Source organism: Gemelliphila sp. 1F1, from assembly GCF_056897515.1.
Genome location: NZ_JBXHBE010000002.1, coordinates 230,686 through 346,028, shown reverse-complemented (window position 1 = coordinate 346,028; position 115,343 = coordinate 230,686). Strand labels below are relative to the sequence as shown.

The 115,343-nt window shown below is 28.7% G+C and carries 109 protein-coding genes, 1 pseudogene and 1 riboswitch (2 of these 111 only partly in view); of the genes and pseudogenes, 83 read left to right on the top strand and 27 right to left on the bottom strand.

Going from position 1 to position 115,343, the window contains the following annotated elements; all coding sequences use genetic code 11:
• From AC1XWJ_RS03850 to AC1XWJ_RS03780, 15 genes and pseudogenes are all read left to right on the top strand, one after another.
• Positions 1-608, top strand: partial view of an aminoacyltransferase gene (locus AC1XWJ_RS03850; RefSeq protein ID WP_483334579.1) — the 3' portion only. 604 nt of this gene lie to the left of the window's left edge; only the last 608 of its 1,212 coding nucleotides appear in the window; the start codon falls outside the window, past its left edge; it ends in the stop codon at positions 606-608.
• A gap of 254 nt (positions 609-862) precedes the next feature.
• A pseudogene (locus tag AC1XWJ_RS03845) lies at positions 863-1,663 on the top strand (oxidoreductase).
• A 39-nt stretch (positions 1,664-1,702) separates the two neighbouring features.
• Positions 1,703-2,020, top strand: a complete 318-nt coding sequence (locus AC1XWJ_RS03840; RefSeq protein ID WP_483334578.1) for a hypothetical protein — start codon at positions 1,703-1,705, stop codon at positions 2,018-2,020.
• 57 nt (positions 2,021-2,077) lie between these two features.
• Positions 2,078-2,677, top strand: a complete 600-nt coding sequence (locus tag AC1XWJ_RS03835; RefSeq protein WP_483334577.1) for a helix-turn-helix domain-containing protein — start codon at positions 2,078-2,080, stop codon at positions 2,675-2,677.
• Positions 2,678-2,945: 268 nt separating this feature from the next.
• Complete coding sequence (locus AC1XWJ_RS03830; RefSeq protein ID WP_483334576.1) at positions 2,946-4,259, top strand: nucleobase:cation symporter-2 family protein; 1,314 nt, start codon at positions 2,946-2,948, stop codon at positions 4,257-4,259.
• A gap of 234 nt (positions 4,260-4,493) precedes the next feature.
• Positions 4,494-4,961: a GNAT family N-acetyltransferase gene (locus AC1XWJ_RS03825; RefSeq protein ID WP_483334575.1), complete on the top strand. Its 468-nt coding sequence runs from the start codon at positions 4,494-4,496 to the stop codon at positions 4,959-4,961.
• 690 nt (positions 4,962-5,651) lie between these two features.
• Positions 5,652-10,313, top strand: a complete 4,662-nt coding sequence (locus AC1XWJ_RS03820; protein WP_483334574.1) for a S8 family serine peptidase — start codon at positions 5,652-5,654, stop codon at positions 10,311-10,313.
• 248 nt (positions 10,314-10,561) lie between these two features.
• Entirely contained in the window at positions 10,562-11,440 is an 879-nt protein-coding gene (locus AC1XWJ_RS03815; protein ID WP_483334573.1) for an HAD family hydrolase, read from the top strand.
• Entirely contained in the window at positions 11,440-11,862 is a 423-nt protein-coding gene (locus AC1XWJ_RS03810) for a cytidine deaminase (RefSeq protein WP_483334572.1), read from the top strand. The genes AC1XWJ_RS03815 and AC1XWJ_RS03810 overlap by 1 nt, the downstream gene beginning before the upstream one ends.
• Before the next feature lie 92 nt (positions 11,863-11,954).
• The gene (gene murA, locus AC1XWJ_RS03805; RefSeq protein WP_483334571.1) at positions 11,955-13,223 is read left to right on the top strand and encodes a UDP-N-acetylglucosamine 1-carboxyvinyltransferase; all 1,269 of its coding nucleotides are present in this window, start codon (positions 11,955-11,957) and stop codon (positions 13,221-13,223) included.
• 12 nt (positions 13,224-13,235) lie between these two features.
• On the top strand, positions 13,236-13,412 hold the full coding sequence (locus AC1XWJ_RS03800; protein WP_483334570.1) for a DNA-directed RNA polymerase subunit beta: 177 nt from the start codon (positions 13,236-13,238) through the stop codon (positions 13,410-13,412).
• Between the two features lie 14 nt (positions 13,413-13,426).
• Positions 13,427-14,416 carry a phosphate acetyltransferase gene (gene pta / locus AC1XWJ_RS03795; RefSeq protein WP_483334569.1) on the top strand — a complete coding sequence of 330 codons (990 nt, stop codon included), beginning with the start codon at positions 13,427-13,429 and terminating at the stop codon, positions 14,414-14,416.
• Between the two features lie 215 nt (positions 14,417-14,631).
• Positions 14,632-15,204, top strand: coding sequence for a class I SAM-dependent methyltransferase (locus AC1XWJ_RS03790; protein ID WP_483334568.1), 573 nt, complete (start codon positions 14,632-14,634; stop codon positions 15,202-15,204).
• 46 nt (positions 15,205-15,250) lie between these two features.
• A riboswitch (SAM riboswitch) is annotated at positions 15,251-15,353 on the top strand.
• A 93-nt stretch (positions 15,354-15,446) separates the two neighbouring features.
• On the top strand, positions 15,447-16,628 hold the full coding sequence (metK, locus tag AC1XWJ_RS03785; RefSeq protein WP_483334567.1) for a methionine adenosyltransferase: 1,182 nt from the start codon (positions 15,447-15,449) through the stop codon (positions 16,626-16,628).
• Positions 16,629-16,637: 9 nt separating this feature from the next.
• Entirely contained in the window at positions 16,638-16,997 is a 360-nt protein-coding gene (locus AC1XWJ_RS03780; protein ID WP_483334566.1) for a globin domain-containing protein, read from the top strand.
• Between the two features lie 61 nt (positions 16,998-17,058).
• Here AC1XWJ_RS03780 and AC1XWJ_RS03775 read toward each other — a convergent pair whose 3' ends face one another.
• Entirely contained in the window at positions 17,059-19,200 is a 2,142-nt protein-coding gene (locus tag AC1XWJ_RS03775; protein WP_483334565.1) for a cation:proton antiporter, read from the bottom strand.
• A gap of 237 nt (positions 19,201-19,437) precedes the next feature.
• Between AC1XWJ_RS03775 and tig the strand changes: the two genes are divergently transcribed.
• The 13 genes from tig (at position 19,438) to rplS (ending at position 36,258) form a co-directional block, all read left to right on the top strand.
• The gene (tig, locus tag AC1XWJ_RS03770; protein WP_483334564.1) at positions 19,438-20,709 is read left to right on the top strand and encodes a trigger factor; all 1,272 of its coding nucleotides are present in this window, start codon (positions 19,438-19,440) and stop codon (positions 20,707-20,709) included.
• Between the two features lie 380 nt (positions 20,710-21,089).
• Positions 21,090-22,070 (top strand): thiamine pyrophosphate-dependent dehydrogenase E1 component subunit alpha, encoded by a 981-nt coding sequence (locus AC1XWJ_RS03765; RefSeq protein ID WP_483334563.1) that lies wholly within the window; start codon positions 21,090-21,092, stop codon positions 22,068-22,070.
• A 35-nt stretch (positions 22,071-22,105) separates the two neighbouring features.
• Positions 22,106-23,098, top strand: a complete 993-nt coding sequence (locus AC1XWJ_RS03760; protein WP_483334562.1) for an alpha-ketoacid dehydrogenase subunit beta — start codon at positions 22,106-22,108, stop codon at positions 23,096-23,098.
• A 30-nt stretch (positions 23,099-23,128) separates the two neighbouring features.
• A complete protein-coding gene (locus tag AC1XWJ_RS03755) occupies positions 23,129-24,517 on the top strand; it encodes a dihydrolipoamide acetyltransferase (protein WP_483334561.1) in 1,389 nt (462 codons plus the stop codon).
• Positions 24,518-24,563: 46 nt separating this feature from the next.
• Positions 24,564-26,309, top strand: coding sequence for a dihydrolipoyl dehydrogenase (lpdA, locus tag AC1XWJ_RS03750; protein WP_483334560.1), 1,746 nt, complete (start codon positions 24,564-24,566; stop codon positions 26,307-26,309).
• Positions 26,310-26,455: 146 nt separating this feature from the next.
• Positions 26,456-27,703, top strand: a complete 1,248-nt coding sequence (locus tag AC1XWJ_RS03745) for an NADH:flavin oxidoreductase/NADH oxidase family protein (protein WP_483334559.1) — start codon at positions 26,456-26,458, stop codon at positions 27,701-27,703.
• Positions 27,690-28,004 carry an ArsR/SmtB family transcription factor gene (locus AC1XWJ_RS03740; RefSeq protein WP_483334558.1) on the top strand — a complete coding sequence of 105 codons (315 nt, stop codon included), beginning with the start codon at positions 27,690-27,692 and terminating at the stop codon, positions 28,002-28,004. Before AC1XWJ_RS03745 ends, AC1XWJ_RS03740 begins: the two co-directional genes overlap by 14 nt.
• Positions 28,005-28,682 carry a type 1 glutamine amidotransferase domain-containing protein gene (locus AC1XWJ_RS03735; protein WP_483334557.1) on the top strand — a complete coding sequence of 226 codons (678 nt, stop codon included), beginning with the start codon at positions 28,005-28,007 and terminating at the stop codon, positions 28,680-28,682.
• 414 nt (positions 28,683-29,096) lie between these two features.
• Positions 29,097-30,866, top strand: coding sequence for a site-specific DNA-methyltransferase (locus tag AC1XWJ_RS03730; RefSeq protein WP_483334556.1), 1,770 nt, complete (start codon positions 29,097-29,099; stop codon positions 30,864-30,866).
• The gene (locus tag AC1XWJ_RS03725; protein ID WP_483334555.1) at positions 30,863-33,118 is read left to right on the top strand and encodes a DEAD/DEAH box helicase; all 2,256 of its coding nucleotides are present in this window, start codon (positions 30,863-30,865) and stop codon (positions 33,116-33,118) included. The genes AC1XWJ_RS03730 and AC1XWJ_RS03725 overlap by 4 nt, the downstream gene beginning before the upstream one ends.
• 495 nt (positions 33,119-33,613) lie before the next feature.
• Positions 33,614-34,357: a cyclase family protein gene (locus tag AC1XWJ_RS03720; protein ID WP_483334554.1), complete on the top strand. Its 744-nt coding sequence runs from the start codon at positions 33,614-33,616 to the stop codon at positions 34,355-34,357.
• A 35-nt stretch (positions 34,358-34,392) separates the two neighbouring features.
• A complete protein-coding gene (locus tag AC1XWJ_RS03715; RefSeq protein WP_483334553.1) occupies positions 34,393-35,556 on the top strand; it encodes a 5-methyltetrahydropteroyltriglutamate--homocysteine S-methyltransferase in 1,164 nt (387 codons plus the stop codon).
• Between the two features lie 357 nt (positions 35,557-35,913).
• Positions 35,914-36,258, top strand: coding sequence for a 50S ribosomal protein L19 (gene rplS, locus AC1XWJ_RS03710; protein ID WP_483334552.1), 345 nt, complete (start codon positions 35,914-35,916; stop codon positions 36,256-36,258).
• 80 nt (positions 36,259-36,338) lie between these two features.
• Here the strand turns inward: rplS and AC1XWJ_RS03705 are convergent, their stop codons facing one another.
• From AC1XWJ_RS03705 to AC1XWJ_RS03690, 4 genes are all read right to left on the bottom strand, one after another.
• A complete protein-coding gene (locus tag AC1XWJ_RS03705) occupies positions 36,339-37,484 on the bottom strand; it encodes a tyrosine-type recombinase/integrase (RefSeq protein ID WP_483334551.1) in 1,146 nt (381 codons plus the stop codon).
• Positions 37,485-38,086: 602 nt separating this feature from the next.
• Positions 38,087-38,782: a DUF3800 domain-containing protein gene (locus AC1XWJ_RS03700; protein WP_483334550.1), complete on the bottom strand. Its 696-nt coding sequence runs from the start codon at positions 38,780-38,782 to the stop codon at positions 38,087-38,089.
• 183 nt (positions 38,783-38,965) lie between these two features.
• The gene (locus AC1XWJ_RS03695) at positions 38,966-39,484 is read right to left on the bottom strand and encodes a hypothetical protein (RefSeq protein ID WP_483334549.1); all 519 of its coding nucleotides are present in this window, start codon (positions 39,482-39,484) and stop codon (positions 38,966-38,968) included.
• Positions 39,485-39,649: 165 nt separating this feature from the next.
• Positions 39,650-40,270, bottom strand: a complete 621-nt coding sequence (locus AC1XWJ_RS03690) for a helix-turn-helix domain-containing protein (protein WP_483334548.1) — start codon at positions 40,268-40,270, stop codon at positions 39,650-39,652.
• 163 nt (positions 40,271-40,433) lie between these two features.
• On the opposite strand from AC1XWJ_RS03690, the gene AC1XWJ_RS03685 reads away from it, so the two are divergent.
• From AC1XWJ_RS03685 to AC1XWJ_RS03605, 17 genes are all read left to right on the top strand, one after another.
• Positions 40,434-40,643, top strand: a complete 210-nt coding sequence (locus tag AC1XWJ_RS03685) for a hypothetical protein (RefSeq protein ID WP_483334547.1) — start codon at positions 40,434-40,436, stop codon at positions 40,641-40,643.
• Between the two features lie 68 nt (positions 40,644-40,711).
• On the top strand, positions 40,712-41,350 hold the full coding sequence (locus AC1XWJ_RS03680) for a BRO-N domain-containing protein (RefSeq protein ID WP_483334546.1): 639 nt from the start codon (positions 40,712-40,714) through the stop codon (positions 41,348-41,350).
• 24 nt (positions 41,351-41,374) lie between these two features.
• Positions 41,375-41,584 carry a helix-turn-helix transcriptional regulator gene (locus AC1XWJ_RS03675; protein WP_483334545.1) on the top strand — a complete coding sequence of 70 codons (210 nt, stop codon included), beginning with the start codon at positions 41,375-41,377 and terminating at the stop codon, positions 41,582-41,584.
• Between the two features lie 80 nt (positions 41,585-41,664).
• The gene (locus AC1XWJ_RS03670) at positions 41,665-41,793 is read left to right on the top strand and encodes a hypothetical protein (protein ID WP_483334544.1); all 129 of its coding nucleotides are present in this window, start codon (positions 41,665-41,667) and stop codon (positions 41,791-41,793) included.
• A gap of 25 nt (positions 41,794-41,818) precedes the next feature.
• Positions 41,819-42,064 (top strand): helix-turn-helix domain-containing protein, encoded by a 246-nt coding sequence (locus AC1XWJ_RS03665; protein WP_483334543.1) that lies wholly within the window; start codon positions 41,819-41,821, stop codon positions 42,062-42,064.
• 315 nt (positions 42,065-42,379) lie between these two features.
• Complete coding sequence (locus AC1XWJ_RS03660; protein WP_483334542.1) at positions 42,380-42,556, top strand: ribbon-helix-helix domain-containing protein; 177 nt, start codon at positions 42,380-42,382, stop codon at positions 42,554-42,556.
• Positions 42,557-42,721: 165 nt separating this feature from the next.
• Positions 42,722-42,994: a hypothetical protein gene (locus AC1XWJ_RS03655; RefSeq protein WP_483334541.1), complete on the top strand. Its 273-nt coding sequence runs from the start codon at positions 42,722-42,724 to the stop codon at positions 42,992-42,994.
• Between the two features lie 17 nt (positions 42,995-43,011).
• Positions 43,012-43,263, top strand: a complete 252-nt coding sequence (locus AC1XWJ_RS03650) for a hypothetical protein (RefSeq protein WP_483334540.1) — start codon at positions 43,012-43,014, stop codon at positions 43,261-43,263.
• Entirely contained in the window at positions 43,232-45,463 is a 2,232-nt protein-coding gene (locus tag AC1XWJ_RS03645; RefSeq protein ID WP_483334539.1) for a VapE domain-containing protein, read from the top strand. The genes AC1XWJ_RS03650 and AC1XWJ_RS03645 overlap by 32 nt, the downstream gene beginning before the upstream one ends.
• Before the next feature lie 464 nt (positions 45,464-45,927).
• Positions 45,928-46,218 (top strand): hypothetical protein, encoded by a 291-nt coding sequence (locus AC1XWJ_RS03640; protein WP_483334538.1) that lies wholly within the window; start codon positions 45,928-45,930, stop codon positions 46,216-46,218.
• Between the two features lie 22 nt (positions 46,219-46,240).
• On the top strand, positions 46,241-46,414 hold the full coding sequence (locus AC1XWJ_RS03635) for a hypothetical protein (protein ID WP_483334537.1): 174 nt from the start codon (positions 46,241-46,243) through the stop codon (positions 46,412-46,414).
• Positions 46,415-46,426: 12 nt separating this feature from the next.
• Positions 46,427-46,603, top strand: a complete 177-nt coding sequence (locus tag AC1XWJ_RS03630; protein ID WP_483334536.1) for a hypothetical protein — start codon at positions 46,427-46,429, stop codon at positions 46,601-46,603.
• Between the two features lie 21 nt (positions 46,604-46,624).
• Positions 46,625-46,966 carry a helix-turn-helix domain-containing protein gene (locus tag AC1XWJ_RS03625; protein ID WP_483334535.1) on the top strand — a complete coding sequence of 114 codons (342 nt, stop codon included), beginning with the start codon at positions 46,625-46,627 and terminating at the stop codon, positions 46,964-46,966.
• Positions 46,967-47,089: 123 nt separating this feature from the next.
• Positions 47,090-47,350, top strand: a complete 261-nt coding sequence (locus tag AC1XWJ_RS03620) for a hypothetical protein (RefSeq protein ID WP_483334534.1) — start codon at positions 47,090-47,092, stop codon at positions 47,348-47,350.
• Positions 47,351-47,895: 545 nt separating this feature from the next.
• A complete protein-coding gene (locus AC1XWJ_RS03615; protein WP_483334533.1) occupies positions 47,896-48,063 on the top strand; it encodes a hypothetical protein in 168 nt (55 codons plus the stop codon).
• A 280-nt stretch (positions 48,064-48,343) separates the two neighbouring features.
• Entirely contained in the window at positions 48,344-48,877 is a 534-nt protein-coding gene (locus tag AC1XWJ_RS03610; protein WP_483334532.1) for a hypothetical protein, read from the top strand.
• An 11-nt stretch (positions 48,878-48,888) separates the two neighbouring features.
• On the top strand, positions 48,889-49,125 hold the full coding sequence (locus AC1XWJ_RS03605) for a hypothetical protein (protein ID WP_483334531.1): 237 nt from the start codon (positions 48,889-48,891) through the stop codon (positions 49,123-49,125).
• A 626-nt stretch (positions 49,126-49,751) separates the two neighbouring features.
• Here AC1XWJ_RS03605 and AC1XWJ_RS03600 read toward each other — a convergent pair.
• Together AC1XWJ_RS03600 and add are read right to left on the bottom strand one after the other, a co-directional pair.
• Entirely contained in the window at positions 49,752-50,132 is a 381-nt protein-coding gene (locus tag AC1XWJ_RS03600) for a hypothetical protein (protein ID WP_483334530.1), read from the bottom strand.
• A gap of 39 nt (positions 50,133-50,171) precedes the next feature.
• Positions 50,172-51,218, bottom strand: coding sequence for an adenosine deaminase (gene add / locus AC1XWJ_RS03595; protein WP_483334529.1), 1,047 nt, complete (start codon positions 51,216-51,218; stop codon positions 50,172-50,174).
• Positions 51,219-52,513: 1,295 nt separating this feature from the next.
• Here add and AC1XWJ_RS03590 point away from each other — a divergent pair.
• The gene (locus AC1XWJ_RS03590) at positions 52,514-52,693 is read left to right on the top strand and encodes a hypothetical protein (RefSeq protein WP_483334528.1); all 180 of its coding nucleotides are present in this window, start codon (positions 52,514-52,516) and stop codon (positions 52,691-52,693) included.
• Positions 52,694-53,313: 620 nt separating this feature from the next.
• On the opposite strand, the gene AC1XWJ_RS03585 is transcribed toward AC1XWJ_RS03590, so the two are convergent.
• A complete protein-coding gene (locus AC1XWJ_RS03585) occupies positions 53,314-53,607 on the bottom strand; it encodes a YutD family protein (protein ID WP_483334527.1) in 294 nt (97 codons plus the stop codon).
• A gap of 1 nt (position 53,608) precedes the next feature.
• Positions 53,609-54,823, bottom strand: a complete 1,215-nt coding sequence (locus tag AC1XWJ_RS03580) for a D-alanyl-D-alanine carboxypeptidase family protein (protein WP_483334526.1) — start codon at positions 54,821-54,823, stop codon at positions 53,609-53,611.
• Between the two features lie 568 nt (positions 54,824-55,391).
• Between AC1XWJ_RS03580 and nrdD the strand changes: the two genes are divergently transcribed.
• The 6 genes from nrdD to AC1XWJ_RS03550 all read left to right on the top strand — a co-directional run bounded on the left by nrdD (position 55,392) and on the right by AC1XWJ_RS03550 (position 62,331).
• Positions 55,392-57,566, top strand: a complete 2,175-nt coding sequence (nrdD, locus tag AC1XWJ_RS03575; RefSeq protein WP_483334525.1) for an anaerobic ribonucleoside-triphosphate reductase — start codon at positions 55,392-55,394, stop codon at positions 57,564-57,566.
• 24 nt (positions 57,567-57,590) lie between these two features.
• The gene (locus AC1XWJ_RS03570) at positions 57,591-58,091 is read left to right on the top strand and encodes a cupin domain-containing protein (protein WP_483334524.1); all 501 of its coding nucleotides are present in this window, start codon (positions 57,591-57,593) and stop codon (positions 58,089-58,091) included.
• Positions 58,092-58,325: 234 nt separating this feature from the next.
• On the top strand, positions 58,326-58,691 hold the full coding sequence (gene nrdI / locus AC1XWJ_RS03565; RefSeq protein WP_483334523.1) for a class Ib ribonucleoside-diphosphate reductase assembly flavoprotein NrdI: 366 nt from the start codon (positions 58,326-58,328) through the stop codon (positions 58,689-58,691).
• Position 58,692: 1 nt separating this feature from the next.
• The gene (nrdE, locus tag AC1XWJ_RS03560; RefSeq protein WP_483334522.1) at positions 58,693-60,783 is read left to right on the top strand and encodes a class 1b ribonucleoside-diphosphate reductase subunit alpha; all 2,091 of its coding nucleotides are present in this window, start codon (positions 58,693-58,695) and stop codon (positions 60,781-60,783) included.
• A 12-nt stretch (positions 60,784-60,795) separates the two neighbouring features.
• The gene (gene nrdF / locus AC1XWJ_RS03555) at positions 60,796-61,764 is read left to right on the top strand and encodes a class 1b ribonucleoside-diphosphate reductase subunit beta (protein ID WP_483334521.1); all 969 of its coding nucleotides are present in this window, start codon (positions 60,796-60,798) and stop codon (positions 61,762-61,764) included.
• A 9-nt stretch (positions 61,765-61,773) separates the two neighbouring features.
• Entirely contained in the window at positions 61,774-62,331 is a 558-nt protein-coding gene (locus AC1XWJ_RS03550) for a histidine phosphatase family protein (protein WP_483334520.1), read from the top strand.
• Between the two features lie 39 nt (positions 62,332-62,370).
• On the opposite strand, the gene AC1XWJ_RS03545 is transcribed toward AC1XWJ_RS03550, so the two are convergent.
• From AC1XWJ_RS03545 to AC1XWJ_RS03535, 3 genes are read right to left on the bottom strand one after another with little or no spacing between them, the layout of a single operon-like run.
• Positions 62,371-64,668: a hypothetical protein gene (locus AC1XWJ_RS03545; protein ID WP_483334519.1), complete on the bottom strand. Its 2,298-nt coding sequence runs from the start codon at positions 64,666-64,668 to the stop codon at positions 62,371-62,373.
• Positions 64,669-64,689: 21 nt separating this feature from the next.
• On the bottom strand, positions 64,690-65,298 hold the full coding sequence (gene ytpR / locus AC1XWJ_RS03540; RefSeq protein ID WP_483334518.1) for a YtpR family tRNA-binding protein: 609 nt from the start codon (positions 65,296-65,298) through the stop codon (positions 64,690-64,692).
• Between the two features lie 10 nt (positions 65,299-65,308).
• On the bottom strand, positions 65,309-66,109 hold the full coding sequence (locus AC1XWJ_RS03535) for a DUF1444 family protein (protein ID WP_483334517.1): 801 nt from the start codon (positions 66,107-66,109) through the stop codon (positions 65,309-65,311).
• 529 nt (positions 66,110-66,638) lie between these two features.
• Here AC1XWJ_RS03535 and AC1XWJ_RS03530 point away from each other — a divergent pair.
• From AC1XWJ_RS03530 to AC1XWJ_RS03480, 11 genes are all read left to right on the top strand, one after another.
• Positions 66,639-67,985 carry a heme-binding Shp domain-containing protein gene (locus AC1XWJ_RS03530; protein WP_483334516.1) on the top strand — a complete coding sequence of 449 codons (1,347 nt, stop codon included), beginning with the start codon at positions 66,639-66,641 and terminating at the stop codon, positions 67,983-67,985.
• Positions 67,975-68,916, top strand: coding sequence for a heme ABC transporter substrate-binding protein IsdE (gene isdE / locus AC1XWJ_RS03525; protein WP_483334515.1), 942 nt, complete (start codon positions 67,975-67,977; stop codon positions 68,914-68,916). Before AC1XWJ_RS03530 ends, isdE begins: the two co-directional genes overlap by 11 nt.
• Positions 68,917-68,925: 9 nt before the next feature.
• Complete coding sequence (locus AC1XWJ_RS03520; protein WP_483334514.1) at positions 68,926-69,891, top strand: FecCD family ABC transporter permease; 966 nt, start codon at positions 68,926-68,928, stop codon at positions 69,889-69,891.
• The gene (locus AC1XWJ_RS03515) at positions 69,884-70,645 is read left to right on the top strand and encodes an ABC transporter ATP-binding protein (protein ID WP_483334513.1); all 762 of its coding nucleotides are present in this window, start codon (positions 69,884-69,886) and stop codon (positions 70,643-70,645) included. Before AC1XWJ_RS03520 ends, AC1XWJ_RS03515 begins: the two co-directional genes overlap by 8 nt.
• A gap of 19 nt (positions 70,646-70,664) precedes the next feature.
• Entirely contained in the window at positions 70,665-74,495 is a 3,831-nt protein-coding gene (locus AC1XWJ_RS03510) for an NEAT domain-containing protein (RefSeq protein ID WP_483334512.1), read from the top strand.
• A gap of 140 nt (positions 74,496-74,635) precedes the next feature.
• Entirely contained in the window at positions 74,636-77,914 is a 3,279-nt protein-coding gene (locus AC1XWJ_RS03505) for a DNA polymerase III subunit alpha (protein ID WP_483334511.1), read from the top strand.
• Positions 77,915-78,024: 110 nt separating this feature from the next.
• Positions 78,025-78,987, top strand: a complete 963-nt coding sequence (gene pfkA, locus AC1XWJ_RS03500) for a 6-phosphofructokinase (RefSeq protein ID WP_483334510.1) — start codon at positions 78,025-78,027, stop codon at positions 78,985-78,987.
• 53 nt (positions 78,988-79,040) lie between these two features.
• Positions 79,041-80,483 (top strand): pyruvate kinase, encoded by a 1,443-nt coding sequence (gene pyk / locus AC1XWJ_RS03495; protein WP_483334509.1) that lies wholly within the window; start codon positions 79,041-79,043, stop codon positions 80,481-80,483.
• 212 nt (positions 80,484-80,695) lie between these two features.
• Entirely contained in the window at positions 80,696-81,907 is a 1,212-nt protein-coding gene (gene gltS / locus AC1XWJ_RS03490; RefSeq protein WP_483334508.1) for a sodium/glutamate symporter, read from the top strand.
• Positions 81,908-82,086: 179 nt separating this feature from the next.
• Positions 82,087-82,425, top strand: a complete 339-nt coding sequence (gene rsfS, locus AC1XWJ_RS03485; protein WP_483334507.1) for a ribosome silencing factor — start codon at positions 82,087-82,089, stop codon at positions 82,423-82,425.
• Positions 82,426-83,148, top strand: a complete 723-nt coding sequence (locus tag AC1XWJ_RS03480; RefSeq protein WP_483334506.1) for a class I SAM-dependent DNA methyltransferase — start codon at positions 82,426-82,428, stop codon at positions 83,146-83,148.
• Positions 83,149-83,191: 43 nt separating this feature from the next.
• On the opposite strand, the gene AC1XWJ_RS03475 is transcribed toward AC1XWJ_RS03480, so the two are convergent.
• The 4 genes from AC1XWJ_RS03475 to AC1XWJ_RS03460 form a co-directional block, all read right to left on the bottom strand.
• A complete protein-coding gene (locus AC1XWJ_RS03475) occupies positions 83,192-83,686 on the bottom strand; it encodes a universal stress protein (RefSeq protein WP_483334505.1) in 495 nt (164 codons plus the stop codon).
• A gap of 97 nt (positions 83,687-83,783) precedes the next feature.
• A complete protein-coding gene (gene psiE, locus AC1XWJ_RS03470) occupies positions 83,784-84,188 on the bottom strand; it encodes a phosphate-starvation-inducible protein PsiE (protein ID WP_483334504.1) in 405 nt (134 codons plus the stop codon).
• Positions 84,188-84,730, bottom strand: a complete 543-nt coding sequence (locus AC1XWJ_RS03465) for an immunoglobulin-like domain-containing protein (protein WP_483334503.1) — start codon at positions 84,728-84,730, stop codon at positions 84,188-84,190. Before AC1XWJ_RS03465 ends, psiE begins: the two co-directional genes overlap by 1 nt.
• Before the next feature lie 57 nt (positions 84,731-84,787).
• Positions 84,788-85,447: a TIGR01906 family membrane protein gene (locus tag AC1XWJ_RS03460; RefSeq protein WP_483334502.1), complete on the bottom strand. Its 660-nt coding sequence runs from the start codon at positions 85,445-85,447 to the stop codon at positions 84,788-84,790.
• A gap of 125 nt (positions 85,448-85,572) precedes the next feature.
• Here AC1XWJ_RS03460 and AC1XWJ_RS03455 point away from each other — a divergent pair, with 125 nt between their 5' ends.
• The gene (locus AC1XWJ_RS03455; RefSeq protein WP_483334501.1) at positions 85,573-85,956 is read left to right on the top strand and encodes a RidA family protein; all 384 of its coding nucleotides are present in this window, start codon (positions 85,573-85,575) and stop codon (positions 85,954-85,956) included.
• A 491-nt stretch (positions 85,957-86,447) separates the two neighbouring features.
• Entirely contained in the window at positions 86,448-87,299 is an 852-nt protein-coding gene (locus AC1XWJ_RS03450) for a MetQ/NlpA family ABC transporter substrate-binding protein (RefSeq protein ID WP_483334500.1), read from the top strand.
• A 50-nt stretch (positions 87,300-87,349) separates the two neighbouring features.
• Here the strand turns inward: AC1XWJ_RS03450 and AC1XWJ_RS03445 are convergent, their stop codons facing one another.
• From AC1XWJ_RS03445 to AC1XWJ_RS03425, 5 genes are all read right to left on the bottom strand, one after another.
• Positions 87,350-88,576 (bottom strand): hypothetical protein, encoded by a 1,227-nt coding sequence (locus AC1XWJ_RS03445; RefSeq protein WP_483334499.1) that lies wholly within the window; start codon positions 88,574-88,576, stop codon positions 87,350-87,352.
• A gap of 200 nt (positions 88,577-88,776) precedes the next feature.
• The gene (locus AC1XWJ_RS03440) at positions 88,777-89,922 is read right to left on the bottom strand and encodes a mannitol-1-phosphate 5-dehydrogenase (RefSeq protein WP_483334498.1); all 1,146 of its coding nucleotides are present in this window, start codon (positions 89,920-89,922) and stop codon (positions 88,777-88,779) included.
• Between the two features lie 15 nt (positions 89,923-89,937).
• Positions 89,938-90,378: a PTS mannitol transporter subunit IIA gene (locus tag AC1XWJ_RS03435; protein ID WP_483334587.1), complete on the bottom strand. Its 441-nt coding sequence runs from the start codon at positions 90,376-90,378 to the stop codon at positions 89,938-89,940.
• 7 nt (positions 90,379-90,385) lie between these two features.
• Positions 90,386-92,365, bottom strand: a complete 1,980-nt coding sequence (locus AC1XWJ_RS03430) for a BglG family transcription antiterminator (protein WP_483334497.1) — start codon at positions 92,363-92,365, stop codon at positions 90,386-90,388.
• 145 nt (positions 92,366-92,510) lie between these two features.
• Positions 92,511-94,259 carry a PTS mannitol transporter subunit IIBC gene (locus AC1XWJ_RS03425; protein WP_483334496.1) on the bottom strand — a complete coding sequence of 583 codons (1,749 nt, stop codon included), beginning with the start codon at positions 94,257-94,259 and terminating at the stop codon, positions 92,511-92,513.
• A gap of 180 nt (positions 94,260-94,439) precedes the next feature.
• Here AC1XWJ_RS03425 and AC1XWJ_RS03420 point away from each other — a divergent pair, with 180 nt between their 5' ends.
• Positions 94,440-95,897 (top strand): helicase HerA-like domain-containing protein, encoded by a 1,458-nt coding sequence (locus AC1XWJ_RS03420; RefSeq protein ID WP_483334495.1) that lies wholly within the window; start codon positions 94,440-94,442, stop codon positions 95,895-95,897.
• 864 nt (positions 95,898-96,761) lie between these two features.
• On the opposite strand, the gene AC1XWJ_RS03415 is transcribed toward AC1XWJ_RS03420, so the two are convergent.
• The 4 genes from AC1XWJ_RS03415 to gnd all read right to left on the bottom strand — a co-directional run bounded on the left by AC1XWJ_RS03415 (position 96,762) and on the right by gnd (position 100,669).
• Positions 96,762-96,974 (bottom strand): hypothetical protein, encoded by a 213-nt coding sequence (locus tag AC1XWJ_RS03415; RefSeq protein ID WP_483334494.1) that lies wholly within the window; start codon positions 96,972-96,974, stop codon positions 96,762-96,764.
• Between the two features lie 245 nt (positions 96,975-97,219).
• Complete coding sequence (locus tag AC1XWJ_RS03410) at positions 97,220-97,759, bottom strand: cell wall-binding protein (protein WP_483334493.1); 540 nt, start codon at positions 97,757-97,759, stop codon at positions 97,220-97,222.
• Positions 97,760-97,893: 134 nt separating this feature from the next.
• A complete protein-coding gene (gene zwf, locus AC1XWJ_RS03405) occupies positions 97,894-99,261 on the bottom strand; it encodes a glucose-6-phosphate dehydrogenase (protein ID WP_483334492.1) in 1,368 nt (455 codons plus the stop codon).
• The gene (gene gnd / locus AC1XWJ_RS03400; protein ID WP_483334491.1) at positions 99,254-100,669 is read right to left on the bottom strand and encodes a decarboxylating NADP(+)-dependent phosphogluconate dehydrogenase; all 1,416 of its coding nucleotides are present in this window, start codon (positions 100,667-100,669) and stop codon (positions 99,254-99,256) included. Before gnd ends, zwf begins: the two co-directional genes overlap by 8 nt.
• A 253-nt stretch (positions 100,670-100,922) precedes the next feature.
• Between gnd and AC1XWJ_RS03395 the strand changes: the two genes are divergently transcribed.
• The 11 genes from AC1XWJ_RS03395 to AC1XWJ_RS03345 all read left to right on the top strand — a co-directional run bounded on the left by AC1XWJ_RS03395 (position 100,923) and on the right by AC1XWJ_RS03345 (position 110,530).
• Positions 100,923-101,477: a sugar O-acetyltransferase gene (locus AC1XWJ_RS03395; protein WP_483334490.1), complete on the top strand. Its 555-nt coding sequence runs from the start codon at positions 100,923-100,925 to the stop codon at positions 101,475-101,477.
• Between the two features lie 237 nt (positions 101,478-101,714).
• Positions 101,715-103,460: an amidase family protein gene (locus tag AC1XWJ_RS03390; protein ID WP_483334489.1), complete on the top strand. Its 1,746-nt coding sequence runs from the start codon at positions 101,715-101,717 to the stop codon at positions 103,458-103,460.
• A 148-nt stretch (positions 103,461-103,608) separates the two neighbouring features.
• The gene (locus tag AC1XWJ_RS03385; protein WP_483334488.1) at positions 103,609-105,525 is read left to right on the top strand and encodes a BglG family transcription antiterminator; all 1,917 of its coding nucleotides are present in this window, start codon (positions 103,609-103,611) and stop codon (positions 105,523-105,525) included.
• Between the two features lie 9 nt (positions 105,526-105,534).
• Complete coding sequence (locus tag AC1XWJ_RS03380) at positions 105,535-105,975, top strand: transcriptional regulator GutM (RefSeq protein WP_483334487.1); 441 nt, start codon at positions 105,535-105,537, stop codon at positions 105,973-105,975.
• 18 nt (positions 105,976-105,993) lie between these two features.
• Positions 105,994-106,545 carry a PTS glucitol/sorbitol transporter subunit IIC gene (srlA, locus tag AC1XWJ_RS03375; RefSeq protein ID WP_483334486.1) on the top strand — a complete coding sequence of 184 codons (552 nt, stop codon included), beginning with the start codon at positions 105,994-105,996 and terminating at the stop codon, positions 106,543-106,545.
• Between the two features lie 12 nt (positions 106,546-106,557).
• Complete coding sequence (gene srlE, locus AC1XWJ_RS03370; RefSeq protein WP_483334485.1) at positions 106,558-107,562, top strand: PTS glucitol/sorbitol transporter subunit IIB; 1,005 nt, start codon at positions 106,558-106,560, stop codon at positions 107,560-107,562.
• Between the two features lie 17 nt (positions 107,563-107,579).
• Positions 107,580-107,933: a PTS glucitol/sorbitol transporter subunit IIA gene (locus AC1XWJ_RS03365; RefSeq protein WP_483334484.1), complete on the top strand. Its 354-nt coding sequence runs from the start codon at positions 107,580-107,582 to the stop codon at positions 107,931-107,933.
• 10 nt (positions 107,934-107,943) lie between these two features.
• On the top strand, positions 107,944-108,744 hold the full coding sequence (locus AC1XWJ_RS03360; protein ID WP_483334483.1) for an SDR family oxidoreductase: 801 nt from the start codon (positions 107,944-107,946) through the stop codon (positions 108,742-108,744).
• 154 nt (positions 108,745-108,898) lie between these two features.
• Entirely contained in the window at positions 108,899-109,555 is a 657-nt protein-coding gene (locus AC1XWJ_RS03355) for an HAD family hydrolase (protein WP_483334482.1), read from the top strand.
• Position 109,556: 1 nt separating this feature from the next.
• The gene (locus tag AC1XWJ_RS03350) at positions 109,557-110,231 is read left to right on the top strand and encodes a transaldolase family protein (protein WP_483334481.1); all 675 of its coding nucleotides are present in this window, start codon (positions 109,557-109,559) and stop codon (positions 110,229-110,231) included.
• Between the two features lie 56 nt (positions 110,232-110,287).
• The gene (locus AC1XWJ_RS03345; RefSeq protein WP_483334480.1) at positions 110,288-110,530 is read left to right on the top strand and encodes a hypothetical protein; all 243 of its coding nucleotides are present in this window, start codon (positions 110,288-110,290) and stop codon (positions 110,528-110,530) included.
• A gap of 58 nt (positions 110,531-110,588) precedes the next feature.
• On the opposite strand, the gene AC1XWJ_RS03340 is transcribed toward AC1XWJ_RS03345, so the two are convergent.
• Together AC1XWJ_RS03340 and AC1XWJ_RS03335 are read right to left on the bottom strand one after the other, a co-directional pair.
• On the bottom strand, positions 110,589-110,747 hold the full coding sequence (locus tag AC1XWJ_RS03340; RefSeq protein WP_483334479.1) for an LPXTG cell wall anchor domain-containing protein: 159 nt from the start codon (positions 110,745-110,747) through the stop codon (positions 110,589-110,591).
• A 77-nt stretch (positions 110,748-110,824) separates the two neighbouring features.
• Positions 110,825-111,409, bottom strand: a complete 585-nt coding sequence (locus AC1XWJ_RS03335; protein ID WP_483334478.1) for a hypothetical protein — start codon at positions 111,407-111,409, stop codon at positions 110,825-110,827.
• A 206-nt stretch (positions 111,410-111,615) separates the two neighbouring features.
• Here AC1XWJ_RS03335 and AC1XWJ_RS03330 point away from each other — a divergent pair, with 206 nt between their 5' ends.
• The 6 genes from AC1XWJ_RS03330 to AC1XWJ_RS03305 form a co-directional block, all read left to right on the top strand.
• The gene (locus AC1XWJ_RS03330) at positions 111,616-112,158 is read left to right on the top strand and encodes a DUF402 domain-containing protein (protein ID WP_483334477.1); all 543 of its coding nucleotides are present in this window, start codon (positions 111,616-111,618) and stop codon (positions 112,156-112,158) included.
• 7 nt (positions 112,159-112,165) lie between these two features.
• On the top strand, positions 112,166-112,978 hold the full coding sequence (locus AC1XWJ_RS03325; RefSeq protein WP_483334476.1) for an NAD kinase: 813 nt from the start codon (positions 112,166-112,168) through the stop codon (positions 112,976-112,978).
• Positions 112,971-113,846: an RluA family pseudouridine synthase gene (locus AC1XWJ_RS03320; RefSeq protein WP_483334475.1), complete on the top strand. Its 876-nt coding sequence runs from the start codon at positions 112,971-112,973 to the stop codon at positions 113,844-113,846. The genes AC1XWJ_RS03325 and AC1XWJ_RS03320 overlap by 8 nt, the downstream gene beginning before the upstream one ends.
• Before the next feature lie 23 nt (positions 113,847-113,869).
• Complete coding sequence (locus tag AC1XWJ_RS03315; RefSeq protein WP_483334474.1) at positions 113,870-114,184, top strand: metal-sulfur cluster assembly factor; 315 nt, start codon at positions 113,870-113,872, stop codon at positions 114,182-114,184.
• 95 nt (positions 114,185-114,279) lie between these two features.
• Positions 114,280-114,780: a methylated-DNA--[protein]-cysteine S-methyltransferase gene (locus AC1XWJ_RS03310; RefSeq protein WP_483334473.1), complete on the top strand. Its 501-nt coding sequence runs from the start codon at positions 114,280-114,282 to the stop codon at positions 114,778-114,780.
• 129 nt (positions 114,781-114,909) lie between these two features.
• On the top strand, positions 114,910-115,343 hold the 5' portion of the coding sequence (locus AC1XWJ_RS03305) for a CBS domain-containing protein (RefSeq protein WP_483334472.1). Its footprint extends 184 nt past the window's final position; only the first 434 of its 618 coding nucleotides appear in the window; its start codon is at positions 114,910-114,912; the stop codon falls past the right edge of the window.

Genomic DNA, 115,343 nt, shown 5'->3' with positions numbered 1-115,343 from the left:
TTATGGAATTAACAGAAGTTAGAAAAGGAGTATCACTTCGTAACTATAATTACTTCAAAAAGATGTCAGATATTTATGGAGAAGATTTATATCTTTACTTAGCTACTATTAATATTAAGAAAAGATTAGAAGAATATAGAAGTCAATTAGCGGGTGTTGAATTAGAAATAACGAAAACTGCAGAACATCAGAAAAAACGTCTAACTAAATTAACAGAACAGAAAAAATCTTTCGAGAAATATATCGAAGAATTTGAGGGATTTGTAATGAAATATCCTAATGAGGTGAATATTGCAGGGGTTTTAGCTATTAAGTTTGGTAATGTTATGGAATTACTTTATGCAGGAATGAATGATGAATTTAAGAAATTCTATCCTCAATATTTACTTTATCCTCAAGTATTTCAGCAAGCTCTTGATGATGGAGTAATTTGTTCTAATATGGGTGGCGTAGAAGGTAGTCTTGATGATGGACTAACAAAATTTAAGTCAAATTTCAATCCCGCTATTGAAGAGTACATAGGAGAATTTGATTTAAATACTTCTATACTTTCTCCGCTATTTATGTTTGCTTACAAAATTCGTAAGAAATTACGTTCTAGACATTGATTGCATTTATTTTGTATTTTAAAATTAAATAAGGACGTGTAGAGAAATCTATAATAGCTTGAAAATATAGTAACTTGGTTTTAAAAATTAAGTTACTATATTTTTTGTTTTTATGATTTTTTTTGTAAAAATGGCATAAATTGATTAATAAAAGGCGTTAATTGTCATTGTTTTTAATTATTAGTTACTATAAAATATACTCATAAAATAAATAATAAATAAAAAGAGGTATGGAAATGTAGAATGAAAAAGTAATTTTAGTTACAGGAGCATCATCAGGAATGGGGAAATTAGCTGCCAAAGATTTAATTAATGCCGGACATATTGTTTACTGTGTTGCACGTAGTGTAGAAAAGATGAAAGATTTAGAAAATATTGGAGGACATATATTAAAAATGGATGTTACCAATGAAGAAGATATTGAAAAAGTTGTTAAAAATGTTATTAGTGAGCAAGGACGTATAGACGTTCTTTGGAATAATGCAGGATATGGATTATACGGTCCAGTAGAAGATTTGTCTATGGAAAAAGTACAACATCAATTTGAAGTTAATGTTTATGGAGTTGCTCGTTTCTAAGAAGGTTTTACCTTATATGCGTGAACGTCGTTCAGGATTGATTATTAATACATCTTCAATGGGAGGGGAAATATATACTCCACTAGAGGGGCTTGGTATCATGCGAGTAAACACGCTATTGAAGGATTTAGTGATTGTTTGCGTATGGAATTAAAGGAATTTAATATAAAAGTTGTAGTTTTAGAGCCGGGAATAATTAATACAGGATTTAATGCTGCAGTTCGTGATAATTTTTCGTTTGAATCACAAAATGGTCCTTACAAACGTTTGGTAAAAGGGTATATTAAAGCTATGGAAAATAATCCGGCTCCTGGATCAAGTCCAGAGGTAATTTCTCGTACTATATTAAAGATTATTAATGCTAAAAACCCGAAAACACGTTATCTTGTCGGTCGTGGTGGAAAAATGTTGATAGGAATTAGACGTATTTTTGGTGATAAATTCTTTGATAGAATGATGCTATTTTCAATGCGTTAATTTAGTGTATTAATTAAAATAAAAAGGAAGGATATATCAATGAAACTAGTAATTACAAGTCAGTTTCAAAAATTTCTTAATGATATAGGAGCAGATATTAATATCTTGTTACAAAAAGCAGAAATACCAAATAAATTATGGAAAGAAAAAGTTAATTTAACGACATTCGAATATTATCGTCTTTTGCAAGAATTTGATAGAGTAATGTCAGAACAAAACATTCGAATTCTTAGTAATATTAATAATATTCAAATGTTTGTTCCTGCTTTTTTTGCTGCATTATCATCTTCTAATGGTCTAGAGGCTATTGATAGGTTTGCGCGCTTTAAAAAGGTAGTAGGACCTATTAATGTATAGGTTATAGAATCCGATACAACGGTATCTATTTCTTATAGATATGTGCATAGAGAAATGATGTTGCCTAAGTTTTCTGTTTTAAATGAGCAATTATTATTGCTTAGTATTATTAGGACAGGTATAGGAGAAAATATTGTTCCCATTGTTGTTGAAAGTCCTTTTGAATATGATGAAGAGACTATATCGGATTTCGGAGTATTAGTTCAAAAAAATGAAAATAATCGACTTATATTTGATAAAAAAGATTTAGTAAAACCATTTTTGACGCAAAATAACATTATGTGGCAATATTTAGAGACGGAACTTACAAAAAATTTGGCGGAACAAAGTTTAGATAAGAGTTTTGCAGGGTATGTTCAGCAAGAACTCTATTCTGCTATTCCTAATGGGGCGTTTTTTGTGGAGGATATTGCACAGAGGTTAGGGGTAAGTGTTAGAACGTTGCAACGTAATTTATCAAGTGAAAAAACTAGTTTTAAAAAAGAATTGCAAGCCGTTCAGAAGGCTATGTCTTTTTCTTATTTGAAGATAGGAGTACCTATAGAAGAAATTGCATCGTTAGTAGGGTATAGTGAGGTTAGCTCGTTTAATAGGGCGTTCAAAAATTGGACGGGAATAACGATAACAGAATATAGAAAAAATAATAATATAAAATAAATATATAAAGAGGAGGAGATTCCTCTTTTTTTATTTTGTTTTAAAATAAAAAAATAGATATGATATATGACGGTTTGATGTTCTATTTCGTACGGAAAATAATTTATTAACAATATTAATTCTTTTGAAAATGTATATATTAAGTTTTAAAAAATAAATTTTAAATAAAAATACGATAAAAAGTTCGTTTTTTGTTGCTTTCTATTGTGGTTTCTGTTAAACTATTTTTATTGTCGTTATTTATACTAAATATTAATAAGGAGAAATTATGGAACAAGAAAATAACATAAAAAATGGAGAAGAGATGCTTTACAAAATGACTGACAAACCAGAATGGCGTGTAACTATTATTCTAGCATTGCAACATATATTAGCTGCTTTTGCAGGAATTATTGCAGTACCACTGGTTGTTTCTGCGGCTATTGGGTTAAATGTTCAAGAAACATCAGCGATGGTAGCAGCATCTATTTTTGTAGCAGGTATTACAACTGTTATACAATCAAGAGGGATAGGCCCGATTGGAGCACGCGTCCCTGGTATGATGGGTACGGACTTTACTTTTGCAAGTCCTGCAATTAGTGTAGGTTCACGTTTTGGAGTGGCAGGTATTGTTGGTGCTACTATTGTAGGGGCGTTTGTTGAAATTCTGTTAAGTCGTTTTATTAAGCCGTTAATGAGATTTTTTCCACCGCTTATTACAGGAACAGTAGTTGCACTTATAGGGATAACACTATTACCAGTTAGTATGGACTGGGCAGCTGGAGGAGTTGGATCATCTGACTATGGATCTTTAGAAAATATTTCTATTGCTATAGTAATTATGATATTTACACTTTTACTAAATCATTTTGGTAAAGGTATGTGGAAGACAGCATCTGTATTTATTGGTATGATTTTTGGATATATCTTGTGTGTTGTTTTAGGAAAAGTTGATTTGAGTGCAGTAGGTAACGCTGCGTGGATTTCATTGCCGTCCATTTTTAAATATGGAGTAACATTTGATGTATCAGCAATTTTATCTTTTATACCAGCTTATATTGTATCGCTTATTGGGACGGTAGGTATTATGATGGCGATAGGAGAAGCTTCGCAGACTAAAATTTCAAGTGATCGTGCTGCTAATGGAGTATTGGCAGATGGAGTAGGATCACTTCTTGCGGGTATATTTGGTGCAGGTCCTAACACAGCTTTTTCGCAGAATGTTGGATTGATTACTTTGACAAAAGTGGCCAGTACACGTGTTATGATAGTAGCAGGTATTATTTTGACAGCTTTAGGAATATTTCCAAAATTATCAGCGTTAATTTCTATTATGCCACAACCTGTTTTAGGTGGGGTAGGAGTTATTATGTTTGGTCTAGTTGCTGCTCAAGGGGTTAAAACATTATCGCAAATAAAAATAGGTGATAGAGAGCTATTAATTATTTCTGTAGCGTTCGCTTTGGGAATTGGAGTTACAGTACGACCAGAACTCCTTAGTTCATTACCAACACCAATTCAAATGGTATTGTCATCTGGTATTTCTACGGGTACACTAGCTGCATTAATTTTAAATATTGTATTGAAGGAAAAATCTAAATAATAAAAGATATTATGATGTTAATTTTTTGAAATTGACTAATTCTAAAGAAGATATATTCATAAAGTTGAGTATATCTTCTTTTATCTATTAATATTCACGTAAACTATTGTTAGCATAAAATATTTTTTGTTATAATATGAAATAACAAATAAAAATTATTTGATTAAGAGTCATCTTTATTTTTAATATAACATATACAAATAAATAACTTACAATAGGAAGAGGGGAAATAAAATGGATTTATTTAAACAAAAAGTGAAAATTGAAGAAATTAATGAGGATAATTTTTATAAAGTTATTAAAATAAAACAGAATAAAAATACAAATTATGTTGCCTCTGCTGTTTATTCATTAGCTGAAGCTTATCTTTATCGTGAAGCTGGAGATGTATTTCCTTTTGCAATTTTATTTAATGAAGAAGTTGTCGGTTATTTAATGATTGAGAAAAATTTTGAAGATAAGCAGTATATACTTTGGAGAATTTTGATTGCAGAGGAGTTTCAGGGAAAAGGTATAGGCTCTGCCTGTGTAGATAAAGTGATAGAGTGGGCTAGAGAAGAAAGGAAATTTGATGAAGTAATAGCTGACTATGTAGTTGGTAATGATATAATGGCATCTTTATTAGAGAAAAAAGGATTTCAACGAACTAGATTTAAAGAAGATGTTTCTGAGTATGAAATGGTTTATAAATTAGATATATAAGTGTATAATTACTAAACAGTGTTTAAAATTTTGGTAATATAAGATAGGAAAATGAATATTTTTCAGTTATATTATAGTGTAAGATTTATAGATATTTGGAAAGTAGGTATTTAGTTTTTCGATATAAATTTGTAAATCGTTAAATTAAAGCGGGATGTTGTTATTAACAAAATTTTAAGAGAGTTAAGTGTCAAAACTTAGCTCTCTTTTATTGTGTTGTTGAGTATTGAAATTGTTTGAATGTTTAAAGGACAGAATTATATATGTAATGCATAGAAGATTCTAGTGTAAAAAAGTTTGTTATCGTATAGACGGTTGTCTTTAATATGCCCAATATGATTAATTAGAAATATTCTAAACTTAGAATATGATAGCCTAATATATTAAATAGGGTAATTAAGTAGATAAATATAAATATATTGATTGAGTTAATTATTTTTTGTGTTGTTTTAACTTGATATTTGATTATAGTAATTTAGTAAAATAGAATATAGAATGATGGTGTTTTAGTTAAGTATACTGTGTTTTCGTATTGTTTTATTTGTAGTTTAAGAGTATTTTATTATAATTAAATAAATATTCTGAAAAAGTAATATAATTTCCAGAATATACTTGCAACTATAATAAATTTATGTTTTAATATATTTATTGGTTCTACCAATATTTAATAAGTAAATTAGGAGGAAAATTATGAAAAAGAAAGAAACTTTCTCACTTCGTAAGTATAAAGTGGGGACCATATCTGTTCTTATAGGTGCAGCTTTTTTCTTTGGAGGGGTACAAGCGAAAGCTGCTAATGAATTAACTACCGATTCAGGCTCACAAGTAGAAGCAACTGTTTATAATGTAGTTGAGACCAATTCGGAGGTAGTAAGTCCTGTCGCTGAAGGCAATGAGGTAGTAACTATTGATGAATTTTTAGCACACACTTCTAATAAAGAATTAGAGGTAATTCAACCAAGCTCAGAAACACCAGCTGTTGTAGATAAAGTTGTAGAAGAAGCTAATCCATCTACAGCTGATACAGTTAATACATCAGTTAAGGAAGAAGCAAAACCACAAAATATTGATAGTAATACTATTATCACAGTACCTAAAGTTTGGGATAGTGGTTACAAAGGTGAGGGAATGGTTGTTGCAGTCATTGACTCTGGATTAGATGTCAATCATGATGTGTTGCATATTTCAGACCCTTCAACTGCAAAGTATAAAACAGAAGAAGAGTTAGAGGCTGCTAAAAAAGCTGCTGGAATTACATATGGTAAATGGTTTAATGATAAAGTTATATTTGGTTATAATTATGTTGATGTCAATACTGATTTGAAAGAGGCGGATAAACGTTCTCATGGTATGCATGTTACTAGTATAGCAACTGGAAATCCAACTCAACCAGTAGCAGGACAATTAATGTATGGAGTAGCCCCTGAAGCACAAGTTATGTTTATGCGTGTTTTCTCAGATCTTAAGAGTACAACTGGTGCTGCTTTGTATGTAAAAGCTATTGAAGATGCTGTAAAATTAGGAGCTGATAGTATTAATCTTAGTTTGGGAGGAGCTAATGGATCATTAGTTAATATGAATGAAAATGTTACTGCTGCTATAGAGGCTGCTCGTCGTGCAGGGGTTTCGGTTGTAATTGCAGCAGGTAATGATGGAACGTTTGGGTCTGGTCATTCAAAACCATCTGCGGATAATCCAGATTATGGATTAGTAGGATCTCCATCAACAGCTCGTGATGCGATTTCTGTTGCTTCTTACAATAACACTACTGTCGGTAGCAAGGTTATTAATATTGTAGGATTAGAAAATAATGCCGACTTAAACTATGGTAAGAGTTCATTTAGTAACCCAGAGAAAAGTGCTGTACAATTTGAAGCTGGCAAAGAATATGAATATGTATACGCAGGAATAGGTCAAACTTCTGATTTTAATGGACTAGATTTAACTGGGAAACTTGCTCTTATCAAACGAGGAAGTATTACATTCTCGGAAAAAGTAGCTAATGCAACAGCTGCTGGAGCAGCAGGAGTTGTTATATTTAACAATCGTCCTGGGGAAGCAAATCTTAGCATGGCACTTGACGATACTGCAGTTGCCATCCCATCTGTCTTTATTCCGTTTGAATTTGGAGAAGCTTTGGCAGCTAATTCATACAAAATTTTATTCAACAATGAAACGGATATTCGTCCAAATCCAGAAGCCGGACTTCTTTCGGACTTTTCAAGTTGGGGACTATCTGCAGACGGGGAATTGAAACCAGATTTAGCTGCGCCTGGAGGTGCTATCTATGCCGCAATCAATGATAATGATTATGCTAATATGCAAGGAACTAGTATGGCATCACCACACGTAGCAGGTGCAGCTGTATTATTAAAACAATATTTACAATCTACTTATCCAACTAAATCACCGCAGGAAATAGAATCTTTAGTAAAAAGCTTACTTATGTCAACAGCGAAAGCTCATGTGAATAAAGTAACTGGTGCATATACATCACCACGTCAACAAGGAGCGGGTATTGTTGATACAGCTGCGGCTATTTCTACTGGTTTATACTTAACTGGTGAAGATGGGTACAGTAGTATTACTTTAGGAAATGTTAAGGATACATTTAGTTTCAAAGTAACACTTCATAATATTACAAATGAAGATAAAACTTTAAATTATTCAACACAATTGACTACTGATACTGTTGAAAAAGGTTTTGTTACATTGGATCCACGACTTTTAGAAGAAATTCCTGGGGAGAGCGTTACTGTTAAAGCAAATTCAAGTACGACTGTTACAATTAACGTAGATGCAACAAAATTCTCTGAAGAACTGACAAAATTAATGAATAATGGTTATTATCTTGAAGGTTTTGTTAGTTTTAAAGATGTGGCTGACGGTGGAGACGTAGTAAGTATTCCATATGTTGGATTCCGCGGAGAATTTCAAAATCTAGCCGTTGTAGAAGAACCGATTTATAACCTTATCGCCGATGGTAAAGGAGGTTTCTACTTTGAACCTGTTAAAGATCAACCATATACTGTTGATAAAAAAGAAAATTATACAGGACTTGTTACAGGAAGTACAGAGTTAATCTATTCTACAAACAAACGTTCTGATTTTGAAATTAAAGCTCTTGGTACATTCAAAAATGAGGAAGGTAAGTTTGTTCTGAAACTTGATGAATCTGGCAAACCACATTTAGCTATTTCTCCAAATGGAGATGATAATCAAGATTCTCTTGCGTTCAAGGGAGTATTTTTAAGAAATTATACTGATTTGGTAGCTAGTGTTTATAAAGCTGACGATACAGAGCGTAAAAATCCACTTTGGGTAAGTGAAGTTCAATCAGGTGATAAGAACTTCTATAGTGGAAATGCTAAAAATCCAAAATCAAGTATCGTTTATCCTACAGAATGGAATGGTAGAGATAACGAAGGGAATGCCTTAGCAGATGGTAAATATCAATATGTTTTGACATACTCACCTGAAGTTCCGGGAGCAGATGTACAGACTATGATTTTTGATGTTATTATTGATAGAGAAGCTCCTGTTATCACTACAGCAACTTATGATGAAGCAAATATGACATTCAAACCACGTCCAGCAATCGAAAAAGGAGAATCTGGTATTTTCCGTGAGCGAGTATTCTATTTAGTAGAAGATAGTAGAGGTATAACAACTATCCCTTCTCTTAAAGAAAATGGGGATGTAACTGTAGTTGATAATAAAGTATTTGTTGCACAAAATGACGATGGATCATTTACTCTACCATTGAATCTTGCAGATATTTCAAAATTTTATTACACTGTTGAAGATTATGCAGGTAATGTTAGCTACGAAAAAGTAGAGAAGTTAATCGGTATTGGTAATGATAAAGGATTGGTAACTGTTAATATTATTAATAAAGATACAGATAGTCCAGCACCAGTAGTGTTCTCTTATTCAGTAAAAGATGAACAAGGAAATATTGTTGCAGAATTACCACGATATAGTGGAGATAGTAGTGTTCTTAAACTATCATTCGGTACTTATACATTTGATCTATTTTTATATGATACAGAATGGTCAAGTCTAGTGGGTGAGACGAAAGAAGTTGTTACAATTTCTGAAGAAAGTAGTGTCGGTAATGTCAATTTCTATGTGATTTTGAAAAATAAAGCTAACTTACTTGTAGATGTTGATAAAATGCTGCCGTCAGGAGCAACAATCGAATTGAAAACTGCTGATGGTCAAGTGATTAAGTTACCAAATGCTAAGTATTCTAATACTGATTATGGAAAACTTGTTCCTGTTGGAAACTATACAATTGTTCCAACACTTCCAGAAGGATATGAATTCTTAGAAGAATTGGATGTAGCAGTGCTTGAAAATAAATCTAATATTAAAAAATTAACATTGATTAATAAAGTTGCTTTGAAAAACCTACTTGATGGTTTAGTAGGATTAGAAAGCAAAGCAGATTACTACAATGCTAGTCCAGAACTTCAAGAAGCATATAAAAAGGCTTTAGAAGAGGCGAATACGGTGTTTGTAACTAAGAATAATCAAGCTAAAGTAGATGAAGTAGTCGCTAGCCTTGAAGAAGCAAGAAGAAGATTAGACGGTAAAGCTACAGATAAGGTAAGTTTAGAAACAGAAGTAGCAGCTTATACACCAACTAAATCAGAGTTTGTTTATTATAATGCTGAAAATTCTAAACAAATTGCTTACGATACAGCAGTTCGTTTAGCACAACTTGTATTGAACAAAGAAAATGTAACACAAGAAGAAGTAAATAAAGCCTTGGCTGATCTGTTAGCAGCGAAAAATGGGTTAAATGGTCAAAAAACAGATGTTACAGCTCTTAATAATGTTGTTCAAAATTCATCTGTTATAAAAACTACAGACGTTAAATATATTAATGCATCTGAAGATGTTAAGAAAGCTTATGATCAAGCTATCGAAGCAGCTAAAATAATTTTATCTGATGAGTTAGCGAGTCAAGCTAGTGTTGATCAAGCGTTATCTAATTTAATAAGTGCTCAAGAGAAACTTGACGGTGTAGCTAGACCATCAAATGAAGAAAATAATAAACCAGCAGATAACAATACAGGTTCTAATTCTAACGATTCTGGAAATCAAACACGACCACCTGTTAATCGAGGGGAAGATTCGAATACAAATGATGAGCAGACTCAACAAGGTAACTCATCACTACAAGATGAATCATCAACTACTAAATCACAACTAAGTCCAGAAAAATCTAGTCAATTATTTAAACTGCCAAATACTGGAGTTTCTGACACTAGCCAAAACGTGGTTATCGGTATTATTATCGGTTTTGTAGGTATAGTTGTACGAAGATATAGAAAAAGAGCTTAATAGACTATAAAAATTTTAAAATAGGATATTAAGTATATAGTGCATACAAATAAAACCACTTAATCATTTGATTAAGTGGTTTTTTATTAACATTTATTTAATACAATTATGTGGATTAGTTAATTAGGCTAATATAGCAAAGGTACACACTTTAAATTGATAAGTGTTATTATTTTTGTGTGTTGGAATAAAAGTTTATTTTTGATATAATAAAAAGGGTTGTAGTATAAAGAAAGAGGAGATACTATATGATAAAACTAATTGCAACAGATATGGACGGTACATTTTTGGATAATAGTCATAAAATAACTAATACTAATATGGAAGCTGTAGAGTTTGTTAGAAATAACGGAATCGAGTTTGTTATAGCTACGGGGAGAGCGTTTTATGAGGCTGCACACCCTATGGAAGAAGCTAATTTAAAATGTGATATAATTTGTTTTAATGGAGGTATTACCTACGATAGCAATGGTAATATATTAAACTTAATAAGTTTAGAACCAAAAGATTCTTTTTTTATTGCTCAAATTTTCAAAACGGTAGGAATTTCTTATCAGCTATATACTAAAGATAGAGTATACACTAATAGTATAGAAAATGATGTGCAAGCTTACGTTGATTTGATTGAAAATCAAGGTGGCAAAGCAGATAAAGAAAGAATTATGATGGAGGCAATAGAAAGACAAAAACAAGGATATTTAATAGAAACAGCTAATATAGATATTTTTATAAATGAAGAAAATAATCCCGTTATAAAAATGATAGGGATAAATACAGACAAAGAGAAATTATCTATTGCTAAGAAGTTTCTCGAGGAGAATAGCAACCTTAGTGTAACATCATCAGGAGATTGTAATCTAGAAGTAATGAATAGAAATGCAACTAAAGGAAATGCAGTGAAGTCATTAGCTAATAGCAAGAATATTAATGAAGATGAGATTATGGCGCTAGGGGATAATCTAAATGATACGTCAATGTTAGAAGTTGCAAAGTATAGTGTTGCTATGAAGAATGGTAATGATAATATTAAGAAAATTGCAAAATATATTTCTGATAAAAGCAATAATGAGTCTGGAGTAGGAGATATGATATACAAAATAATAAGGGAAGAAAATGGTATACAATAATGGAAGATATTAATAAGAAATTAATGAGATTAGCAATAGAAGTAACAGAATTTGCTTACGTTCCTTATTCAAACTTTAGAGTAGGAGCAGCTATTTTGGCGAAAAACGGAAAAATATATACAGGATGTAATATAGAAAATGCTAGCTACACTCCAACTAACTGTGCGGAAAGAACTGCTATATTTAAGGCGGTAAGTGAAGGGGTTACAGAGTTTGAAAAAATAGCTATAGTAGGAGGACCTAATGGTAATTTGTTAGAATCTTGTTCTCCTTGTGGAGTTTGTAGGCAAGTTATAGCAGAATTTGCAAATAAAGACTTTGAGATGTTACTAGGAAACTCAGAAGATAATTATGTAGTTTATAATTTTTTTGATGATATTTTTCCTTTTAGTTTTACAAAAGATGATTTAAATAAAGAGTAGATTGTAAATGTAAGACACAATTGAAAAATATAGTATTATTATATAAATTATGTTATTATTTATAGTGTAGATAAAAAATTGGAGGAATTATTTTGAATAAGATAGTAGTAAAAGGTGGTATACCTTTACAAGGAGAAGTACAGATAGACGGAGCTAAGAATGCAGTTCTACCTATTGTAGCTTCGGCTTTACTTGCTACAGAAGGGGTTAGTAAGTTTTATAACGTACCTAACCTTTCTGATGTAAAAATAATTAGTAATTTGTTAGCGTCATTAGGTGTAAAGATATCTTATGATCAGCAAGAAAAAATATTAGAAATAGATGCAAGAGGTAGTTTAAAAAATGAAGCTGCATTCGATTTTGTAAGTAAAATGAGAGCGTCATTTTTAGTTATGGCTCCATTATTAGTTCGTGAAAAAATTGCAAAGGTAGCTATGCCTGGGGGATGTGCTATTGGAAGTAGACCTATAGAGCAACATTTGAAAGGATTTGAATTGCTTGGTGCCGAGATAATTCAAGATGGAGGCTATGTGGAAGCTCACGCTCCTAATGGACTAATAGGAACTACTATATTCTTTGATTTTCCTAGTGTTGGAGCTACTCAAAATGTAATTATGGCTAGTTGTCTTGCTAAAGGAACTACTATATTGGAAAACGCAGCACAAGAACCTGAAATAGGAGATATGATAAAATTCTTGAAAAAAATGGGGGCAAAGATTTCAGGAGAAAATACATCTCGTATAGTAATTGAGGGTGTAGAAAAACTTCATGGAGCAGAATATACTATAATGCCTGATAGAGTAGAAGCTGCTACTTATATGATAGCAGCAGCTGCAACCAAAGGTGATGTTGTCGTAAAAGGTGCTAGATATGAAGACAATGTGGCATTAGTTTCTAAAATGAGAGAGATGGGTATAGAGATAGATGTTTTAGAAGATGCTATGCGCATTAGAAATAATAAGGATGTATTGAAACCTATAGATGTCAAAACTTTGCCTCATCCGGGATTTTTGACGGATATGCAATCTATAATAATGGTACTTACTCTTTTGGCTGATGGTGTAAGTACAGTAACAGAAACTGTATTCGAAAATAGGTTTATGCACGTAGAAGAGCTAAAACGTATGAATGCTAAGATAAGAATAGAGGGTCGTAGTGCATTAATAGAGGGGATGCCTAAGTTGGAAGGAACTAACGTAAAAGCTACAGATTTACGAGCTGGAGCAGCGTTAGTTATTGCGGGATTAATATCGAATGGAGAAACTACTATCAGCAATATAGAACATATTGATAGAGGTTATGTAGATATAGAGAATAAACTTAGAAAACTTGGAGCAAATATTGTTAGAATAGAAGAATAGAGGTATTATCCTATGACAAAATCTATAAAAAATCAAAAATTCTATAATTTTATTAAATTTATTATTATTTTATTTGTAACACTTTACATTGGGTTTATAATAGGATATACTGTAATAGGAAATGGCAATTTTTTTGATGCTTTAAGCCTAAAACCATTAAAACATATATTAGATATAATAACAAATTAGAAGGGGAGACTATAATGACTATAGCAAGAAGAGATTTATTTGAAGAGATTCAAGAGAAATTAGCAGGAAAAAATGTAAGAATAGTATTTCCTGAAGCAACAGATACAAGGATATTGACAGCAGCGGTTAAGCTAAGTCTTACTGATAATGTACATCCTGTATTACTAGGTAATCCTGAACAAATAAAAGAAATAGCAAATTCACAATTTTTACGTTCATCAGGTTTGGAAATAATTGATCATATGAATTATGAAGGTTACGATGAAATGGTTGATGCTTTTGTTGAACGACGTGCAGGCAAAGTTACTAGAGAGCAAGCGAAAGAATTATTAAAAGATGTTAACTATTTTGGTACTATGTTAGTTTATATGGGTAAAGCTGATGGGTTAGTATCTGGAGCTATTCACTCTACAGGAGATACGGTTAGACCAGCATTACAAATTATAAAAACAAAACCAGGTGTTAAGAGAACTAGTGGTGCATTTATTATGAGTAGAAATGCAACTAGATTTATATTTGCAGACTGTGCTATCAATCCTACTTTAGATGCAGAAGGATTAGCAGAAGTTGCGGTAGAATCTGCAAAAACAGCTAAAAGTTTCAATGTTTCACCTAAGGTTGCTATGCTAAGTTTTTCTACTTTAGGTTCTGCATCAACTCCAGAAAGCCAAAAAGTAGCAGAAGCTACTAGTATATTTAGAGAGAAAGCTCCTACAGTTCCTGTTGAAGGAGAGATTCAATTTGATGCGGCATTTGTTCCAGGTGTTGCTAAATTAAAAGCTCCTAATTCAGAAATTCAAGGAGATGCAAATGTTTATGTTTTCCCTAGTTTAGAAGCGGGGAATATAGGATATAAGATAGCTCAAAGATTAGGTGGATTCGAAGCTATTGGTCCTATTTTGCAAGGATTAAATGCTCCAGTTAATGATCTATCTCGCGGATGTGATGAATTAGATGTTATAAAACTAGCATTAATTACAGCTTTACAAGCGATAAGTAAATAAAGTTAGAAATAAAACAATAAAAGTGATACAACAATAAGAAGTTTTAGGTATTAATTTTCTTTTAGTTGTATCATTTTATTGTGCACTCTAATCACAATATTAAAAATATAATTATTTTTATATGGTGTTGCGCTTGTTTTTTTTTTTTTTTTGCTATAATGGATATTAAGTTAAAAAATATTTTTTGACTGATATTTATTATAGGAGGTGTTTGTTTGAGCTATTTAAGATTTATTTATGAGTATGTAAAAAATCCTAGAAATGTAGGAGCAGTAGCACCTAGTTCTGATGCACTAGCAAAAAAGATGGTAGAGAATATAGATTTTTCTAATGCTAGATGTATAGTGGAATATGGTGCAGGAACAGGAGTATTCACAAAGAAAATTTTAGAAAAGAAAAATAATAATACTATATTTTTAAGTTTTGAAACTAATGAGAAATTTTTTAAAATTTTAAAAGATCAACTTTCAATAGAAGAGAATAACAACTTTGTGTTAATCAATGATAGCGTAGAAGATGTAGAGAAGTATTTAAAAATGTACAATGTAAGTAGTGTTGATTATATTATTTCGGGCTTACCTTTTGCTAGTTTACCTAAAAATATTAGCGATAAGGTTTTGACACTAACAAAAAAATTATTACAAGATAAGGCGGAATTTATAACATTTCAATATACATTGGTAAAAATGAATTTCTTTAAACAATATTTTGATAGTATAAGCTACAAAAGAGTACTGTTTAATATTCCACCGGCTTATGTACTTAGATGTAAAAATCTTGACAAATAATATGAAGTATATTAGAATTACTAGAAGTATAATTAATATATTTTAGAACTTATCAAGAGTGAGTGAGGGATAAGGCCCTGAGAACTCCGGCAACCTAGTAATATAACTAAGGTGCTTTCCTAAGCAAAGGTAACTTTGAGCGATGAGGTTAATAATTTATTTTGAACCTTGTCTATTGACAGGTTTTTTATTTTAACATTTGATTATTTAGAAAAAATTTTATAAAATATAGGAGAATATTAATGACAAAAACATATTATTTCACATCAGAATCTGTTACAGAGGGACATCCAGATAAAATAGCGGATCAAATATCTGATGCGGTATTAGATGAAGTATTAAAACAAGATCCTTATGCACGTGTTGCTTGTGAGACGGCAGTAAATACAGGATTAGCTGTCTTAATTGGAGAAATCTCTACAACGGCAAACGTAGATTTTCAAAATATAGTTCGTTCAACTATTAACAAAATAGGTTATAATGATCCTAGTTCGGGATATTGTGGGGATAATATATCAGTACTAGTAGCTTTGGATAAGCAATCACCAGATATTGCTCAAGGTGTTGATAATGCAATAGAAACTAGAGGAGGCTCTGAAGTAGAAGAAGTAGGAGCAGGTGACCAAGGATTAATGTTTGGTTTTGCTACTGATGAAACAGATACTTATATGCCTCTACCTATTTATCTAAGCCACAAACTTGCTAAGAGATTAGCAGAAGTTAGAAAAGAAGGAATCTTAACCTATTTGAAACCGGACGGAAAAGTTCAAGTTACAGTAGAATATAATTTGAATAATGTAGCTAAAAGAATAGATACTGTTGTTGTATCTACACAACATTCAGAAGAAATAAGTCAAGAACAGATACATAGAGATATTAAAGAATATGTTATTAAACCTTGCTTAGATGGAGAGCTTTTGGATGATAACACGAAATATTTCATTAATCCGACAGGAAAATTCGTTATAGGAGGACCAGTGGGAGATGCTGGACTTACTGGTAGAAAGATAATAGTTGATACTTATGGAGGTTATGCACGTCACGGAGGAGGCGCATTTAGTGGAAAAGATGCAACTAAAGTTGACCGTTCTGCAGCATATATGGCTAGATATATTGCCAAAAATATAGTAGCTAGTGGAGTATGTGACAAAATAGAGGTTCAGTTGGCGTATGCAATAGGTGTGGCTAATCCAGTATCAATATTCGTTGATGCTTTTGGAACTGCAAAAGTAGATGAAGGGGATATAGTTAAAGTTATAAAAGACAACTTTAGTTTAACTCCTAGTGGTATAATAGAAACATTAGACCTAAGAAAACCTGTATTCAGCAATACTGCAGCTTATGGACATTTCGGAAGAGATGAAGAAGGGTTTACTTGGGAAAAATTAGATAAAGTCGATGTATTTAAAAAATTGTTAGTTTAGGAGAAGATTATGAACTTGTATGATCAAATTGGAGAAGAAAAAATAGATAAGTTAATAGATATTTTATACGATGATATCATTGCTAATGATGATCGTATTAATATATTATTTCATAACGGATTTCATAGTGTAAAAGAAGAACAAAAAAAATTCTTTAGAATATTTTTGGGAGCTCCTACTAATCTTTTTGATTTTCCTAATTTGAAAGATAAACATTACAAGTTCCCTATATCTATTGAAGTAGCAAAATATTGGATAGAAGATTTTGATATAGCTTTAGATAAAATAGATATAGATGATACGTTAAAGTATTTTTTGAGAAAGAAAATAAAAACATTAGGTATGCATATGATAAATACTGTTAAATAAAAATTTATTATAAAGAACAAAAGGATTTATAACATCATTTTTATGTTATAAATCCTTTTTATTATACTAGTAATAATGCTTCGCTATAATTTAAGTCTCTTAATATAATATCGGCATCTTCTGTACTAATATGTTTTAATTTTTTCATTGTCATAATACGATATTTTTGTAGATGGATAGCTTCCATTCGTAGTTCATAAAATTCATTTTTGTATGAACTAGGATCGCTCATAAATCTAATAAATAAAACGTTATTAAAGTTATCAAAGATACTTCTTAAAAACTCTATAGCTTTTGGATGATATAAATCTTTTGATTTTTCTAGTATATCATATCCTATTTGGTTAAATTCATCTATATTGTCTACGTATGTTGCAAATAATCTTGATGATATTTCTGATAGTTCAGTACTATTATAGTTATTATCTTTAGATCTTTTTTTCTTAAATCTATTTTTTAAAAAAACTTTTTGTATTTGTCTTTTGTATTTTAGTTCCATATGTGATAATTTCATTTGTAATATTACTTGTCGTGTTAAAGAATATGTTACTAATTTACTTCTTCTAAAACGTCTAATTTTAATGATATTTACAGAAAAATCTTCTTTACCGTATTTTTCAGAAAGTTCATTTAGTTTTTGCTTTTCGGCTATGAGGATAGTTCGATATATTTTTTGAACATCAGATACTATTTGTCTTGTTTCGTATCTATTTGAATAATATATTTCTTGTTCCATAAGTTTTTTTATTACCATTCCGTAGGCAATTTGTCTCTTTCTGGATAAATCTGTTTGTTTGTCATTTTCGGTAGTTCTCGTATAAGGGGTATGATTTAAAGCTAGTTCCTCTACAGTATCTTTTAGCATTTCACATCTAATAGAATTTATTTCTAAATATTCTCTATCAGAGGATTTGACTACTAAAGGTAAGAAAATAGCTCCAATTATCATACTTAATATTACGACGCAACTTGCTATAAATAGGATAGTATTTCTAAGTGGAAATTCTTCTCCTGTTGTTAAAGTTACCGGAATTAATAATGCTGTAGCTATAGTGATGGTACCATGGATACCACTTAGTGAGGCTATAAGAGAATATTCTAATCTATTGTAGTTGCCAGTATCAAATCTTCTCTCTGATAATGCTTTTGTTATTTTTTGGAATGAAGAGAATGTGTGTGCTTGGAATAACCCATAGAATAAATATACAAAAGCAAATCTAGTTAGCATCATAGCTAAAGTTATTATTAATGAATAAAACAATGTTGTAGTTATAGTAACTTCTTTGTGGTTATACATATTTATAAATATATCAGGGAGTAAATAACCTAGAAAAACAAAGACAAATCCGTTTAATAGATATCCTGTTGTTGTCTGCGTACTTTCTATTAATAGAGAAGGTTCGCTATTTAAAGTATCTTCTTGTAGAATATCTCTTTCCAAATTATATATTATACTGGTAGTTACTACCGCTATTATTCCAGATACTTCGAAAATTCTATCTGCTACAATATATACGAATATAGGTGTTAATAATTGGAATGTTACAAGAGCCGTAGGTTCTGAGTTTACTAAACTTCCAAATATTCTTTTTATTTGAATCAAAATAATACCTAAAATTAATCCTATCAATCCTCCACCTAGTGCAACAAAGATAAAATCATTTGTAGCTTGAACCATAGAAAATGTTCCCGATAACACAGTAGCTAAGGCAATATTAAAAGAAACAAGACCTGCTGCATCGTTTAGAAGAGATTCCCCTTCTAAAATATCCATTAACCCTTTAGGGAGTTTCATTCCTTTTGTAATTGATTTTACTGCGATAGCATCAGTAGGTGACAATATTGCTGCAAGAGCGAAAGCTGCTGATAACGGCACTTCTGGTAAAAGTAGATGTATTATGCTTCCTACTATTACGACTGTTACGAGTACTAACGTTATTGCCATTAAAAATATAGGTGTTTTATACAACCAGAATTTACTACGAGATAATTTATATCCATCGGTAAATAGTAGAGGGGCAATTACAATTATCATAAATGTGTGTGTATCCAGTTTGAAGTGAGGAATAAATGTAATTAGTGTAAATGATGTCCCTAACGCAACTTGAAAAAGTGCTGTAGGTACTTTTGGGAATTTATTGTTTAAAATAGTACCCAAAATTATAAAAATTATTATAAACAAAAATGTTACTAAAATGCTCATAATTTTTATATATCCTTTCTAAAAATAACTATCACATAATTATAATATAGAAATAAGTAAATTTCTATATTTAATATATTAATATATTATAATTATATTTAGTCGGAGTATCTGATTCCCATAAAAATGCTTATTTTAATTGACTTTTTTAACTTTATCATATATAATTAATCAAGAGTTTTCGGTATTTTTTATCGAAATAAAAATATTTATATAATATTTGGAGGAACCACTAATATGGTAGAAGTTTTAAACAAAGAAGATGGAAAAGTTGTAATTTCATTTTCTTCATCAAAAGAAGATTTTGGTAAAGCTCTTGATGTAGCTTTCAAAAAAATAGTAAAAAGAGTAAATGCTCCTGGATTTAGAAAAGGAAAATTACCTAGAAATGTATTTAACAAAATGTATGGGGAAGAATCTCTATATCAAGATGCAATAGATTACTTATTACCAACGGCATATCAAAAAGCTGTTGAAGAAGCAGAATTAAATCCTTTAGCGTTACCTGAAATAGACGTTAAATCAATTGATAAAGAAGCTGGAGTAGTGTTTGAAGCAGTTGTTACAGTTAGACCAAATGTTGAACTTGGAGAATACAAAAATCTAGATGTAACAAAAGAAGATGTAGCAGTTTCGGATGAAGACGTTGAAGAAAGAATTGAACAAATTTTATCACGCCAAGCAGAATGGTCTATTAAAGAAACAGAATCTAAAAAAGGTGATATAGTTGTTATTGACTTTAAAGGATATGTTGACGGAGTAGCTTTCGATGGTGGAGAAGCTAACGGATATGAATTAGAATTAGGGTCTAACTCATTTATTCCAGGATTTGAAGATCAATTAGTTGGAAAAGTAGCTCCTGCTGATGTAGAAGTTAATGTTACTTTCCCAGAAAATTATCAAGTTGCAGACTTAGCAGGAAAAGATGCTAAATTTGAAGTTAAAATTCACGATGTAAAAGAAAAATCATTACCAGAATTAACAGATGAGTTTGTAAAAGACTTAACTAAAGAAGCATCTAACACAGTTGCAGAATATAAAGCTACTTTAAAAGATCAAATGACTAAAGAAAACGAAGAGTCAGCTGAGAAAAAATATATGGATGCAATTGTAGTAAAAGCTGTAGAAAATGCAAAAATTAATGTGCCTTCTAAATTAGTAGATCAAGAAGTTGATCAAATGTATGCAAACTTGAAGTCTAATTTAGAAAGACAAGGTCTATCAATCGATCTTTATGAGCAATTTACAGGAAAATCAGAAGCTGATCTAAAAGAAGAGATGAGCTCAGATGCAGAGAAAAAAATTAAAACATCATTTGTTTTAGATGAAATAGCAGTTGTAGAAAAAATTGAAGCAACAGAAGAAGATGTTAATAAAGAGCTTAATAATTTAGCAGAAACTTATTCTATGTCAGTAGAAGATATTAAGAAAAATATTGGCTCAGGATTTGATATTAAATCAGAAATAGTTATTAAGAAAACTTTAGACTTCTTAAAAGAAAATAATTAATAATTAAATACAAAAGACTACTTTATTTACATAAAGTAGTCTTTTATTTGTATTTTAATAAATAATGACACAAAAATATAAGAAATGAATATTTTTATATTTTTTAAATTGCTACTTTTTATAGTGATACAGAAATTGATTATTGTTTCAGTGGTATAATGCAGGCTGTATTATTTTTTGCGTCTCGTTAAAAAACAATATTTGTACGTGTTTTCATAATATGTGTATAAGTGAATCAATTTATTCTGTTCACAGAAAAACCATCTAGTTCAATATTTATTTTTCAACTAAATATTATCGTTTTATTTATTTGACAATTTCTTTTTAAAGTTGTATATTAGAGTAGTAAAATAAGAATAATATACATTTGGAGGTATATAATGGTGAAATCATCAAAAGATTTAACAAAACAAGAGCATTTAGAAATGTATGAATTGATGCTTTTAATTAGAGATTTCGATATGGAGTTGAGCAAACTTTATTCTAGAGGTTTAGTTCATGGTATGACTCACTATTCTGTAGGTGAAGAAGCTGCTAATGTTGGAGCGATTTATCCACTTAGAAAAGAAGATTTAATGTTTTCTAATCACCGAGGACACGGTCAAACTATAGCCAAAGGAGTAGAAATCGATAGAATGATGGCAGAAATCTTAGGAAAAGCTACTGGTCAATGTAAAGGTCGTGGTGGAAGTATGCACATTTACGATTTAGAAAATGGTAATATGGGATGTAATGGTATAGTAGGTGGAGGACACGGACTAAGTACTGGTGCAGCTCTTGCTCAAAAAATGAAAAAAACTGATAATGTTGTTATATGTTGTATGGGAGATGGAGCTACTAACGAAGGAAGTTTCCACGAATGTCTAAATATGGCATCTAACTGGGATTTACCACTTATTTTCTATGTAATAAACAACAAATATGGTATTTCTATGGCGCAAGAAAGATGTATGCGTGTAGAAAAGATTACTGAAAGAGCAGCATCATATAGAATAAAATCAGTTTATATAGAAGACGGGAATGATGTATTAGCTGTTTATGATGGCATGCAAGAAGCTATTGAGCATGCAAGAAGTGGTAAAGGGCCAGTATTAGTAGAAGCAGTATCTTATAGATGGTTTGGACATTCAGCTTCTGATGCAGGTAAATATCGTAGTCGTGAAGAAGTTGCAGAATGGAAATTAAAAGATCCTAATGCAAAATATAGAAAATACTTATTAGAAAATGGTATTGCTACTGAAGAAGAATTAGTAGCTATTGAAAATGAATCAAAAGCAGTTATAGACGAAGCAGTAGAATTTGCTAAAGAATCACCATTTGCAGATGGAGAAGTAGCATTCCAAGATAATTATGCAGATTAATAAATATTAATTCTAAAAAAGTAGGAGAAGATAAAATGGTAAAAGAAACGAAAATTATGTCAGTTCGTGAAGCTATAAAAGAAGCTATGAGCGATGAAATGAGAGCTGATGAAACAGTATTTTTAATGGGAGAAGACGTAGGTATATTTGGTGGAGACTTTGGTACTACTGTCGGTATGTTAGAAGAGTTTGGACCAGAAAGAGTATTGGATACACCTATTAGTGAGGCTGCAATTGCAGGAGCAGCGGCAGGAGCAGCTTCTGTAGGAATGCGTCCTATAGTAGATATTACATTTATGGACTTTGTAACTATTGCGATGGATGCAATAGTTAACCAAGCAGCTCCAATGCGTTATATGCTAGGAGGAGATGTTCAAGTTCCTGTTGTTTATCGTTGTGCATCTGGATCAGGAACAGGAGCGGCTGCTCAACACTGTAAAGCTTTGGAAGCATGGTTCTGTCATATTCCTGGTTTAAAAGTTGTAGCGCCTGGAACGCCACAAGATATTTATTCTGTACTTAGAGCATCTGTACGTGACAATAACCCTGTTATTTATATAGAGCCAAAAGCATTGTTTGGACGTAAAGGAGAAGTAGATACAGATAAAGTTTATGAAATAGGAAAAGGAGAAGTTAAGGTAGAAGGTAAGGATATTACTTTAGTTTCTTGGGGAAGAATGTTAGAGCGTAGTTTACAAGCTGCTGAAGAGCTAAAAGCAGAAGGAATTGAAGTAGAAGTAGTAGACCCTATTTCATTAGTGCCTTTAGACACAGAACTTATATCTAAATCTGTTAAGAAAACTGGTAAATTGGCTATTTGCCACGATTCATTCAAAACAGGAGGATTTGGAGGAGAAATTGCAGCACGTATTGCAGAAAGTGATGCATTCGACTTTTTAGATAGTCCAATTTATCGTATAGCAGGAGCTGATACAAATATACCATCAGCAAAAAATCTAGAAAAATTAGTTGTACCTGATGTTGAAGACATTAAAGCTACAATAAGAAAAGCGGTAAATAAAAAATAAAAATCTTTAACGAAGGAAGTGAACAAACAAATGGCAATCGAAGTAATAATGCCAAAAGCCGGAAGCGAGATGGAGGAAGGCGAAATCGTACAATGGTTTAAAAAAGAAGGCGATGAAGTCAAAGAAGGAGAAGTCTTACTTGAAATTGTAACTGATAAAGTTAATATGGAAGTAGAAGCTGAAGCTAGTGGAACATTACTGAAAATATTAGCAAATCCTGGAGATGTTGTTCCAGTAGTACAGACTATTGCTTGGATAGGAGAACCTGGAGAAGAAATATCTTCAGTTGAAAGTACAAAGGCAGTAGAAGTAGAAACAGTTATTGAGAAAAAAGTTGATAGAACACCAGTAAAAGAAGTAGAAAAAATAGATTATTCTGGACTTCGTGCAACGCCAGCAGCTAGAGCATTCGCAAGAGAAAAAAATATTGATTTAAGCAAGGTTGTTGGAACTGGAGCAAAAGGAAGAATACACAAAGACGATGTTATTAACTACAAATTAAATGATAAAGTTAAAATATCTCCTTTAGCAGAAAGAATAGCACAAGTAGAAGGTATTAGTATTAAATCTATAGTAGGAACAGGTCCTAATGGAAAAATAATGAAAGAAGATGTATTAGCAGTTCTTTCAGGAACACCAAAAGAAGCACCTAAACCGAAAGAAGAGATAGTAGCTAAAGTAGAGAAAAAAGCAGAAAAATTACCTAATGAAAATCAATGGGGTGTTGTAGAAACTGTACCAATGTCGCCAATGCGTAAGGTTATTTCTAAGCGTATGAGCGAATCTTATTTCTCTGCTCCTACATTTGTAGTAAATGTAGAAGTAGATATGACAGAATTGTTAGCTCTACGTAAGAAAGTTCTTGATACAATAATGGCAGAGACTGGGAAAAAAGCGACAGTTACTGATTTTGTGTCTTTAGCTGTTATAAAATCATTAATGAAACATCCTTATGTTAATGCTTCATTATCAAAAGACGAAAAAGAAATGTATCTTCACCACTATGTAAACTTATCGATAGCTGTAGGGATGGATAGTGGCTTAGTAGTTCCTGTTATAAAAGGTGCTGATAAGATGAGTCTAAAAGAATTAGTAGTTGCGTCAAAAGAAATAACTACTAAAGCTCTTGAAGGAAAATTACGTCCTGATGAAATGGCAGATTCAACATTTACTATAAGTAATTTAGGAATGTACGGAGTTCATAGTTTTGTACCTATAATAAATCAACCTAATACAGCTATTTTAGGAGTAAGTGCTACACAAGAAAAACCAGTAGTAAGAGATGGAGAAATAGTAGTACGTCCTATTATGATGCTTACATTAACAGCTGATCACCGTGTTGTTGATGGTTTAGAAGGTGCTAAATTTATGAAGACACTAAAAGAAGCTATTGAAAATCCGATATCATTATTGATATAATAATTAGAAAATAATATAAAGAAAATTAACAAAGGAAGTGAAAATAATGGCAGTAGAAGTAATAATGCCAAAAGCCGGAAGCGAAATGGAAGAAGGCGAAATCGTACAATGGTTTAAGCAAGAAGGTGACGAAGTAAAAGAAGGTGAAGTCCTACTTGAGATTGTAACTGATAAAGTCAATATGGAAATTGAAGCAGAAGCTAGCGGAACATTGCTAAAAATATTACACAAAGCAGGAGAAGTAGTTCCAGTTGTACAAACTATAGCTTGGATAGGAAAAGCAGGAGAAGAAGTACCAGGAGTAGAAACTAGTACAGCTGTTGCTCAAGAAGTTGTTGCAGAAGTAGCTCAAGACGTTAAAGTACCAACTATTAAAGAAGAAGATAAATTACCGCAAAGAGAACGCCAAGGGGAATTTGATGTCTGTGTAATTGGTGGAGGACCAGCTGGTTATGTTGCGGCAATAAAAGCAGCACAATTAGGTGGTAAAGTAGCGTTAGTAGAAAGTAGAGAATTAGGAGGAACATGTCTAAACCGTGGATGTATTCCTACAAAAACATTCTTGCACAATGCTGAAATTATTAATCATATAAAATCAGCTCGTGATCGTGGTATTAAGTTAGTAAATGATGCATTTTCTGTAGATATGGCGAAAACTGTAGATGTTAAGAATAAAGTTTCAAAAACATTATCAGGTGGAGTAGCAGGATTACTAAAATCTTACGGAGTTAAAGTTTATAACGGTATTGGTAAATTAACTGCTGATAAGAAAGTATTAGTTAATGATACTGAAACTATTGATGCAGATAGAATTATTCTTGCAGGTGGATCGAAAGTAAGTAGAATAAATATTCCAGGAATGGATAACGAAAAAGTACTTACAAGTGATGAAATCCTAGATATTACAGAATTACCATCAAGAATGGTAGTAATTGGTGGAGGAGTAATCGGTTCAGAATTAGGACAAGCATTTGCTACATTTGGTACTAAAGTAACAATAGTAGAAATGGCAGATAGATTAATCGCTAATATGGATAAAGATGCTTCTGCATTATTAGAGAAGAAATTTAAACAGCAAGGAATTGAAGTTTTAACAGGATCTAAATTGTTAGAAATTAAAGATAATGGACTTGATTTAACAGTAAAAATCGAAGGACGTCCTGATGTAGTGGCAGATAGAGTGCTATTATCTATTGGACGTGTACCAGATAATGAATGTTTGGGTGAATTAGCTGATAAATTTGAAATGGAACGTGGACGTGTTAAAGTAGACGAGTACATGGAAACATCAGTTAAAGGAATTTACGCTCCAGGAGATATTAATGGAACTAAGATGTTAGCTCACGCAGCTTTCAAAATGGGAGAAGTTGCAGCAGAAAATGCAATGGGTCATAACAAAAAAGTTGATCTTAAATCTACACCTGCAGCTATTTACACACATCCAGAAGTAGCTATGGTAGGTTTAACAGAAGATCAAGCACGAGAAAAATATGATATCAAGATTGGAAGATTTAACTTTGCAGCGAATGGTCGTTCTCTAGCATCTAATCAAGGAGAAGGATTCGTCAAAGTAATTATGGATACTAAATATAGAGAAATCTTAGGTATTCACATAGTAGGACCTGTTGCAGCAGAATTAATTAACGAAGGTTCAACACTAATTCAAACAGAAATGACGATAGACGACGTAATGGATATAATTCACGGACACCCTACATACGCAGAAGCGTTGTATGAAGCGATGGCTGACTGTATAGATATGTGTATCCACGCACCTAAAAAGAAAAAATAATTCCATAAAAGTCCTCTAGATATTATCTAGGGGATTTTTTAGTTAGCCACGGGATAATTATTGAGATAGAGTAAAAATTGACAAATATAAAAAAATAAACTATAATACTTTTAAAAGTATTATAGTTTATTTTTAAGGAGAAAATAATGAATAATGTTTTATTTAAACAACAGGCGTTGAAAAATGGATTAAATATCAAGAACAGATTTGTCAAAGCAGCAATGAATGAGGCGATGGGAGGAAAATATTTGCAGCCTAAAAAAGAAATTATTCACTTGTATGAACAGTGGGCAAAAGGAGGTACAGGTTTAATTATTACAGGAAATGTCATGATTGATCCAAATTATCTAGCAGAACCTGGAAATGTGGTGTTTGATGAAAATTCTGATACAGAATTATTAAAACAGTGGGCTAAAGCTGGTCAGGTTAATGGAGCAAAAATAATGGTACAGATTAATCATCCTGGTAAACAATCTCCTAAAACAGTATCTAAACAGCCAGTAGCACCAAGTGCTATTCCAATACAAGGGGATATCGGTAATTTATTCAATGTACCAAGAGAATTATCAACTTTAGAGATTAAAAAATTAATTAATCAGTTTGCAATAGCAGCTAAAATTGCAAAAAACTCTGGTTTTGATGGTGTTGAAATTCATGCAGCCCATGGTTATTTAATTAATCAATTTTTATCTCCATATGATAACAGAAGACAAGATGAGTATGGTGGTAGTATTGATAATCGTATGCGATTTTTGCGTGAAATATATTTAGCGATGAGAGAAGTTACTGGAGAAGAATTTGTTATTGGATTGAAAATAAATTCATCAGATTTTAAAGAAGGTGGATTTAGTGAAGAAGACTCGATGTATGTTGTTCAAAAAATGGATGAAGTTGGAATTGATTTTATTGAAATATCAGGTGGAAGTTATGAAAATCCTAAAATGAATGAAAGTACATCTAAAAATAAAAACAGTGTATTTTTTGCTAATTATAGTAAAAGAATTAAAGAAAAAATCAAAGCTCCGGTTATTGTTACTGGTGGAATTAGAACAGTAGATTCTATGGTTGATTTAATTAATAATGGTTATTCAGATTTTATTGGATTGGCAAGGCCTTTAGCAATTGAACCCAATATTCCGAATTTGATTGCTGAAAATCACTATCAAACAATTGAAACAAAACGTTTATCAACAGGTATTAAATCTTTAAATCAGAAATTAGGGGGATTGATTGGTCTTGTTTATTATCAATTATTGATGCAAACTTATGCAAAAGGTAAAAAACCTAAAATTACTCAGAATGCTTGGCCAGCACTTATTCATTCTGTTTGGAATCAAGGGTTAGTTGCTTTATTTCCACAACGTGCAAAGGAGAAAAAGGATGAGAGAATGTAGCATTGATATATTTAACAAATGTATTCCGTACTTTGAGATGTTGAAAGAACCTCAAAGACAGGAAATTGTTATTCATTTAGTTAAGAATAAAGAATTAAGTGTTAGTGAATTAGTAGACTTATTAGATTTATCTATGCCTGCTGTATCACATCACCTTAAACTATTAGAAAATAGTGGTTTAGTGGTATCAATTAAGAGAGGAACAAAAAGATATTATCGTTTATCAATGAATGATGCAATTGAACAACTAGAAAGATTACTCATATCATTAAAAGAAATGGTAATTGAAGGAGAAGAGTAAGTGAAAAAAGTATTGATTGTATTAACTAATGTTGCAAAGTATGAAAACTACGATATTCCAACCGGTTTGTGGCTAGGTGAGTTGATTCATTTTTACGATGAAATTCAAAAGAATGGTATTGATGCAGACTTTGTCAGTCCCAAAGGAGGCTATATACCACTTGATCCTTATTCTATGAAATTTGCAGAAAAAGTCGATTATCAGTGGTATCAAAATACTGAATTTGTACGTCAAGCATTAGCAGAGACTAAAAGACCAAGCGAAGTCAATCCTGATGATTATTTTGCCATTTACTATACAGGAGGTCATGGTGTTGTATTTGATTTTCCAGATAATAAAGAGATTCAACACATTGCTATGGACATTTATAATTCGGGAGGGTATATTAGTGCAGTGTGTCACGGTGTTGTGGGGTTATTAAATCTAAAAACAACAGATAATGAATATTTAATTAAAAACAAGTGTATCACTGGATTTACGAATACTGAGGAATGGTTGAGTCGAAAACAAAATAAAGTTCCTTTTTCAACGGAAGATGAATTGAAGAAAAGAGGTGCAAAGTATAGTAAAAAGCGATTTTTCCAATCATATACTGTTTGTGATGAACGTATTATTACAGGACAAAATCCGTGGTCACCAAGAGCAGTAGCACAGCTTTTAGTTAAAGTAGTAAAATAATAGTATTTAAGATACGTATCATTTTTGATATGTGTCTTTTTTTTCTTATATAAATAATTTCAGAGTGTAGAGAAAAATACTACTATATCCAAGACATCATGAAAATAGGTGTGAGGTTGACAGGCATGGTTGAAATTGCTGTAATTAATCTACGTTATCTAAGTTTTTTGACGTTAGCTATTGAAATAATATATATTTTAGTTATATAATAATATTAAATAATTGACAAGGAACTTGAAGATGGATATACTTAAAACAAACAAACAAACAAACAAACAAACAAACAAACAAACAAACAAACAAACAAACAAACAAACAAACAAACAAACAAACAAACAAACAAACAATAGGTAGATTATACCTTTTTTTAATATGCCTAAAAACACCCTCTTTTTATAAAGGGGGTGTTTTGTAATGACTAAACACTTCATTGAACGCCCGAGAAAAAACGAAAAAGATGAAGCTATTCATTATGTGGAGCATCTCATAGAACAAGCTCGTAAAGAAAATCGCAATGAAGATATTAGCAAACTAGAAGAGTTAATTCGTCTTTTGAATACTAAAAAATACGGCTTGGTTTGGGAAGAGCATGCAGAAGTTGTAGAAGAAGAGATGAAATCTAAAATTCCTGTCTTGGTAGAAAATAAAGATAGGAAAATAGTTGGAAATCCTGAAGCAGATGATTATAATTTTTTAATCGAAGGGGATAATCTGCACAGCCTACATCTTTTAGAGAAAACTCATAGGGGAAAAATAGATGTGATATATATTGATCCACCGTATAATACGGGAAACAAGGACTTTATCTACAATGATAAAATTGTAGATAAAAATGACGGATACTCTCATAGTAAATGGTTAAGCTTTATGAGTAAACGATTAAATATCGCTAGAAGTTTACTTTCTGATTCTGGGGTAATTTTTATTTCAATAGATGATAACGAGCAAGCACAACTTAAATTACTTTGTGATGAAGTGTTTGGGGAATTAAATTTTTTAACTCAATTTATTGTTGAAAATAATCCAAAGGGACGTAAAAATTCAAATTTTTCTTCTGTTACTAGTGAATACTGTATGGCTTACGCTAAAAATAGTGAGGTAGCATATTTTGTTGAAAATATTCCAAAAGCGTCGTCTGATATGAGGTTAGATAGTGAAGGGAATTATGTACATGGTAGTGGTAGGAGGGTAATTGTTGGAGAAAATAATTTCAATAAGTTAGTGTCTGATTATTTGTCTGATAAACATTACTCACTCTATTTTAGAAAACGAGATAAATCCTATAGATTTATAAAAGAGAACAGTGTTTATGAAGTAAATAACGATTTGCTTGATCAAGGATTTATACGGTATATCAGTTATAAAGATAATTGTTTCACTGAGAATACATATACTCAACGAAAATTAGAAGAGCTACTTCAAAATTATGCTTTAGATTTTACTGATAACAAAATTTACGAAAAAAATTTTAGAAGTACAATTCGCATTAAAAATTTATTAATTAATCGAAAATATGAAGCGATTATTGATAATAAAAAAGAAGTATACGAAATTGATTTGAAGACAACATCGGCTAAACAACAATTAGCTAAATTATTTAGTGGTAAGTCGCCGTTTGACTATCCAAAGAATATAGGACTAATAAAATTACTGCTCACTCTGAAAGATAGCAAGAATATAACTGTATTAGATTTCTTCGCCGGATCTGGGACTACTGGGCATGCAGTTGCACAACTAAACAAAGAAGATGGTGGTAATAGAAAATATATTCTTTGTACGAACAATGAAAATAATATTTGTGAAGAAGTTACCTACCAAAGACTGAAAAATATTCAAGAAGAATTACCACATAATTTAAAATACTTCAAAACAGAATTTATCTCTAAATATTTAAGTGATGAAGATGAGGAAATTGTTTCAGAAAAAATATTAGATAATATTAAAGAACTTATAGAATTGGAACATCATATTGAAATAGATAACGAGAAATATATTATTGTAGATAATGAAGAAAATTTAGACCGATTAGTAGAAAAAATAAAACAAAATGGAAAATTATTTATAGTATCTGGAATATTTTTATCAAGAACACATCGACGAATTTTAGATGATAAGAATGTAACGTTAATAGATATTCCAGAATATTATTACAGAAATGAACTAAGGGAGGTTGGAGAGCTATGATTGGATTAAGTCTAAAAAATTTTCAAGAAAGGACGGTAGATTTTCTTTTTGAGAAAACAACAGATAGTTCTTCTAAGTCCAAAATTGTACTACAAAGTCCAACAGGAAGTGGAAAAACAATTATTTTAGTAGCCTATATTGAAAAATATTTAGATTATAATAAAGATGATATTATTTGTTGGTTTTGTCCCGGTAAAGGAGATCTTGAAGAACAATCAAAAGAAAAGATGAATCGTTTTGCACCTAGTTTAAAAACAGGGTCGTTATTTGATATTTTATCCAATGGTTTTATAAGCGGAACTACTTATTTTATTAATTGGGAAACAATTACGAAAAAAGATAATAAAGCAATTAGAGATAGTGAAAGAAAAAATCTTTTCGAAAGAATTTCGGAAGCACATCAAAAAAGTCAAAATTTTATTATTATCATTGATGAAGAACATCAGAATAATACATCAAAAGCCGATGATATTATTTCAAGTATCAATGCAAAATATGAAATTAGAGTATCTGCAACACCTAATAAAAGAGTTGTTGGAGAATTTTATGAAATACCGGAAGTAGACGTAATAAATGAAGAATTAATTACAAGATTTATGTATATCAACAAAGGATTAGAGTCAGTTAATGTTAGTAATCCGAAAAATGAAGCTGAGATACTTCTTGAAAAAGCCGATGAAGTAAGAAAAGAAATAGCACAAGCCTATATAGATGAAAATGAAGATATAAGACCGCTTGTACTAGTTCAATTTCCTAATCTAAACGATGAACTTATTGAGTTTGTTGAGAATAAATTGAACAGTATGGGATACAGTTATGAAAATAAACTACTTGCTTCATGGTTTAGTGTTGAAAGTAAAGAAGACAAAGCTAGAAAATCTAAAAAGCTAGGTAAAGTTAATATTGGAACAACAGAAGAAGATATTATTACGAATGGAAATGCCACACCTGTATTTTTACTATTTAAACAGGCCTTAGCTACTGGTTGGGATTGTCCCCGAGCTAAAATACTTGTTAAATTGCGTGAAAATATGAGTGATACTTTTGAGATTCAAACATTAGGAAGACTTAGAAGAATGCCGAAAGCAAAACATTATGGAAAAGATATCTTAGACTGTTCTTACTTATACACATTCGATGAAAAATATAAATTAAATGTTATAAACTCAGGTAATGGTTTTGAAACACAAAGACTTTTCTTAAAAAACGAAGCAAAAATAATTAAGTTAAAAAAAGAATTAAGAAATCAAGATGGTAATTATGTTGATGAACAATTAATGCGTAAGAAAATTTATGAGTTCTTCAAAGAAAAATACTCACTTAGTGGAATTAAACAAGATAATTATGTTCGACTTGAAAATAATGGTTTTATTTTAGATGCGGTAATAAAAAGAAAATACTTAACAGGTAAATATTCAACTTTAATGCAAGTAAATGAAGAAAATGCTCAATATGGTACGATAGATACGGAAGTAAACACACATATTCATGGAATTGATCTTCTATATTGTATTGATGTAATTAAAAAGCATGTAGGTTTAAGTTATACTACAACGCGTCAAATATTAGAAACTTTATTTTTAAAAAATTTTGGTTATAAAAAGAATAAGTTATTAAATCTAAATTTAAAAGAATTTTATGCATTTGTACTTAATAATGTAGATATATTAAAAGAAGATTTTATCAAATTTTCGGGGCTTAAGTACAAACAAATGGCATTTTTAGAAAATAGAGTGGAGGATTTTTCGATTCCACTTGAAGAACATTATCGTTATGCACCATTTGAGTCGAATATTCGTACTTTAAAATTAAATGTTTACAAAGAATATAATACTTCAATGATAACAGATGATTTTAGGTCTAAATCAGAAAGATTATTTGAAAATTATTGCGATGATAATTCAAACGTCAAATATGTTTATAAAAATGGCGATATAGGTCAACAGTATTTATCTATTGTTTATGGAACAAACTTTGATAAACAAAGATTATTTTATCCAGATTATATTATTCAACTTCAAGATGATTCTATTTGGCTAATTGAAACTAAAGGTGGAGAAAGTAACGGACAGAGTAAAAATATTGATGTTCAAATTGAAAATAAATTTGAAGCATTTAAAGAATTTGCTAATAAACATGGATACAATTTTGGTTTTGTTAGAGATAGAAATGATGAACTTTATTTTAATAATACAGAATATGTTGATAACATGAGCGATATTAGTTGGAAATTACTCGAAGAGATATTTTAAAATTTTATAATAAATGTGGGAGATAAAAAACTATCTCTCACATAATTTTTTTATGAAAATAAACCTTTTGAAATGATATCTTTTTAGCTTTGTTTAATTTACAATTAATTTTATAATATTATTTTCGAAAAAACATTGACAATTTTCAGAAAAATATGTATAATTATTCTAAAATTAAATGATATAACATGTTGATAAGAAGATAAAAGTGAATGATTGTACAGAGAGTCTCGTTAGGTGAAAGGAGATCAATTCGGAAACTTTTAAAATGGTCTTTGAATGTTAGTAGTCGATTTTATTAGATTACTACGGGGAAGCCCGATATAGCTTAGGAATATAACACGTATAACGTGCGTATTCTTTTAAAGAGGTAGTATTTAACTATAAAACAAGGTGGTACCACGTTTTTTGACGTCCTTGAGCAAGTGTCTTGCTCGAGGTCTTTTTTATTTTCTATAAGCTATACTAAAAGCCAATCAACAAGAAGGAGGCATTATGACAAATTTGTTGGATATTTACAACGTACTAAAATCAAGAAAATGGGTTAATCTATCGCACCAGATTGATGAAAATTCTCCAAGATTTCCACTGTTACCAGCATTAGAAAAAGAGGATGTTTTCACACTAAAAGATGGTTTTCATGTGCAAAAAATAACAGTCGTTGGTCAATACGGTACACATATTGACGCACCGATACATTTTGTTGAAAATGGCAAATGGCTAGATGATATAGATTTAAAAGATTTATTACTACCATTGTATGTTATTGACAAATCATTAGAAGTATCAGAGAACAATGATTATGAATTAAGTAAACAAGATATTTTGGATTTTGAGAAAAAGTATGGTCCAATTTCTGAAAATTCTTTTGTTGCTTTTCGTAGTGATTGGTCAAAGCGTTGGCCTAATGTCGATAAGGTAAGAAACTTAGATGATAATGGCGTTGCCCGTACACCAGGTTGGAGTAGAGATGCTTTAGAATATTTAATTCACACACGAAAAGTTAAAGCAGTGGGTCATGAAACGTTAGATACAGATGCAGGAGTAACTGCTAACGAAAAAGGATTTTTATATGAAGAGCATTACTTATTAGAGCAAGGAATTTATCAAGTAGAGGTACTTGCTAACTTAGACAAAGTTCCTGCAACTGGTGCATTGATTTCTATTGCTTATCCAAATTGGACTAAAGCAACAGGATCACCAGTTAGAGTTATTACAATACTGCCAGATTTAGAATAATAAGAAATTAATGATAATATTAGGAGGAAAACAATATGACAAAAAAACAAACATGTCAATGTAACAAAAACAATGCACCATTTAGAGTAGATCACGTAGGTTCATACTTAAGACCAAAAGAGTTGGTTGAAGCAAGAGAAAAATTTAATAACGGAGACATTACACGAGAAGAATTGACATCAGTAGAGGATAAACTTATTAAAGAATTAGTTTCTAAACAAAAAGAGATTGGATTAAAGGGAATTACAGACGGAGAATTTAGACGTGCGTACTGGCATTTAGATTTCTTTTGGGGATTAAATGGTGTTGAACATACTCAAGCTAAAACTGGATATCAATTCCACGATGAGACAACAAAACCGGATTCGGCTAGCTTATCAGGTAAAATTACAGGGGAGAATCATCCATTTGTGGAACATTTCAAGTTTTTAAAACAAGAAGTGGGTGAAGATGGTATAGCACGTCAAACTATTCCTGCGCCAGCACAGCTTTATTTTGAATTAGTTAGAGATTCTGAACATGTAGCACAAACGTTCACAATTTATCCAGACAAAGATGAACTGTTTAATGATATTACCAAAGCTTATCGTACAGTTGTTGATGAGTTGTATGCGGCAGGTTGTAGAAATTTACAGTTGGATGATTGTACGTGGGGAGCTATTGTAGATGATAATATTTTAACTATTATTTCTGATGGTAGTGGTAAAACTCCAGAAGAAATTCGTCAAGAATTGTCAACGGATTTTATTAAATTAAATAATTCAATTTTGATAGACTTACCAGAAGATTTAGTAGTTAATACGCACATTTGTCGTGGTAATTTCCATTCTACATGGGGATGTCAAGGTGGATATGACAGTGTAGCAGATGTATTATTTGGTGAAGAAAATGTGCATGCTTATTATTTAGAATTCGATACAGAAAGAGCGGGAGGATTTGAACCATTAGTTAAAGTAACGCCAGGGAAGAAAGTTGTTTTAGGTTTATTGACATCAAAATTTGCGGATTTAGAAGACAAGGAAGAAGTTATAAGGAGAATTAATGAAGCTGCTCAATATGTTCCGTTAGAAAACTTATATTTAAGTACACAATGTGGATTTGCTTCAACAGAAGAAGGAAATATTTTAACAGAAGAAGATCAGTGGAAAAAAATTAAACTTATCAAAGAAATCGTTTCAGAAGTATGGGGAGACGAATAAAAAATACATTTTACAAAATTTACCAAAACATTATTATAAGTTATAGAACAAGGTTGCTTTAAATATTTTTATTATAAATTTGTATTATTTTGTGCAAAAAGAAATTTTGTTATGATATGTTAATAATTTTGTACACTCATAATAAATTTTAATATTTATTATGTTATTTATTTAATGTTATTTAAGTGAAATTAATTTAATATGTTTAGTAATAAAAAACAAGTAAAATTATTCTCAAAAGTTCTTGCATAAGAATATGAAAAATGATATAATCATAGGGATGCTGTGGCATTAATTACGATGTTCCTCTGCTAACAAGAGTTAGTAACGAGCATTTTGTAAACAAAGGAGAAAAAAATGAGTAAATTAATCGAAAAGATTACACAATCACAATTAAGAACTGACATTCCTGAGTTCAGAGCAGGGGATACAGTAAGAGTACACGTTCGTATTATCGAGGGTGGACGTGAACGTATCCAACAATTTGAAGGAGTAGTAATTAAACGTCGTGGTGGCGGAATTTCTGCTACTTATACTGTACGTAAAATTTCTAACGGAGTTGGAGTAGAAAGAACATTCCCAGTTCACACTCCTAAAGTAGACAGAATTGAAGTGGTACGTAAAGGTAAAGTAAGACGTGCTAAATTATACTACTTACGTAACCTACGTGGTAAAGCAGCTCGTATTAAAGAAGTACGTTAATAACAACACAAAAAGAAGCCCTATATTATCAAGTTATAGGGCTTTTTATTTTGGACTTGAATGTGTTTTTGAATGTGTTTTTAAAAATTCACATATTTAGCAAATTTTTGCCCTACATATTCTTTTTGTTTTTCTGTTACGTGTGCATATATATTCATAGTTACTTTGATATCTGAATGGCCTAAACGCTCTTGTACTTCTTGAATACTTGCTCCACTTTCGAATAGTAGACTGCAATGTGTATGCCTAAACCCATGTATCTTTATTTTTTTAAAATTGTGTTTTTTACATATAGCGTTTAAACGATAATTTAAATATGATTTACTTAAATATGTATTTTTAATTGGATTGCTAAAGCAGAGTTGATTTTTATTGTTAGCATTATAACCTATTTTAAATAATGATACCTTTTGTTGAAGTCTCCATTTATTTAACATCAATGCAGTTGTGTCATCTATGCTTATTTTTCTAATACTAGCTTTACATTTAGGGGTTTGTATTATAGTTTCATATTTAGAATTATAGGCTATTGTTTTATTGATATTTACTATTTTATTATCAAAGTCTATATCTTCCCATTTCAAAGCTAATAACTCACATTTCCTACAACCTGTAAATGCTAATAACCTAAACATTACTATAGTTTGTAAGTCTTCACTATCTTGTATCAAAGAGAAAAAATGCTTTAATTCATCTTTTGTATAGTATAAGTCTTTATTATCACATATTTTAGGTGGCTTTTTAGGAGTTTTAGCGATGGCCATAGGGTTAATAGTCATTATTTTTAATTCAATAGCATAGTTAAACATATTTACAACGTAAGATTTTAGTTTTTTATATGTGTCATACTTTTTAGACCATTCATTTAGTACCTTTTGACAATAGGCTACTGATATCTTTTTTAACTGCATATACTCGAACTTGGATAATATTACCTTAAATATTGAATTAGTAACTATTAGGGAACTTTCTTTTACGGTAAATTTATATCCGTCATACCATAATTCAAATAATTCTTTGAATGTAGTAATATCTTTATTTACTGTATTTAGTATTTCACTTGCTTCTAGCTTCAATTTAGAATAAGCAATCTCCGCTTCTTTTTTTGTTCTAAACCCTCGTCTAGTTGTATATTTATCTTTTCTTGTTATTTCATCTTTACCTAGATAAATTTGAAACATATAGTATTTTTTATTATCTCTTTTATTTATGTATTGTTTTATCATTTTTATTATCCTTTCTTAATATCTAGCACATATCAAAGAAATTAATAAAAATGTGTCATATAGCCCCCTCCCTTAAATGTTAAAGGGTAGAAATAATATAGAGCGGTGGGCTCTTTTCCGTGTACAATTTTCGCTTAAAAAATTTTTTCGCATTTAGTTTGTAAATATGATAATATCAAAACTTATATTAAATATATATGCAGAAAAACGATCTAAAAAACATTAAATTTCATCAAAAATATCCTATTTATTTAAAATTTTATATAGATATTGTTTTATCATCAAAAAACACACTCAAAATAGGGGTAAATTTCAACGAAAATTATTTTTTGATATAAATGTTCATCTTATATAAGAAGCGGTTAAATGACCCTTTAAAATGGTTGATAGTTAAAGTATTATATTTCAACTAGACCAAATAAAAAAAGTACAAGTAAATTACCTGTACTTTTAAATTTATTTATGTTTAAAGTAATTGCTTGAGTACGGTGCTAACACATAACACTTAACTAAATATAATGTCGTATCATCAAGACTTACTGTTACTATTATTATAATATCATAAAAAAAATAAAAATACAATAATAATTAATTTCAGTTTATTATTTTTTTGGAAAGTGGAATATAGTTTTTAATATTCCCATTTTTTTTAACTTTTGGAATTGTTCTGTATATAGATTATTTATATCATTAGAATAGTAAATGTTAGAAAACACATCTGCAATTTGTATTAAATTACTGTTTTTACTATCAAAATAGTTTACTTTAAATAATATTTTCTTTTCAATACCTATTTCAGTGTTTAGATACTCTTCTAAAAAATATTTAGTTTTTGTTTTTTGATTTCTCTCATCTATATTTAGAACATAGGAACTATTTTTATAGTGATTTGTTACATAATGTTCTAACAATAAACGTAGAGTATAGTTAAAAGCTCTTGCAGTTGATTTATACATATTTTCATCTATTAAATGATTATCCAAGTGTATATAGTATATTTCAAATAATTTATTTTTTGTGAAATAATCCATAAAGTCTAGTTTTATGTCTTTGTCAAGGCTAGAACCTTTTATTTCTATAAATTTTCCATTTGAGTTAAACATTTTATTTTGTTTATCTATATTTTTAAGTTTATTTATATTTTTGGATATATAGCGTTTAAATACTCTTTTCAGCTTTTTCTTGTCTGTTGGTATTATTAGGCATATTATAAAGCTTTTATATTTTTTTGAATTTTTCTTCATACTACCGCTTTCGTCAATATATATTGATAGGGTAGAACTATTTATATCTTCCATTAATCCCTCCATAAAAAACAAAAATACCGTGTACATATATAAATATATACACAGTATCTGCACACTTGACAACCGTAGTAATGTCAAATGCTAATTTCCTATGTATATAATTTTAATACTTTTTTTAAAAAAATCAATATTTTTGTTTAGTTATTTTTTGTGATTTTAGTTATTCTACTTTTTTTATCTATTTGCTAATATTTCATCTATGTAGTTATTTATTAAGTGTGCTATCCTTTCTATAGCAATTTTTTCTTTGAATTGAAATATAATTAAAAAGTAGAAAATAAGAACTACAAGGACTATATAAACAATATTATAAACATTAGTTCCCAATAGACACTTTATAATAGAATTGTCTGTAATTATTAAGGTAATAAATACAATAAATACAGGTTTAGCAAAAAGATTAAGTATGCTTTCTTTAGCAAGTATACTAGATTTTATAGCAAGTAATTCTATTTTATCAAATTTATTTAACTCATCATAGATTATCTTTTTATCGCAATTCCATAAGCTATTTAATTCATCTGTAACGTTTTTTACGTTAAGATGATTTTTTATTAAGTTTGATAAAGACTGTTTTATCTCTTCTGTATTAGTTTTAGGTGTAAGTTCATCTAGTATATCATTTTCTAGATTATTTTTTCTTATACATTTAAGTATTATTTTAATTTTAATCTTGTTTATATATTTTTTCATGTTATATTCCTCCCCCTTTCCTGCACTTTATATTATTAAAACTTAGCCCTAAGCTCTACTACCTTACCTATAATCGTTACTGGTAGGCTTTCTATATCCTCCTTGCTGTAAAAGATAGTTTCGTAGTTAGGGTTGGTTGGTATTGAGTGTTATTTTTGCTTCTTTCTATTCTTTAGGTATTTCAAAAACACCGTCAATATGATTTTCTAAAAGTACATTTAACGTTTCATTTAAATTGTTAATAGTATCCTTTAATACTGTTATTTCTTCCTTTGTTAATTTGCAATTAAAGTCATATACTATATTATTTAAATATGTAATAGTCTTAAGTAAATTAGTTATATTTTCATTTACATAATATTCTTTATCATTATCGTGTAATTTTAAATAAGTTGAATTTTTTTCAGCTTCTTCAACTCCTTTATTAAATTCTTCCACAAGAGGTTGAAGTGTGTCTACTATATTATCAATATTATTTATATCTAAATGAATATTATTATTTACTATATAATTTAATAGTGTATCAGCAAGGAAGAAGTCATCATAATTATTTTTTATAAATTCATCTATTGAGCCATATAGTAATTCATTTACTGTTAAATTACCTTTTTTAGCTATTTTATCAATTCTTATTTTATTCGGTAAACTTGAGCCATTTTCCCAAGCTAAAACATTGCTTTTGCTAGCGTTAAATAACTTTCCAAATTCTTCCAATGTGTCATTTCTTTCTTTTCTAATATTGAAAATACGCTGACCAACATTTTTTTTATTAATTAGTAGTTTCATTTTAATTAGTCCTTTATTATAATCTTACAATGTAATTATACTATATAAAACTCTAAATTAAAATAAAAAGTTTTAAAAGTTCAAAAAAAATATTGACTTAATAAGAAAGTTATTTTATAATATAAAATATAAGTTCAAAAAGTTCAAAAAAAGGAGAAAAATAATGGGAAAGAAATTAAACATAATTGCAGGTTATAGGGCAATGGTAGGAAAAACAAGACCACAAATGGCGAAAATATTAAATATATCTACTACAGCTTATAGAAATAAAGAAATAGGTGTTACACCTTTTAAAGATAGCGAAAAGATTATATTAGTAAAGCTATTTAAAGGTATGGGAATAGATACAAGTATAGAAGATTTATTTTTTTAATTTTCAAGTTCAAAAAGTATAAAGTTATAATCTTACATTAATCAAATAAACATAAAAGGAGCAACCAAATGCGACTAATAACAAGCAATCAATTTGGCACATTAGAAATTGATTTTTACATTGATAAGAGAAGAGATGTATTTGTAACTATTGAGCAATTAGCTCAAGGGTTTGGATATAAAAATAGAAAAAGTATTGAAAAGATGATTGAAAGATACCCTTATTTAAAGGATAAAATTTTTTCAGTTACCGACAAACTGTCGGCTACTGACGGTAAACGATATGAAACACGTTTATTCAATAAACGAGGAATATTTGAAATTGGTATGCTGTCACGTACTGAAAAAGGTAAAGAATTTAGGCAATGGCTATACGAATATTTAGAAAAGTTAGAGAAAGAAAACTTTAATTTCAAAATAGCTCGAGCATTAGAAAAGCCCCAACGAAAGACTTTAACAGAGGCTATCAAGAATTGGGAACACTATAATAAATGGAGTTATAAGCAGATAACAGACTTACTGCTTAAAAAGGTAACTGGTATGAATGCCAAGCAGTTAAAGGCTAATAGGCAATCCAAAACAACTGCATTAGATGTTTTTAATGCTAAAGAACTACAAGAATACACAGTGTTAGAAAATGCAGTAATTGGGCTTATATCGTTAAATAAAAGTTATTTAGATATAGTAAGCATATTATTTAATAAATAGCAAAATAACTAAAGGAGAACATAAATGGAACAAATAACGTTAGAAATGGCTAGACTAGAAGCGGGATTTACAGTTGAAGAAATAGCACAAAAACTAAAGACAACAAGCGATTGTATTATGAAATATGAAAGAGATAACAGCAATATACCGATTACTTTGTTTATAAAATTATGCAAATTATACAATGTAACGTTTGATGATATTTACATAGGAGATACAAGAAGATTTAACTAGGGAAAATCTTCGCCGTCCTATTGATAGATAACGCCCAAAAAATTCTGGTCAGTAATAAGGATATGAAAGGAGTATTAAAAATGAAAAAAGCAGAGGAATTGATAATAGATTTATTAGTAATATTATCGTGGTTTATAACATTTATACCAGTATATGTTATATGGCTTATAATAACTTATTTAATCGCTATGATACCACCATTACCATAATTTGATTTATGAAAGGAGAATTACAATGTTAAGTCAAGAATTTCAAGAAAGTTTAATAAACACTATTGCTGATAAGGTAATAGATATAGTAAAAGATAATCTTGTACAAGATAAACGCTATAATCAAAGTGAATTAATGAAATTATTGAATATAGGGCAAAGTACAGTATATGAACTTAATAGAAGAGGATTAAGACCTACTAAGGTAGGTAGACACTATATTTATTTAGAAAGTGAAATAAATAAGTTTTTAAAAGAAAATACAATATAAATTTAAAAGATATCTAGCACATATCAAAGAGATTAAAAAGAATGTTGAAAAAAGAGTATATAAGTAAAAAAGAAACTGTTAAGAAAATAACAGTTTCAAAAGAATCACAAATATTAAAAATGAACATGTACATAAATAAAAAGCTTTATTTATATGATTAATTATATCATAAAATTAATAAATTGTACATACTGCAGTGTGTGAATAAAAATTTAATAAATAAGAATTACATAAAAATATTTTAAAAAAGGTATTGACAATTTAAGTCGAACAATATACAATGAATATTGTCGAACAAAAAGGAGTTGAAACCAAATGAGCGACAAAAATAAAAAAGTAGGTAGACCTAAAAGCCTAGCTCCTAAAAATATTAGAATAGGCGTTCGAGTTGACGAAGATTTAAAAAAAGATTTAGAACAATACTCAAAAGAAAATAATTTAACATTATCCGAAACGATAATAAAAGCAATTAAAAACCTACTTAATAAATAAAAAAAGACTTGAAACACTCTCCACCGACCAAAGCGATAGTGCAACAAGTCCCCCGACCTAATAAGGTACATAAAATATTTTACTTATGTACTCTTATTTAGTCAAGCATTTTTAACTAAAAAGGGTATTTTTTTGTGCCCAAAAACTAAAGATAGGAGATTAAGAATGAGTAAAGAAATAAGTTTTGATTTAATGATGGAAATTGAAAATATCAATGCGGATATGGAAGAAGTAAGTAATCTTTTACATATACTTCAAGAATTTTTTGTAACTAATGTAGATATAAATGATATGACAACATACCTTGATTTAATAACGCAACATCCTTATTATAGAAGTTTATTAGATGTAATAGCTAAAAAGGTTATAGAAATAAACGAAGAAACGGAAAGAATAGTAAATGATTATCATTATAAGGGTAATAATGATACAAAATAAAAGAAAGGAGAACTACAATGGAGTTTGATTTGATAATAGTTGACAAATTGCCGAAACTATCTAACGCAGAGGTTAAGGTATTACTTGAAAAAGTGAAAATTATAAATGAAAAATTTATGATAGGTATTGCTAATCAACAAGAAATTTTTGATATGTTTTTAGAAATTAAAAATACTAAAGGACTTGAAATGGTAGGAAAGAGATTAATTGATTACTATCTAAAGAAAGGTGGTAAAAATGACAGTATACATTCAACAAGGGTTTGCTAATAATAAATTAAACGTTAGGGAGTTAAAAAATGATTTACTTACGGCACTTGTTAAGGCAGTTGATATAGTTCCTAAAGATACAGATATAACATCGTATAAGAAAAAGAATGCTCTATATTTTATTAGTGGGGAGATTACACCTAATAAAGATGGCCAGTATATAAGAAACAATAACAATATGAAGTATCGTGATTATGCCGTATTAGATATTGAAGATACGGGAAAGAGCAATAGCGAGTTAGTAGCTATATTTAATGATAAATTAGCTAAATACTCTTATGCTTATTATCCAAGCATAAGCCACACAGAAGATAACCCTAGATATAGGGTTGTAGTAGAGTTAGATAGAAACGCTAACGGGAACGAATATAGCAATGTTATTACTGAACTGTATAAGCTACTAGGAGTTAATGGAGATACATCAGCTAAGACCTTTTCACAATTACAAGGTTTGCCTATATGTAAAGAGCTAGAAAAGGATAATTATAAGGTAGTAGTTAATAGGGGGATAAAGTATTCTGTTAAGGAAGTTATCCAAGAAAAAAAGGAAATAGCCAAGAGTAGCCCTGTTAATTTAGGGCAAATATCAGATAGTGAAGCTATTGAGATATTTACTAAATATATAAACAATGAAGTGGATAGACTGCAAAATAGAGATGATAAATATTTGAGTGTAATTGCTACTTTAGGTAAGTCAGTCCTTGCTGAACAGATAAGTTATGAAGTAGCTATTGAATGTTGCGAACTATTAGCACAAGACAATCAAGAGTGGAAAGAAAACAATGTAAAACACCTAAATAATGAATTAAAACTCGCTAATGGTAATATTGCTTATTTCTCTACTAAACAAGATTTTATAAGTAAATTTAAAAACACACAAAATTATAAAAAAGCTACTAATCAAATGACAGGCAAGCCCATTAAAATTTATACAGATGAGAATGGCAAGCCTCTTAAAACTCTACCTAATTATGAAAAAATGATATTGTCGCAATATAGTATTGCCATTAATCAACTCAATCATTCTATTGAGATAAGGTCATCTAATGGAGAAATATCAGAATTAGACACAAGAATGATAGAAGTTATTAGAATGGAAATGGCAAAAAAGTATAACATTAAAATTAGTAAAGATGATTTAAAAACTGCAATTATATCGATTAGTAATAGGTATAAGTACCACCCTATTAAAAATATAATAGAAGCTAAACAGTGGGACGGAGTACAAAGGGCAGAAACATTCTTTATTGACATGTTAGGGGCAGAAGATACATTTTATATAAGGGAAATTACTAGGAAATTTCTTTTAGCGGCCGTTTATAGAATATATCAACCGGGATATAAATTTGATGAAATACTTATTTTAAAAGGTGGCCAAGGTATAGGGAAAAGCACTGCTATTGAAAAATTATCAATGGGCTATACTGTGAAGATACAAGATGAGATAACAAAAGAAACTGAATTAAAAACTCAAGAGGCTTGGATTGTAGAACTCGAAGAGCTTGACGCATTAAGAAAAACAAAATCTAATAAAATGAAAGGTTGGATATCCGCTTCTTTTGACCATATAAGACCACCATACGAAATAAAATATAAAAAAGTGCCTAGACAACATGTAATTGCAGGTACTACAAACGAAAAAGAGTTTTTAAAAGATAAAACGGGCAATCGTAGATACTGGATAACAAAATGTGCTGATAAAATGGCTAATAAACCTATTTTTGAAATAGATGATGAATATATACTGCAATTATGGGCAGAAGTATTCCTATGGTATAAAAGTGGAGAAAATCTTTTAATATCTCAAGAAACATCTACCATAATGCAAGAATTGGCTAAAGAAACGTTATTAATGGACGAAATAGAACATGATTTAATAGATTTGCTAGAGTTAGAAATGCCTAAAGGGTGGTACTTAGAAAAACAATATGAAGTACAATCTTACGTACAAGCATTATTGAATGGAAGAGAGTCAATTCATTATAATGATTATCCTAAGGAACAAATACAAGATATAACAACTAAAGAAATAATATTTTTTCTAACTAAAGATAATGATAATGTAAATTATCAAAATACATTGAATTCTAGAAAATTAAAAAAATTAATGGATAATATGGAGGGGTGGAGAGCTAGTGAACATATAATACGAAATGGAAAAAGGTATAGAGGATATAAAAGAAAGAATAACAATTTTTAATTTACACACATATGTAATAAATGCACGCCATATGCACACATTATTTTAAAAAACGTGCGAACTCAAAATTATTGATATTACTGCATTTGTGTTGTGTTCCGCACATATGCACATTATTTTTTATAATATATAAGATATAAATATATATCTACACAACTACACCTTAAAAAAACAAATGCAGTTTTTCCACTAGATATATAAAATATAAAACCTATATAGTATTACAAAAAAAACGTGCGTGTGTGCGAATGGGTTTAAAAATTGATATATCAATGATTTATTGTCGCACATATAAAAAAATGCACGTTTTTAGATGTGTTTTTGAATATCAAATTAAAAATAATGATGCTAACAATTTAAATTATGTAAACTAAAAAACATTAAAAAACAAAATAAATAAACAAAATTGAAATTAATTGCAAAAAATTATGTAAACTAAAATTAATAAAAGGAGACTTAAAGAAATGAATTTAGCTGAAGGATTAGAGAGTATGAAAAATTTTGGGAAGGATGAAATAGTAACTACTATATGGCTATTTGAACATAAGGCAGAGGAATACGAAGGGGTATTTGGAGATTTAGCAGACGCTAATATTGAAATAGTAGATATTATAGACGCTACCATTATTCACGGTAAGCAAGTGCTAGTAACTGCTGATGTTAAACATAGCAATAAGAGTTGGAAAGAGTTATTTACATATAATGCGACTAAGTTTTATAAATATGTAGAATTATTGCATAAAAATATAATATAAAAAACCAAAGGAGATTATAGAAATGAAAGAGAAAGTAAAAATATTAGAATATGCAGTAACTCACCTTAAAGATAAAATAGAGAATGATATAAACGAATTTATAGCTGATAAGAATGTAATAGATATAAAATTTGATACAATGCATATTTCACAGAATTATTATCGTATATTGGTATTAATAAGATATAAAGCATAGGAGAACTAAAAAATGATATATCTAAAAGCCGAAAAGGTAGATAATGAAACTATGAAGATAACTAGTAGTGATTTAGCAATGTGTTTGCATTTTATGTATGAAGATAGTGATGTTGATTTTCATAATGTCGAAGATTTTATTGATTGGCTATCAGAAGCGGACAAAGATTTTATAATAACAGCTATGTAGAATTAGAAAAGAGGTGCTAAAATGAATTTAAAAGAATATAGAGTAAAAAACAACTTAACACAGATAGAACTTGCGGAAACAATAGGGGTATCATCTAGCAGTATATCTCAATACGAAAGAGGGAATATTCCTAACAATGCAGTTAAAAAATTGATTGATAGATTTTTAGAAAACAATACAAATGATAATGTGGACAAGCAATTAGAAGTAGCAACATTTGACTTTGATAATAGTAATACTGAATTAGAAGCGGTACAAATACAATATATTGATTTGTTGGCCAGTGAGTTAATAAATGCCAAAGATATAGATAGTAAGAGAATTATTATAGATAAATTAAATAAGACTATTGAAGTGTTTTAGTAAGTAAACTAAAAAATCAGAGCAAAGGCCCTGATTTGATGTAATAGGTTATTTCAGAAAATCATAAATAAATATCATGAAAAAGAGATAACTATATTATATCATATCAAGGAGGCTATGACAATGTACACTTTTCGAGAGATAGAGGCATTTATTACAAGAGATGATTTATCGATAAGAGAAAAAGAAGTATTGAATGATTTTATTGATAATTTAACCGAATATGAACGTGATTGCTTTATTGAATGTTTTAGAGATTTCAATATAAGCACAACAGATTTAGCAATTATTCATAATACTTCTAAACAAGAAATAGTACGAACTATTGCAGAATTAGGGGAAAAATTAGTAAATAGGTTAAATAGAGAAGTAAGGTTGATGTAATTTCCGCTTCTAAATTAAAATAAATAGCGTATAGTTGAATACACTAGTCTTTCGCCAAAAATTTATAACTTATGCTATTTATTTTATCAAATTGTTGGAAAATGTGAGTGTAAAATCCTATATAGTTAAAACTTTATATAAAAAATCATATAGCAAAACCTGACAAAACTTTATATAAAATTCTATTAAGAAATTTAAACAAATGTTGGAAAATGTTGGAATAAAAAAGTTATATGTTAAATTTAATATTTATCTATACAGCTTTTAAATGTAGTGTTTTGTAGTATATTGCTATATTTTCTTAATGTTCGTAAAGTGGCGCGAGAAAAAATGTACAGTCACGGCATGAAGGTCGAAACTGCAATGGGAGAGGGGATATCCCCCATAAATTAAGGGAAATCAACTTTATAAATTAAAATTTTCTTTGAAAGACTTGATAAATTAGTCTTTTTAATGAAAATTTACTAAAAAAAGGTAAAAATACCGAAAAATGAAGAAAAATAAGGAAAAATTACAAAATATAGCTAAAGAAAGGAAACAAGAAGATGAATACTAATGATAAAAGCTTATTCGAGTTACTAGATAAAGGTTATATACTGTATTACAAAGATGGAAAGCTAAAAGCTGAACAAATACCTAAATTTGGCAGTATAACCTTTAATTATCAAGATAATAAGTTAAATTACATAGAAAAGAAAGAAACTATAAAATAATACAATATATACATCATAGCACGATATGATGTCTTGACCGTGATACTCAAGGGGTGGTATAATATAAACATACCAAAAATTCAATTTACTAGTTTAAGTGGCGCGGGTATAAAATTTATGGTGACGGCAGTTTTATAGATATATGAGTTTTTATATCAGTAAAACAAATAAAAAACAATTTTAAATAGGCTTATTTGGAACAACCAAGGGGACGTTAAACATTAATTAATAAAGATGTTTTACGTCCTTTTATCATTTTTAAGAAAGAAAGGAAGATATAATGACAACATTTAATCAATTTGAAAATAGAATAAAAGAACTAATAAAGACTAATCAAACAGAATTAGAAGAAGTTAGAGTGCAACAAGAAACTAATAAAGAAGCAATCAAAAATGCTAAAACTAGCATTATTCAAGCTAAGAAAGATAATAATTATGAGGCTTTTAATAATGCGAAAAAAGAGTTATGGATTGCTGAAAATCAACAAGAATTTCTGCAGGATAGGGCGGATGCATTACAAGGCAAATTAATGACACCTAATGAATATCATAACAGTTTAGAGGAATTAGATAGCTTATTAGAAAAAGAGATAGATAAGCTAGTTAAGAAAGTTGAGCCTATACTTGAACAATTATCAAATGTTCTATCTGAAGAGCGTACTATTCGAGCAAAAGCTGGACAACTTGGAGATTTAATGCAACAAGAAATTATAAATAATGAGCTTGTTTATGGTGGTCATAGTGCTAATTACACACCTAAAATTAAGAATAAAGCCCTTATTACTGCATTGGAATGTGTAGAAAAATATAGATAGGAGTTAAATAAATGAGCCGTATTTTAACGTCTGAATACCATAAAAGTATAGAAGTGGGAGACACAGTAGCGTCACGTATATATAATAAACGACGAGGGGATAGAGGTATTGTTGTAGGCTATAATCAATGGCAATACGGCTATTTTAAACAATTGATTGTAGAATATGATTATGGAGAACGTGAAGTTTTTAGTCAAACCGAGTTAGTGTTATTTGAAGATTTTGAAGAAAATAAGAAGTATATATGATAAAAGGGGCTAAGATAAGCCCTTTTTTATATTAAGTTATGTAATTAAAAAGAAGCAGTATAAACCGCTTCTTAATCATTAATTTATTTGTATGTGCTAGATAATGTATTTTTGATTTAAATGTATAATGAATGTGTTTTTTAATTATTTAAAGAAATATATAGATTTTGAAAATTATTAAAAGCCTATTATATCAGTGTTTAGATAGGCATATAGTTTTGTAGTTTACATAATTTCTAACGAAGTACGTTAATAAACTAATAAAAGAACCGTTGAAGTGAGTGCATTTCAACGGCTTTTTTTATTAGATGTACCGAAATATTTTTTAAAATACAAGGAATATGATTATATTTTTTCTTATAATGCTTTATAGAATTTAAATTTTTATCTTTTTCTTTATTTAAAATTACATTAGTTAAGTTATTTAATAATCTTGTTACTTTAAAAATTTATTTTAATTTGTTTAACTTCCATATCATCATTTCTTTTCGCAAGTATTTAGTCTATGAAGTTTATTAGTAAGTCTTTTAATTTTGGTAGTTTAATATTATTTTTATAATTTGGAATATACCACAGAAACATAATAAAAGTAATTGAAAAAAACAGTATTGTAATATATAATCCTTTTATTTTAGGATACCCAAGTCTGAAAAGTCTTCAATTGATAGTGTAAAAAGAATGGATATAACTACCGATACAACAGCCGTTAAGATTGTTTTCACTAGATAATCTGTAAAATTATCAGATGTACGCTCACTTGCAGTTATTGAAGTTTTTATAGATAACAATTGTAATTTACATAATTTGTTTAATTCACTATAAATTATTTTTCTATTACAATTTATTAAATGATTTAGTTCTGTGTTTACATCCTTTATTTCTATATCATCTTCTGTTAAATTTAATAATGCTTTTCGTATGTTTTTCCTATTGCAAGGTCTAGGATTTCTCGGTTTTATAATAACTTTTAAAATTTTATTTGTTAACATTTGAATAGAGTTAAACATAAAATATCCTCTTTCTGCACTTTATTTCTATCAATATGCTTATTCTTCTGTTTCAATAACAGGAGCAAACTCAGTAACGATCCGTTGATATACGTCTTTTTTAGTAGTTGGTGAGGCAAAAGAGTGTGAGATGGCATTGATATTAAGTTGTTTCATTTCACGATAATTAAGGTTGAAATAGTTATGCAACACCATGTATTCTTTTGTTAGGGTTGTGTTAGATACGGTGCGATTATCGGTATTAATTGAGCAAAGGACACCTTTTTTCATAAAATATCGAATAGGGTACTCTTCAAATGATCTAATTGCTTGTGTTTGAATATTACTAGTTGGGCACATTTCCAATAAAATGTTATTGGATAAACACATTTCTAAAGCGTTAATATCATCTTTAATTGCAACACCGTGACCAATTCTAGTAGCACCGAGTTTAATAGCTTCAACAACTTCATGCGGACAGCCACATTCTCCAGAATGAAGTGTAACCTGCATACCATTTTCTTTAGCTTGTCGAACGACAGGAGCTATCTTTTGATTATTAAATGCCGCTTCATCTCCAGCAAAGTCAAAGCCAACTAGATGTTTATTTTCAAATTTATGTAATATTTCCATTAATTCAAAGTTAGTTTCATTATTATGATGACGCATGGCACAAATAAGTAAATTCACTTGAATATCATAATCATTCATTGCTTTTTCAATTGCTTGGCATACACTAGTTAATACTTGTATGACGGACAGACCTTTTTCTAAATGTAGCAAAGGAGCAAATCTTAACTCCAAGTATTTAACATTTTCTTTCGCAATTTCTTTGATTGTCTCATAAGTAGCATCGAATAAATTTTCGGCTGTTTGTAAAACAGGAATAATTATGTTAAAACATTTTAAGTATTCTTTTAAATTATTGCAATTATCTTTTAAGACAGCTTTATTCATGATATCAGGATTTATGCCATCACGAATAGCTAGTTTTTTTAAAATATGCAAAGGAACCGAGCCATCTAAATGACAGTGTAAGTCCACTTTAGGCAATTTAGCTACAATATGTTTTTCCATTCTATTTTGTTTATTATTTGTTCTTTTCATTTCTATTTATCCCCTTAATTTTATTTATCCCTTATTTGAAATGACTGCGCAGTGTAGTGCGTCTTAAAATTTATCCCTAAGCTCTACTACCCTACCTATAATCGTTATAGGGATTCTTTCTATAATCTTACTTGCTGTAAAATATAATTTAATAGTTAGACTTGATTGCTATTAGCATTAATCCGTTGGATTGTTTTTTGATTTTTTACAAGTTACACTACCTCCATTTACTATTGCTATAACCGTATCTTCACTGTCATAGTCTGATTAACTATATTACCACTATCCATTCTTAGTTGCATACTATTGATCTTAATTTGCAAAGCGAAAAAGTCTCCTTTAGGTTTCTATTCAATAAGTATTTCTTCATAGTTAATAATATCTTCTATCTTTTCAATAGGCACACATGCTGCAACTTATTTTGTAACTTTTGGATTGGGGTATTCTTAGGTTTCGAAACACCTAACACTTTAGCTATTTTATACAACTTATCTTGTTTAGAAGAGTATTTTCCTATTTGTTCTTTTTGATAGTTCGCTTTGTATAATATCGGACTCAAACATTGCATATTTTAATCTTTCGGAAATTGTTGTCATAATATATCAACTCCTTTATAATAATTATACCCTTTTTGTTCAGAAAAAAACAACGAAAATCATATAAAAAATAAAAAAGTTTAGAAAATTGAAAAAATGTATTGACAAACAAAAAATATGTTATTCTAAGTTCATAAAGAGGGACAAAAGGAGGACTGGCATGGATAAAATAAAATTTAATTATAGTAAGTTAAGAGTTAGGATAAAAGAAATATTTGGAATTAACGAAAAATTTGCCTAAGCTCTAGAAGATGCTAGAGTAACGATTAGTTACAAAATAGGTATCATCTAGTAGTATATCTCAGTATGAAATAGGGAATATACCACCTAATGTAGTAAAAATTGATTGATAGATTTTTAGAAAATCGATACAAACGAGAATGTGGACAAGCAATCAGAAGTAGTAGCATTTGACTTTTATAATATTAATACTGAATTAGAAGCGGTACAAATGCAAATATATAGACTTAGCTAGTGAACTAATAAACGACGGCTATTATAGTAAGAGAACGATTATAGATAAATTGAATAAGACTATTGAAGTGTTCTAGTAAGTAAAAAAATCATAGCAAAAGCTCTTATATGATATAAATTCTAGATATAAAGATATCACACCAAGGAGGTTATGACAATGTACACTTTTCGAGAGATAGAGGCATTTATTAAAAGAGATGATTTATCAATAAGAGAAAAAAAGAAGTGTTGAATAATTTTATTGATAATTTAACCGAATATGATGAATGTTTTAGAGGTTTCAATATAAGCACAACCGAGTTAGCAATTATTCATAATACTTCTAAACAAGAAATAGTACGAACTATTGCAGAATTAGGAGAAAAATTAGTAAATATGTTAAATAGAGAAGTAAGGTTGATGTAATTTCCGCTTTTAATTAAAATAAATAGCGTATAGTTAAATACACTGGTCTGACACCACAAATATATTTATTTTAAATACAAAAGTTAAAATTTGTTATTTGAAGAAAACAAGAAGTATATATGACAAAAGGGGCTAATATAAGCCCCTTGTTTTTTGTATTAAATTTTTTACCTTCTCTTTTATGAGCATATATTATTGTTTCTTTATTTATTCTTAATACTTATATATATTATAAATATCCATTAATAAAGCTATCTATAAGTTTATTTTTATCTATTATTTTTTTGTCTTCTGTTTCATTTGCAACTACATAAAAATTATTTAAGTATATACTTATTTGTATTACAATTTAACAATAACATAGAAAACGTTTGTAATCAATAAGAAAAACAGCAAATAAATGCAGAAAAGCAGATATTGAGATAAACGTTATTTATTAAGATGTGTATAACAATAAAAAAATAAAGATACCTTTTATATTTTAGAAGTAAATAGAAAAATGAATTATTAAGAAACAGAGGTCATGATTAAATAAAAAACAGATAAAGATTTCTGTTGCCATATAGTATTCATTGTAAACTAAAAAGAAGCAGTTTAAACTGCTTCTTAACATTATTAATTTATTTTTTTAAATTTTTTACTACGAAAAACGGACATCCTAAATTACAATATTCTACTATATAATCTTCTAGATTATTAATATTTTTGTGATGATTAGCATCTTTTGTTAGAATAAATCCACTAAGTCGTAGTTTTTCGTATGCTATATCTCCTACAATATATGGCTTATTTTTTAGAACATCAACAAATTTTGCTGCGAATAGTTCTTTATCGAAGGCATCTTTATAGTTAAAAATTAGTTCGAATTTACCTTCTTCAGTTTCAAAAACTAAGTTTTCTTGAGGTAATTGCATATTAATCTCCTTTACTAAAAGGTTTTTTCAAAATATATATTATTATAAATATAGCAGAGTAAATTATTAGCACGAACATTGCGAAGTATTGAATTCTATCTAAAATAATATTTAGTTTTTCTTTATTGGATCTAGTGCTAAATTCATTATCTTGTATAAATGTATTTTTTATTTTTGCGTAATTAGATGTGTCTGTATTTGATTTATATTTAGAAAATACAGTAGCATAATTAGCTGATAGATAATCGTAATTTTGGAATAGCAATATTTTATTGTTCATTAAGAAATATTTAATATTTTTATCTGAATGATCTTTGTAAAATAAGTCATATATATCATTGTCTATTGATATATTTTCATTATTGATGTTATAAGTATCTGCTTTTAACGCTAGTCTGTAACTGTAATCTTTAAAAATATTTTCGTACATTTCTTGAATAGTGTTAAAGAAATCGTCTTTTGTTTCGGATATATTAAGAATAGTAACTACAATCTTTGTATTTCCACTATAAGCGATAAGGGTTGCTTTGTTGCTATCATAATTTGTTCCAAGAACTCGCATAGTATCTGATTGAATAAATTTTATATTATTATCTGAATTACTTCCATTACTAAAATCGTAAGTAGGATTTTTAGTTATATCTGTAATTTCTGGAAAGTTTAAAATAGTCTCACTAACTAAGTAGCTAATATTTTTGGCTGTAGATTTATTTTCTGAGCTTATATTTAAATTAACTAGTTCACTATTTTGTAAAGTTAATTTATCCAAAATATGGTGAAAGTCCGATATAGTGTAATTTAAAAGTTTAATTACACTTTGATTTAGAATTTCAGATTTATCTTGTTCAAGTAGGTATATAGCATCTTTAACTGTTATTTCTTGGGAAATATTGTATTTTTGTAAAATATCATCATTTTCTGTTAAAGATATTTTTGTGTCCAAAGATATTTTGTTATTTTTTAGTTGTTCAGAAATAGAAAATATCAACAGTTTATTAATTAGAGTATCGTAAGAAACTACTTCGTTTTCTTTATTTTTGGCTATTATTTTTCCTGTATTAATTTCGGAGATAATTATGTTTGCTCCGTTATTATTAGTTCGTAATTTTTCTATTATATTGTTATCTATAAAATTATTATTAGCTAAACTAATTTTATTTGTAAATGGTAACAATAAAATTGTCATTATTATTAAAACAAATTTTTTTAATTTCATAAGAAAAAAATCCTTTTTAAAATTTATATAGTATAGTATATTATAAATTTAGGTAAATTTCCAATTTTTAGTTAATTTTAGTAGAAAATTTTTGAAAAAATAAAAAAAATTTAAAAAGTGTTGTAGAAACGACAAGACATATAGGTGATATTGGGTTATAATGTTGACGGTAGAGTTAAATACTAGGTAAAATTAATTGTTAGCAATCAAATTTATAAATTTTTTATTAGTGTTTTGTTTATATAATAATATTACATAATAATTTGGTCGATAATTATTAATGTAATATTGAGTGGTTCGTTTTTAAATAGTGATTAGCTAGTAAATTATGTTTGCGTAGTAATATAACTTAATATGTAGTAATTAAAATATATTTCTTAGATGTATGTTAATTATATATATTGAAGTAGGAAGATTTATTCTTCCTATTTTTTTGTAATGAAAAATTAATAATTATGATAAAGAAGATAAGATAGCCATTCGAAAATTTCCCGGTTATATTTTAGGTAGACATTAAATTAAATAAGGTATAAAATAGATATTGTAGAAATTTTTTTTGGAGGGTAAGATGGAGAAATTAGAATTATTTGGTACAAGTTTAGAACATAAACTAAAAAATTTGGTTGTCATAAAAAGAGATGGAAGAAGAGTAGAATTTGATCCCGAAAAAATATATAATGCTATATCAAAAGCTATTTTATCTATGGGTGGAGATATAGTAACTTATAATATTTCTAAAATTATGGAAGAAATATTAATTGAAATAACTAATAGATTTCACACTGATATAAAAATATATGAAATACAAAATGTTGTAGAGCATATTTTAATTAAACTTGGAGAACAATCTTTAGCTGAGTCGTACATATCTTATAGAACAAAAAAAGATATAGATAGAGAAAGAAATTTAGATATTAATTTTGCGATAGAAAAATTAGTGAATAGAGATGAAAATCTAGTAAATGAAAATGCAAATAAAGATAGTTTGGTTTTTAATACGCATAGAGATTTAACTAGTGGTGTTGTTGCCAAAACTATAGGGTTAAAAATGTTACCTGAGCATGTAGCTAATGCTCATCAAAAGGGGGAAATTCATTATCACGATTTAGATTATTCCCCTTACCAACCTTTGACAAATTGTTGCTTAATAGATTTTAAGGAAATGTTAACTAAAGGATTCAAAATAGGAAACGCTGATGTAGAAAGTCCTAAGAGTATAACTACTGCGACTGCTCAAATGGCACAAATAATTGCTAATGTAGCTTCAAGTCAATATGGTGGATGTAGCGCAGATAGAATAGATGAAGTATTAGCTCCATTCGCTAAACTAAATTATGAGAAAAACTTAAAGTTAGCAAAAGAATGGATAGATGGGGAAGAGAAGCAAGAAAAATTTGCTAAAGAAAAAACGATTAAAGACATATATGATGCTATGCAATCTTTAGAATATGAAATAAATACCCTTTATTCATCTCAGGGACAAACACCATTTACTTCTTTAGGATTTGGTCTAGGTGAAGATTTCTTCTCTCGAGAAATTCAAAAAGCTATATTAAAAGTAAGAATAGATGGCTTAGGAACAGAAAAAAGAACAGCAATATTTCCTAAGTTAATTTTTACGATTAAAGATGGTGTCAATTTAAAGAATACCGATCCTAATTATGATATAAAAGAATTAGCGTTAGAATGTTCAACAAAGAGAATGTACCCTGATGTTATTATGTATGACACTTTGGTAAAAATAACTGGAAGTTGTAAGACTCCTATGGGATGTCGTTCTTTTTTACCAGCATGGCAAGATGAATTTGGCAATAACGTAGAAAGTGGGCGAATGAATTTAGGAGTTGTTACTCTAAATTTACCTCGTATAGCTATAGAGTCTAATGGGAATAAAGATAAATTTTGGCAATTACTTAGTGAACGCTTAGAGATTTGTAAAGATACGTTAGTTTATCGTGCAAAAAGATGTGGTGAGGCAAAGCCAGAAAATGCTCCAATACTTTATATGCATGGAGCATTTGGTAAAAGGTTGTCTGCTAATGATAATGTAAGTCAATTATTTAAAAATAAACGTTCAACATTATCTTTAGGATATATCGGTCTTTATGAGGTTGCTACAGTGTTTTATGGTGGAGAATGGGAAAATAACAAAGAGGCTAAAAATTTCACATTAGAAATAATGAAAGAATTAAAAAGAAATGTAGAATTATGGACAGAAGAATATGATTATTGGTTTAGTATTTATTCAACTCCATCAGAAAGTCTGACTGATAGATTCTGTCGCCTTGATAAAGAAAAATATGGTAGTATAGAAAATATAACTGATAAGGATTATTATACTAATTCTTATCACTATGATGTTCGCAAAAAGCCAACTCCTTTTGAAAAATTAGATTTTGAAAAAGATTATCCTTATTATGCTAGTGGTGGTTTTATTCATTACTGTGAATATCCAGTATTAAAACAAAATCCTAAGGCTTTGGAAGCTGTTTGGGATTATGCTTACGATAAGGTTGGATATTTAGGTACTAATACTCCGATAGATAGATGTTATGAATGTGGTTATGAGGGTGATTTTGAACCTACAAAAAAAGGATTTAAATGTCCAAATTGTGGAAATAACAATCCTAAAACATGTGATGTAGTAAAAAGAACTTGTGGCTACTTAGGTAATCCTCAGGCACGTCCTATGATAAAAGGACGTCATAAAGAAATAGTGTCGAGAGTTAAGCATATGGATTAAAGAAATATATTATTTGGGGGATATATGACAAAAAATTACAAATTTTATGTAGACAGTTTGGGATTACAAGAACACAGAGAAGGAGGTTATTATAAAGAGACTTACTTATCAAAAGAGCGAATAAAACTAGCTGATGGACGCATAAGAAACTTAACGTCAAATATTTTGTTCTTATTAACGGATAATAATCCTTCTCATTTTCATAGATTGAAATCTGATGAGTTATGGTTCTACCACGCTGGCAAACCGTTAACTATTCATATGCTTTTTCCTGACGGAGATTATCATAGTGTAACTCTAGGAGATGGTGTAGATGAATTATTTCAGTATACTGTTCCCAAAGGAGTGATTTTTGGCTCTACTGTTTGTGGAGAGGGTGATGATTTTTCGATAGTAGGATGTGTAGTAACTCCAGCGTTTCATTATGAAGATTTTGAATTGTTTACGCAAGCAGAATTGTTAAAAATTTATCCGAAAGAAAAAAATATTATTGAAAAATTAGCGTACAAAAATTTGAAAAATTAATATAACAATCTTTATAAAAATATATAGTAAAAAATTTTCAGAATAAATCTAGTAATTGTAGGAACTTGCTAAATTGTGTAATATAAAAATGGTATAATAGTTTATAACGAAAGAATATGAACGAAAAAAACATTTGAAAAAGAAAAAATAAAGGTGTATAATATATTCATGCTTGATTTCCTGGAAATAAAAATCAGGATAAAGTTATTTGCATATAAAGAAAGTGGGAATATTATGAAAATAGTATATTTTTCTTTAACAGGAAATTGTAAAAAGTTTTTAGGGTTTTGTCAAATACCACAAGAAGATATTATTTTCTTAAGAGATGTAGAGAATGTAGATTATGAATATATAATTATGACTCCTACTATCGGATTTGGAGAAGTACCATTACCAGTTAAGAAGTTTTTGGATAAAAATAGTAAATTTGCACGAGGAGTAGTAGCTAGTGGCAATAGAAATTGGGGAACTAATTTTGCAGTTGCAGCAGATATTATTTCTCGTGATTATAATATTCCTATACTAATGAAATTTGAATTATTAGGCAATATGCAGGATATAGAGAAGTTTAAGAAGATCTATGAGGAGATGAGTGATTAGTATGACAAAATATAGACATATAGAACTAAATAATGAAGTTACAAAAAGAGATGACACTGGATTTTTTATGTTGTATAAAGATAAAGAAGCAATATCAGAATTTTTGCGTGAAGTGGATGATAAAACTGTAAAATTTAGTTCAGAAATAAAGAGATTAAAATACCTTGTAGAAGAAAACTTCTATTATAATATATTTGATAAATATGTTGAAGAGGAAATTTTAGAATGTATAGAGCTAGCGAACAATTATAAATTTGAATTTCAAAGCTATATGGCAGCTAGTAAATTTTATAAAGATTATGCTTTGAAAACTAATGATAAAAAACAATATTTAGAAAATTATAACCAACATGTTTTTATAGTAGCTCTTTATTTAGCTGATGGTGATGTTAGTTTAGCAAAAGAATTAATTATTGCTATGTTAGAGCAACGTGTTCAACCAGCGACGCCAACATTTTTGAATGCGGGGAGAAGTCGTAGAGGAGAGTTAGTTTCTTGTTTCTTATTAGAAGTAGGAGACTCTCTAAATTCTATTAATTATATAGATTCAACGGCTAAGCAATTATCAAAGATTGGTGGAGGAGTTGCAATAAATCTTTCTAAATTACGTGCTAGAGGGGAAAGTATTAAAGGAATAAAAGGAGTAGCCAAAGGTGTTATTCCTGTGGCTAAATCATTAGAACAAGGTTTTGCTTATGCAGATCAATTAGGACAAAGACCGGGAGCTGGAGCGGTGTATCTAAATATTTTTCATTATGATGTTTTGGAATTTTTGGATACAAAAAAAGTTAATGCCGATGAAGAATTAAGATTGCCTACAATTTCTACTGGGCTAATTGTACCATCATTATTTTTTAAATTAGCTAAAGAAAATAAAGACTTCTATATGTTTGGACCTCACTCTATATGGGAAGAATATGGATTGGTTTTGGATGATATAGATATAGAAGAATACTATGATGAATTTTTGGCTAATGAGAATATAATTAAGAGATCTTATAGTACAAGAGATATGCTTAGCCTAATCGCTTCTACACAATTACAATCTGGATATCCTTACTTGATGTTCAAAGATAATGCAAATAAAGATCATGCATTAAGAGATATCGGGCAAGTAAAAATGAGTAATCTATGTACAGAAATTTTCCAATTACAAGAAACTTCGGTAATTAAAGATTACGGAGAAGGAGATATAATAAAAAGGGATATTTCTTGTAATCTAGCATCATTGAATATTGTCAATGTTATGGAAAGTAAAAAAATTAAAGAATCTGTTTATTCTGGAATGGATGCTTTAACATTTGTAAGTAATTCTACAAAAATCAAGAATGCTCCTGGAGTTGTGAAAGCTAATGATGAATTTCATTCTGTAGGATTAGGAGCAATGAATTTACATGGATATTTGGCTAAAAACTTAATAGCATACGAAAGTGAAGAAGCAAAAGATTTTGCTAATGTTTTCTTTATGATGATGAATTACTACACATTAGAAAAATCAATGCTAATTGCTAAAGAACGAAAAGAAACATTTAAAGATTTTGAAAAATCAGATTATTATAGTGGAAAGTATTTTGAAAAATATATAAACAATAGTTATTTACCAAAAACAGAAAAGGTAAAAGCATTATTTGAAGGTATAGAAATTCCAAATAAAGAACACTGGGCAAGATTAAAAAATAAAGTAAGAGAACACGGAGTTTATCATGCATACAGAATGGCAATAGCTCCTACACAAAGTATTTCTTATGTACAAAATTCAACATCAAGTGTATTGCCAATAGTAGATAAGATAGAAAGACGTACGTACGGAAATGCAGAGACTTTTTATCCGATGCCATATTTAAGTCCAAAAACTCAATGGTATTACAAGTCAGCATTTACGATTGATCAAATGAAGCTTATTGATTTAATGTCAGTTATTCAAGAACATATCGATCAAGGAATTTCTGTAATTTTATATGTTAATTCAGATATATCAACTCGTGAATTAGCGAAATATTATATTTATGCACATTACAAAGGATTAAAATCACTATACTATACTAGAAATAAACTATTGTCGGTAGAAGAATGTACATCGTGTGCAATCTAGAGAGGATAAGAAATGAAAGCGGTAAATTGGAATAAACAAGACGACTTAACATTTATGTACTGGCGTCAAAACATAGCACAATTTTGGGTTGATACAGAGTTTAAAGTATCAAAAGATATAAAAAGTTGGAATGAAGATTTAAATGATGCAGAACGAGATACATATAAAAAAGTTTTGGCTGGATTAACTGGGCTTGATACTCAACAAGGAGATGTAGGGATGCCTTTAGTATCCCTACATACAGAAGATATGAGAAAACAAGCAGTATATAGCTTTATGGGCATGATGGAGCAAATTCATGCTAAAAGTTATTCTACAATTTTTACATCACTAATTCCTAGTAAAGAAACAGATTACTTGTTAGATGAATGGGTAGTAGAAAATAAAGAATTACAATATAAAGCGAAACGTATCGAAGATTATTATTTGAAGTTATTTAAACCAGAAGTAAATACATATGATTTATATATGGCAAGAGTAGCATCTGTATTTTTGGAAAGTTATTTATTTTATAGCGGATTTTTCTATCCATTGTATTTAGCTGGACAAGGTAAAGTTACTACTTCTGGAGAGATTATTCGTAAAATATTATTAGATGAAACAATTCACGGTAGTTTTACAGGTTTTGATGCACAAGAAATGTTTAAAACTTTAACAAAAGAAGAACAAGAGCGTGCAGAAAAAGAAATGTATGAACTTATGCTAGACTTATATAATAATGAAATAAAATATACAGAAGATTTGTATACACAAATAGGATTGACAGATCAAGTGAAAGACTATGTAGAATATAATGCAAATAGAGCATTAGCAAATTTAGGGTACCCTGGATATTTTGAGCATAGAGAATTAAATCCTATTATAGAAAATGCAATGAATACAACGACTAAAAATCATGATTTCTTTAGCGTTAAAGGTGATGGGTACGTTGTTAGTATGAATGTAGAATCATTAGAAGACGAAGACTTTATATTTGAATAGGAGAAACATATGAAAATTTTAATGGTAAGACATGGAGAAACTGACTACAATAAAAATTTTTTAGTTCAGGGACATACAGATATACCCTTAAATGATACTGGAATTAATCAAGCAGTAGATGCAGGTAAAAAATTATTAGAATACAATATATCTGCAGCGTATAGTAGTCCTATGGGTAGAGCTTATGATACTTGTAGATATATGTTAGACAATTCTATACCTAAAAATAAAAATATAACAATAGAAAAAGATAATCGTATAATTGAAAAAAATTATGGTATTTATGAAGGTGCTACTTATGATGAGTGGCATAAAGGACAAAAAGAAGGTAACATTTCATCAGTAGAACTTGATAGTGATATAGCTGAGAGAGTTGAAGATTTTATTAAAGAAAAATATGCGCAACATAAAGATGAAACTATTTTGGTTGTATGTCATGGAGCGTGTACACGCATTTTCTTAGAAAGTAAAAATTTACGTCCTAATGATAATTACATAATAAATACATCGTTAAATGAAATAGAATATGATGGAGAAAATTTCGCATTGTTAAAATACAACGCATAAAAAAAGTAAGCTTCTAATTTTATAGAAGCTTACTTTTTATTATTTATCTTTTTTATTTTGTTTTTTTGGAACTCTACTATTTAAATCAATATTCCAGACAGTTTCTTCTTGAGAAGCTATCTCTTTGAAGTAATTTTTATTTTCTTTGGTTTCGCTATTTTTCTTTGCTTTTTTCTTCGTACCATTATCTTTTTCTTTTGTAGAGGTTTTTGCTGTTTGTGAACCGTATATAGATGAATAAACAGGAGTAGGTTTGTATTTACCAACTCGTGTAGGCGAAGGAGATGATATTTTCTTCTCTATATATGATGCAGTTTTAGTGTTAGATGATGTATTTGAATTTGAATATTTTTCAAAAATAGCTTCTAACTTTCTTTGATTTTCTTCAATAGTTTCTTTACTAACAGGTCGATAGCCATTATCTTGAGTTTTGTATTCTCCAAACGTTATAGGGCTACTTTCATTGACGAAATAGTTATCTACATCATTAGGATATAGTTTTTCTACATATTGTATTTTTTCATCTTTATTCTCTGTTTCTTTTTCAATTACAATTTCCTGTTTTTTAGGAGGAGTATATGTTTTTTCCTCTGTAAATTTATCTATATCGTTGATTATATCTTTTTTGTTAGGTGTTACTTCTTTTGTTAGGATATCTATATCTGTGTTTTCTGATTTATTGTCGATATTATTTTGTGATGTTAATTCTTCAATCTCTTCTAAATCTAAATGATAGTCACTATATTCATTTAGAATATCTTCGTTAGTTTTTTCTTTTTTCAGTTCGTCATATGTAGGATAATGAGGCTCACTATCTTTTGCAACTTGTTCTACAGATATGTCTTCTTCTAGTGCATCACCTTGTTTGTTACTATTTTCTTGTTTTATAATTAAAAGATTTTCGTTTAATTTATTTATTTCTTCTAACTCTGCTTCCTGCTCTTTCTCTACAATATTAGTTTCTATAATTAAATCGTCTAGTATAGTTTTATTGTTACTGTCTACTAAATATTCACTAGTTTTTTGTTTGAATACTTCTTTTCTAAATGTTTCTACATCTTCTGGAGATTCTTGTTCTTTAGTTGAGATAGTTTTTTTGCTTAGTTTATCTATATCATCTTCAAATAATTCATTATTTCCTTCAAGAATTTCATCAACTGATGTATATTTTAATTTACTGCGACGATCTTTCTCGGTAGGATCGTTACTAATTTCGATATCGTAATTTTTGGTATCTTTTTTGCTGTTTTCTTCCTGCTGCTTTATTTCGTTTAAGGCTTTGTCAATATGTGTTGCAGTGACATCGTCTTTAATAGGTTTTTTAGTTTCTTTTCTTTGTATATTATTGAAATCTTTGTTTAATTGTTCAATGTCTTCTTTATTTTTAGAATGACGTATTGTAGTTTCTTCAATATCTTCTTCTAAAATGTGTTCGTCTTTTTTGTCTAAACTACTAACTAAATTATTTTTATCACTTTCTATTGTTATGTCAGTACCAAGATCTTCTATTTTTTTGTCTTGTATTATACGTTTAACTTTCATAGAGGCTAAAGTTGGATGTGTTCTGCGTTCTTCTCTTTCTTTAAAGAAATCAACTTCTTGAATATTGTTAGCTTCTATACCGAATTCTTGTAATGATTCTGATAAAGATTTGTTTTCTTGCTCATTTTTATCTATTTCTTCTAATGTTTCTAATTCTGATGTAATATTATTTTCATCATATTTGTCTAATTCGATTATCTGCTCTTCATCTATAAATGAGTCATCGTCAAAATCTATTTCATCTGCTGTTATATCATTTTCTACTTCAGGTTGCCTTGTATTTACTAATGAAGAAAACTTATTTTTTATTCTAGAAAAAATAGATTCTTGGTTATTAAATTCTGAATCATCAAAATTTTCGTCTTCAAAGATGCTATCTTCTTCAAAATCCTTGATATATTCAGCATCTTCTATATTATTATCTTTATTTTTTTGTCGTTCAAAATATGTTTTGTAATCTTCTACTTCATCATCATTTTCATCGGTGTTTTCTTGATCTTCTTCAAACCATTCTGTAGATTGTTGTTTTTTGAAAAATGTTTTTATTTTATCTAAAAAACTTTCTCTTTTTTCAAAAGTGTCTTCTTCATCTTCTAAGAAAATATTTGATTCTTCCGTATTATAAATTTTATTATTAGTTATTTTTTCTTTCTGTTTAGTCATTGGTTCGTCTTCTTCGAACCAAGAATCTAATCTGCTTTTCTTTTTTTCTGTTTTTTCGTAATGTTCAATTTCTATATCACTGTTATTATTCTCTTCGTTTTCGTCATCGAAAAATTTTTTCCAATTTACCAATTTAGTCTCCTCCTTAATATTTTATTTCAAGTTTAGAGTATTAATTTTCACTCCTACAGGAGAGTTGCTATCCAATACTAAAATTCCTTTTATATTTTCATCGTAAGGTAATCCTAATTCTTTTTTTGAGCAAAGCATACCGTACGATTCCACTCCACGCAATTTAGATTTTCTAATAAGAAGGCCACTAGGCATAATAGCTCCTATTTTAGCTACCGCAACTTTTTGTCCAACGTCAACGTTGCTAGCGCCACATACTATTTGTAAAATTTCATCATTGTCTATTTTCACTGTTGTAACTGATAGTTTATCTGCATCTGGATGTTTTTCTTTAGTCAGTACTTCTCCAACGACAAAATAATCATCATTTGTTCCATCTAAATCTATTTTTATACCATTTTTTTCTAAGCGAGTTTGTAGTTTTTCTTTTTGTTCTTCTGATAATTCAATATTTCCATTACCTTCTAATTTTAAATTTTCTATATTAAAAATATTTAATCCTACTAGAATACCATTAGAATCTTTTATTAGTGTCATATTTTTTTTATCTTCATAGATAGTATTTTCACTATCTGATATAGTAATTAAAAGTGTTTCTCCTAACATTTGTTTATTGTAAAAAAATAACATAATTTTCTCCTTATTCTACAAAAATAAATAAACTTTCTAAAGTCTTGTTATCATATTTGAAGGTAATTGTAGTTATTGGTACACGCCCTTCTGTAAAAAAGTGTACCATCATCTTTTGTAATATTTCTAATCCTTTTTTATTTTTTATATCAGCTATTATTAAAGTATCTTGATGTGGTAGTCCTATGTAATATGAAGAACCTATTTTGTTATAAAAATATTTTAATATATCTTCGTTTAGTAATCTGGAACCGTCATAACCATCTTTAGCATTTAAAAAGTAAAATGTATTTCCTGCTACAAAGTCTGTATTGTGTTTTAGTGGAAGATTTTTTAAATTTTTATTTGCATTAAACATTAATTCTTCTTTAGTAATATTGAATTTATTTAAAATTTCTGATGATAATATACGATAATTAGTGCCTAAGTCTAATGAATAAAATATTTTTGTTTCGTTAGTATGCTTTGATGTTATTAATGTTTCATTGTTATTCTTCCCAAAAGAGGTTGATCGTAATATAGGATAACAATTACTTAAAAATATATCTTTAGAAATATTAAGATTTTCAAAATTATTTTGTGCTTTTAAATTGTTAGTAATATGATAAATAAAATCATACACTAATTTGTCGCTTTTATCAGATTTTTCATCGTCTAATCTTACAATAAAGTTTTCTAAGTTAATGTTTGCTTTATAACCTTTAAAATTTACAGTATAAAAAGATTTATTTTCTTTTTTTATCTTTGTTACCGTACTTTCGGGCAATTTTTTTTTTATTTCGTTTAAAATATATTTTTCGGTATAGAACATAATCTCTCCATAATAGCTTTTATGATTAATATTATAGCAAAAAAATGAGTAAATAGCGAATAGAATATTATATTAAATTTTAAATAATAAAACTTTTATCGTTGATTGTAAAAAAAAATATATTTAGATATAATAAAATTATTGAACAAAAGAGGTGAATTAATGAAAAAATCTAACAAAAATTTTTCTATAGATGAAATAAAATTTAAATATAAAAATTGGTATAAAAAGTATCTTTTTAAATTTTTTATAATTAGTTTATTTTACATTATATTATTATTATCTAATAATTTTATTTTTAAGAATGAAAAATTATATATAAGTATAAATATTATTTTTCTTTTTTATTTTATATATACTTTATCTTTAGGTGGTGTTATCTTTATACAGTTTCAAAAGATAAAAAATAAAATTAAAAAAAATAATAAAAATTTTTAAAAAGTATTTTTATTTTTTCTAATTTGTATTATAATAATTATATAATGATAATCGTTATCATTACCGTTATAAATATATTAAGGAGATGAATATGAAAAGATTATTTTTAGCGTTAATACTTATTTTATCATTTATTGGACAAAGTGCTATTTCTGATAAAAAAGTTACACACGCTCAGTCTAGAGTATACCACGTACCAGTATCTCTATGGCATGCTGAAAATAGTGGTAGATTATCCATGGGAAGTAGAGCAGTAAGTTCTATAGCACGTGTTGAAGAAAATGGGGGAACTTCAACTGTAACTGTAGAATTTGTACCTATGCAGTTTATGGATATGAATGGTCATCTAATAGGATTATCTGTTTATAGTACTCCTTTATTTTCTGGAGGTTTAACTAGAGCCAATGTAATAGGATCTTATCAAGATACAGATTTAGACGGTAATATTGCAACATTCCCATCTTTACTGCAATTTACTAGAGCTAGTCTAAAAGAAGATAAAATAGGAGTCCAAGTAACTGTAGATGCAATGAATAAAATTATGGGAGGAGACGCATCACAAAATGCAATATTAAAATTTGATTGGTCGTCAGCAACATTAATATCAGGAGTTGAAGAAAGTCAAGATAATACAGATCGAAATACAAGTGATGATAAAGAAGCTACATCAGAAAATAAAGATAGTGATCAAGAAAATGACAGTGATAAAAATAAAGATTCTGAAAATAAAAAACCAGAACTAAAAAAAGTTGAAGACTACTTCAAAGATGATATAAAAACCAAAGAACGTGGAGTCTACAATATCGATATAACGGCATCATACTTAAATCCATTGACTGGAGTTACTGCTGATGGTGGTACAAAAAATGTTGAAATAGGTGAAGGTATGAGTCAAGGAGTTATATCACCAGTTAGTGATACAGCTAACTTATATCAAGCGCTAAACAACCAAAAGTATAGTGGGGAGAAAAGATGGTCTAAAGCACAATTACAAAGAACTGCTGATGGAAAGCTTTATGCTACTGTAAGAGTACATTTAATAAATTGGGTAACTAGAAATAGTGAACAAGGACCATTTATAAAAGTTTTGCAGAGCAATGGAGAATATAAATTAGTAGAAGCAGTTGAAACAAATGTGCATTTAGATAAGTATAAAGATAGTTACGCAGATTATCGCTTTGAAGTTCCTAGAGAGAATTTTTCTGCAATGATTCAAATGTTTGTAGAGCCGATGAATAGACCAGTTAGATTTTTTGTTGAAGTTAATCCTAATACTATATCTACAGGAGCAGTTGATGGGATGCAAGTAATAGATGATAAAAAATCTATTAGTAAGGTTTATTACATAATAGGGTTTTTATTTACTATCCTTATAGTAGGAGTAGTTATTTATATTATTAGAAAAAGAATGAATAGAGTTGATAAAAATGAAGAATAGTATTAAGAAATATATACTTTTATTATTAACATTGTTAATACTGTCGGCTTGCTCTAACTCCAAAACAACTAATAATGAAAAAGATATAGCAGATAAAGCATTTAATAATACTGTAGACTTAACAGGGATAAACAAAGATAAAAGAGCAGATGAAGAGCAGGGAAGCAGAATAGTTATGAATTCAGTAGCTCTTACTAAGTTGGCTGACGAATTAGATTTGAAATTAGCAGGAGTACCATCAACTAATTCTGGAAAAATTCCCTCAAATTATGATCACATATACCGAATAGGTTTACCTATGAATCCAGATATGGAAGTAATTAAAACTATAAATCCTACAATAGTATATGTTCCAGATAGCTTGGTTGATTGGCTAGATGAAGGATTAAAGAAACATAATATTCCCCATAAATATGTTAATTTGCGTAGCGTGGACGCTTTGTATAACATAACGGAAGAACTTGCTACTCAATATAACAAAAAAGAGAAGTATAACCAACTTGTAAATGATAAAAATAATTTCTTTAATGAATATAATAGTAGAATATCAAATAAAAAGAAACCAAAAGTGTTAGTTTTAATGGGATTACCTGGAAGTTATGTAGCTGCAACAGAAAACTCGTATGTTGGTAATTTGGTTAAGTTGGCAGGAGCAGAAAATATAGTAACAAGCGATAAAGAATTTGAACAAGTTAATATGGAATATTTACTAAGTCAAAATCCAGATTATATTTTGAGAACTGCACATGCTCTTCCAGATGTCGTAATGAAAATGTTTGAAGATGAATTTAATAATAACAAATCTTGGGAAAATTTTTCAGCAGTAAAAAATAATAAAGTTATTGATCTTGATTACCATATATTCGGGATGACTGCACAGTTTAATTACACACAAGGTCTTATTAAACTAGAAGAGATATTTTATAAGTAGGAGATAATTATGAAAAGTTTAAAAATAAAATTATCATTTTTTGTAATTATTATTCTTATTCTAATAACATCAATATTTTCGCTATCATCAGGTAGTATTAATATAGGTATAAGTGAATTGTGGCAAGGCTTATTTGGTAATTATGATATAAGTTATGTAGTTGATTTACGAATTCCTAGAATATTAATATCATTATTAGCTGGTGCTGCTTTGGGTGTTAGTGGATTACTTCTTCAAACAAGTTTACGTAATCCGCTATTAGATCCAAGTATTATAGGGATATCAAGTGGAGCGAATTTATCTTTGTATATCGGTCTGATATTAGCTCCTAACTTAATTTTTTACAAGTCTATACTGTCCATTATCGGAGGAGTTTTTGGATATATACTTATTTATATTTGCTCCAAAAATATGAAAAGTAGCGTCAGTGTTATTTTAGTGGGTATAGCTATTAATTCATTTTTTGTTGGAATATTGTCTGTAGCTCAATATTTACGTACATCAATATCGAGTATAAATATACGAGCAACACTTGGTATGAAAAGTTTTGAAGATATGAAATTGTTAGTATTGTGGATACCACTTTTTATTTGTATAACATTTATGTTGTACAAAGTTTGCAACATATTTTTCTTGAGTGATAGGGATATTTTATCATTAGGGGTAAATGTTCAATTTATTCGTACAGTGCTGTCTTTTTTAGCGATAGTGCTTGCTTCTATAGCAACTAGTGTTGTGGGAGTGGTAGCATTTCTATCATTAATAGTTCCACACATTGCAAAAATCATAGTAGGCAAAAATCATTTAGTTACCATACCCTTTACAGCATTACTAGGTGGATTTATATTCTTGCTATTTGATACTTTAGGTCGGATACTATTTAGTCCGATAGAAATTCCTGCTGATGTGATTATGTTGTTAATAGGAGGGCCAACATTTTTAATTCTACTAAAAAAGGAGCATAATTATGAGTAAATTAATAGAGATAAAAAATTTATCCTTTAGCTATCTAGGGAATAAAGTTTTTGATAATCTGAATTTACAAATAGAAAAAGGGAAGATAACTACTATTATTGGGGAAAATGGTTGTGGTAAAAGTACATTGCTGTCGATTTTAACAGGAGCAAAACGAGTAAAAAATAATACAATACTAATTGATAAAAAAGATATAAATACATATTCCAAAAAGGAATTAGCTCAAAAAGTTACTATTGTTTACCAAAATAATATTGCTCCAGATGAACTAACTGTATATGATTTAGTAAGTTATGGACGATTGCCGTATCAAAAGACATTATTTAGTAAGTTTAATAATGAAGATTTTATTAAGATTAACCACGTCATAAATGTGACGAATTTAGGGAATTTAAAAGAATATAATGTGTCTAAATTATCTGGAGGTCAAAAGCAACGAGTATTCTTAGCAATGGCTTTAACGCAAGATACGGATATTTTATTGTTAGATGAACCAACGAGTTATCTAGATATAAAATATCAAAAATCACTTTTGGATTTAATAGTAATTTTAAATAAAAAATACAATAAAACTATAGTTATGGTTTTGCACGATATAAATCAAGCCATAAATTATAGTGATAAAATAATAGCTTTAAAAGATGGGCATATTTTCAAAATAGGCGATTCGCAAGAATTTTATGACAAAGATATTTTACAAAAATTGTATGATACAGATATAGAAATAATAGATAATATAATAAAAACATGGTAGATAAAAGGAGATAACCAATATGAAAAAAAACAAAATTTTAGCAGTAGGGATAACAGGGGCATTATTTTTGAGTACAGGCTTTGCATATGAGTCTATAAACAATGTAAATAATGTAAATGCATTAGAAAGTAATAATCAATCTGTAGCTCTAGATTACAAAAATTTAGCAGATGGTGAATATACACTAAATTTCTCAGTTAAAAAAGCTGACGGATCAGGACTTTCTATGGCTGATGGAGCAACGGAAAAACCAGCTAAATTAATAGTAAAAAATGGACAGTACAAAGTTCAAGTTAAATTCATTCCTTTAACATTTCTTAACCAACAAGGATACTTAGGGAATCTATATTACTACGAAAATAGTGTGAAAAAACAAGCTAACATACTATCATACTATACTGAAAAAGAAATAGATGGAGCATTTGAAGTATATAAAAAAGAATATCCAGAGCGCACAGCGTACCCTAAAGTTTTTGAATATGCTATTAATAAAGAAGATATTCAAAATGATAAGATTAATACAAAAATAGGAGTGTTTGTTCCAGTTATGGCAAGTATATCGCAACCATTGGGGCATCAAGATGCTTTTATAGAATATGATTTTTCATCACTAAAATTAGTCAAAAAGTATGAAGAAGAGCCTAAAATAGATAACGATAATACTTCAGAATTACCAAAAGAAGATAATAAACCGACTCCAGATGCGCCTAAGATGGAAGATAATGCTAAAAGTTCGCCTGTAAATCTTAATATAAAAGATGAATCACCTAGTAAAACTAGTGTTCGTAGAGCAGTAGACTCGGTAGCTAATATAGTAGAAGAAAACGGGAAAAAAGTATTAAAAGTTAAATATTATAGCAAGCAAAAATGGGGAGCAAATTATTTGTATGATAATGGATTATGGAATGTATTCTATAATTATGATGGCTCAGAAAACAGAACTAAATTGGTTTCTAAAGTAGTGGAGTCTGGTAACAATTATGAAATATCAGAGGTTTCTATTCCATTAGAAGAAGGAAAAAACATTTATTTATATGGAGAAACGCAATTAAATGCACATACAGGAACTACTAGTATTTCTTATGGAATTATTAGCTTAGGGGACCAAATAACAGAAACTCCTACTAGAACAGTAGAAGCTCCTAAATTACTTCGTGTAGATCAATTTGGAAAAACTCTAAAAGATAGTTCAGTAGAAAGTCTTCCTTTTGATTATGAAAAAAATGGAAAAATCTATTCGCCGTATACCGCAGAGAATGGAAAAAAATTCAAGCTAGCAGACGGTAAATATGCAGTAGAATTGAATTTTGCACGTTTAGGATTAACTCAAAGTGATTTACGTTATGTAAAATACACTTTGGACGGAAGCGAGCCAACTATGGATTCTAAAGAAGCAGATTTTAGATCACAAAGTTCAGATGCGACATTACCTTCAAGTTTGTATAGAATGTTTGTAAATCCATTAGAAGATGTTCCTAATTTTAGCAAAAATGGTGGAGATGTTGTTGTAAAAGTTAAAGGATTCAACGCAGATGGAACGAAATCTTCTGAGACTAAAGAATATGTTTTGCCATTTTCTAAATATCATGTTGATCAAGTCCCAGTAGATGTTGAAATAGCAGGGAAATCTTACGCATCATTTTTAACATCTAATAACAATTATTCTCTTACTGAAGATGCCACAGTATTAGTAAAAGATGAAAGTAGATTTAAACCTTTACTTAAAGATGCTGCTGAAAAATTAAATTTAACAGATGTAGAATTTAAGAAAATATCTGTAGTTAATAAAAAAGATGGTAGTAAGTATACTCCTGAATATAAAGATGGCTGGAATAGTGATAAAAATCCACTATTAAAATTAGAGATGACAAACTTTACTACTGATATTAATAAACAAGTGTATGTTTATGATATGAAGACTCATAGCTTAAAACCAGTTCCAACATCAATATCTAAATATTCAAATAAATTTAGTTTTGATATTAATGATCAAGAAAGATACTATGTTATAGCAACAGCTAATAATGCAGAACTGTTGAAACAAGAATTAGAAAAACTAAAAACTACAGTAGATGAAGCTAAGAAGGTATTAGAAAAAACACCTGCTTCTGATGAAAAACTAAAATTGGAGCAACAAATAGCAACTGCAGAAAAATTATTATCAAGAGCAAAATCAGCTAGACTAGATAATGTTCTACGTGTTTCAGATCAATTATCTAAAGATATGAAGTCTGCAGATAATGTAAAAGACGATAATACAGTTCTTATAGAAAAAAAATCTAAAGCATTGATAAGTGGAGCTGATAACCAAATTTTGAAAGAAGTATTAACGGACGAACAATTCCAAACTATTACTCAATTAAAAAATAATTTAACTAATAATTTATTAGATAAAAATATAGCTGAACAATTAGAACAGCAGTTATCAAATTTACAATACAAAGATAAAGCTCAAGATATAGATTTTATGATTGAAAACTATTCTAGACCAGGGGTAGAATCTATGGCTAGTGGAGTTTTTGATAAAAATGCTAAATTAATTTTTGCTAATGGTAAAGCTTATTTAGAATTAAATCTAAAAACTATGGAAATATTTGGTACTCGTGCTCACTTGACGGATTTAGATTTCTTTAAAGGAGAACTTGATAAAGATAAATTCCCGGTACATTCAATCCTTAAATATGAAGATAGCGATTCTTCAGGAAAAACAATGTTATTTGATAAAAAATTATTAATTGAGTTTAATGAAGATGTTAAAAAATCTTATGATATACGTTTAGGGAATGATGGTATGGGTGGAGCCAAACCACAAGCTAAATTTGTTATTAAATCTACTATAGACACTCCGAAAAAAATAACTACAGAAGATAAAGTAACAACAGAAGAAATAGACTTCAAAACTAAAGAAATAAGAACAGACGAACTAAAAGAAGGTGAAACTAAAGTAGAAGTAGAAGGTTCAAAAGGTAAAAAAGAAATAACTACACGTCATTACTTTGAAAATAATAAACCTGTAAGAGAAGAAGTAATATCTGAAAAAATAATTAAAGAACCGGTAGACAGAGTTGTAAAAGTTGGAACTGCTAAAAAGGATATTTCTAATAAGATAGATAATTCGAAGTTAGATATTAGAAATTTAGCTGATGGAGAATATAATATAGATGTTGAGGTTCGCAACTACAATACTGAAAGCAAATTGTCTATGGCAGACGGAGCTGTATTGAAACCTGCTAAGTTGATAGTAAAAGATGGAAAATATAGAGTAGAGTTGACTTTCACTCCGTTATCATTTTTAAATCAAAGAGGATATTTAGGAAATTTACAATATTACGCAAATGGTATTAAACATCAAGCAAACATAGTAAGTTATTATTCAGCTTCAGAAGTTGACAAATTCTTTGATGTTTATAAAGTAGCTTTCCCTAATAGAACTGCTTATCCTAAAGTTATTAGTTATCCAATTGATAAAAATGCTATTGGCCAAGATGGAATTATTAAAACTCGTGTTAACGTTTATGTGCCAGTAATGGCATCAATTTCTCAAGATTTAGGGCATCAAGATGCATTGCCTGTATACAATTTTAACAATATTAAATTGATTAAACTTTATCAACAAGGATCTAATGAAGGTAGCTTACCAGAAGAAAATCAAAGCATTCATGAGCAAGGTAACGGTTCTGGATTAGGAGGCTCAGGGTCTAAAGGTAGTGGCTACAAAGGTGGACAACTTTTAGCATTAGATTCTAATAAAGGTAAATTAGCTAATACAGGTGTTACTACTGTTGGAACTTCTATACTAGGAATTGGTGTATTGTTAATAGCTGCTACGTTATATAGAAGAAAAAGATAATAAAATTATAAATATTTTGTAATAGAGAAATAGAGAAAGAGTAGTATGATAGATTCGTATTACTCTTTTTTAATTGGGTTATAGTTTTGAAAAGATTAGCTCTATATAGTATAATTTATTAATGAAAGGACGTGGAATTTATGAGATATTACAATTTAGAAGTACATAGCTGTTACGATTTATTAAATAGTACTATAAAATTAGAAGAACTATTTTTAAAATTAAAAAATAATGGAATAGATGCATTATGTATAACTGATCCTAATATGCATTCTGCTATAAAAAGTTATCGTTATGCTAAAAAATATAATATTAAATTAATTCATGCATTAGAAGCAAGAGTAAGCTATGAGTTAAATTTTTTACGTATTAATATATTATGTCGTAGCGAAAAAATGTTTCAAGCATTGTTAAAAATATCAACACGTCTGCAAACCGATGAAAATGAGCTGTATTTAGAAGAGTTATTAGAAATCTTGGAACAATATAAAAATGACTGTACTTTAGTAATTCCTGATGAAATAAGTAGTATAGAGAAATGTAAAGATATTGAAAACCAATTTAAAAAATTTGATTATTACTTTGGATACAATGAAAAGTATAATCATATTATTTATAAAAACATAGATAATATAATTTATAATAAAGCTAGTTATTACTTAAATAATGATAATTATCAACCGTTAATTGTAGCACGAGCAATTAAGGAAAACAGTAAATTAAATATTGACGATTTAATAATAACTACTGGAGAAGAATTTGTATATACTAAAGAAGATTTTTTGAAAGTATATAACAATATTTTAAATTTCGAAGAAAAAGAATTAATTAAAAAAGCATTAGTAAATCAGAATATATTAGTTTCTAAGATTAACTACACTTTAAACTTTGGAGAATATCATCTTCCTAAATATGTTTATGGAGAACAAGAAGCTATATTTAAAGATAAATCTAGTATAGAATACTTAACTTACTTAGTAATAAAAGGAGCTAAACAAAAATTATTAGGTAAGGATATGTATACTTACAAAAAAAGATTTGACTATGAATTAAAAGTGATAGCCGAAATGGGATTTGCTGATTACTTTCTTATAGTTTATGACTTTGTTAAATATGCCAAAGATAATGGGATATATGTTGGTGCTGGACGTGGTAGTGCAGCAGGAAGTTTAGTTTGTTATTTATTAAATATTACAGAAGCAGATCCGTTAGAGTATAATTTACTTTTCGAAAGATTTCTAAACAAAGATAGAATATCTATGCCGGATATAGATATTGATTTTCAGGATACGAGAAGGGATGAAGTAATAAAATATGTTGAAAAAAAATACGGAGCTGATAAAGTAGCACAAATTATTACTTTTACTACTTTTCAAACTAAAAGTGCAGCACGAGAGAGTGCTAGAATATTACAGTTTTCAGAAAGTAATTTAAAATTAATAAGTACATTACTTAGCTCTAATAAAACATTGATGGAGTGCTATAATGATAGTAGTGAACTAAGACAATTTGTAAATCAATCGGATCAAAATTCAAGATGGTTCAAGGTTGCGTGTAGTTTGGAAAATCTACCAAGAAATAAGTCTGTTCATGCGGCCGGAGTTGTTATAAGTGATATTAAAAATTTAGTAGAATATACAGCTTTAGAAAAGGCAAATGTAACAAAATATTTAACGCAATGGACTATGGATGATTTAGAATATATCGGACTATTAAAAATAGATTTTTTAGGTATTAGATATCTAACAATGGTCGATAATATTGTTAAAGAAATAAAGAAAACAGACACTAATTTCTCAATAGATAATATAAGTTATACAGATAATAAAATTTATGAATTATTTAGTGTTGGAAAAACAGAAGGAATATTCCAATTTGAATCAAGTGGAATGAAAGAAAAATTACGGTTATTAAAGCCTACTGAATTTAATGATATAGTGGCTATGAATGCTCTTTATAGGCCAGGACCAATGGCTCAAATAGATACTTATGTTAAGAGAAAGCATAAAGAAGAGGTTGTGGATTACTTACATCCTAAGTTAGAAAAAATATTAAAAGATACTTATGGTGTTATAGTTTATCAGGAGCAAATAATGTTAATAGCTGTTAACTTTGCACACATGACCTTATCAGAAGCAGATAATATGCGAAGAGCAGTTAGCAAAAAGAAAAAAGAAGATTTAGAAAAATATGGAAAGATATTTATAGATAAATCAGTGGAATCTGGATATGATAAAAATATCGCAGAAAAAATATTTGATTTAATTGTAACTTTTGCTAATTACGGTTTTAATAAATCGCATGCAGTAGTATATAGTATGTTAGCTTACAAGTTAGCTTATTTAAAAGTTTATTACACTAAGTATTTTATGACTTTCTTATTAAATAATGTTATAAGTAGTGAGAAAAAAATTAATGAGTATAAGCAAGAATTAAATAATGTAGGAATAAAACTATTAAAACCAGATGTCAATGTTAGTGAAGTAAATTTTACAGTGTTTAAAGATAACATAATATTTTCTCTAGTAGCTATAAAAAATGTTGGTTGGAGATCTGCAAGTGAGATAGTAAACGATAGAAAAAATTACGGAAAATATCAAAGTATAGATGATTTTTTGCGAAGGATGGAGAAAAAAGTTGATTACCAAGCAGCAGTTTCTTTGGTAAAGTCAGGAGCATTGGATATCTTTGGTTATAACAGGGCAACCTTGATGAATAAAGTTAAAGAATACTATAATGACAATAGAGATAATATTGGAGAAGTTCGTTTGGCAATTAACAGTATTAGTGGACTAACTCTTAAAGTAGAGGAAGTTGAAGATTATTCTGTTCAGGAAAAAATTAAGATGGAAAAAGAAGTAACTGGAACATATTTTTTGAAACATCCTGTACAAGTTGATAAAGAAAAATATTATTATTTACCACTGAAATATTTATCAGATAAAGAGAGTGACAGTTATGTAGAAATAATATCTATACAAGAAATTACAACCAAAAAGGGTGAATCTATGGCGTTTTTAACTGTTAATGATGGGAAATCAGATTACTCTGTTACAGTATTTCCTAATATTTATAAATATGCAAGCTCCTTATTAAAAAGACATTCGTTTTTAGTTTTATCAGTTAAACCACAATTTAGAAATAATAAAATGCAGTACATATTAGAAAAAATGACAACCTTAAAAAATTATGAAGAATACTGTTTGAATAATATCAAACAAATTTATGTTCTTGTAGATAATGATAATGAAGAATTTATAAAAAGTTATATTGCTCCAAATGGAAGCGTAAAGTTAATTTGTATTTTTAAAAATGAAAATAATAACACCAAAGTATTATCTGTCCGAAACGAACATTTATTTGTTCGAGAATATTTAAGTAAGCTCCCTAACAAGTCTATTAAATTAAGTTATAAGTAAAAAATAAAATCAAACAAATTTAAACAATTTTTTTATGTTTTTACTAGAAAAATTATGAAAAGTATGTTATTGTAATATACGTATAATAAATTTTTAAGAGGTATTTTAAAATGAAAAAAATTGCAGTTTTAACAAGTGGAGGAGACGCACCAGGTATGAATGCTGCTGTTCGAGCGGTTGTAAGAACAGCAATATACAATGGGTTAGAAGTGTATGGAGTTTATCAAGGGTACAAGGGTATGGTATCAGGTAATATAAAAAAATTAGAAGTAGGTGATGTAGGTAATATCATCAACAGAGGAGGAACTTTTCTTTACTCAGCACGTTTGCCAGAATTTGCTGATCCTGAAGTAAGAAAAGTTGCAATTAAAAATTTACAAGAATTAGGAATTGATGGTTTAGTAGTTGTAGGTGGAGATGGGTCATATAGAGGTGCTATGGCTCTTAGTAACGAAATGGATATTAAAACTATAGGAGTTCCAGGTACTATAGATAATGATATTAATGGAACTGATTTTACTATAGGATTTGATACTGCATTAAATACAATTATAGATGCCATAGACAAGGTACGTGATACTGCGTCAAGTCATGAAAGAACATTTATTATAGAAGTTATGGGACGTAATGCTGGTGATTTAGCTCTTATGGCAGGTATTGCGGGAGGATCAGAATCTATCTTAATCCCAGAAAAAACCGAAGATATAGAAGAAGTTATGGAACGTGTTCGTTATGCTGAATCACGCGGTAAAAAACATTCTATTATAGTTTTGGCAGAAGGAGTTATGTCAGCTCAAGAATTAGCAAAAATTATGAAAGAAAAATATAATGAAGATGTTAAATATACTATTCTAGGACATATTCAACGTGGGGGAACACCTAGTGCAATGGATAGAGTTCTTGCTTCAAGATTAGGTAATTATGCAGTTCAATTACTTTTAGCAGGATCATCAGGAAGAGCTGTAGGTATTCAAAATAATAGATTAACGAGTACTAGATTCGAAGACGTTTTTGAAGATACACATACAGTTGATTTAGAAATGTATGAAGTATCAAAACAATTATCAATATAGTAAAAATTTTTAAATAATAATATAAAAATATTGTAAAAGAGGTAATTAAAGAAATGGCAAAAAAAACTAAAATAATTTGTACAATAGGACCAAAATCAGAATCAAAAGAAACTTTAACAAAAATGTTAGATTTAGGAATGAATGTGTGTCGTCTTAACTTCTCTCATGGAGATTATGAAGAACACGCTGCGAGAATTAAAACTATAAAAGAAGTTAGAGAAGAAAACGGAAAAAATCTTGCAATTTTATTAGATACTAAAGGTCCAGAAATTAGAACTAATCAAATGGAAAACGGAGCAATCTTATTAGAAAAAGGTAAAGATGTTATAGTATCTATGACTGAAGTGTTAGGAACTCCAGAAAAATTCTCTATTACTTATCAAGAATTGGTACATGATGTTAAAGCTGGAGATACTATTTTACTTGACGATGGTTTAATAGGTCTTACAGTAAATAAAGTAGATGTGGCAGAAGGTCTTATATATACAACTGTTCAAAATGGTGGAGTTCTTAAAGATAAAAAAGGTGTTAATGTACCAGGTGTATCTACAAAGTTACCAGGTATTACAGAAAAAGATGAACAAGATATAAGATTTGGATGTTCTCAAGATATAGATTTTGTAGCAGCATCATTTGTCCGTACAAAAGAAAATGTTCTAGAAGTTAGACGCATTCTTAAAGAAGAAGGTTGTGAATATGTACAAATTATACCTAAAATTGAATGTCAAGAAGCTATAGATAACATTGATGAAATTATTGAAGTTTCTGATGGTATAATGATTGCTCGTGGTGATTTAGGAGTAGAGGTACCAGCAGAAGAAGTACCTATTATCCAAAAAGATATTATTCGTCGTTGTAACAAAGCTGGTAAATTTGTAATTACAGCTACTCAAATGTTAGATTCAATGCAGAAAAATCCTCGTCCGACACGTGCGGAAGTATCAGATGTTGCTAATGCAATATTTGATGGAACAGATGCAATAATGTTATCAGGAGAATCAGCTGCAGGTGCTTATCCAGTAGAATCTGTAGAAACTATGGCAACGATAGCGCAACGTGCAGAAGATATGCAAGATTATTCAAACATTATTAAAGAACGTGCTAGAAAAGTACAAGATACTGATATAACAAATGCTATAGGGATTTCTGTAGGTTACACAGCTCTTAATTTAGATTTACATACAATAGTAACGTATACAGAATCTGGGCAAACTGCTAGATTAATATCTAAGTATAGACCAAATGCAGCAATATTAGCTGTTACACCTAGTGAAAAAGTAGCAAGAAGTTTAAGCTTAGTATGGGGAGTAGACGCTAAAGTATCACATCAAGTAACATCTACTGATAATATGTTAGATACAGCTAGAGAAATCGCAGTTGAAGCAGGATATGCTAAGAAAGATGATGCAATAATTATAACTGGAGGTATACCTGTTAATACAGCGAAAAGTAGCGTAGGTACTACAAACTTTATTAAAGTTTCTGTAATTGATTAATATTATTTGAATTTAAAATATTTATTATATAATTAAAAATTGAAAATAGTGGCATATTGAAGAATTTGTTCTAAAAAGCCACTATTTTTATTTTCTTAATGAAAGTTTTATCATATAAAATCTAACATCTTCTGTTAGAAAAAATAACGCATATTTGAGCATAGATACATATTTTATTAAAATATTAATAAATTATATAAGGAGGTACAGCAATGACAATATATACTATTAATATGGATATGATTCAAACTATCGGTTTAGCTGTAATAGTTTTGATCGTAGGAAGAATATTGAGAACAAAGGTTAAGTTTTTTGAAGTTTATTGTATTCCTTCTCCCGTTATAGGTGGATTTTTATTTTCGATAATTCATTTGCTAGTGAATAAAATGGGACTATTAAGCTTTAATTTTGATACAACATTACAAAAGTTTTTTATGACAGTATTTTTTACCAGTATAGGATTTAATGCTAGTTGGCGTCTGTTAAAAGTCGGTGGACGAAAAGTAGTATTATTTTTATTTGCTACAATAGGTTTAGTTATTTTACAGAATGTTGTAGCATTAGGTATCGGAAAAGTTTTAGGTGTTAATGAATTTTTAGCACTACTAACAGGTTCTATAGCAATGACTGGAGGACATGGTACTGCTGCAGCTATGGCACCAATAGTAGAAGATATGGGGCTAAGCGGAGCTCAAAGTATAGCAATAGCAGCTGCTACGTTTGGTTTAATAGCGGGTTCAAGCTTAGGAGGCCCTCTAGCTAATGCTTTAATCAAAAGAAAAAATATAGATATTAAAACAGAAAATTCTTCTGTAGATAAATTAAAAAATGACGAATTTTTATTCGATAATAATATAAAAAAATTAGATGGAGATAATTTTGCTAAGGCATTTTTTATTATTTTATTTTCTATGTTTTTAGGTAGTTATCTGTCTACATTTTTAAATCAATATTTAAGTTTTCCTAGTTACATAGGGCCTATGGTAATAGCAGCAATAATTAGAAATATTTCAGATTACACTTCAAAATTTGATGTTCATTATGAAGAAATAAGAATTTTAGAAGATGTGTCCTTGAATATTTTTTTAGGAATTGCAATGATGACTTTAAAATTATGGGAACTATCAGGAGTAGCAGGTTCGTTAAGTTTACTACTAGCTTCACAAGCTATACTTGCTTTTGCTTATTGTTATTTTGTAACATTCAAAGTTATGGGAAGCAATTATGATGCAGCAGTTTTATCTTCTGGGCATATCGGATTTTCCTTAGGGGCAACTCCAAATGGAATTGCTAATATGCAGAGCGTTAGTGACAAATATGTATATTCTAATTTAGCGTTCTTTGTCTTACCAATAGTAGGAGCATTATTTATAGATTTCTTTAATGTAGCTATAATAAGTAGTTTCTTCTCTTGGTTATCTTAAAATTATGTATTTTAGTTAGGAGTTTAATGACTTCTAACTATTTTTATTTTGTACAAGTTTCTTTGTAATCCATCAGGATGTTCCATATATTGATTTTATCAATATTTCATTGTATAATTGTTTTAGTAATTTAATATATTTATAAATGGTAACAAAAATTTTTTAGAAAGAGAGAACAAATGGCAGTAGAGAAATTATTAACAACGGTAGTAGATGCTTGTTATGAAAAACATGGTTACGATATAGTAGCTTATGATTTAACTGATGCAGGAATGTTATATGATTATTGTGTAGTTTGTCATGCACCTACTAATCGCCAAGTAGAAGCTATAGCTAACGAAGTCAAAGAAAAAGTACAAGAACAAAATGGAACTATATATAGCATAGAAGGAATAAGAGAAGCAAAATGGGTCCTTATTGATCTTGGAGATATAATAGTAAATATTATGACTAGAGATGATAGAGAATACTATCAAATTGACAATTTATTTGAAAAGCATCCTATTAAGGAGGTTTAAATGTATAAAAATTTAAGTGTTGTATATGATAGATTGATGGATGTTGATTATACTACTTATAAAGAGATTATAACACAAGAATTAGTAGGTAAAGAAAATCTGCTAATTCTTGATTTAGGTTGTGGTAGCGGAACGTTGATAGGATACTTGGCAAATTATGGGAAAGTGTATGGAGTTGACAAGAGTGAAGAAATGTTAGCTATAGCTAACAATAAATATCCTAAAGCACAATATTTTGCAATAGATTTATTAGATATTAAACAAATCAATCAAAATTTTGATTTTGTAGTTAGTACATTTGACGTCTTAAATTATTTAGAAAATATTGAACAGCTAAAAACTGCTATAAAGAATGTTTTTGATAGTTTGGAGAGCGGGGGAAAATTTATTTTTGATCTGCATACACCATATAAAATTAATGAGATGCTTGATGCTAAGTTATATGCTTATGAAGAAGATGATATAAATTATATATGGTTCACATATCCTACGGAAAATCCATTAGAAGTAGAGAGTGAGATAACGTTCTTTTTAAAAGATAAAAATAATCTTTATAAGAAGTTATATGAATTTCAAAGGCAACGAACGTATAATATATCTGATGTTAATGATATTTTGATTTCTACAGGTTTTGAAATAAAGGATTATTTTTGTGATTTTGATAGAGATAATAAAGATTATAACAGTTCAGAAAGAATTATCTATATTTGTGAAAAACAATAAAAAAGGAGAAGAAATATATTTCTTCTCCTTTTTGTAAAATTTATTAATCTTCTTTTTGAAATTCTAAAGCAATCTCTGGAGTAAAATCTTTTGGAATAGATTGTTGCTTGATAATAATTACATCAGACTTAGCATAGCGTACTATTCCTTCAGAAACAGAACCCATAATCATTCTCTTGAATCCTGTAAGACCAGAAGATCCACATACAATTAAATCAATATTTTTTTCTTCAACTATATCTTCACTAAGAACAACTTTAGGGACACCTTGTTCAACTATTCCTTCTACATTGTTTAATCCAGATTCTTTGGCGACACGAACATAACTCTCTACCAATTCTTTAGTTTTTTTGTAGAAAGAGTTAAAAATATAAGGATCAGAAAGTCCAGAAGTTGCTATAGTAGAGTCAATAACAGAGGCTACGAATAGTTTTGAGCCTTCGTTTCTTCTTGATATAGCTACTGCATTTCTGAATGCCCATTCCGCTTGTTTAGAACCATCAACTGCGACCAAAATGTTAGAATATTTATTTTCCATAATAAGATACCTCCTATCTTTGTATAATTTTATTATATCATAGTTAGGAAAAATGTAAAGCGTTTTTCAATGTTTCTAATATAAGATATATCAATATTTAATCGTGTTTAACAAATTTATTTACTATAGCTAAGCTACATGATAAAAGAAAAATAGATCCAGACCATATTAAGACATTTAATGCTGTATCATGATCGACTATAATTAATCTTATTACAGCAGTTATTCCAATATAGATAAAATATCTCAAAGGAAAATGAGAATTACTTTTGAAATATTTAACTATCAACGCTATAAATTCAAAATATAAGAAAAATAAGATAATTTCTTCTATAACTTTAAAGATATTGTTATCATTAGGATATATACTAAGTTTAATTATTTTCCACGCTTCAAAGAGCAATAGTACGCATAGCGATAAAGCTATAAATAATAAAGCTATGTTCATTAATATTAAAATTGTATTTGATAATTTTTTATTATATTCTTCAAATTTTTTCATTATTCAACAGTTATTATTCTCCTTCTAACATAATTTTTGCCATCTATTTCTACAGAATATATTACTTCATATTCTCCTTTGCTAGACGTATTGACATTAGAAGTTACTGTAACTTTATCTAAATAAGAAACACTTGCTTTTCTTGCGATCACTCCTTCTTTATTAACCTCAAAAGATTCTCCTAATTTAATTGTTGAGTTTTCTGGAACAACGAAATAAAATGTTCTCTCTAAACGACGTTGCATTCTTTTTCTATATTTTTCTTCATCTTCTGCTGAAACTTTTTCCTTTAGTTTTTCATCAACTAGTGGCATTAATTCAATTTCTGTATCAGCAATACAAATTCTACTATTAACTAACGTAAAAGTTTGTTTTCTTCCCGGACCGCAGTATGATTGGCATCCTATTACAAACTCGGCATTAGGTGCTTTTTTCTGTAATTTAGGTATTAATGTTCTTAAATTAACTCCTAGGCATTCATCACAAACACGAAAGACAACTTTTTCTTCTGTTATAACACCTTTGTTCTTTTGTTCGCTCATAATATCTCCTTTCGCAAATTCAAATAAATTAACTTAATAATTATATCATAATAATACTTATTTTTTAATTTTTAGTTTCTTCAACAAGACAAAATTTATAACTGCTAAAATTGAAAATACTAATAGTATAATTACAATTATTTTAGTTACGAGTGAGTAGAAAAAGTTTTCGGGGAACATTTTTATTAAATTAGATTCTTCAGGAGCTAGTAGCCATAGATCATTTGTAAAAATTAGTTCGTGAAACTTAATCCAAAAATAGTTAAAGTTTATAGTTACAATTAATGACAGTGAAATTAAAAAAATAATAAAAACAATAAAAGTTCCTTTAAATTTCTTTGTTACTTTATACCAATAATGATTGTCGAAAATTAATAATATAAATGTAGTCAATAAAAATAATGCAGTTAGAATAATTGTAAAGTTAAGGCTTGTTGTATAAAGATTTCTAACATCTAGCATATGTAGTATATCTTTTTGTGTAAACCAACTGTTATCTAAAGGTGTATTGTTTTTTATGTAGCTTAACAAATTTTCTGTATAATTTAATAATTGCTCAGTCGTTATTTCTAAATTGTACGCTGTATTATCGTCTAAATAGAAATTTTTGTAAATATTATTATTGAAAGGAATAGTAAGGATAATCCAAAAAATTATGGATGTAAACAAAGTATATAATTGTGTATATATAAGAAAATTCGAAAAATGCTTGTTCATATATTCTCCTGTAAAATGCTTATTAATAAGACATATTATAGCAAAATACAACAAAATTTAATAGTTGAAAACCTTAACAATATAAGATATAATTTTATTATAAATTATATACTAAGGAGAAGATTATGATAAAAAAAGTAAATACTGATAAAGCACCTAAAGCTGTTGGACCTTATGTTCAAGCTAACAAAGTAGGAAATTTAATCTTTTGTTCTGGTCAGTTAGGAATTGATCCACAAGTAGGAAAGTTAGTAGATGGAGGAGTATTAGAAGAAGCAAAGCAAGTTTTTAGAAATATAGAGGCAGTATTAGAAGAAGCTGGTAGTTCGATGAATCATATAGTAAAAACTCTAGTTTTATTAGCTGATATAAATGATTTTGCAGAAGTTAATAAAATTTATGCAGAACAGTTTAACGATGTATTACCAGCTAGATCAGCATTTGAAGTAGCGGCTTTACCGTTAGGAGCGAAAATAGAGATAGAAGTTATTGCAGTGGAAAAGAATTAAATTTAATAAAATAAGATTGTAATTACTACAATTATTAATTTTCAGTAAATTAAATACAAAAAAATGATAATTTTTAAAAAATATATAAAATTTTTTAAAAAATGTATTGACATTTATATTTTCAAATGATATATTATAGTCAAGTTAGATATAAGAAGCCAATGTTCAAATAAGTAATTTATCTGATCATTTACCAGAGAGTGTATGTAGCTGAAATTACACAATGTAGAAGATTTATGAAAATGGTTTGAGCGGTAAAAAGAGTGAGTATTTTATGAGCTTTTTTCGGAGTTGTGTTCCGTTATAAACACACACTATTAGTAACTAAATTCTAGATATGTTATTAGTGGTGGCAGAGTTCACTTCGTGTGAAAAATTAAGGTGGTACCGTGAAATTAATTTCGCCCTTATTCTCGTTAGAGAGTAGGGGCGTTTTATTTTTACAAAATATATCTACTAAAAATATTGTAATTTAGAAAGGAAAATAAAGTATGAAAAAATTATTAGCATTAGCGACAGCATTTATATTAACATTTACACTTATTGGGTGTTCTTCTTCAAGTAGTAGTGATAAAGCAGGAATTAACGTAGATAGCTTAGATCCTAACAAACCTGTAACAGTAAAAATAGGGGCAACTAACGTTCCACACGCAGAATTATTAGAATATATTGCACCTAAATTGGAAAAAGAAGGTATAAAATTAGATATAATAACATATCAAGATTATTATTTACCTAATAAAAACTTAGCAGAAAAAGAAATAGATTTGAATTATTTCCAACACGTACCATTCTTAAATAATTCAATTAAAGAAAATGGATATAAGATAGAAGATGCAGGATCAGTGCATATTGAGCCTATAGGACTTTATTCTAAAAAAGTAAAAAGTTTATCAGAGTTATCTGATGGCGCTACAGTATTAGTGAGTAATAACAAAGCAGAGTGGGGAAGAGTATTAAAATTATTGCAAGATAATGGATTAGTAAAAGTTAAAGATGGTGTAGATATTATCACTGCAACATTTGACGATGTAGCAGAAAATCCAAAAAATTTAAAATTCAATTATGAAAATGACCCAGCAATAATGGTTCAGTACTACAATAATAATGAAGGAGATTTAATTTCTATCAACTCTAACTTTGCGGTTGATGCAGGAATTAGCCCTGTTACTGACTCTGTAGTAGTAGAAAGTGCAGACAACAATCCTTACGCTAATATTCTTGTAGTTCGTGAAGGAGATAAAGATAAAGTAGTAACTAAAAAAATTCTAGAATACTTACAAAGTGAAGATACAAAAAATTACATAAAAGAAAAATACAAAGGTGCAGTAATACCTGCATAATAAACAAAACTTACATTAAGAGGGAAATCTTAATGTAAGTTTTTTGTATTTTAAAAATTTATATTATTAGTTGGTTTTGAAATATTATTACTTAATATATTAAACATATAAATTCCAAAAAATATATAGTTTGCAATATTAAAAATGCTAAGAATTTGATGAGAGATACTTGATATTTCAAATAGATAGTTCCCATAACCTAATAAACTAATTATAATGGGGATAATCCAATATTTAAACATTTTTTTGTCTAAAAATATAAGAACTATAAATAATATATCTAGGATATAAGAGTATCGATCATGGATATTAACTAAAAATAGTATTAGAGTATAGACAATAAATGTACTCACATATATTAAATTAATAGAATTTAGTAGTGAAATACGATTATAAATCAAATAAAATAGTAATACTAATAAAATCGAAAAAGATAATATTATAGATGTTGTTTTGAACAAGTGGTATAATACTTCGTTGGTTGATGGAGATATACTTGCCCAAAAACTAGGATAATTTATATAAATATATTTATGATTTGCTTGATTATGATATATTGTAAATGGTTCTAATAAACTTCTACCAAATATAAATCCAGGAATACACATCGTATAAAATGATGTAAGTGTAATAGTTATTAAACGAGTAATACTATATTTACAATGAATAAAGTAATGGAAGAAATATATTGGTAAAATAAAAATTGTTTGTAATTTAAAAGCAAATGCAATACCCAACATAATAAATGATAGATTATATCGTTGCTGTATAAGTAATAATAATGACAATATAATAAAACTAGAGTAGATGCTATCAGCTTGTCCCCAATATCCAGAATTTAACCATATTGTAGGTAAAAATAAAATTATAAAGTAGCTTAAACAAAATATATACTTAGATTTTTGATTTGATGTTTTTGTTTCATTTTTTGATATTATTTTATAAATTAACATACTTACAGAAAAAGCCAATACATAGTCGAAAAATATAGAAAATAATTTATATAGTGTAATTGGATGTAGTGGTATATATGTAATTATAGCAACAAAAAATTGATAAGGAATATTATAATCACCAATAGGAGTTCCGATAGATTTAATGCCACCATTAGCTAATGCTTCTTCATACCAAGGTAATAAATAATAAAGCATATCACCACTAATAAAATGTCTTCCAAAAATTCTTATAGCTAAAGCTAGTACACTCACTGTTATAATAAAATAAATAAAAATATTATTCTTGAAATGTTGTAATATTTTATGTTCAACCTTTAACATAATAAATAAATTTTCCTTTCAATAAAATATAAATGCTTTAGAAACAACTATTAAAATCATATTTATATTATTTATTATAGATATTTTATCATAAATTAAGCTTGGGGTCTATTACAAGAAAACTAATATAGTAAAAAATTATTTAATATATTGTATGAAAAAGTAAAAAGTCTGCAATTTAATTTGCAGACTTTTTTTTATTATAGACTAGAGTAAGTATGTTCTACTATATTTTCTAGTTCATTGTTATTATATTCAGTAATTTCTAGAATTACCTCTTTTACAGTTTTTTCTTTTAGTAGTTGTTGTAGTTTCACAGCTTGTTCGTCACTATTATCTTCAAATTTTAATATGTAAGCACAAGTTTTAGCTAGTGAGTTATAAGGCATATTAAGATTTACACATTCACGAATAGGTTTAATAAATCTTTCGTTATATCCTAGTTTCCTAATTGGTGTTCTACAAATTCTGGTAACATTATCAACTATTAATTTATTTTCAAATCTTTTGATAGTTTTTTCTCTATATGAGTCCATATCTTCTTTAGAAAAATTCCATTTTTTGATTAATAATGCACTAGTTTCTTCTAAGACTTTGATGAAGTGTTGTCTAACTTCTTCGTCTGTAGCCCCTTCGGAAACTAACTTTATACCTTTATAATTTGCTACAAAACTTAGAGCAGCGTGGCCAGTATTTACCGTAAATAACTTTCTTTCGATAAAAGGTGCTAGGTCATTAACGTAATTAACACCCTCTATATTTTTATTATTATCTAGTTTTATTTTATCTTTTTCTACTACCCATTCACAGAATTTTTCTACTTCAACAAGGAGAACGTCTTCGTGTTGTTGTGCGGGAACTATTCTATCAACTGCAGAGTTAGGGAAGCCAACATATTTATTGATAAATATTTTTTCTTCTTCTGTTAAGTGATTAAAAATCTCATTTTTCAAAAAAGATGTTCCTTCAATCATATTTTCACAAGCGATTATATCCATCATTTTTGTATTGTTTGATTTTACTTTAATTTTTAGACCTTGTGCGATATTTTTAGCGATTATAGGTAAGACGTTAGGGCCGATAGATGTAGTTATAAGATCTACTTTATTAATATAATCCGCTAATCTTTCTTGTTCCGTAGAGATATTTATAGCGTCAAAGTTGTTGACTGCTACTTCTTCGATATTATTATCTAATATTTTGATGGTATATGTTTCTCTATTTTTTAGATTGTTGACTATATTTTCATTAATATCAACAAAAGTAACGTGATAATTTGATTTATTTAATAATTCTCCAATAAATCCACGTCCGATATTTCCAGCTCCGAAATGTAAATTTTTCATATTATGCCTCCTAAATTATTTTGATAATAAATTTATTATTTCTTCTTTAGTTTTTGCATTGTATAATTTTACTACATTTTCTTGTTCAGAACAGAAAATAGCTATTTTTGATAATAATTCTAAATGTTCTCCGTCTTTACCGGCAATACCGAAAATTAAGAATACTAATTTGTCCTCTTTATCGTCTGGAGTTGCAAATGACACTCCATCTGGTACTTGAATAATAGAAATTCCAGTATTTTTTATTGATTTTTTTGCTTCATCTGTTCCATGAGGTATAGCTATAAAATTTCCCATATATGTAGATACAATATTTTCTCTATCAAGCATTGCATTTACATAGTCAGTATCTACATATCCATTGTCAACAAGAATTTCTCCTGCTTTTTTTATAGCTTCTTCTTTTGAAGAAAATTTTTGGTTTAATAATATATCTTTTTCTGTTAATAACATAATAAACTCCTTATTTCATATTTTGTAGTAGTAAATATTTAGTCATTATTAATTCTAATTTTGTTTTTATAAAATCTATTTTGTTACTCTTAATAGTTTCTTTCAAATTTTTATCTTCTAAAATAGCAATACTAATTTGCCCTAGTAAATCTGTATATATTCTTTTGTTAGGACTAATCATAATAAATAAATGGGTAACAACCTCTTCGTCATCCAGAGCATTAATCATACTTAGTCTATTTTCTAAAGGGCATATAATTATGTATGGTTTTGAGAGTGAGTTATCTAATGTATGAAAAAGAGCAACATTAGTTTTTGGGATAACTATGGAACTTTTTTCGTGTCGTTCGATTAATTTGTCTACAATACTTGTTATATCTGTAGTCTCTAAGAAAGATAGAGCTATTTGTAGAATTTCTCTTATATTTTCATTGTTTTTTATATTTTGTATAGTTGTATTAGCCACAATAGTTTCTACTTCTAAAAGGTTGTTATATTCGGCGTTATATTCTGTATATGAAACTTGTTTAAAGCTTCTAACAGAGAAAAGTTTTTTTCTTATATTGTCAATATCCTTTTCTTGCAAAATTGTAGGTATAAGGATATAGTCAATATGTTCGGGAAGTTTTATAGTTGAAATTATAATATCATAATTCTTTTTAATATCTTCGTTTAATTTTAAATGTGTAGAATATTCTATATTTTTAATTTCGGGAATATTTTTTCTAATAAGACTTCCTAATATTTTTGAACTTCCTATACCACTAGAGCATACGACTAACGCTCTGACAAAGTTTTCACGATAAATTTGTTCGTAGCTTGATGCAAAGTGGATAACTATATAACTTAATTCTGTGCTGCTAAAGTTTATTTCATCAAAAATATTCAATAATTCTGATTTTATAATTAAGTACAATTCATTGTAATTTTTTAACACAAAGGTTTGTAAATCATTATTTTCTTCTACTAGCTTTAGCTGATATCTTTTTATTGCAGATTCTATATGAGCTATTAGCCCATTAGCCAAGTTAGGATCTTTTGAGAAATCAATATTACTTTTTTTACTAATATTGTTTATTAGGGTATGTACTTTGAAAATTAGTGTGTAAGAATATTTGTCATTTACATAAGTTACTTGCTCTATGAGTTTGCAAGTTTTTAAAATATTTGTTATATACTTTCTAAAATATATAGTAGTAAATATATTGCTATGAGAAGATAATATTGTTATCAATTCTTTAATATTTTTTTGTTCTGTATTTGTAGGTTCTAATTTATCTTCTGTATATTTATCATCATAGTTTATCAATAATGCTATATTAATTGCTATTAAAATTTTCTTTATGCTAGAATCTGTGTAAATATTGAAGACATTAATTTCTTTATTTTTGACAAAAATCTCTCTAATTAGCGTTATGTCTATAAATTTAATAAAAGGATTAACGCTATAGTAATCTGTCTTATTAACTGCATAGAAAAACTCTTCATCAGTAATTTCATTACAAAGTATTGATAGTAGTAAAATTTGCTTGTCTATAGTATCTCCGATTAAACTAATACCCTGACCTTTTTTTCTTGTTAAAGTAATTTTATAATCTTTTAAAATCTGTTCAGTAGTAGTTATGACTGTTGCGACCGTATTATAACTAATAAAAAGTTTTTCTGACAACTCTTTAATAGATGTTTCGTTAGATAGTAATAGAGTACATAAAATAAGATTAATTCTTGTATCTTGTGAGTATGCTTGTTCTAGAGATATATCCAAAATTGAACTATCAAGGCTATTTGTATCTCCTACTATACTATATTTAGATTTATTTTTAGTTAATTGTAAGTTGTTTTTTTGTAAAAACAAATTTAAATTTTTTATTTCTCGATACAAAGTGCGCTCTTTGATTTTAGATAACTTTGATATTTCTTTTATAGTGAGAGGAGTATCACTTTTTAATAATATATTTAAAATAATTTTCTCTTTTTCATTTATTATCATACTAATACTCCTTTCACTTTTATTTTTAATTTTATCACATTTATATGTTGATATTCTAATATATAGTAAAAATTAATATATATTAAAATAGGAAAGGGCAAACGAAAACTTTACGTTTAGTTTGTCTGCCATCCTATAAATATAGTTATTTCAATTTTTCTAGTAATTTATCGTATTCTATCTCTTCTAATAAGTTGATAATTGAATAATACTTAACGTTACCATTTTTTTGCTGTGCAGATTGTAGAGAACTATTCTCCAAAATTACTAGAGTATTTTCGCTATTTGAAATATCTTCTATTCTAATATTTTCTATATTAACTTTTAAATTAGATTTTGATAATTTATAGTTTAATATAGCTTTTGCCATATCTTTTCTATCAACATTATTTTCGTCAAAAATAACTATAGTTTTAATGTTTTTAAGCTGCTCATTATTATCGTTATCTAATTTGGGTTTCTCTGTAGGATTGTTATTTTCTTTGCTAAGTAGATCATTAACTATTTGATCGTATTTAGGTGAGCTTAGGAAATTATCAACCGAAATGTGAATAGCTTTTTTATTCATTCCTTGTGCTCTAGGTGTAAGTTCATTTTGTGTTACGATAATTGCTCTTTCATTGTCTTTAAGATTTCTAATTGCTGTATTTGTTACAGGTAGGTCTATTTTGGCGTTGTTTATCTTTTCTCGAAGAATAGAAGCTCCCATAGCACTACTTCCCATACCAGCATCGCAAGCAAAGATAATTTTTTCTACTTCATTATAGTTTATAGAATTAGAGTTATCAACGACAACTTCTTCTCCTTTAGATTCTGATTTCATATTTTGTACTTGTTTTTGAGCTGCTTCTATATCTCCCTCAGAAGATTTATCACGTTTTAGAATAATACTAGCTATAACGAATGTTACGATAGTAGCTACGATAACTCCAGCCGATACAGCAAAGTAACTATCAGTAGCTGTTTGTCCTATTATTGCAATAATACTACCTGGTGATGCAGGAGCACGAAGACCAGCATCAAGAAGTTGGAATGTAGCAGTACCACTCACCCCTCCAGCTATTGCAGCTATTATAAGAGAAGGTTTCATAAGTATATAAGGGAAGTAAATTTCGTGAATACCACCGAAGAAGTGAATAATACCTGCTCCGTATGCAGAAGATTTTGCACTTCCTTTACCAAATACCATATAAGCTAACAAAATTCCTAAACCAACTCCAGGATTAGCTTCTAATAAATACAAGATAGATTTTCCAGTTTCTTGAGCTTGAATAGTAGCCAACGGAGTTAAAATTCCGTGATTAATTGCATTATTTAAGAATAAAATTTTAGCTGGTTCTATGAAAATGTTAGCTAGAGGTAATAGACCGGCATTAATAATTATATCAGCTCCTTTAGCAAGGATAGAAGTAAGAGCTTTTACAAGCGGACCTATTCCATAGAAACCACCAATTGATAAGAAGAATCCCATAAAACCTAATGAAAAGTTATTTACTAACATTTCGAATCCAGTAGGAATGTTTGGTTGGATTTTTTCGTCAATTTTTTTCATACATATAGCAGCAAGAGGCCCCATCAACATAGCTCCTAAGAACATAGGAGTACCTGTTGCTCCAACTATAACTCCCATAGTAGCTATAGCAGATGTAACCCCACCACGCATAGCGTGAATATTGTATCCTGCAGTATATGCAATTAATAGAGGTAATAAGTAGAAAATCATAGGGTCTACTAACTTACCAAGATTTTCGTTAGGTAAGAAACCTTTTGGAATGAATAATGCAGTTATTAATCCCCAAGCTATAAATGCACCTATATTAGGCATTACCATACTAGAAAGAGATGTTCCTAGTTTTTGAATAAGAACTTTAATATTACTATTTTTTTTATTCATATATTTTCTCCTTTTGATTATTTATAATTTTATTATACAAATTCAAATTAGTAATAACAATATCAAAGATGGCAAAATAATTTTTGCCATATAGATGTTACAAAAATAAATAGTTTTATTATGCACAATGTCATTATTTTTGTATAATAAATATATATTTTAAATTTAAGAGGTAATTTTATGACAACAATAAAAATTGCAAAATCAGAACAAAAAGATATATTAATGTACCTTAATAAGATTAATCGTCATGGGATAATAGCAGGAGCAACAGGTACAGGAAAAACAATAACATTAAAAGTTTTAACTGAGCAACTAAGTAAAGCAGGAGTTCCGGTATTTTTGGCAGATATTAAAGGAGATTTGGCAACATTAAGCAAACCGGGGATATTAGAAGGAAAAGTTGCCGAAAGAGTGTCTACTTTGGGACTATCTGACTATAGTAATCAATCATATCCAATAAGGCTTTGGGATGTATTTGGTGAAAATGGTCATCCTGTAAGAGCAACTATTTCAGAAATGGGATCAATGCTTTTATCAAGGTTATTAGAACTTAACGAAACACAATCAGGAGTATTAAATATAGCTTTTCGAGTAGCAGATGATCAAGGGTTACTATTAATTGACTTAAAGGATTTAAAAGCATTACTTCAACACATTTCAGAAAATAGTTCTGAATATAGTGGGAAATATGGAAATATTACAAAACAATCAATAGGTGCAATTCAACGAAACTTATTAATTCTTGAAGATCAAGGAGGGGATAAGTTTTTTGGAGAACCATCTTTAGAATTATCTGATTTTATTCAAACTGATAATGATGGAAAAGGTTATGTTAATATCTTGATGGCTCAAAAATTATTTAATTCACCTAAACTTTACTCAACATTTTTATTATGGTTTTTATCAGAATTATTTGAGACATTACCTGAAGTGGGCGATTTAGAAAAACCTAAAATGGTATTTTTCTTTGACGAAGCCCATTTATTGTTTAATGATGCCCCCAAAGCATTTGTAGAAAAAGTAGAACAAGTTGCAAGGTTAATAAGATCTAAAGGTGTCGGTATTTATTTTGTTACACAAAATCCAGTAGATATTCCAGAAAATATTTTAGGGCAACTTGGTAATAGAATACAGCACGCACTAAGAGCTTACACTCCAAAAGAGATAAAAGCTGTTAAATTAGCTAGTTCTACGTTTAGAGCTAATCCAAATTTAGATACTAATGCAGCATTAACAGAGTTAAAAGTAGGGGAAGCATTAGTTTCTTGTTTGAATGAAGATGGTCAGCCAGAAATTGTTGAAAAAGCTTATATAAGACCACCGGAATCTTACATAGGTGCTTTAGAAGAAAATGACTACAAAGAGTTAATAATAAATTCTCCTTATTATAGTAAATATCAAGCTATGATAGATAGGGAGTCTGCTTATGAGATATTACTTAATAAAGTAGAAAGTAACAACGATGATATTGAATCTAAAAAAGTAGAAAAAGAAAGCAAAAGAACAGAACCGAGAACTACGGCTAAAGTAGGTAGACCTAGAAAATCACAATTTGAAAAAACTGCCGATACACTGATTAATACAATAGGAAAAGAAATAGTTCGTGGATTATTTGGTATCTTGAAGAAAAAATAAAAGTATATCCATTTATAATTGTTAAATTAACATTAATGGAGAGGATAGATTGAAAAAGTTTCTAAAAAGTGGATAACTCCTCAAATTTTTTCTCAAATCTATCCTCATATTCTCTGTTACATGGGTGTAAATATTTAATGTAGTGAATACGTCAGAATGTCCCATTCTTTCGCTTATTTATTACTTTTACTGGTATACCTTTTGCGATAAGTAAGGCTACAATGCGTGTGTCTGAATATATGTGTCGTTAAATTTAATTTATTCAAATGAAAATTAAAATTTGATAAGGTCATATCAAAGATGTAACGACTATTAGTTAAATGTCTCTTTAGAATTTCAATAAATTTTTGAACTTGTCTCTATTTTTCTAATACTACTAAGTGTTTTAGGAGCTGTTATATTACCGTTGCTGTGTCTGGTTTTATTAACATTTTAGAAAACCACTTTTAGGTCAATATCATCTTCAGTAATTGCCAATAATGCTCCTGCACGTAATCCAGTTAATAGTTGCACCGTTACAAAATCGCGGATAATATGTTGGGTTATTTTTTAAATATCGTCTATTTGATTTGTATCTATATATTTTATTTTTTGTTTTTCTCTAGCCTTATCCTCTTTAGCTAATGTAAAGTCTATAATTAAATCAAAATCATTATAATGATACTTTTTGATATATTTAAAAAGTGTATTAAGTGTAGTTTTATATGTTCTTAACGAACTAGGAGAATACCTATCTCTTAAACTATTAATATAATGTTCGAGATGATTTTTATTTAAATTATTTAATAATATGTCTTTATTAAGCAGTTTTAAAACCTGTATATAACGAGTATACGTATTATCAGCGATATAGCTTTTTATGTTTTAAAACTCATCAATATAATATCCTACATTTTTATATTCTGCATCTTTGTTAAGTTTTTTATTTATTTTTTCCTGTAATTCCTGATAAACCTGTTTTTCAGTTGCTCTAGTTTGGTTGTTTTTAGTAACCGAAACCCTGTGACGCTTTTCGTCAAGACCAGTGTAGCTTTCTACAAATTTAAGTTTTCCATTTTCTAATTTAATTTTATGCACAAAAAAATACGCTTCTTTAAAAATTTGCATTATTAAGAAACGTATAATATTAGTTGGTAAACTAGTGTATTTTATCTTAAGCAACTTTGAGATAATAATTTTTATTTTGACGAGAATAAAAGGCTCAAAGTGGGCTTATTGGAATACTCTCTCACTTTTGGCGAAGTGGAGGAGGTTTTTTATTTTTATCTGACCGATAAAACTATCGGTCTGTTTAGTTAAAACTTGATTGTATCAAGTGGGGTTTATTTTACAGGAACTTCAAATGTAGCTTTTTGTATTTTCTTGTTATTGTCATATTTTTCAAATATAACTTTAATAGTTTTACTTTCTGTAATTAATCCGTAAGCTTCTTGAGCACCTTCCATAATAGTACCTTCTGGTACAGATGATGGATATTTTTTAGCTCCAGCAGGATATAATTTTGCTACCTTTTTACCTTCATCTACGACTTGTTTAGGTGTAAAGAATAAATCTTGTATTTCTCCCGTATAACCTAGATTTTCATACGTATAGGTAATAACGACAACTTGTGCAGGATTATCTTCAGAAAATTGATTTCTTTCTGTCGTAGTTGTAACATTATCAATTTTTAATTTCCACTGCCCATCTACTACCCAATCTTCATTTAATCCGTAAACTTTATCTTTAGAAGTTTCTGTTTTATTTGATGAACTAGAAGATGAAGACTCTGTTGTAGACTTTGTTTCTTCTTTACTAGAACATCCACTTACAACGATAGCTCCTACAAGCAATGTGCTTAATAACAGTTTAGACTTTTTCATAATAAAATCTCCTTTAAATTTTTATTTTGGCGTTCTTTTTGAACATAATAGATAGATAGTGCTATCTCAGACTGTTGACATATATTAGCTATTTGTCAACAGTCTGAGTAATATATTAATTACTTCAAACTTTTTTATTCTAAATCCAAAATCCAATCTGTAAGTCTATCCGCGTCTCTTGGCCCCATACTTCCTTGCTCGTAAGTATAAAGTTTAGAAGATGATTTTTTGTATTTGTCTAAAAGATCATTAATATAGTTCCAAGAAGCAACTATTTGATCCCATTTAGAAAATAGCATTCTGTCTCCAATAAAACAAGCTCTTAATAATCGTTCATAGGCTTCAGGGGTATTCATCCTATTTTCTAAAATGCAGCTTTGACAAAAATCCATAGAAACTTCTTGAAGTTCATTGTCAGTTCCAGGCTTTTTGGCATTAAATTTTAGGAATATTCCTTCTGATGGCTGAATTTTGATTATTAATAGATTTGCAGGAGCATTATTTGCAGACTTGAATTTAACAATAACTTGACTTTCTCGTGTTGCAAGTTTTTTTCCAGTTCTAATGAAGAAAGGTACTCCTTGCCAGCGTTCGTTATCTATTTCTATTTTCATAGCTGCGTATGTTTCAGTTTTTGAATTTGGGTCTATATTATGTTCTTCTAAATAGCCATTATATTGTCCCATTATTAAGTTATCATCGACATTTTCTATTTTTTTAAGAGATTTTAGAAGAGCTAATTGTTCTTTCTCCATTGTTTTACCTTTTGGTTCTTCCATAGCTACAATAGATAATACTTGAAGAAGATGATTTTGTACCATATCTTTTATAGCACCGCTTTTATCGTAGTAACCAGCACGTGTTTCTACTCCTACACTTTCTGCTGCGGTTATCTGAACACTATCTATAAAGTCTTTATTCCAAATGCCTTTGAAAATAGCATTATTAAACCTAACTGACAAAATATTTTGAATCATCTCTTTTCCTAAATAGTGATCTATATGATATATCTCATCTTGTCCAAAAAATTCGGCAAGTTTACTATTTAATTCTGTAGCATTTTCTAAGTTTTCACCAAATGGTTTTTCAATTATTACTTTTGCATCATTATCACTACAATATTTTTTTAATCCATTTGTAATTTTTAAAAACATTGACGGAGCAACTGCATAGTAATAAATATGTTTTTCTATATTGTTTTCTATATAAAATTCCTGAAGTCTTTGATATTCACTTTCTAGTGAAATATCTATTTTGAAATATGTTATACGTTTAGCAAATTCATCAAAAGTTTGTTCTTCATATTTTTTACGAGAATAATCTTTCATCCACTCTCTAGTTATTTCTATGTAATCTTTGGTAGTATAATCTCTACGTCCTAAACCTATTATTTTGAAATCATCTTCTAGTTGACCTAATACGTGAAGATTATACATTGCAGGAAGTAGTTTACGATATGTAAGGTCTCCGCTTCCTCCAAATATAGTTATAGCACTATTCATTGTTTCCTACCCAATCATAGTGGAAATTACCACTTTTATCTGTTCTTTCAAATGTATGAGCACCGAAGTAATCTCTCTGTGCTTGTATTAGATTTGCTCCACTGTTAGCAGTAGTGTAGACATCTAGGTATGATATAGCATTCATTAGAGAAGGAGTAGGTATTCTATTATTAATAGCAAGAGTTACAGTATCTCTTAAACTTTGTTGATTTTTAATTATTGTTTCTTTGAAGAATGGATCAAAAATAAGGTTTTCTAACTTAGGATTATTGTTGTAAGCTTCAATTATATTTTGTAATAATTTGGCTTGAATAATGCATCCACCGCGGAATATTTTTGCTATTTGAGCATAATCAAATGACCAGTTATATTCTTTTTCTGCAGCTTGCAGCAATTTAAAACCTTGTGCGTATGTGATTAATTTGGCTGTAAATAAACTTTCTTTTACTTGTTTTATAAGTTGTTCTCTATCTGAGAATAGTTCGTATGCTTTGCTACCAAACTCTTTTTCTGCTTTAACTCTTTCATCCTTGAAACTAGACATATATCTAGCATTTAAGGCACTAGATATTACAGAAATATCAATACCTAAGTCAACAGCTTGTTCTGTAGTCCATTTTCCTGTACCTTTTTGCCCAGACTTATCTAATATTTTATCTATTAAATATCCTTGTGCATCAGGATCTTTTACTTTAAAGATATTTGCTGTTATTTCTATCAAGTAAGATTCTAATTCTTTGCTATTCCATTTTTCAAAAATATTCTGTAATTCATCATTAGAAAAGTTACCTAAATGCTTTAGAATAGTGTAAGCTTCAGAAATAAGTTGCATATCACCATATTCTATTCCATTGTGAACCATTTTTACATAATGTCCTGCTCCTCCAGTTGAAGTATAACTACAACAAGGGATGTCGTTAACTTTTGCAGCTATATCTTCTAGAATAGGTTGAATTTCTTTGTATGCTTCTTCGTTTCCTCCAGGCATAATAGCAGGGCCTCTTCTTGCTCCCTCTTCACCACCAGAAATACCTACTCCAAAGAAGTGAATATCTTTCTCTAGTAGATAGTCGTATCTACGTTGAGTATCTTTGAAATATGAATTGCCTCCGTCGATAATAATATCTCCGGCTTCAACATATTCTAATAATTGATCAATTACAGCATCAACTGGAGCTCCTGCTTTAACCATTATTACAAATTTTCTAGGTTTAGCAAGACTATCTACTAACTCTTTTATAGTAGTTTTTCCTTCAATATTGTTGTGAGGGAAATTTTTAATCATTTCTTCCATTACATATGTTGTACGATTATAAACTGCAACTTTATAACCATTATCTGCCATATTTAATGCAAGGTTACTTCCCATAACAGATAAACCTATTACAGCTATATGATTTTTTGACATATAATCCTCCTAAAAATTCAAATATAAATTAGATTATACCACTAATTGTACTCAATGATAAGTAAAATTGTTTAAAAATAATATTTTATTAAAATTTTATAATATATATTTTATAATTATTAATTTAATGTAATATTTATCTAAATTAGTAATTGTGTTAAAATTAAATATATATAATAAATTGTTACTCTGTTAAATATGACTAGCAATTCTATTAGATTATTGTTATAAAATTACGAAGGAGAGAACTAAAGTGACTGAAAAAGAGAAAATGTTGTCTGGTCTTCTTTACAATAGTGGAGATCCTGATTTGATCAAAGATAGAATGATAGCTAAAGATTTATGTTATGAATTTAATAATACAAAGCCGTCAGACAAAGACGAACAAGAAAAAATTATAAGGAAACTTTTTGGTGGAACTAAAGAAATTTTCAATATAGAAGCACCTTTTTTCTGTGATTATGGTTATAATATATCGATAGGAGACAACTTTTTTGTTAATCATAATACAGTAATTTTGGACTGCGCTAATGTTAATATAGGAAATAATGTATTTATAGGACCCAACTGTGGTATTTATACAGTAAATCATCCCCTTGACCAAGATACAAGAAATGAAGGGCTTGAATATGCTCATTCTATAAACATAGGAGATAATGTGTGGGTAGGTGGAGGAGTAACTATTTTACTGGGAGTTACAATAGGAGACAATTCTGTTATTGCGTCAGGAAGTGTAGTTAATAAAGATATTCCTAACAATGTTTTGGCAGCAGGAGTTCCTTGTAAAGTAATAAAAAGAATAGATTAAATACAAAAGAAGATATAAAAGATTTATGTCTTCTTTTTATTTGTTAAACTTGATATTTTTTCATTGTAAAAAATTATTGGAATGAATATATTTTAAATTTATTATAAAATCGATTCAGTTCAAAATAAATCGATAATTATAAAAGTTATGATATAATTTATGGACAGATTGGTTAAAAAGTAATTATTATTTTTTGATTAAAATTTATCATGTGTATAAGGGAGAATTATATAAATTATGAAAAAGAAATTTAACATTATAATTATTTTGATGTTACTATTTAATATTAACGTAGTAGCATTTGCTAATAATGTAGAGCAAAATAATGTTTCAGTAGAACAAAATGTAGAAAGTACTATTAATACGCCTGCTTATAAAATAACCAAAGAAGAATACAAAGGTAAAACAGCATTAGAATTAGCAGAATTGGTTAGAAATAAACAAGTTACTAGTAGAGAGTTAGTAGAAATAGCTTATGACATAATGGAAGAGAATAAGGATTATAATGCAGTAATTACTACTAGAAAAGAGTTAGCACTTGAAGAAGCTGATAATTTGAAAGATACAGGGCAACAATTTTTAGGGGTACCTTTACTTCTTAAAGGTATTGGTCATACAGTTTCTGGTGGAGAGAATACTAATGGGTTAATGATAAATAAAGATAAACCATTATCAAAATCAGATGGAAGCTATGCAAAAAAATTTAAACAACTAGGATTTATAATATTAGGTCAAACAAATTATCCAGAGCTAGCACTTAGAAATATAACAGATTCTAAACTCTACGGCGCTACTAAGAATGGGCACAATAAAGATTATAATGCAGGAGGATCTTCTGGAGGTTCTGCTGTAAGTGTTGCAGTTGGTATGGTGCCAGTTGCTAGTGCTAGTGATGCAGGAGGATCAATTAGAATACCAGCGGCGTGGAATGGACTTATAGGATTGAAAACTAGTAGAGGACTAACAGACAACAGTAAAAAAGATTCTAAAACACTTGCATCGCATTTTCCAATAACAAAAGATGTTGCTGATACAGTTGCACTGCTAGAAGCATTAAAAAAGCCAGAGTATGAGTTAGAAGAAATATCAGATATAAAAAAATTGAAAATAGGATATAGTTTAAAATCACCTATGGGTACAGAAGTAAGTCTAGATGCTAGAAATGCTGTTTTGAATACTGTAAAATTTTTGAAAGAAAAAGGATTTGTTGTAGAAGAGGTAGATAACCCCATTGATGGAAGATTGATAATGCAAGATTATACGACTTTATCAATAGCTAATGGTGGAATTGTTGGTAATTTAGAAAAATATCTAAGTAATAATAAGTTGACAAAATATGATGTTGATCCGTTAGTTTGGGCATTATATATTACTAATAGGGACATAAATAAAGATAAATTAAAGCAGATGATTGTCGAGTCTTGGAATAACATTGAAAAATATAAATTAACTATGGAGAATTTTCACAAAGAATACCCTATATTTTTAACTCCTACAACTGCTGATACAGCACCGTTATTGACAGATAGTTATATAAATGATGAAGATAAATTAAATATGCTAAACATAGAGAATATTTCTGAAGAAGAGAGATTAGTATTGTTACTTAGACAATGGGAACCTATGTTAAAAAGAACACCTTTTACGCAAATAGCAAATTTGACAGGAGAGCCGGCGATTACTTTGCCTGTATATAAAACTAATGATAATTTACATTTAGGTGTTATGTTAAACGGTTCTTGGGGTATGGACAAAGTATTACTGGACTTTGCTAAATTATTTGAAGAAAACAATTTGTTTAAGATGAATAGTTTAGCTGATAATTCTGCAAATATTAAAAAAGAAGAAAATAAAACTGAAAAAGAGTTGTTAAATTCAAAAAATAATAAAGAAACTATAGATGAGAATAACGAAAACAGAACTGTTAAAAATAATAAAAAAGTCTTGCCCAAAACCTCAGCAATAAAAAATAGTGAATTATAATGATAAAAAAGAAGGTATAAAAATTACTAATAATTTTATATCTTCTTTTTTACTTTATTAAATTAATAAATTTCTTGATTTCAGAAAAAAACTGTATTAATTATTTGTACAAAATTTATTATAATAGTTATAGGTGGTGAGAGTGTAATTGGAAATATTTAATTATGATAATAGAACCCTGAAAATACTTAATATTTTGGAAGAAAGCTTTTCTGTGCAAGAAAAGTATTTGATAGATGTACTAAAGGTTAGTACAAAAACAATTCAAAATGAAATAAAAGATTTAAACTATATGTTCCAAGATGTAGCGTATATTAAACAAGATAAATTAAATTATACTTTATATATTATAACGATAGAAGAATATATAAAGATAAAGAGTAAGATATATGAAATGTATACAAATTTTGATTCAAGCAAAGTTAGACTTGTCTATATTTTTAAAAAATTAATCGAAATTAAACAAAGTTATTTAATAGATGATTTAGCTTTTGAGATGATGGTCAGTAGGACAACATTAAATAATGATATAAAGAAGTTAAAACAAATAATATCTGATTATAATTTAACCATCATAGGCAAGTCTAATCAAGGAATAAAGTTAGTAGGTAATGAAAAAGATATTCGTTTATTTGTCTTGTCAAATATATACAACTATCAGTACAAAGAAAATATTTTTAGTGTAGAAGATATAAAATATATAGATAAGTTGTTTGTAAAATATGATGTTGATTTTCAAATGAAATCTGAATTTATAAAATATTTAACTGTTGCTGTTGATAGAAGTGCCAATGATTTTAAACTTAATTTTTCAAAAGAAGAATATAAAGAATTACTAGATTTTTATCTGGGAGATTTTATTGATGATGTATTTGACTATATTCACAAAAAATATGACATAACTCTTTCCATAGATGATAAAAAATTTGTAACTATTTGTTTTGCTACTATGCGTGTTCCTACAAAGATGAATAAAAATAACATTACTATAAATTATGATAAGGAATATATTACATTAGTAGAGGAAATATTTTTAAAGATAAGAGAAGAGTACGGTATTGATATTGATATATCGGAGATAATGGAAGAATTTATTTATCATATTTATTTTTTAATGCAACGTCAACGATACGGTATACGCTACAAAAATAATATGAAAGAAATGATCAAAGAAAAATATTTAATGTCTTATAAAATTGCACAAATAGCAAGTAAAGTTATAGAGGATAAATACGGCTATAAAATATCAGAAGATGAAATATGCTATTTATCAATTTATTTTGAAACGTTTATTAGCAAAATAAATTTTGAAGAAGAAAACATAAATATTTTGGTTATTACAGATTCTGGACCAGCATTTAGAGAACTTATCGTAAGACAAATTAAAAGTTTGTTTACTGGAGATATATCTATTGATGTAGCCACACCTTATGAAAATATGGATTTAGATTCTTATACTTTAATAATATCTACTACAAAAATGAATTTCAAAACGAAAACTACGGTAATTATTCAAAATGAAATTTTAGATTTAGATTATTTAAGTAAAGAAATTAATTTCTTGAGGTATATAGGTAAAATGAATATGCCAATTATTAGAGGTATGGAATCAATATTATTAAGCTCTATCACAGAAGATACGTTTTTTGTTGGTGATAGTAGCAAAACCTATACTGAAAATCTTTATGATATGATAACAAATCTACATGAAAAAGAATTAATAGACGAGAAATTTTTGGATAGAATAATAGAAAGAGGTCAAAAGTCCTCTATGATATTTTCCAAAAATATTGCTTTTCCACATACATTTAATTACAAAATTAAGGATAAGTTGTTAATAGCTATAAATATTAGTGAAGAAGGTTTCTCGGATAACAAAGATTTAAAAATAATATTCTTGGCAGCAATTCCAGAAGAAAATTCTAATTCAATGTTATTAGTTAAAACGTACGATGAACTTATAGATATCATGAAAGATACAAAATTACTTAATGAAATTGTAAAAGTAAAAAATTATACAGATTTTATAAATTACTTTATAAAAAATACTAATTTGTACAGATAAGGAGGACTTATGAATATTTTAGCATTAGGAATAATAGTGTTGCTAGCATTTGTTTTGCAGTATTTATTTAGTTATATACAAATGCAAAACTTTACCAAAAATTATAGAATACTCCGCTCAAAAGGTAGAGTTGTTATTGGAAGAAAAAAAGGTTTGGCTAGAGCGGGAGCAATAGTAATGCTCGCTATAGATAGCAACGATAAAGTTTTGCAAGGTTATGCTATGCAGGGAGTTACAGTTCTTGCAAGATTTAGAGAGTTTGACTACTTTAATGGAATTAAAGTAGGAACTATCAATGTTAGAGATTGTGAAGCGATTAAGTTATCAAAATCACTAACAAGTGCAGTTTTGGATGGAGTTTTGAATTTCAAAACACTATCAAGAGGAGAAGAAATTCCTATTCCAGACAGCCCATTAGTTAAGTTAACAAAAAAATTAAAATTAATATAAATCAAAGGAGGATATTTTATGGATTATATAGTTCATTTAGCATCAGGATTCACTTCATTATTTGATGAAGGAGGAAAGGTATTTGTAAGTTGGGTAACGGGTATTATTCCTAAAGTTTTACTACTTTTAGTATTTATGAATGCATTAATTGCTTTTATAGGACCACAAAGAGTAGACAACTTCGCTAAGATTTGTTCTAAGAATGTAATTTTAGCATACGGAATTTTGCCATTTCTATCAGCGTTTATGTTAGGTAATCCTATGGCTTTATCTATGGGAAAATTTTTACCAGAACGTATGAAGCCTAGTTACTATGCCTCAGCGTCTTATCATTGTCATACTAACAGTGGGATATTTCCACATATTAATGTTGGAGAAATATTTATTTACTTAGGTATAGCTAATGGTATTCAACAATTAGGTCTTAATGTAACATCATTAGGTTTAAGATATTTACTTGTTGGATTAGTTATGAACTTTTTTGCAGGTTGGGTAACAGACTTTACAACGAAGATAGTTATGAAACAGCAAGGTATTGTATTGAGTAACGAGTTACACGCTAACAAATAGGAGGAAATTAGTATGGGATATGGTAGTATAAAAATAGAAAAGGGTAGTGGAGGTTTTGGGGGACCTTTGGTCGTTCAACCTAAAAAAGGAAAAGATGTTCTTCTTTATATAACTGGAGGAGGGGCAGAGCCAGAGATAGTTGAAAAAATAGTTAAACTTACTGGATGTAGAGCTGTAAACGGCTTTAAAACTTCTGTACCTGATGAAGAAATATTTTTAGCAATAATAGATTGTGGCGGAACTTTACGTTGCGGAATTTATCCACAAAAAAGAATTCCTACAATCAACATAATGCCAGTTGGTCCTAGTGGCCCATTAGCTAAATTTATAAAAGAAGATATTTATGTATCAGCAGTAGGATTAGATCAAATTAACTCAGTAGAAAGTTCAGGAGAAATTGATTCAGTAGTAGAAAGTGAAGCAAACGATGAGCGCAAATTCAAATATAGTGCTGACAAAAAAGTTTCTCAAACATTAGCAGAAAATTCTAAATCATCAATTATCCAAAGAGTTGGAATGGGAGCAGGAAAAGTTGTTAATACTTTATATCAAGCTGCAAGAGATGCGGTGCAATCAATGATAACAACTATCTTACCATTTATGGCATTTGTTGCTATGCTTATCGGAATTATTCAAGGATCAGGATTTGGTAATTGGTTTGCGAAATTACTTACGCCTCTAGCAGGAAATATCTATGGTCTTGTTATTTTAGGATTTGTATGTTCGATACCTGTCTTATCAGCATTGTTAGGACCGGGGGCGGTTATTGCACAAATAATAGGTACTTTAATTGGTGTAGAGATAGGAAAAGGAAATATACCACCAAGTTTAGCATTACCAGCATTATTTGCAATTAATACGCAATGTGCTTGTGATTTTATACCAGTAGGGTTAGGACTAGCAGAAGCAGAGCCAGAAACAGTAGAAGTAGGAGTTGTATCTGTTCTTTATTCTAGGTTTATTATAGGGGTTCCTAGGGTAATTGCTGCTTGGGTAGCGAGTTTTGGACTATATTAATTTGTAGGGGTTTTATTATGATAGTATACGAAAATGTTGTAAAAGGAAAAGGAGCATTGGTAGGTGAATTTGGTAATGAAATGCTAATAACCTTTGGAGATAGTGCACCAGATACTTTAAAAGATTATTGTTATAGTGTTGATGTAAAGAACACTAATGCCAAAATAGAAAAAGGACAAAAGCTAATAATTGATAATGAAGTTTTTGAAATAATGCTAGTTGGAGATATTGCAGAACAAAATTTAGTTACATTAGGACATATAACTGTAAATTTCACTGGTGAAACAGAAGTTTTACCAGGAGCAATTATTGTAGAGAACAAGCCCTGTCCTAATATTGAAATAGGAACTGTAATCAAAATAGAGAAATAGAGGTAAAAAAATGACTAGTTGGTTAAATTTAGAAGGAAAAACTGTTATTGTTACTGGAGGAGCATCTGGTATAGGAAAAGCAGTAGCTAATGAGTTTTTGAATCAAGGATGCAACGTGGTTGTTAGTGATATAGTAGAACAAAAATCAGATAATCCCAAATTATTATATTTTAAATGTGATATAAGTAAGAGAAAAGAAGTTGAGGATATGGTTAACTTTACTATAGATAAATTTGGAACGATAGATGTTCTAGTAAATAATGCAGGAATTAATATACCTACTTTATTGATAGATAAAGATAATCCTAATAGTAAATACGAATTAAGTGATGATGTATACGATAAAGTAATGAATATAAATGTTAGAGGTGTTTACTTAGCTGCTCAATTAGTAGGAAGAGTGTTTGTTGAAAAAGGTTCTGGAGTGATAGTAAATATGTCTTCTGAATCTGGTTTGGAAGGTTCTGAAGGACAAAGTATCTATGCAGCAAGCAAAAATGCTGTAAATTCATTTACTAGATCTTGGTCTAAAGAATTAGGAAAATACGGAGTTAGAGTTGTAGGGGTTGCTCCAGGAATACTAGAGGCAACAGGATTGCGAACTATTGCATACGAAGAAGCATTAGCTTACACAAGAAACATTACAATAGATAAGTTACGAGAAGGATATACTAACACAAAAACAACTTCTTTAGGAAGAGACGGTAAATTACAAGAAGTAGCCGATTTAGTAGTCTATATATCTAGTGATAGAGCTAGTTATATACATGGGGTAACTTACAATATAGCTGGTGGAAAAACTAGAGGATAGATATTCTGTAGTTAGAAATATTTATTAATATAAAGTATGTATAAAAGTACATACTTTATATTTTAATAAGAATTTACTTTTTAAGATTTAAGTATAGTGTTATAATTTAACTAACAATAGTTATAAAATAAATTATATTTAAGGGGAAATTGTTATGATTAAAGCTATATTGTTTGATATGGATGGCTTGATGTTCGATACAGAAAGCTTATCTACAAATGCTTTTATAGAAATGGCAAAAAAGCAAGGTTATACAATGACTAAAGAAGAGACACATTTAGTGTTAGGTTTTAAAAAAGAAGCTATTTATGATTTTTATGAAGATTATTTTTCCGACAAAAATGTTGATGGAAGAAAACTGGTTGATGATCATTACAAAAAAATTGAAGAAGTTTTATTTTCTACTGGACCTAATAAAATGCCATATTTAGAAGAATTATTAATATTTCTAAAAAATAATAATTACAAAATTGCGGTAGCATCTTCTTCAGATTTAGAACATATTAATAATAACCTTAGAAAGAACAATTTAGAACATTATATTGATGTAATTTCTAGTGGAGAAGAAGTAGAAAATGGTAAACCTGCACCAGATATATTTTTGTTAGCAGCAGAAAGATTAAATGTTTCACCTAGTAATTGTTTAGTATTAGAAGATTCTAAATTTGGTATTCAAGCGGCTTATACTGCTAATATGAAATCTATAATGATTCCAGATTCTATCCAGCCTGATGAAGATACTAAATTAAAAGCTACCGAAGTTTTGAATAATTTAGGAGAGGTAATAACGTTCTTAAATAAGGAGAATTGATATGACTAAAATTTTAATTGATAGTGCAGATATAGATAAAATAAAAGATATATCAAAATATTACAAAATAAGTGGAATAACTACTAATCCCACAATATTGGCAAATATTAATGGTGATTTAACAGAACAATTAAAAAAAATAAAAGATTTTGTAGGAGATAACTATGAAATTCATGTTCAAACTACTGCTGAAGAGGTAGATAAGATTGTTTTAGAAGCAGAGCAATTAAGAGAATATTTTGGAGAATTATTTTTTATAAAAATTCCTATAAGTAAGATAGGTTTAGAGGCAGCGATAGAGTGTAGAAAAAGAAATATAGGTGTTACAATGACAGCTATTTTTACAACATTACAAGTTGTTGCAGCCCAAAAAGCGGGTGCAAATTATGTAGCACCTTACGTAAATAGAATGGAAAATATTGGATCAGATTCTTTAATAGTGTTAGATGAAATGAATAAAGTCTTGGAGGGAACAAATACTAAAATTCTTGCAGCTAGCTTTAAAAATCAAAAACAAGTGAAAGATGTAATAGTTCTAGGGGTAGATGCAGCAACAATTGATGATAAGATTTTAGTAGATAGTATTTGGCATCCTTATACAGATAAGTCTGTTGCAGATTTTAAAATAGACTGGGAAAGTAAGTATAATGGTAGAAAGGTAGTTGATTACTTATAAATAGTTGGAGTATAATTTACTTAATTGTAATTCTGTTAGGAATAATTTCTCTAGTTTTGTTATATATGGGAAAATTAATACCTAAAGAAACTAAAGATAAGTTAGCAGATAATGAATTAAAAATATATAGAAATAATTTAATAAAAACTTCCTTATGTTTTATTTTAGCTGGTATATTATTTTTTATTCAAAATTATTTCTCTATAACAAATTTATTAATATACTTACCTATAATATTAATTTCTTGGTATGCGGTAAGACAATTGGTAAACAATTTAAATATGTTAAATAATAGATAGCTTATAGAAACAAAAGAAGCTCAATTAGTTGTAATTACAATTAATTGAGCTTCTTTTGTTATTCTTTTTCTTGTTTATCTGTATCTTCCTTATCTTTTTTCTTTTTCCAAATAAAAAGCAAGATTATTAATACTAATAGTCCCAACCCTATATATAGACCATTATTTTTTATTATTTCTCCAGTTTGTGGTAAGGTATCTACTGTTAATAATTTCAATCTTAACACCTCCTGTGTAAATTTATGTTTATAATTGAATAAATTAAAAAGAGAAATTTACTTATGTTATTTTAATATTATTTATTGTCTTCTACTTTTTCGTCGTTGATGCTTTGTTTAATATCTTCTAATTTTTCTTCTGTTTCGTTTTTGAAATCATTTATTTTTTCTGATACAGCATCTTCTTGGATAGTTTCTTTTATTTCTTCTGTTTTATCTCCGATATTTGTTACTTTCTCTTTAATATTAGAAACATAACTGTTTATTGTTGGAGTTATTTCCTCTTTTAATACTTTTGTAGCATCAGCTAAGTTAGCTTTTAATTCAAGTCCTTTTTCTTTTAAATCCATAGCGTTATCTTTTATAGCAGATGAATCACTTGCTAATTGTTTTCCTAAGTCAACTGTTTCTCCTACTTTTTGGCTAACGTAATCAGCACCTTTTTTTGTAACTTTTTTTAGATCATCTGTAAGGTATTCCGCTGATGCTGCAACACCATTTTCTTTTGTATAGTTCCACATACATTTAGAATATGATATAGATGAATCTAATTTTTCTTTAACTAATTCTTTATGTTCGTCAACTTTTTTAGGATTATCAAGGTAATATTTAACTGCGTACGCTCCTAACCCTACTAAAATGATTTTCGTTAATTTTCCCATTTTTATACCTCTCTTTTTAAATAATTATATTAATTATAACATATATGACTTAAAAATAACATAAAATTATTTGGAAGATTGTTATATATTTTTTTATTTAACTAATATAACAGTTTTATTTTTCGTATATTTTGCAACAAACTTAATATAAAATATGATATAATAGTAAAGGTTGATTAATTTGATAATTTATGAAAGGAGAGCGTATGTATAGAGACGATATTAAACCGCAAAAAGGTGATATTGTAAAAATAATTGCTTATAAACATGATGGATCGTTACATAGAATTTGGCATAAAAATACAGTTTTGGAAGCTAATGATCAAGTAGTTATATTAGCTAATAATAAAACGTCTGTAACAGAGCATGATGGTAGAACTTGGGTAACAAAAGAAACAGCATTAGTTTACTTCCATGCAGAATGTTGGTTTAATATAGTATGTATGTTTAGAGAAGATGGACTACATTACTATTGCAATCTAGGTTCTCCATTTGCTTTTGATATTGATGGTGTGAAATATATAGACTATGACTTAGATATAAAAAAATATCCAGATGGAAAATATTTTTTATTAGATGAAGATGAGTATAATTTGCATAAATATAAATATGGATACAGCGAAACTTTGGATAAAATATTGAGATATAATGTAGGAAAGTTACAAAATTGGATAGATAACAATTTAGGACCATTCTCAGAAGAATTTATTAATATATGGGTGGAACATTACAATAAAATAATAAAATAGGTGAAATATGTTAAAAGGAAATTTTTCTTTTGTAGTTAAGGAAGATGAAATATCGGTAAAAATTGCTAATAAAGTTAAAGATTTTTTAATTAATAATAATTTGAAAGAAGATGTAGAAAAACCTGACTATATTGTAGTTATAGGTGGTGATGGAACAGTTTTGAATGCTTTTAGAAAATATTTAGATATAGTTAATTATGTAAAATTTATTACTATACATACGGGACATTTAGGATTTTATACGGATTATCAAGTTGAGAACTACAAAAAGATATTTGAAGATATGCTGCTTAGAGAACCACAAGTAGAAAGTTATCCTTTATTAGCTGTAGAAGCTTATTGTTCGCAAGGGAATATGTTAACAAAAAATTATGCTTTGAATGAAATAACTTTTAATAATTCTATGGGATCAACTTATGTTGCGGAGTTATATATAAATGATGAACATTTCGAAAATTTTAGAGGAGATGGTATTTGTATAAGCACTCCTACTGGCTCTACTGCTTATAATAAAAGTTTGGGTGGATCTGTTATCCATCCTAAAATGGATATATTTCAAGTTACAGAGATAGCTGCACTTAATAATCTTGTATATAGAACATTAGGTAATTCATTTATATTGTCTAAAGATGAAGTATTAACTATAAAGCCAAGGCATCAAGCGACTAATAATAGATTAAGTATAGATCAATTATATTATAGTAATGAATCACTTTCAAAAATTAGAGTAACACTATCAAAAACTAGAAAAATATCATTTTTAAGATATAACGATGTTAGTTTTTGGAAGAGAGTAAAGAGGTCATTTATAGGTGAATAATATTGTTTTAAAATTTAATGTTGAACAAAATTTGCTGCTTAGAGATTTTTTGTTGACTAATAATATTTCACGAAAAACATTAACTAGAATAAAATTTGATTTAGATGGAAGTATTAAAGTAAATGGAAAAGAAGAAAATGTCAGATATAATTTGTCCGTAGGAGATATTGTTGAAATTATTTTGCCTAGTGAGAGTTTTAGTAATAATGTTCGATTTATAAAAGGTGATATTAATATAATTTATGAAGATAATTATTTTTTGATTGTAAATAAAACTAAAAATTTACCTACTATCCCTTCTAGAAATAGTAATGACGAATCTCTTCTTGAGCATATTAACTATTATTTTAGAATTAATAATTATAATACTATTCCTCATATAGTAACTAGGCTTGATAAGAATACAACAGGATTAGTATTAATAGCTAAACATAGACATATTCATGCTTTGTTTGGTAAAATTGATATAGATAAGTATTATTTGGCATTAGCTGATGGGGAAATCAAGAAAAATCAAATTATAGAAGCTAATATCTCTCGTCAGTCTGATAGTATTATAAAAAGACAGGTATGTGATATTGGAAGTTATGCAAAAACAAAACTTTCAGTTATAAAATATTATAAAAATATAGATGCAACATTAATAAAACTAAAATTGTACACAGGGCGAACTCATCAAATAAGAGTACATTGCAGTTATATAGGTCATTCTTTATTGGGTGATAGACTATACGGCGGTAATGATAATCTTATAAATAGACAAGCGTTGCACTGTTATAGTTTATCTTTTGTTCATCCAATCACTAATAAAAAGGTATCATTTGTTAGTGATTTGGATGAAGATATGCAAGATTTAATTAATATTTAAAATGTAAAGAAAGGAAGTTATTAATGGCTGAGTTAAAAGATAGAGTAATTGAAGCTTTAGAAACAGTTATAGATCCTGAATTAGGAATAGACATTGTAAATTTGGGCTTAGTTTATGATGTAAAAATGAATGATGAAGGTCACGCAATAGTAGAAATGACACTGACCTCTATGGGTTGTCCAGTAGCTCCATTAATTATTGAGCAAGTAGAAATGGCTATGCTAACTGTTGAAGAAGTAAATGAAGTAGATGTAGAACTAGTGTGGGATCCTCCTTGGACTAAAGATAAAATGTCGCGCTATGCTAAAATAGCTCTAGGAATAGTGGATTACGATTAAGATATATTAAAGAAGGTGTACTAAATAAATTTATTGTTTAAAAAATTATTGACAATAAAATATTTAGTATGCCTTTAAATGTTTGAGGTGATGATATGAATATTTATTATGACGTATTAATAGTAGATAAGTACGAGTATTTTATTGCATGTACAGACAAAGGATTAGTTTACGTTAATATTTTAAATTTAGAGAAAAATCTAAAAGATTTAGAAACTTTAATTAAAGATAGCAATATAATAAATTCTAAAGAAAAATTAAAAATTTATAAAGAAAAACTAAGACATTATTTTTTAGGAGATATTGTAATTTTTGATTTTTCTATAGATTTGTATGGAACAGAATTTCAAAAAGAAGTTTGGAGAAGTTTAAGTAATATTGAATATGGAAATACGATAACATATACAGAAGTAGCAACTATGTTAGGGAACAAAAATGCGGTAAGAGCAGTAGCAACTGCTATAGGTAAGAATCCTCTTTCTATAGTCTTACCTTGTCATAGAGTTATTGGAAAAGATGGAAAACTTCATGGGTACTTAGGGGGAATTGAACGAAAACGGGAACTATTAAATTTAGAAAAAAACAATAGAATATGATGTATTAATCAAATTAATAATCGTCTTAATCGGTATAATCGCAAAATAAATGCAACATAATAGCTAAATTATGTTGCATTTATTTTTGTTATGTTGTATAATTTCAGTAGTGACGAAAAGGAGGAAGTGATGGAACTTTCTAATAGAGAAAAGAAAATTATAAAAATAGTAAAAAACTATGAACCTATTACAGGTGATGATATAGCAAAAGAACTATCTTTAAGCAAATCTACGATAAGAACAGAACTATCAATTTTAGTCAAATTGGGTATACTGGAGTCTAAAACAAATGTAGGATATTTTTATAACGGTTCATTTTTGGATAATAATAAATATGATGTATTAAAAGATACCAAAGTTAAAGAAGTTATGGGAATAGCTATTACATCAAAGATAACAGATAGTATAGCAGAAGTAGTATCTAGATTATTTCTACATGATGTTGGTACTGTATTTATTTTGGATGATAGTAATAGTTTGTCAGGAGTAGTATCAAGAAAAGATATGTTAAAAATGCTAGTAGCTAATAACAGTAATAATCTTCCCGTAGCTATGGCAATGAC

What these genes read in the sequence shown, in the direction of transcription:
- AC1XWJ_RS03670 (WP_483334544.1), top strand. Translation starts at nt 41,665, where the DNA reads ATGAAAAAAGCAGAGGAATTGATAATAGATTTATTAGTAATATTATCG.
- rsfS (WP_483334507.1), top strand. Translation starts at nt 82,087, where the DNA reads ATGGCAGTAGAGAAATTATTAACAACGGTAGTAGATGCTTGTTATGAA.
- AC1XWJ_RS03615 (WP_483334533.1), top strand. Translation starts at nt 47,896, where the DNA reads ATGAATACTAATGATAAAAGCTTATTCGAGTTACTAGATAAAGGTTAT.
- AC1XWJ_RS03455 (WP_483334501.1), top strand. Translation starts at nt 85,573, where the DNA reads ATGATAAAAAAAGTAAATACTGATAAAGCACCTAAAGCTGTTGGACCT.
- AC1XWJ_RS03365 (WP_483334484.1), top strand. Translation starts at nt 107,580, where the DNA reads ATGATAGTATACGAAAATGTTGTAAAAGGAAAAGGAGCATTGGTAGGT.
- AC1XWJ_RS03505 (WP_483334511.1), top strand. Translation starts at nt 74,636, where the DNA reads ATGAGATATTACAATTTAGAAGTACATAGCTGTTACGATTTATTAAAT.
- isdE (WP_483334515.1), top strand. Translation starts at nt 67,975, where the DNA reads ATGAAGAATAGTATTAAGAAATATATACTTTTATTATTAACATTGTTA.
- AC1XWJ_RS03620 (WP_483334534.1), top strand. Translation starts at nt 47,090, where the DNA reads ATGTACACTTTTCGAGAGATAGAGGCATTTATTACAAGAGATGATTTA.
- pyk (WP_483334509.1), top strand. Translation starts at nt 79,041, where the DNA reads ATGGCAAAAAAAACTAAAATAATTTGTACAATAGGACCAAAATCAGAA.
- AC1XWJ_RS03570 (WP_483334524.1), top strand. Translation starts at nt 57,591, where the DNA reads ATGACAAAAAATTACAAATTTTATGTAGACAGTTTGGGATTACAAGAA.
- metK (WP_483334567.1), top strand. Translation starts at nt 15,447, where the DNA reads ATGACAAAAACATATTATTTCACATCAGAATCTGTTACAGAGGGACAT.
- AC1XWJ_RS03720 (WP_483334554.1), top strand. Translation starts at nt 33,614, where the DNA reads ATGACAAATTTGTTGGATATTTACAACGTACTAAAATCAAGAAAATGG.
- AC1XWJ_RS03650 (WP_483334540.1), top strand. Translation starts at nt 43,012, where the DNA reads ATGGAGTTTGATTTGATAATAGTTGACAAATTGCCGAAACTATCTAAC.
- AC1XWJ_RS03550 (WP_483334520.1), top strand. Translation starts at nt 61,774, where the DNA reads ATGAAAATTTTAATGGTAAGACATGGAGAAACTGACTACAATAAAAAT.
- AC1XWJ_RS03690 (WP_483334548.1), bottom strand. Translation starts at nt 40,270, where the DNA reads ATGAAACTACTAATTAATAAAAAAAATGTTGGTCAGCGTATTTTCAAT.
- AC1XWJ_RS03310 (WP_483334473.1), top strand. Translation starts at nt 114,280, where the DNA reads ATGAATATTTATTATGACGTATTAATAGTAGATAAGTACGAGTATTTT.
- AC1XWJ_RS03740 (WP_483334558.1), top strand. Translation starts at nt 27,690, where the DNA reads ATGAGAGAATGTAGCATTGATATATTTAACAAATGTATTCCGTACTTT.
- AC1XWJ_RS03725 (WP_483334555.1), top strand. Translation starts at nt 30,863, where the DNA reads ATGATTGGATTAAGTCTAAAAAATTTTCAAGAAAGGACGGTAGATTTT.
- srlA (WP_483334486.1), top strand. Translation starts at nt 105,994, where the DNA reads ATGGATTATATAGTTCATTTAGCATCAGGATTCACTTCATTATTTGAT.
- ytpR (WP_483334518.1), bottom strand. Translation starts at nt 65,298, where the DNA reads ATGTTATTTTTTTACAATAAACAAATGTTAGGAGAAACACTTTTAATT.
- AC1XWJ_RS03800 (WP_483334570.1), top strand. Translation starts at nt 13,236, where the DNA reads ATGACAAAATCTATAAAAAATCAAAAATTCTATAATTTTATTAAATTT.
- AC1XWJ_RS03530 (WP_483334516.1), top strand. Translation starts at nt 66,639, where the DNA reads ATGAAAAGATTATTTTTAGCGTTAATACTTATTTTATCATTTATTGGA.
- tig (WP_483334564.1), top strand. Translation starts at nt 19,438, where the DNA reads ATGGTAGAAGTTTTAAACAAAGAAGATGGAAAAGTTGTAATTTCATTT.
- AC1XWJ_RS03535 (WP_483334517.1), bottom strand. Translation starts at nt 66,109, where the DNA reads ATGTTCTATACCGAAAAATATATTTTAAACGAAATAAAAAAAAAATTG.
- AC1XWJ_RS03760 (WP_483334562.1), top strand. Translation starts at nt 22,106, where the DNA reads ATGGTAAAAGAAACGAAAATTATGTCAGTTCGTGAAGCTATAAAAGAA.
- AC1XWJ_RS03610 (WP_483334532.1), top strand. Translation starts at nt 48,344, where the DNA reads ATGACAACATTTAATCAATTTGAAAATAGAATAAAAGAACTAATAAAG.
- AC1XWJ_RS03835 (WP_483334577.1), top strand. Translation starts at nt 2,078, where the DNA reads ATGTTGCCTAAGTTTTCTGTTTTAAATGAGCAATTATTATTGCTTAGT.
- AC1XWJ_RS03655 (WP_483334541.1), top strand. Translation starts at nt 42,722, where the DNA reads ATGAGTAAAGAAATAAGTTTTGATTTAATGATGGAAATTGAAAATATC.
- AC1XWJ_RS03480 (WP_483334506.1), top strand. Translation starts at nt 82,426, where the DNA reads ATGTATAAAAATTTAAGTGTTGTATATGATAGATTGATGGATGTTGAT.
- AC1XWJ_RS03775 (WP_483334565.1), bottom strand. Translation starts at nt 19,200, where the DNA reads ATGAGCATTTTAGTAACATTTTTGTTTATAATAATTTTTATAATTTTG.
- pta (WP_483334569.1), top strand. Translation starts at nt 13,427, where the DNA reads ATGACTATAGCAAGAAGAGATTTATTTGAAGAGATTCAAGAGAAATTA.
- AC1XWJ_RS03520 (WP_483334514.1), top strand. Translation starts at nt 68,926, where the DNA reads ATGAAAAGTTTAAAAATAAAATTATCATTTTTTGTAATTATTATTCTT.
- AC1XWJ_RS03605 (WP_483334531.1), top strand. Translation starts at nt 48,889, where the DNA reads ATGAGCCGTATTTTAACGTCTGAATACCATAAAAGTATAGAAGTGGGA.
- nrdD (WP_483334525.1), top strand. Translation starts at nt 55,392, where the DNA reads ATGGAGAAATTAGAATTATTTGGTACAAGTTTAGAACATAAACTAAAA.
- AC1XWJ_RS03440 (WP_483334498.1), bottom strand. Translation starts at nt 89,922, where the DNA reads ATGAAAAATTTACATTTCGGAGCTGGAAATATCGGACGTGGATTTATT.
- AC1XWJ_RS03465 (WP_483334503.1), bottom strand. Translation starts at nt 84,730, where the DNA reads ATGAGCGAACAAAAGAACAAAGGTGTTATAACAGAAGAAAAAGTTGTC.
- AC1XWJ_RS03425 (WP_483334496.1), bottom strand. Translation starts at nt 94,259, where the DNA reads ATGAATAAAAAAAATAGTAATATTAAAGTTCTTATTCAAAAACTAGGA.
- AC1XWJ_RS03315 (WP_483334474.1), top strand. Translation starts at nt 113,870, where the DNA reads ATGGCTGAGTTAAAAGATAGAGTAATTGAAGCTTTAGAAACAGTTATA.
- AC1XWJ_RS03755 (WP_483334561.1), top strand. Translation starts at nt 23,129, where the DNA reads ATGGCAATCGAAGTAATAATGCCAAAAGCCGGAAGCGAGATGGAGGAA.
- AC1XWJ_RS03685 (WP_483334547.1), top strand. Translation starts at nt 40,434, where the DNA reads ATGGGAAAGAAATTAAACATAATTGCAGGTTATAGGGCAATGGTAGGA.
- AC1XWJ_RS03830 (WP_483334576.1), top strand. Translation starts at nt 2,946, where the DNA reads ATGGAACAAGAAAATAACATAAAAAATGGAGAAGAGATGCTTTACAAA.
- nrdF (WP_483334521.1), top strand. Translation starts at nt 60,796, where the DNA reads ATGAAAGCGGTAAATTGGAATAAACAAGACGACTTAACATTTATGTAC.
- AC1XWJ_RS03350 (WP_483334481.1), top strand. Translation starts at nt 109,557, where the DNA reads ATGACTAAAATTTTAATTGATAGTGCAGATATAGATAAAATAAAAGAT.
- AC1XWJ_RS03355 (WP_483334482.1), top strand. Translation starts at nt 108,899, where the DNA reads ATGATTAAAGCTATATTGTTTGATATGGATGGCTTGATGTTCGATACA.
- AC1XWJ_RS03325 (WP_483334476.1), top strand. Translation starts at nt 112,166, where the DNA reads ATGTTAAAAGGAAATTTTTCTTTTGTAGTTAAGGAAGATGAAATATCG.
- AC1XWJ_RS03330 (WP_483334477.1), top strand. Translation starts at nt 111,616, where the DNA reads ATGTATAGAGACGATATTAAACCGCAAAAAGGTGATATTGTAAAAATA.
- zwf (WP_483334492.1), bottom strand. Translation starts at nt 99,261, where the DNA reads ATGAATAGTGCTATAACTATATTTGGAGGAAGCGGAGACCTTACATAT.
- AC1XWJ_RS03380 (WP_483334487.1), top strand. Translation starts at nt 105,535, where the DNA reads ATGAATATTTTAGCATTAGGAATAATAGTGTTGCTAGCATTTGTTTTG.
- AC1XWJ_RS03625 (WP_483334535.1), top strand. Translation starts at nt 46,625, where the DNA reads ATGAATTTAAAAGAATATAGAGTAAAAAACAACTTAACACAGATAGAA.
- psiE (WP_483334504.1), bottom strand. Translation starts at nt 84,188, where the DNA reads ATGAAAAAATTTGAAGAATATAATAAAAAATTATCAAATACAATTTTA.
- AC1XWJ_RS03430 (WP_483334497.1), bottom strand. Translation starts at nt 92,365, where the DNA reads ATGATAATAAATGAAAAAGAGAAAATTATTTTAAATATATTATTAAAA.
- AC1XWJ_RS03645 (WP_483334539.1), top strand. Translation starts at nt 43,232, where the DNA reads ATGACAGTATACATTCAACAAGGGTTTGCTAATAATAAATTAAACGTT.
- AC1XWJ_RS03745 (WP_483334559.1), top strand. Translation starts at nt 26,456, where the DNA reads ATGAATAATGTTTTATTTAAACAACAGGCGTTGAAAAATGGATTAAAT.
- AC1XWJ_RS03815 (WP_483334573.1), top strand. Translation starts at nt 10,562, where the DNA reads ATGATAAAACTAATTGCAACAGATATGGACGGTACATTTTTGGATAAT.
- AC1XWJ_RS03715 (WP_483334553.1), top strand. Translation starts at nt 34,393, where the DNA reads ATGACAAAAAAACAAACATGTCAATGTAACAAAAACAATGCACCATTT.
- AC1XWJ_RS03460 (WP_483334502.1), bottom strand. Translation starts at nt 85,447, where the DNA reads ATGAACAAGCATTTTTCGAATTTTCTTATATATACACAATTATATACT.
- AC1XWJ_RS03360 (WP_483334483.1), top strand. Translation starts at nt 107,944, where the DNA reads ATGACTAGTTGGTTAAATTTAGAAGGAAAAACTGTTATTGTTACTGGA.
- nrdI (WP_483334523.1), top strand. Translation starts at nt 58,326, where the DNA reads ATGAAAATAGTATATTTTTCTTTAACAGGAAATTGTAAAAAGTTTTTA.
- AC1XWJ_RS03585 (WP_483334527.1), bottom strand. Translation starts at nt 53,607, where the DNA reads ATGCAATTACCTCAAGAAAACTTAGTTTTTGAAACTGAAGAAGGTAAA.
- AC1XWJ_RS03445 (WP_483334499.1), bottom strand. Translation starts at nt 88,576, where the DNA reads ATGTTAAAGGTTGAACATAAAATATTACAACATTTCAAGAATAATATT.
- AC1XWJ_RS03810 (WP_483334572.1), top strand. Translation starts at nt 11,440, where the DNA reads ATGGAAGATATTAATAAGAAATTAATGAGATTAGCAATAGAAGTAACA.
- nrdE (WP_483334522.1), top strand. Translation starts at nt 58,693, where the DNA reads ATGACAAAATATAGACATATAGAACTAAATAATGAAGTTACAAAAAGA.
- gltS (WP_483334508.1), top strand. Translation starts at nt 80,696, where the DNA reads ATGACAATATATACTATTAATATGGATATGATTCAAACTATCGGTTTA.
- AC1XWJ_RS03765 (WP_483334563.1), top strand. Translation starts at nt 21,090, where the DNA reads ATGGTGAAATCATCAAAAGATTTAACAAAACAAGAGCATTTAGAAATG.
- AC1XWJ_RS03700 (WP_483334550.1), bottom strand. Translation starts at nt 38,782, where the DNA reads ATGGAAGATATAAATAGTTCTACCCTATCAATATATATTGACGAAAGC.
- AC1XWJ_RS03705 (WP_483334551.1), bottom strand. Translation starts at nt 37,484, where the DNA reads ATGATAAAACAATACATAAATAAAAGAGATAATAAAAAATACTATATG.
- rplS (WP_483334552.1), top strand. Translation starts at nt 35,914, where the DNA reads ATGAGTAAATTAATCGAAAAGATTACACAATCACAATTAAGAACTGAC.
- lpdA (WP_483334560.1), top strand. Translation starts at nt 24,564, where the DNA reads ATGGCAGTAGAAGTAATAATGCCAAAAGCCGGAAGCGAAATGGAAGAA.
- srlE (WP_483334485.1), top strand. Translation starts at nt 106,558, where the DNA reads ATGGGATATGGTAGTATAAAAATAGAAAAGGGTAGTGGAGGTTTTGGG.
- AC1XWJ_RS03820 (WP_483334574.1), top strand. Translation starts at nt 5,652, where the DNA reads ATGAAAAAGAAAGAAACTTTCTCACTTCGTAAGTATAAAGTGGGGACC.
- AC1XWJ_RS03420 (WP_483334495.1), top strand. Translation starts at nt 94,440, where the DNA reads ATGACAACAATAAAAATTGCAAAATCAGAACAAAAAGATATATTAATG.
- AC1XWJ_RS03695 (WP_483334549.1), bottom strand. Translation starts at nt 39,484, where the DNA reads ATGAAAAAATATATAAACAAGATTAAAATTAAAATAATACTTAAATGT.
- AC1XWJ_RS03665 (WP_483334543.1), top strand. Translation starts at nt 41,819, where the DNA reads ATGTTAAGTCAAGAATTTCAAGAAAGTTTAATAAACACTATTGCTGAT.
- AC1XWJ_RS03635 (WP_483334537.1), top strand. Translation starts at nt 46,241, where the DNA reads ATGAAAGAGAAAGTAAAAATATTAGAATATGCAGTAACTCACCTTAAA.
- AC1XWJ_RS03515 (WP_483334513.1), top strand. Translation starts at nt 69,884, where the DNA reads ATGAGTAAATTAATAGAGATAAAAAATTTATCCTTTAGCTATCTAGGG.
- AC1XWJ_RS03730 (WP_483334556.1), top strand. Translation starts at nt 29,097, where the DNA reads ATGACTAAACACTTCATTGAACGCCCGAGAAAAAACGAAAAAGATGAA.
- AC1XWJ_RS03450 (WP_483334500.1), top strand. Translation starts at nt 86,448, where the DNA reads ATGAAAAAATTATTAGCATTAGCGACAGCATTTATATTAACATTTACA.
- AC1XWJ_RS03335 (WP_483334478.1), bottom strand. Translation starts at nt 111,409, where the DNA reads ATGGGAAAATTAACGAAAATCATTTTAGTAGGGTTAGGAGCGTACGCA.
- gnd (WP_483334491.1), bottom strand. Translation starts at nt 100,669, where the DNA reads ATGTCAAAAAATCATATAGCTGTAATAGGTTTATCTGTTATGGGAAGT.
- AC1XWJ_RS03475 (WP_483334505.1), bottom strand. Translation starts at nt 83,686, where the DNA reads ATGGAAAATAAATATTCTAACATTTTGGTCGCAGTTGATGGTTCTAAA.
- AC1XWJ_RS03580 (WP_483334526.1), bottom strand. Translation starts at nt 54,823, where the DNA reads ATGAAATTAAAAAAATTTGTTTTAATAATAATGACAATTTTATTGTTA.
- AC1XWJ_RS03600 (WP_483334530.1), bottom strand. Translation starts at nt 50,132, where the DNA reads ATGTTTAACTCTATTCAAATGTTAACAAATAAAATTTTAAAAGTTATT.
- pfkA (WP_483334510.1), top strand. Translation starts at nt 78,025, where the DNA reads ATGAAAAAAATTGCAGTTTTAACAAGTGGAGGAGACGCACCAGGTATG.
- AC1XWJ_RS03825 (WP_483334575.1), top strand. Translation starts at nt 4,494, where the DNA reads ATGGATTTATTTAAACAAAAAGTGAAAATTGAAGAAATTAATGAGGAT.
- AC1XWJ_RS03680 (WP_483334546.1), top strand. Translation starts at nt 40,712, where the DNA reads ATGCGACTAATAACAAGCAATCAATTTGGCACATTAGAAATTGATTTT.
- AC1XWJ_RS03675 (WP_483334545.1), top strand. Translation starts at nt 41,375, where the DNA reads ATGGAACAAATAACGTTAGAAATGGCTAGACTAGAAGCGGGATTTACA.
- AC1XWJ_RS03390 (WP_483334489.1), top strand. Translation starts at nt 101,715, where the DNA reads ATGAAAAAGAAATTTAACATTATAATTATTTTGATGTTACTATTTAAT.
- AC1XWJ_RS03410 (WP_483334493.1), bottom strand. Translation starts at nt 97,759, where the DNA reads ATGAAAAAGTCTAAACTGTTATTAAGCACATTGCTTGTAGGAGCTATC.
- AC1XWJ_RS03640 (WP_483334538.1), top strand. Translation starts at nt 45,928, where the DNA reads ATGAATTTAGCTGAAGGATTAGAGAGTATGAAAAATTTTGGGAAGGAT.
- AC1XWJ_RS03780 (WP_483334566.1), top strand. Translation starts at nt 16,638, where the DNA reads ATGAACTTGTATGATCAAATTGGAGAAGAAAAAATAGATAAGTTAATA.
- AC1XWJ_RS03630 (WP_483334536.1), top strand. Translation starts at nt 46,427, where the DNA reads ATGATATATCTAAAAGCCGAAAAGGTAGATAATGAAACTATGAAGATA.
- AC1XWJ_RS03840 (WP_483334578.1), top strand. Translation starts at nt 1,703, where the DNA reads ATGAAACTAGTAATTACAAGTCAGTTTCAAAAATTTCTTAATGATATA.
- add (WP_483334529.1), bottom strand. Translation starts at nt 51,218, where the DNA reads ATGAAAAGAACAAATAATAAACAAAATAGAATGGAAAAACATATTGTA.
- AC1XWJ_RS03660 (WP_483334542.1), top strand. Translation starts at nt 42,380, where the DNA reads ATGAGCGACAAAAATAAAAAAGTAGGTAGACCTAAAAGCCTAGCTCCT.
- AC1XWJ_RS03510 (WP_483334512.1), top strand. Translation starts at nt 70,665, where the DNA reads ATGAAAAAAAACAAAATTTTAGCAGTAGGGATAACAGGGGCATTATTT.